The 115,343-nt window shown below is 57.8% G+C and carries 103 protein-coding genes, 1 tRNA gene, 1 pseudogene and 1 riboswitch (2 of these 106 running past the window's edge); of the genes and pseudogenes, 55 read left to right on the forward strand and 50 right to left on the reverse strand.

The annotated features are described in order from the left end of the window. From BJF91_RS19510 to BJF91_RS19530, 6 genes are all read left to right on the forward strand, one after another. On the forward strand, positions 1 to 502 hold the 3' portion of the coding sequence (locus BJF91_RS19510) for a hypothetical protein (protein ID WP_075616212.1). The gene continues 2 nt to the left of window position 1, outside the view; only the last 502 of its 504 coding nucleotides appear in the window; only part of the start codon is in view: it crosses the left edge, with 1 base visible at position 1; it ends in the stop codon at positions 500 to 502. A gap of 327 nt (positions 503 to 829) precedes the next feature. Then, on the forward strand, positions 830 to 1,438 hold the full coding sequence (locus tag BJF91_RS19515; RefSeq protein WP_075616213.1) for a glycoside hydrolase family 19 protein: 609 nt from the start codon (positions 830 to 832) through the stop codon (positions 1,436 to 1,438). Then, a complete protein-coding gene (locus BJF91_RS19520) occupies positions 1,435 to 1,677 on the forward strand; it encodes a hypothetical protein (protein WP_075616214.1) in 243 nt (80 codons plus the stop codon). Before BJF91_RS19515 ends, BJF91_RS19520 begins: the two co-directional genes overlap by 4 nt. Continuing rightward, positions 1,674 to 2,111: a secretion protein HylD gene (locus BJF91_RS19525; RefSeq protein WP_075616215.1), complete on the forward strand. Its 438-nt coding sequence runs from the start codon at positions 1,674 to 1,676 to the stop codon at positions 2,109 to 2,111. Before BJF91_RS19520 ends, BJF91_RS19525 begins: the two co-directional genes overlap by 4 nt. Positions 2,112 to 2,139: 28 nt before the next feature. Continuing rightward, entirely contained in the window at positions 2,140 to 2,298 is a 159-nt protein-coding gene (locus BJF91_RS25065; RefSeq protein WP_162843892.1) for a hypothetical protein, read from the forward strand. Between the two features lie 54 nt (positions 2,299 to 2,352). Further along, positions 2,353 to 2,685 (forward strand): phage holin family protein, encoded by a 333-nt coding sequence (locus tag BJF91_RS19530; protein WP_075616216.1) that lies wholly within the window; start codon positions 2,353 to 2,355, stop codon positions 2,683 to 2,685. Positions 2,686 to 2,713: 28 nt separating this feature from the next. On the opposite strand, the gene BJF91_RS19535 is transcribed toward BJF91_RS19530, so the two are convergent. From BJF91_RS19535 to BJF91_RS19555, 5 genes are read right to left on the reverse strand one after another with little or no spacing between them, the layout of a single operon-like run. Then, the gene (locus BJF91_RS19535; RefSeq protein WP_075616217.1) at positions 2,714 to 3,406 is read right to left on the reverse strand and encodes a glycosyltransferase family protein; all 693 of its coding nucleotides are present in this window, start codon (positions 3,404 to 3,406) and stop codon (positions 2,714 to 2,716) included. Beyond that, positions 3,403 to 4,902 carry a glycosyltransferase family 2 protein gene (locus tag BJF91_RS19540; protein WP_075616218.1) on the reverse strand — a complete coding sequence of 500 codons (1,500 nt, stop codon included), beginning with the start codon at positions 4,900 to 4,902 and terminating at the stop codon, positions 3,403 to 3,405. The genes BJF91_RS19535 and BJF91_RS19540 overlap by 4 nt, the downstream gene beginning before the upstream one ends. A 27-nt stretch (positions 4,903 to 4,929) precedes the next feature. Then, positions 4,930 to 5,550, reverse strand: coding sequence for an HAD family hydrolase (locus BJF91_RS19545; protein ID WP_075616219.1), 621 nt, complete (start codon positions 5,548 to 5,550; stop codon positions 4,930 to 4,932). Then, positions 5,543 to 6,232 carry a PI-PLC domain-containing protein gene (locus tag BJF91_RS19550; RefSeq protein WP_075616220.1) on the reverse strand — a complete coding sequence of 230 codons (690 nt, stop codon included), beginning with the start codon at positions 6,230 to 6,232 and terminating at the stop codon, positions 5,543 to 5,545. The genes BJF91_RS19545 and BJF91_RS19550 overlap by 8 nt, the downstream gene beginning before the upstream one ends. 16 nt (positions 6,233 to 6,248) lie before the next feature. Continuing rightward, complete coding sequence (locus BJF91_RS19555) at positions 6,249 to 8,306, reverse strand: hypothetical protein (protein WP_075616221.1); 2,058 nt, start codon at positions 8,304 to 8,306, stop codon at positions 6,249 to 6,251. Between the two features lie 491 nt (positions 8,307 to 8,797). Here BJF91_RS19555 and BJF91_RS19560 point away from each other — a divergent pair, with 491 nt between their 5' ends. After that, positions 8,798 to 9,766 carry a hypothetical protein gene (locus BJF91_RS19560; RefSeq protein WP_139310781.1) on the forward strand — a complete coding sequence of 323 codons (969 nt, stop codon included), beginning with the start codon at positions 8,798 to 8,800 and terminating at the stop codon, positions 9,764 to 9,766. A 104-nt stretch (positions 9,767 to 9,870) separates the two neighbouring features. On the opposite strand, the gene BJF91_RS19565 is transcribed toward BJF91_RS19560, so the two are convergent. The 5 genes from BJF91_RS19565 to BJF91_RS19585 all read right to left on the reverse strand — a co-directional run bounded on the left by BJF91_RS19565 (position 9,871) and on the right by BJF91_RS19585 (position 16,557). After that, positions 9,871 to 11,649, reverse strand: a complete 1,779-nt coding sequence (locus BJF91_RS19565; RefSeq protein ID WP_075616223.1) for an HAD-IA family hydrolase — start codon at positions 11,647 to 11,649, stop codon at positions 9,871 to 9,873. A 63-nt stretch (positions 11,650 to 11,712) separates the two neighbouring features. Further along, entirely contained in the window at positions 11,713 to 14,127 is a 2,415-nt protein-coding gene (locus BJF91_RS19570; RefSeq protein ID WP_075616224.1) for a glycosyltransferase family 2 protein, read from the reverse strand. Positions 14,128 to 14,650: 523 nt separating this feature from the next. Next, positions 14,651 to 15,145, reverse strand: coding sequence for a BON domain-containing protein (locus tag BJF91_RS19575; protein ID WP_075616225.1), 495 nt, complete (start codon positions 15,143 to 15,145; stop codon positions 14,651 to 14,653). A gap of 176 nt (positions 15,146 to 15,321) precedes the next feature. Beyond that, positions 15,322 to 15,822, reverse strand: a complete 501-nt coding sequence (locus BJF91_RS19580; RefSeq protein WP_075616226.1) for a peptide deformylase — start codon at positions 15,820 to 15,822, stop codon at positions 15,322 to 15,324. Between the two features lie 9 nt (positions 15,823 to 15,831). Next, positions 15,832 to 16,557 (reverse strand): Crp/Fnr family transcriptional regulator, encoded by a 726-nt coding sequence (locus tag BJF91_RS19585; RefSeq protein ID WP_075616422.1) that lies wholly within the window; start codon positions 16,555 to 16,557, stop codon positions 15,832 to 15,834. A 340-nt stretch (positions 16,558 to 16,897) separates the two neighbouring features. On the opposite strand from BJF91_RS19585, the gene hemN reads away from it, so the two are divergent. The 7 genes from hemN (at position 16,898) to BJF91_RS19620 (ending at position 23,973) form a co-directional block, all read left to right on the forward strand. Continuing rightward, the gene (gene hemN, locus BJF91_RS19590) at positions 16,898 to 18,247 is read left to right on the forward strand and encodes an oxygen-independent coproporphyrinogen III oxidase (protein ID WP_162843899.1); all 1,350 of its coding nucleotides are present in this window, start codon (positions 16,898 to 16,900) and stop codon (positions 18,245 to 18,247) included. 107 nt (positions 18,248 to 18,354) lie between these two features. Beyond that, on the forward strand, positions 18,355 to 18,633 hold the full coding sequence (locus BJF91_RS19595; RefSeq protein ID WP_075616228.1) for an acyl carrier protein: 279 nt from the start codon (positions 18,355 to 18,357) through the stop codon (positions 18,631 to 18,633). Between the two features lie 42 nt (positions 18,634 to 18,675). Beyond that, entirely contained in the window at positions 18,676 to 19,149 is a 474-nt protein-coding gene (locus BJF91_RS19600) for a 3-hydroxyacyl-ACP dehydratase FabZ family protein (RefSeq protein ID WP_075616229.1), read from the forward strand. A gap of 284 nt (positions 19,150 to 19,433) precedes the next feature. Then, positions 19,434 to 20,633, forward strand: coding sequence for a beta-ketoacyl-ACP synthase (locus tag BJF91_RS19605; protein WP_075616423.1), 1,200 nt, complete (start codon positions 19,434 to 19,436; stop codon positions 20,631 to 20,633). A 10-nt stretch (positions 20,634 to 20,643) separates the two neighbouring features. Then, positions 20,644 to 21,933, forward strand: coding sequence for a beta-ketoacyl-ACP synthase (locus tag BJF91_RS19610; RefSeq protein WP_075616230.1), 1,290 nt, complete (start codon positions 20,644 to 20,646; stop codon positions 21,931 to 21,933). Positions 21,934 to 22,009: 76 nt separating this feature from the next. Continuing rightward, on the forward strand, positions 22,010 to 23,038 hold the full coding sequence (locus tag BJF91_RS19615; protein ID WP_075616231.1) for a zinc-binding dehydrogenase: 1,029 nt from the start codon (positions 22,010 to 22,012) through the stop codon (positions 23,036 to 23,038). A 2-nt stretch (positions 23,039 to 23,040) separates the two neighbouring features. Beyond that, positions 23,041 to 23,973, forward strand: a complete 933-nt coding sequence (locus BJF91_RS19620; protein WP_184412777.1) for a lipid A biosynthesis lauroyl acyltransferase — start codon at positions 23,041 to 23,043, stop codon at positions 23,971 to 23,973. On the opposite strand, the gene BJF91_RS19625 is transcribed toward BJF91_RS19620, so the two are convergent. Continuing rightward, positions 23,957 to 24,952, reverse strand: coding sequence for a hypothetical protein (locus tag BJF91_RS19625; protein WP_075616425.1), 996 nt, complete (start codon positions 24,950 to 24,952; stop codon positions 23,957 to 23,959). The two genes, BJF91_RS19620 and BJF91_RS19625, sit on opposite strands and share 17 nt — an antisense overlap. A gap of 448 nt (positions 24,953 to 25,400) precedes the next feature. Between BJF91_RS19625 and BJF91_RS19630 the strand changes: the two genes are divergently transcribed. The 3 genes from BJF91_RS19630 (at position 25,401) to bluB (ending at position 28,877) form a co-directional block, all read left to right on the forward strand. Next, complete coding sequence (locus BJF91_RS19630) at positions 25,401 to 27,080, forward strand: NAD+ synthase (protein ID WP_075616232.1); 1,680 nt, start codon at positions 25,401 to 25,403, stop codon at positions 27,078 to 27,080. Between the two features lie 4 nt (positions 27,081 to 27,084). Further along, positions 27,085 to 27,918, forward strand: coding sequence for a TolB family protein (locus BJF91_RS19635; RefSeq protein ID WP_075616233.1), 834 nt, complete (start codon positions 27,085 to 27,087; stop codon positions 27,916 to 27,918). 28 nt (positions 27,919 to 27,946) lie between these two features. Then, positions 27,947 to 28,128, forward strand: a riboswitch (cobalamin riboswitch). Between the two features lie 71 nt (positions 28,129 to 28,199). Continuing rightward, on the forward strand, positions 28,200 to 28,877 hold the full coding sequence (gene bluB, locus BJF91_RS19640; RefSeq protein WP_075616234.1) for a 5,6-dimethylbenzimidazole synthase: 678 nt from the start codon (positions 28,200 to 28,202) through the stop codon (positions 28,875 to 28,877). A 94-nt stretch (positions 28,878 to 28,971) separates the two neighbouring features. On the opposite strand, the gene BJF91_RS19645 is transcribed toward bluB, so the two are convergent. Further along, complete coding sequence (locus BJF91_RS19645; protein ID WP_075616235.1) at positions 28,972 to 29,316, reverse strand: GNAT family N-acetyltransferase; 345 nt, start codon at positions 29,314 to 29,316, stop codon at positions 28,972 to 28,974. A gap of 173 nt (positions 29,317 to 29,489) precedes the next feature. Here BJF91_RS19645 and BJF91_RS19650 point away from each other — a divergent pair, with 173 nt between their 5' ends. Then, entirely contained in the window at positions 29,490 to 29,936 is a 447-nt protein-coding gene (locus BJF91_RS19650; RefSeq protein ID WP_075616236.1) for a hypothetical protein, read from the forward strand. A 77-nt stretch (positions 29,937 to 30,013) separates the two neighbouring features. Here the strand turns inward: BJF91_RS19650 and tyrS are convergent, their stop codons facing one another. Beyond that, positions 30,014 to 31,273, reverse strand: coding sequence for a tyrosine--tRNA ligase (gene tyrS / locus BJF91_RS19655; RefSeq protein WP_075616237.1), 1,260 nt, complete (start codon positions 31,271 to 31,273; stop codon positions 30,014 to 30,016). A 137-nt stretch (positions 31,274 to 31,410) separates the two neighbouring features. On the opposite strand from tyrS, the gene BJF91_RS19660 reads away from it, so the two are divergent. Beyond that, the gene (locus BJF91_RS19660) at positions 31,411 to 33,030 is read left to right on the forward strand and encodes an anhydro-N-acetylmuramic acid kinase (protein WP_075616238.1); all 1,620 of its coding nucleotides are present in this window, start codon (positions 31,411 to 31,413) and stop codon (positions 33,028 to 33,030) included. 99 nt (positions 33,031 to 33,129) lie between these two features. After that, on the forward strand, positions 33,130 to 33,393 hold the full coding sequence (locus BJF91_RS25070; protein WP_075616239.1) for a hypothetical protein: 264 nt from the start codon (positions 33,130 to 33,132) through the stop codon (positions 33,391 to 33,393). A gap of 226 nt (positions 33,394 to 33,619) precedes the next feature. Here the strand turns inward: BJF91_RS25070 and BJF91_RS19670 are convergent. Beyond that, positions 33,620 to 33,694 (reverse strand) — tRNA-Asn (locus tag BJF91_RS19670). Between the two features lie 175 nt (positions 33,695 to 33,869). Here BJF91_RS19670 and BJF91_RS19675 point away from each other — a divergent pair. Then, the gene (locus tag BJF91_RS19675) at positions 33,870 to 34,178 is read left to right on the forward strand and encodes a hypothetical protein (RefSeq protein WP_139310782.1); all 309 of its coding nucleotides are present in this window, start codon (positions 33,870 to 33,872) and stop codon (positions 34,176 to 34,178) included. Positions 34,179 to 34,215: 37 nt separating this feature from the next. On the opposite strand, the gene BJF91_RS19680 is transcribed toward BJF91_RS19675, so the two are convergent. Beyond that, complete coding sequence (locus BJF91_RS19680; RefSeq protein WP_075616427.1) at positions 34,216 to 35,751, reverse strand: sensor histidine kinase; 1,536 nt, start codon at positions 35,749 to 35,751, stop codon at positions 34,216 to 34,218. A gap of 120 nt (positions 35,752 to 35,871) precedes the next feature. Here BJF91_RS19680 and BJF91_RS19685 point away from each other — a divergent pair, with 120 nt between their 5' ends. From BJF91_RS19685 to BJF91_RS19695, 3 genes are all read left to right on the forward strand, one after another. Next, positions 35,872 to 36,393, forward strand: coding sequence for a thermonuclease family protein (locus tag BJF91_RS19685; RefSeq protein WP_083943398.1), 522 nt, complete (start codon positions 35,872 to 35,874; stop codon positions 36,391 to 36,393). After that, on the forward strand, positions 36,394 to 37,029 hold the full coding sequence (locus BJF91_RS19690; RefSeq protein ID WP_075616240.1) for a uracil-DNA glycosylase family protein: 636 nt from the start codon (positions 36,394 to 36,396) through the stop codon (positions 37,027 to 37,029). Positions 37,030 to 37,094: 65 nt separating this feature from the next. Further along, on the forward strand, positions 37,095 to 37,583 hold the full coding sequence (locus tag BJF91_RS19695; RefSeq protein ID WP_015915887.1) for an Lrp/AsnC family transcriptional regulator: 489 nt from the start codon (positions 37,095 to 37,097) through the stop codon (positions 37,581 to 37,583). A 36-nt stretch (positions 37,584 to 37,619) separates the two neighbouring features. Here BJF91_RS19695 and BJF91_RS19700 read toward each other — a convergent pair whose 3' ends face one another. Next, positions 37,620 to 38,729, reverse strand: a complete 1,110-nt coding sequence (locus BJF91_RS19700; RefSeq protein WP_324615724.1) for an NAD(P)-dependent oxidoreductase — start codon at positions 38,727 to 38,729, stop codon at positions 37,620 to 37,622. Then, positions 38,668 to 38,907, reverse strand: a pseudogene (locus tag BJF91_RS19705) (helix-turn-helix transcriptional regulator); the annotation flags it as partial. The pseudogene BJF91_RS19705 and the gene BJF91_RS19700, both read right to left, overlap by 62 nt. Before the next feature lie 83 nt (positions 38,908 to 38,990). Here BJF91_RS19705 and BJF91_RS19710 point away from each other — a divergent pair. Next, positions 38,991 to 40,823: a cation:proton antiporter domain-containing protein gene (locus BJF91_RS19710; RefSeq protein ID WP_075616243.1), complete on the forward strand. Its 1,833-nt coding sequence runs from the start codon at positions 38,991 to 38,993 to the stop codon at positions 40,821 to 40,823. Positions 40,824 to 40,840: 17 nt separating this feature from the next. Here BJF91_RS19710 and pip read toward each other — a convergent pair whose 3' ends face one another. The 6 genes from pip to BJF91_RS19740 all read right to left on the reverse strand — a co-directional run bounded on the left by pip (position 40,841) and on the right by BJF91_RS19740 (position 45,857). Next, positions 40,841 to 41,830, reverse strand: a complete 990-nt coding sequence (pip, locus tag BJF91_RS19715) for a prolyl aminopeptidase (RefSeq protein WP_075616244.1) — start codon at positions 41,828 to 41,830, stop codon at positions 40,841 to 40,843. A gap of 22 nt (positions 41,831 to 41,852) precedes the next feature. Further along, entirely contained in the window at positions 41,853 to 42,662 is an 810-nt protein-coding gene (locus BJF91_RS19720) for a methyltransferase domain-containing protein (protein ID WP_075616245.1), read from the reverse strand. Between the two features lie 194 nt (positions 42,663 to 42,856). Then, positions 42,857 to 43,123, reverse strand: coding sequence for an usg protein (locus BJF91_RS19725; RefSeq protein ID WP_075616429.1), 267 nt, complete (start codon positions 43,121 to 43,123; stop codon positions 42,857 to 42,859). A 214-nt stretch (positions 43,124 to 43,337) separates the two neighbouring features. Then, complete coding sequence (locus BJF91_RS19730) at positions 43,338 to 44,168, reverse strand: ABC transporter permease (RefSeq protein ID WP_075616246.1); 831 nt, start codon at positions 44,166 to 44,168, stop codon at positions 43,338 to 43,340. Beyond that, the gene (locus BJF91_RS19735) at positions 44,165 to 44,968 is read right to left on the reverse strand and encodes an ABC transporter permease (protein ID WP_075616247.1); all 804 of its coding nucleotides are present in this window, start codon (positions 44,966 to 44,968) and stop codon (positions 44,165 to 44,167) included. The genes BJF91_RS19730 and BJF91_RS19735 overlap by 4 nt, the downstream gene beginning before the upstream one ends. Positions 44,969 to 45,080: 112 nt before the next feature. Continuing rightward, positions 45,081 to 45,857 (reverse strand): ABC transporter substrate-binding protein, encoded by a 777-nt coding sequence (locus BJF91_RS19740; protein WP_075616248.1) that lies wholly within the window; start codon positions 45,855 to 45,857, stop codon positions 45,081 to 45,083. A 290-nt stretch (positions 45,858 to 46,147) separates the two neighbouring features. Here BJF91_RS19740 and BJF91_RS25185 point away from each other — a divergent pair, with 290 nt between their 5' ends. Continuing rightward, positions 46,148 to 48,796 (forward strand): OmpA family protein, encoded by a 2,649-nt coding sequence (locus tag BJF91_RS25185; protein WP_184412768.1) that lies wholly within the window; start codon positions 46,148 to 46,150, stop codon positions 48,794 to 48,796. Between the two features lie 55 nt (positions 48,797 to 48,851). On the opposite strand, the gene mobB is transcribed toward BJF91_RS25185, so the two are convergent. From mobB to moaA, 4 genes are all read right to left on the reverse strand, one after another. Continuing rightward, complete coding sequence (gene mobB / locus BJF91_RS19750; protein WP_075616250.1) at positions 48,852 to 49,379, reverse strand: molybdopterin-guanine dinucleotide biosynthesis protein B; 528 nt, start codon at positions 49,377 to 49,379, stop codon at positions 48,852 to 48,854. Further along, positions 49,366 to 50,046 carry a molybdenum cofactor guanylyltransferase MobA gene (mobA, locus tag BJF91_RS19755; RefSeq protein ID WP_083943399.1) on the reverse strand — a complete coding sequence of 227 codons (681 nt, stop codon included), beginning with the start codon at positions 50,044 to 50,046 and terminating at the stop codon, positions 49,366 to 49,368. Before mobA ends, mobB begins: the two co-directional genes overlap by 14 nt. Further along, the gene (locus BJF91_RS19760) at positions 50,043 to 50,957 is read right to left on the reverse strand and encodes a DMT family transporter (protein ID WP_075616251.1); all 915 of its coding nucleotides are present in this window, start codon (positions 50,955 to 50,957) and stop codon (positions 50,043 to 50,045) included. The genes mobA and BJF91_RS19760 overlap by 4 nt, the downstream gene beginning before the upstream one ends. 106 nt (positions 50,958 to 51,063) lie before the next feature. Then, positions 51,064 to 52,053 carry a GTP 3',8-cyclase MoaA gene (moaA, locus tag BJF91_RS19765; RefSeq protein ID WP_075616431.1) on the reverse strand — a complete coding sequence of 330 codons (990 nt, stop codon included), beginning with the start codon at positions 52,051 to 52,053 and terminating at the stop codon, positions 51,064 to 51,066. Between the two features lie 336 nt (positions 52,054 to 52,389). Here moaA and BJF91_RS19770 point away from each other — a divergent pair, with 336 nt between their 5' ends. Continuing rightward, positions 52,390 to 52,749 carry a gamma-butyrobetaine hydroxylase-like domain-containing protein gene (locus BJF91_RS19770; protein ID WP_075616252.1) on the forward strand — a complete coding sequence of 120 codons (360 nt, stop codon included), beginning with the start codon at positions 52,390 to 52,392 and terminating at the stop codon, positions 52,747 to 52,749. Positions 52,750 to 52,774: 25 nt separating this feature from the next. Next, on the forward strand, positions 52,775 to 53,368 hold the full coding sequence (locus BJF91_RS19775) for a TMEM175 family protein (protein ID WP_075616253.1): 594 nt from the start codon (positions 52,775 to 52,777) through the stop codon (positions 53,366 to 53,368). Between the two features lie 18 nt (positions 53,369 to 53,386). On the opposite strand, the gene BJF91_RS19780 is transcribed toward BJF91_RS19775, so the two are convergent. From BJF91_RS19780 to fumC, 3 genes are all read right to left on the reverse strand, one after another. After that, positions 53,387 to 54,454, reverse strand: a complete 1,068-nt coding sequence (locus BJF91_RS19780) for a GGDEF domain-containing protein (protein WP_075616254.1) — start codon at positions 54,452 to 54,454, stop codon at positions 53,387 to 53,389. Positions 54,455 to 54,642: 188 nt separating this feature from the next. Then, positions 54,643 to 56,262 carry a fumarate hydratase gene (locus BJF91_RS19785; protein ID WP_324615725.1) on the reverse strand — a complete coding sequence of 540 codons (1,620 nt, stop codon included), beginning with the start codon at positions 56,260 to 56,262 and terminating at the stop codon, positions 54,643 to 54,645. A gap of 265 nt (positions 56,263 to 56,527) precedes the next feature. Next, complete coding sequence (gene fumC / locus BJF91_RS19790) at positions 56,528 to 57,919, reverse strand: class II fumarate hydratase (RefSeq protein WP_139310786.1); 1,392 nt, start codon at positions 57,917 to 57,919, stop codon at positions 56,528 to 56,530. Between the two features lie 384 nt (positions 57,920 to 58,303). Between fumC and BJF91_RS19795 the strand changes: the two genes are divergently transcribed. Further along, entirely contained in the window at positions 58,304 to 60,151 is a 1,848-nt protein-coding gene (locus BJF91_RS19795; RefSeq protein ID WP_075616257.1) for a L,D-transpeptidase family protein, read from the forward strand. Between the two features lie 119 nt (positions 60,152 to 60,270). Here the strand turns inward: BJF91_RS19795 and BJF91_RS19800 are convergent, their stop codons facing one another. Continuing rightward, positions 60,271 to 60,960: an HAD family hydrolase gene (locus tag BJF91_RS19800; protein WP_075616258.1), complete on the reverse strand. Its 690-nt coding sequence runs from the start codon at positions 60,958 to 60,960 to the stop codon at positions 60,271 to 60,273. A 256-nt stretch (positions 60,961 to 61,216) separates the two neighbouring features. Here BJF91_RS19800 and rpiA point away from each other — a divergent pair, with 256 nt between their 5' ends. The 4 genes from rpiA (at position 61,217) to BJF91_RS19820 (ending at position 65,998) form a co-directional block, all read left to right on the forward strand. Beyond that, a complete protein-coding gene (gene rpiA, locus BJF91_RS19805; RefSeq protein ID WP_075616259.1) occupies positions 61,217 to 61,915 on the forward strand; it encodes a ribose-5-phosphate isomerase RpiA in 699 nt (232 codons plus the stop codon). Between the two features lie 156 nt (positions 61,916 to 62,071). Next, positions 62,072 to 62,671, forward strand: a complete 600-nt coding sequence (locus tag BJF91_RS19810) for a DUF2059 domain-containing protein (protein WP_075616260.1) — start codon at positions 62,072 to 62,074, stop codon at positions 62,669 to 62,671. Positions 62,672 to 63,050: 379 nt separating this feature from the next. Further along, positions 63,051 to 64,439 (forward strand): glutathione-disulfide reductase, encoded by a 1,389-nt coding sequence (gene gor, locus BJF91_RS19815; protein WP_075616432.1) that lies wholly within the window; start codon positions 63,051 to 63,053, stop codon positions 64,437 to 64,439. A gap of 173 nt (positions 64,440 to 64,612) precedes the next feature. Beyond that, the gene (locus tag BJF91_RS19820; protein WP_075616261.1) at positions 64,613 to 65,998 is read left to right on the forward strand and encodes a class II 3-deoxy-7-phosphoheptulonate synthase; all 1,386 of its coding nucleotides are present in this window, start codon (positions 64,613 to 64,615) and stop codon (positions 65,996 to 65,998) included. Positions 65,999 to 66,139: 141 nt separating this feature from the next. On the opposite strand, the gene BJF91_RS19825 is transcribed toward BJF91_RS19820, so the two are convergent. Then, complete coding sequence (locus BJF91_RS19825; RefSeq protein ID WP_075616262.1) at positions 66,140 to 66,646, reverse strand: hemerythrin domain-containing protein; 507 nt, start codon at positions 66,644 to 66,646, stop codon at positions 66,140 to 66,142. 524 nt (positions 66,647 to 67,170) lie between these two features. Between BJF91_RS19825 and ccoN the strand changes: the two genes are divergently transcribed. Genes ccoN through ccoP form a run of 4 tightly spaced genes read left to right on the forward strand, consistent with a single transcriptional unit; the run spans position 67,171 to position 70,591 of the window. Then, positions 67,171 to 68,811: a cytochrome-c oxidase, cbb3-type subunit I gene (ccoN, locus tag BJF91_RS19830; protein WP_075616263.1), complete on the forward strand. Its 1,641-nt coding sequence runs from the start codon at positions 67,171 to 67,173 to the stop codon at positions 68,809 to 68,811. Positions 68,812 to 68,821: 10 nt separating this feature from the next. Next, complete coding sequence (gene ccoO, locus BJF91_RS19835) at positions 68,822 to 69,553, forward strand: cytochrome-c oxidase, cbb3-type subunit II (protein WP_075616264.1); 732 nt, start codon at positions 68,822 to 68,824, stop codon at positions 69,551 to 69,553. Positions 69,554 to 69,563: 10 nt separating this feature from the next. Next, complete coding sequence (locus tag BJF91_RS19840) at positions 69,564 to 69,725, forward strand: cbb3-type cytochrome c oxidase subunit 3 (protein ID WP_075616265.1); 162 nt, start codon at positions 69,564 to 69,566, stop codon at positions 69,723 to 69,725. A 2-nt stretch (positions 69,726 to 69,727) separates the two neighbouring features. After that, a complete protein-coding gene (gene ccoP, locus BJF91_RS19845; RefSeq protein WP_075616266.1) occupies positions 69,728 to 70,591 on the forward strand; it encodes a cytochrome-c oxidase, cbb3-type subunit III in 864 nt (287 codons plus the stop codon). 60 nt (positions 70,592 to 70,651) lie between these two features. Here ccoP and BJF91_RS19850 read toward each other — a convergent pair whose 3' ends face one another. Continuing rightward, positions 70,652 to 71,008 carry a VOC family protein gene (locus BJF91_RS19850; RefSeq protein WP_075616267.1) on the reverse strand — a complete coding sequence of 119 codons (357 nt, stop codon included), beginning with the start codon at positions 71,006 to 71,008 and terminating at the stop codon, positions 70,652 to 70,654. Positions 71,009 to 71,423: 415 nt separating this feature from the next. Between BJF91_RS19850 and BJF91_RS19855 the strand changes: the two genes are divergently transcribed. The 7 genes from BJF91_RS19855 (at position 71,424) to BJF91_RS19885 (ending at position 82,754) form a co-directional block, all read left to right on the forward strand. Continuing rightward, entirely contained in the window at positions 71,424 to 73,400 is a 1,977-nt protein-coding gene (locus BJF91_RS19855; protein ID WP_075616268.1) for a putative bifunctional diguanylate cyclase/phosphodiesterase, read from the forward strand. Positions 73,401 to 73,480: 80 nt separating this feature from the next. Further along, positions 73,481 to 76,459: an excinuclease ABC subunit UvrB gene (uvrB, locus tag BJF91_RS19860; RefSeq protein WP_075616269.1), complete on the forward strand. Its 2,979-nt coding sequence runs from the start codon at positions 73,481 to 73,483 to the stop codon at positions 76,457 to 76,459. A gap of 490 nt (positions 76,460 to 76,949) precedes the next feature. Then, a complete protein-coding gene (locus BJF91_RS19865) occupies positions 76,950 to 78,947 on the forward strand; it encodes a methyl-accepting chemotaxis protein (RefSeq protein WP_075616270.1) in 1,998 nt (665 codons plus the stop codon). Between the two features lie 315 nt (positions 78,948 to 79,262). Next, on the forward strand, positions 79,263 to 80,045 hold the full coding sequence (locus BJF91_RS19870) for a competence/damage-inducible protein A (protein WP_075616271.1): 783 nt from the start codon (positions 79,263 to 79,265) through the stop codon (positions 80,043 to 80,045). A gap of 190 nt (positions 80,046 to 80,235) precedes the next feature. Continuing rightward, positions 80,236 to 81,075 (forward strand): universal stress protein, encoded by an 840-nt coding sequence (locus tag BJF91_RS19875; protein ID WP_075616272.1) that lies wholly within the window; start codon positions 80,236 to 80,238, stop codon positions 81,073 to 81,075. Between the two features lie 356 nt (positions 81,076 to 81,431). Then, positions 81,432 to 81,929 (forward strand): xanthine phosphoribosyltransferase, encoded by a 498-nt coding sequence (gene gpt, locus BJF91_RS19880; protein ID WP_075616273.1) that lies wholly within the window; start codon positions 81,432 to 81,434, stop codon positions 81,927 to 81,929. Between the two features lie 132 nt (positions 81,930 to 82,061). Next, a complete protein-coding gene (locus BJF91_RS19885) occupies positions 82,062 to 82,754 on the forward strand; it encodes a LysE family translocator (protein WP_234801676.1) in 693 nt (230 codons plus the stop codon). Positions 82,755 to 82,763: 9 nt separating this feature from the next. On the opposite strand, the gene BJF91_RS19890 is transcribed toward BJF91_RS19885, so the two are convergent. After that, complete coding sequence (locus tag BJF91_RS19890; RefSeq protein ID WP_075616433.1) at positions 82,764 to 84,665, reverse strand: methyl-accepting chemotaxis protein; 1,902 nt, start codon at positions 84,663 to 84,665, stop codon at positions 82,764 to 82,766. Positions 84,666 to 85,466: 801 nt separating this feature from the next. Between BJF91_RS19890 and BJF91_RS19895 the strand changes: the two genes are divergently transcribed. After that, the gene (locus BJF91_RS19895) at positions 85,467 to 89,252 is read left to right on the forward strand and encodes a vitamin B12-dependent ribonucleotide reductase (protein WP_075616274.1); all 3,786 of its coding nucleotides are present in this window, start codon (positions 85,467 to 85,469) and stop codon (positions 89,250 to 89,252) included. Positions 89,253 to 89,370: 118 nt separating this feature from the next. Beyond that, positions 89,371 to 90,015: a signal peptidase I gene (lepB, locus tag BJF91_RS19900; protein ID WP_075616275.1), complete on the forward strand. Its 645-nt coding sequence runs from the start codon at positions 89,371 to 89,373 to the stop codon at positions 90,013 to 90,015. On the opposite strand, the gene BJF91_RS19905 is transcribed toward lepB, so the two are convergent. Then, positions 89,979 to 90,689, reverse strand: a complete 711-nt coding sequence (locus tag BJF91_RS19905) for a class I SAM-dependent methyltransferase (RefSeq protein ID WP_083943401.1) — start codon at positions 90,687 to 90,689, stop codon at positions 89,979 to 89,981. The two genes, lepB and BJF91_RS19905, sit on opposite strands and share 37 nt — an antisense overlap. Before the next feature lie 441 nt (positions 90,690 to 91,130). On the opposite strand from BJF91_RS19905, the gene BJF91_RS19910 reads away from it, so the two are divergent. Further along, the gene (locus tag BJF91_RS19910; protein WP_162843894.1) at positions 91,131 to 92,888 is read left to right on the forward strand and encodes a DUF1800 domain-containing protein; all 1,758 of its coding nucleotides are present in this window, start codon (positions 91,131 to 91,133) and stop codon (positions 92,886 to 92,888) included. A gap of 49 nt (positions 92,889 to 92,937) precedes the next feature. After that, positions 92,938 to 94,104: a DUF1501 domain-containing protein gene (locus BJF91_RS19915; RefSeq protein ID WP_075616278.1), complete on the forward strand. Its 1,167-nt coding sequence runs from the start codon at positions 92,938 to 92,940 to the stop codon at positions 94,102 to 94,104. A gap of 60 nt (positions 94,105 to 94,164) precedes the next feature. Here the strand turns inward: BJF91_RS19915 and BJF91_RS19920 are convergent, their stop codons facing one another. The 3 genes from BJF91_RS19920 to BJF91_RS19930 form a co-directional block, all read right to left on the reverse strand. Then, positions 94,165 to 95,178: a GlxA family transcriptional regulator gene (locus BJF91_RS19920; protein ID WP_075616279.1), complete on the reverse strand. Its 1,014-nt coding sequence runs from the start codon at positions 95,176 to 95,178 to the stop codon at positions 94,165 to 94,167. 243 nt (positions 95,179 to 95,421) lie between these two features. Then, positions 95,422 to 95,652, reverse strand: coding sequence for a hypothetical protein (locus BJF91_RS19925; RefSeq protein WP_075616280.1), 231 nt, complete (start codon positions 95,650 to 95,652; stop codon positions 95,422 to 95,424). A gap of 92 nt (positions 95,653 to 95,744) precedes the next feature. After that, entirely contained in the window at positions 95,745 to 96,008 is a 264-nt protein-coding gene (locus BJF91_RS19930) for a hypothetical protein (protein ID WP_075616281.1), read from the reverse strand. 111 nt (positions 96,009 to 96,119) lie between these two features. Here BJF91_RS19930 and BJF91_RS19935 point away from each other — a divergent pair, with 111 nt between their 5' ends. Both BJF91_RS19935 and BJF91_RS19940 read left to right on the forward strand, forming a co-directional pair. Further along, a complete protein-coding gene (locus tag BJF91_RS19935) occupies positions 96,120 to 97,076 on the forward strand; it encodes a LysR family transcriptional regulator (RefSeq protein WP_083943416.1) in 957 nt (318 codons plus the stop codon). A gap of 166 nt (positions 97,077 to 97,242) precedes the next feature. Further along, complete coding sequence (locus tag BJF91_RS19940; RefSeq protein WP_407639899.1) at positions 97,243 to 98,610, forward strand: cytochrome P450; 1,368 nt, start codon at positions 97,243 to 97,245, stop codon at positions 98,608 to 98,610. Positions 98,611 to 98,624: 14 nt separating this feature from the next. Here the strand turns inward: BJF91_RS19940 and BJF91_RS19945 are convergent, their stop codons facing one another. Further along, positions 98,625 to 99,401 (reverse strand): formyl transferase, encoded by a 777-nt coding sequence (locus BJF91_RS19945; protein ID WP_075616283.1) that lies wholly within the window; start codon positions 99,399 to 99,401, stop codon positions 98,625 to 98,627. A 199-nt stretch (positions 99,402 to 99,600) separates the two neighbouring features. On the opposite strand from BJF91_RS19945, the gene BJF91_RS19950 reads away from it, so the two are divergent. The 3 genes from BJF91_RS19950 (at position 99,601) to BJF91_RS19955 (ending at position 100,758) form a co-directional block, all read left to right on the forward strand. Beyond that, positions 99,601 to 99,759: an entericidin domain-containing protein gene (locus BJF91_RS19950; RefSeq protein WP_075616284.1), complete on the forward strand. Its 159-nt coding sequence runs from the start codon at positions 99,601 to 99,603 to the stop codon at positions 99,757 to 99,759. Positions 99,760 to 99,843: 84 nt separating this feature from the next. Then, complete coding sequence (locus tag BJF91_RS25075) at positions 99,844 to 99,996, forward strand: hypothetical protein (RefSeq protein WP_162843895.1); 153 nt, start codon at positions 99,844 to 99,846, stop codon at positions 99,994 to 99,996. A 9-nt stretch (positions 99,997 to 100,005) separates the two neighbouring features. Continuing rightward, a complete protein-coding gene (locus BJF91_RS19955) occupies positions 100,006 to 100,758 on the forward strand; it encodes a phosphodiester glycosidase family protein (RefSeq protein WP_162843896.1) in 753 nt (250 codons plus the stop codon). Between the two features lie 10 nt (positions 100,759 to 100,768). Here the strand turns inward: BJF91_RS19955 and BJF91_RS19960 are convergent, their stop codons facing one another. Together BJF91_RS19960 and BJF91_RS19965 are read right to left on the reverse strand one after the other, a co-directional pair. Continuing rightward, positions 100,769 to 102,529, reverse strand: a complete 1,761-nt coding sequence (locus BJF91_RS19960; protein WP_075616285.1) for an O-linked N-acetylglucosamine transferase, SPINDLY family protein — start codon at positions 102,527 to 102,529, stop codon at positions 100,769 to 100,771. A gap of 2 nt (positions 102,530 to 102,531) precedes the next feature. Beyond that, positions 102,532 to 102,879 carry a hypothetical protein gene (locus BJF91_RS19965; RefSeq protein WP_075616286.1) on the reverse strand — a complete coding sequence of 116 codons (348 nt, stop codon included), beginning with the start codon at positions 102,877 to 102,879 and terminating at the stop codon, positions 102,532 to 102,534. Positions 102,880 to 103,289: 410 nt separating this feature from the next. Between BJF91_RS19965 and BJF91_RS19970 the strand changes: the two genes are divergently transcribed. Further along, positions 103,290 to 104,312 carry a glycosyltransferase family 2 protein gene (locus BJF91_RS19970; RefSeq protein WP_075616287.1) on the forward strand — a complete coding sequence of 341 codons (1,023 nt, stop codon included), beginning with the start codon at positions 103,290 to 103,292 and terminating at the stop codon, positions 104,310 to 104,312. A 73-nt stretch (positions 104,313 to 104,385) separates the two neighbouring features. Here BJF91_RS19970 and BJF91_RS19975 read toward each other — a convergent pair whose 3' ends face one another. The 3 genes from BJF91_RS19975 to BJF91_RS19985 all read right to left on the reverse strand — a co-directional run bounded on the left by BJF91_RS19975 (position 104,386) and on the right by BJF91_RS19985 (position 107,523). After that, positions 104,386 to 105,438, reverse strand: coding sequence for a quaternary amine ABC transporter ATP-binding protein (locus tag BJF91_RS19975; RefSeq protein ID WP_075616288.1), 1,053 nt, complete (start codon positions 105,436 to 105,438; stop codon positions 104,386 to 104,388). Continuing rightward, positions 105,431 to 106,345, reverse strand: coding sequence for an ABC transporter permease (locus BJF91_RS19980; protein WP_075616289.1), 915 nt, complete (start codon positions 106,343 to 106,345; stop codon positions 105,431 to 105,433). The genes BJF91_RS19975 and BJF91_RS19980 overlap by 8 nt, the downstream gene beginning before the upstream one ends. Before the next feature lie 179 nt (positions 106,346 to 106,524). Next, positions 106,525 to 107,523, reverse strand: coding sequence for an ABC transporter substrate-binding protein (locus BJF91_RS19985; protein ID WP_075616290.1), 999 nt, complete (start codon positions 107,521 to 107,523; stop codon positions 106,525 to 106,527). A gap of 444 nt (positions 107,524 to 107,967) precedes the next feature. On the opposite strand from BJF91_RS19985, the gene BJF91_RS19990 reads away from it, so the two are divergent. Then, on the forward strand, positions 107,968 to 109,422 hold the full coding sequence (locus tag BJF91_RS19990; RefSeq protein WP_075616291.1) for a cobyric acid synthase: 1,455 nt from the start codon (positions 107,968 to 107,970) through the stop codon (positions 109,420 to 109,422). 49 nt (positions 109,423 to 109,471) lie between these two features. On the opposite strand, the gene BJF91_RS19995 is transcribed toward BJF91_RS19990, so the two are convergent. From BJF91_RS19995 to BJF91_RS20020, 6 genes are all read right to left on the reverse strand, one after another. After that, complete coding sequence (locus tag BJF91_RS19995) at positions 109,472 to 110,176, reverse strand: phosphatase PAP2 family protein (RefSeq protein ID WP_234801677.1); 705 nt, start codon at positions 110,174 to 110,176, stop codon at positions 109,472 to 109,474. A gap of 140 nt (positions 110,177 to 110,316) precedes the next feature. Then, positions 110,317 to 111,573, reverse strand: a complete 1,257-nt coding sequence (locus tag BJF91_RS20000) for a molybdopterin molybdotransferase MoeA (protein ID WP_075616292.1) — start codon at positions 111,571 to 111,573, stop codon at positions 110,317 to 110,319. Beyond that, positions 111,573 to 112,058: a cyclic pyranopterin monophosphate synthase MoaC gene (gene moaC, locus BJF91_RS20005; RefSeq protein WP_075616293.1), complete on the reverse strand. Its 486-nt coding sequence runs from the start codon at positions 112,056 to 112,058 to the stop codon at positions 111,573 to 111,575. The genes BJF91_RS20000 and moaC overlap by 1 nt, the downstream gene beginning before the upstream one ends. Further along, positions 112,055 to 112,870, reverse strand: a complete 816-nt coding sequence (trpC, locus tag BJF91_RS20010; protein WP_075616294.1) for an indole-3-glycerol phosphate synthase TrpC — start codon at positions 112,868 to 112,870, stop codon at positions 112,055 to 112,057. Before trpC ends, moaC begins: the two co-directional genes overlap by 4 nt. A 4-nt stretch (positions 112,871 to 112,874) precedes the next feature. Beyond that, positions 112,875 to 113,888 (reverse strand): anthranilate phosphoribosyltransferase, encoded by a 1,014-nt coding sequence (gene trpD / locus BJF91_RS20015; RefSeq protein WP_075616295.1) that lies wholly within the window; start codon positions 113,886 to 113,888, stop codon positions 112,875 to 112,877. A gap of 21 nt (positions 113,889 to 113,909) precedes the next feature. Continuing rightward, a protein-coding gene (locus tag BJF91_RS20020) for a peptidylprolyl isomerase (protein ID WP_075616296.1) crosses the window boundary here: on the reverse strand, positions 113,910 to 115,343 show its 3' portion. The gene runs 456 nt beyond the window's last position; the window shows 1,434 of its 1,890 coding nt (coding positions 457–1,890); its start codon lies off the right edge, out of view; its stop codon occupies positions 113,910 to 113,912.

The raw sequence follows: 115,343 nt of genomic DNA on the forward strand, positions 1-115,343 counted from the left end.
GGCGATCTACGCGATAGTTGACAGCGATGGCTTTGCGAAAGCGTTCTATGACGAGGCTATACATGGCAGCCGGATACTCCCGATCTATGACGATGCTGGTGAGGTTGTCAGCCATCGGGATAATCCCGATTGCCTGATACCGGTCGAGGCGGTGGAAATCTCACAAGCGCAGCGAAGCGAGATGTTAAGCTTTCCCTCCTCGCGAAAGCTGATCCACGGGATTGTAATCGAATACCAGCCGCCAGCCGTCAAACCTGTGATGCCTACGCTGACGCCACGTCAGTTCTGGCTGGCTGCATCCCGCATCGATGTCAGTAAGACCGATGTGTTGGCGCTGGTCGATGCCATGGACGACAAACAGGCCGCTGCGGATCTGCGCATTGAGGTCACAGAGAGCGTGAGCTTTGAACGTTCCAACCCGGCTGTTGACGACATTGCAACGTTGCTCGGCATTTCAGGTGAGCAGTTAGATAGCCTCTGGCTTTGGGCCTCTGGGTTTTAAGCCGTGCCCTATGAAAGAGATCGTTGAAACTTAGCCGGGTGGTCCGTGAGGGGCAAATCAACATCGAACGACGGGAGGCTGGGGGGCAGCAGTCCGTCCGACAGCAGGTATCAAAAACTGTCGCACCCGTACCCATGGGGCGGGCCAGATATGAAAGATAAGTCGGCCGATTTAAACTGACATTCGTCAAGCTTCTCGCTCCTAGCGGTAACTAAGTGCTGACATTTGGTGAACGCACGGAGTGCGCAGCCACGCGTATTGACTGTGTGCGTTCCGCGTTTGTTCTCATCTAGATTAGACAATTCTACCAAAACAGGATCAATCATTATGGATCGCGCGAAATTCTTCGCGGCGGTGCGCTCGTCGTTGTTCGGCGGCGCGTTGACGCAAAATCAGGTCAATGGCATGAGTTCCATGCTCGATGCCTGGCAGGCCGGTAACATGACGGATCTGCGCTGGCTGGCCTATATGCTGGCAACGGCATTTCACGAGACGGCGCAGACCATGCAGCCTGTGCGGGAAACGCGGGCGGCGACTGATGAACAGGCGATTGCCATCCTCGACCGGTCTTTTGCAAAAGGCTCGTTGCGCTGGGTGAAGACGCCATATTGGCGGATTGGCGCGGACGGCAAAAGCTGGCTGGGACGTGGCTATGTGCAGCTTACGCACAAGAGCAATTACAGCAAGCTCGGGAATGCCATCGGTGTCGACCTGGTTGCCAATCCCACTCTGGCAATGCGTGATGATATCGCGCTGAAGGTCATGTTCACCGGCATGAGCGAGGGGCTGTTTACGGGGGCCAAGCTGGCGCATTTCTTCGTTGGGGCGAAAGCCGATTGGCTCGGAGCGCGCCTCATCATCAATGGCAAAGAACGGGCGGCCGATGTTGCCGACTATGCCAAGGCCTTCCAGGCGGTACTGCTGGGGGCAGCATGAACACAAATCTTCTGCACAATATCATCAACACGTTGATTGCCGCGATTCCGGCGCTGGCTCTGTTTGACTGGACGCCATTCTTCAGCGAGGCGGTGTCCCTGAAGATCGTCGGCTTGCTCGGCCTCGCCAAGATCCTGATCAACACCTGGCGCGATGGGCCGGTCGGTATGGTCAGGCCGCAGCCGCCCATTGATCGCGGTTTGTGTCGCGGCCAGGCCGCCGAGGGGGACTGCCAATGATCGGCCTCGCCCTGGCCGCCTGGACGGCGCTTAAGACACTCCGCGAAAAGATCGATTGGCGGGGTATTGCCCTGATTGCCGCCGTACTCATCGTCGGCTTTGCCGTGCATCGTTGGGCTTCATCATTGAAAGAGGCCGGCCGTGTCGAGATCCGCCAACAATGGGCAGAAGCGCAAAAGAAGGCAAATGCTGAGCAGCTCGCCAAGATCGCAGAGCAACAGAAGCAGATCGATGCCGCTGACGCGGCCTTGGTCACCACCATGGCCGCCCATGTGGGGCAGGTTGCCGGACTGGAAGCAGCGCTGGACGATGAAAGGAAAACGACGAATGCGAAACCGAGTGCTGCTGCTGGGGCTGCTTGCCCTGATGCCGGCGTTGCTATCCCTGAGCGGGTGCGAAACGCTCTCAACGCCATCGGCGCAACCGACCGCTGAGCGCAAAGCGACCGTCTCGGCCGGCATCATGGCCAGTTGCACCGGGCCGGTCTTCATCCCGGTCGGCGCGGATCGCGAAAAGGAATACCGGCTTTGGGGCCAGGACAGAAAGGCCTTAGTCGATTGTGGCGCCCTCAATGCCGCCAAGGCAAACACCATCAATGCACTTCAAGGCGACGGGACGTGACCGAGGACAAAGCGGCTGCGGTTTTGCGGACGGATAACAGAAGGAAGGAAGGGGATGTCTGAGAAGATTTCAACATTGGCAGAAGTTCTGACCGCCTGGTTCGGTGGCGCGGGCACGACCATCATCGGGGCCATCCTAGGGCGGGCCATGTGGCATGGCCAAGAAGTTCGACGCGCCCGCCGCCGGCCGCTCGGTCCGGAGTTGTTGTGGGAGTTGCCAATCGCAATCGGTATGGCAATGGTCGGCGAGGGGCTAGCTGGGTGGTTAAACGTCGGTCAGCCCGTGTCGACAGGGCTTATCGCGGCGCTCGCATATATGGGACCGCGTGGCGCAGAGGTCCTTTTTATCAAGTGGTGGATAGGAGCACGCGGAGCTAACAGCAAATAGACAGATGAAGTACCTCCTAGGTCTCCGCCTATAATTTAATGTCTCGCACGTTACTCACATTTAGCGCTTCGACAGAAAGCCCTTGGGACAACACGCCGTTAAAAACGGGGCAAATAAAATGCAGATCGCGAAATGTGAACCGATCTCCCAGGTCAAAAACCGCCGCGAGTGCCTTCAGATAAATCGAAACGGACTTGTAGAAATAAACGCCTGCTGAAGCCTCCGTAGAAATAACCTTCTTTTCTGCGGCCTCAATCACACGATTTTGTGCGTCCCTACGTATATATGAATATACTGGGTTATCGGAACGGAATGTAAGCGCCAAAGCGCCGACATCCTCCCTAGCTATGTAATCCATCGGATTACAATCCACTTCGAATAATATATCAGCAAGATCAAAGCAGATCGGCTCATTCACATTTTCTAGAAGCGCACACCCTCCTAAAACTGAAAAAGCCGCTCCTTTTGTATAGTGAGATAAAAAGACGCATCTAGATGATGGATACCAAGCCATTAATTTTTCTTGGTAAAAGCGACGACTTTGGACATCGTCGCGAAGCACAAATATGAGGTCTGCCTGAGTGATCAAGCCAGATATCCACCAATGACGACTTTCCACCGCGCGTCTGAGAAGAGGTAAGTCATCAATAATCATTTCAGATTTAACCGAGCCATCGGAATTGGCAAAGCCGGGACCGGCTAAAGGAATGATTGACTTCATTGAAGCGGCTCATCCTTTGAATTTGGCATACCCTTTAGGGCAAAAAATGCCCTCATGTCCTCTGGTGTTCCGAGGCCGTGCATAGCTTCTCTCTCTACCTCGTAAATTCCGATACGGGCGCCCTCGTCGATCATGTAATTATATGCCGGGCAAGTATAGAATTCATTATTAATTCTATCATTGTTCGCAATCATGTCTATGGTCGCCTTAACTAAGGCGTCTGCTCGCCTAAACAGGTAAACTCCCACCGTTGCATACTCAGAGATAGCTTTCTTCTCTGCGACTTCTTCAACGAGGCCTTGGTTATTTATCTTGGCAAAAGACCACTTTGGGTTCAATTCGGCATCTTTAAATACCAAAATAGAGCCATCGAGGTCCCTATTGATGCAGTCGTCAACAAAATCATCAACCGAAAAATCGATCAATTGATCAGAGTTTGCAACTATCACCATGTCAGAATCATTAAAATGCTTCCTCGCCAACATGACGGTGCACAGCGTTCCTTCCGTGAGTTTTTCGACAGATTGAACGCTTGCAATCCTACCGATCCGGTCAACGATGGACGTATTTTTTTCAATGTGTTCAGCACGAAGAAGCGTAACGACCTTACTGTTGCGAGGGCGCACATTTTCTAACACACGCTCGATCATTGGCTTGCCGTCGACGTCAATAAATGGCTTCGGCTTAAGCCAGCCTTCCTTAGCAAACCGGCTTCCTTCGCCTGCGCCTGGAACTACGAGGACTACCTCTTGCTTTTCGCCGGAGCGACCATAAAACTTCTCGACGTATTCTTTGTATTTTTCCGGCGTATAGAAGCTATGATAGTGTTTCGCTGGAATAGAGAAATTAGAAACTGAGCCTCCACCAATGATTATCTGGTTTAGCGTAGAGGAAATAAAATATTTCCCGTCGTGCCTATCTTCGCATCGAATTGAGCTCATAGCGGATTCAATGAATAGCTGGGCTGTCTCATAGTAATACAGGCCCGCGATCGCATTTTCGCTTATGACTCTTTTTTCGGCGGATTGAGAAACGAAACCTTCGTCATCAAGACGGACATAAGACCAGCGTGGGTGTACGGACGGAAACGTTACTACTCCAGCTACCGCGCCCTTACTTTTCACCTCTTCAAATAGGTCGGCGATTGGCGAGGTAATTACCTGATCGCCATTAGCTATTAAAATGGGTTCTTCTAAGTCCAAGTGGTCTACCGCTAAAAGGCATGTGCAAAGCGCCCCATCTGTCTCGCTGCTGACCGGAATTACAGTAACGTCTTCTCCAGCCCGAAGCTGAAGTACAGTGTCAATCGAAAACCTGTCTATGTCTTCCTGACGAACTAAGAACACAAATTTCGCATCGCCAAACTCTGAGCGAAGAGCGTTAATCGAGTGTTCAATCATGGTCTTCCCGCCAAGGTCGACTAGCGGCTTAGGGAAGTAAAATTCGGCCTGATCAAAGAAAGGCGACGTGGCTGCGATAGGGATTAAAATCTGCATTTTGTTTTCCATCTTCTTGGGCCTCTATCACACAGCCAAAGCTACAATTCTTTGCTTTATGGCTTCGTAATAAACGTCTGACACTTCTGCCACAGCCATCACATGAGCCCCGGAGGCCCTAGCAGCAGCTAAGCCATGCTCATTGTCTTCGACTATCATCACCTCATGAGGCGCCAAACCCATTCGCTCTATGGCTTTGACATAAATTTCTGGGTCTGGCTTCGCGTGCTTTACGTCTTCGTTCGAGAGGAAGAAGTCTAGATAGATATCCAACTTGGATAGCCGCATCATCAAATCGACTGAAGCTCGAATCGAATTAGAGCAAACAGCAAGTTTAAATCCTTCGGCCTTTAGACGAGATAGAGCTCGTTGATGCAGAAAATTCGGCTTACATTTTGAGTAAGCTATTTCGGCAGTAAAATCCTGTTTCAACGAGTTTATGAATGGATGGAGTCTCTTAGGAAGTTTCCGCGTTTTACTGAGAATTTCGAGCTTACGTTTTGTTGGCAGCCCGTCGTAAGTGCTAAGGTGCGCGTCTCTTTCAATAGGCATACCGAATAGTGAAAGTGCGCGGTTCAAAGCGTCGTAATGCCAATCTTTTGCATCAATCAACACGCCATCCATATCGAACAAAACGGCCTTAATCATCGTTGTCTCCAAAATACTCTAAAGCCTCGGAAGGGAAGTCGGTGCACAGCATCAATCGGCCATTTTCATTGAGATTAAACGACGATGCCCAGTCGGACCAAGCGTCAATGTGGTTCTTTTTGTGAAGTTCAGGAGAGACTATCGCAGCGAAACGTCGCTCTTTGGCTACCGAATTAATGAGGCTGCTCGTCGCGTACGGTTCATCAAAGCTATCGACCCAAACTCCCGCGCACCGCTCAACGCAGCAGGCGACAGGCTCGATATCGCTCATCCGGGTGAACACATTAACTCTTGAATTCATGTAGTGCCGCATGTCCGGCACTGACATATCAAATACGAAAGCATTTTTTATGGCGAACTTTTCCAGATGATCCGTGATCCACCCGGAAAGTCCATCCGACTTGATGTTTAGTGCAAGCCAGCCGTCTGTGCCGATCGATTTATAAATTTCGAGAAAAGCCGAGAAACTAATGTGTTTCTCGCTTGATCGAGCAGGATCGTGCGAAATAACTAATTCTCCGTCTAAATCCCGCACATCCGTTTCAATCCCGAATCCGTTCGTCAAAGCGCGGATGAAGGCAGACAAACTGTTTTTCTCGGTCGGTTCAATCCAAAAGCCTCTGTGCGCGATAATCCGCGCCCGAAGTGACGTTTCATCAGACGGATAGCTTATAGAAGACATGATACCTCTCTGAATTTCACACAAATGCGCGCAGGTGGTCCAAGGACTTGTTGCCCGAACTGATATCGCGGAGTAGATACGGCTGCACCTGTTCCATAGTCAGGCGGCCTCTGTATATCTCATGACGAGTTTCCTCCCAAGGAAGTCTGATCAATTGGGTATCCTGCTCGAAAAGGATCGTCTCCAAAAATTGGTGTGCGTGGCAGCGGCTGATATAGGATTCCATAGAGGCGTCGTCGACCACTTTTAGGAAGAGTTGCTGTCCCGCCGTAATTCGACCGAACGCTTGTCTATCGCAGAGCATAATTCTATCTCCAAGCCCTTCAATGAAATTTGCGTGAGGGTCGTGATCTCCCATTAGAAAGTTTGGCCGAGTGGACTCGGCTAGCTTCAACAGGTTTGATAGCAACGACGCGCCGCTAAAGACCAAGTCTGATCGGAGGAGAAGATACCTTGTGATAGGAAGCGCTTTCTCACTTTCTGTCTTGTCGGCCAATGCACGAAGTGCGGCTATACGGTTCCACATTCGAGCCTGGTTGACCAAGTGGGAATTGCCTCCAAATCTATCAGCAACCCGTTGGCCAATTGATGACATAAATTCAACGTCAGTCCAAATATCGGTCATAAACTCTGGAAGGAGATTATCTCTTAGGTAGTCGACAGTCACGTCGCTCTCTGACGCTGCTAGGCCGGCACAGAAGCTGACTAAATTTGGTAGGTAGCGCTTGACGTCTCCCACAGATTTGCAGTTTAGCTGCATTACGCCGTCATGTAGCTCGAATGGGAGGTGTTGCAGAAGAAAATGGACAGAGTCAGTATCAAAAAGTCCTCGAGACCCACCTCGGTCCCAGGTGGCGATGCCATAAGAAAAAGTCATTCCTTCTTCACGAAGCGGTTCAATGTCCGTCGCTAATTTATCCATAAGCGTTGGGAAAACGTGGTTGGAGAAGCGGCATTGGCCGAACATACCAATGAAGACGTGTTCCTTCGGCGCGCGCTGAACTTCGAACAAAGTCCGCCCTTTCGGAAGCAGGTTTAAATGATGGAACTCATTTTCTCCGGCGCCCTTCAAGGACAGTATACGAGCGCTTAGCTCTTTATGTTGCACGCCTGCGTTTGGATGGCGCCAGTTGAACTCAGCGAGGTCTACTCCGAGCAGGTCCTGACCCAAGGCAATAGCGATGGTACGCCACCTGGCCATTCCATCCAGTTCCGATAGCTTGAAAAGTTGTTTTACGAAATCGGCATTATTGACGAACTTAGAATCGAGCATGACCTTCGCGTATGCGTCGGCGGCTTCTGTAATTTTAAATGCAACTAGCAATCGAAACAGAACTACATTTCTTTCATCGGCCGGAAGTTGCCGCCTGAATTCGATTGCAATATCAGCTATCAGTGCGGTTGGTATTTTGACGTCAGCGGCAGGGTAAAGGATACCAGAAACAAGCGCGAATTCGAAAGCTGGAAAGGCCTCAATAGATCTAAGATACGTCACATATCTATTAATTTCGAGATCGCGGGCCATCTCGCGAAAATGTTCTTCGTTCGCTGCACTTTCTAGATGTTTTAACAGATCAGCGATTGAGCCGCTGAGATTGAATACAAGTTGCTGCCTAAAAGCGGAAAAGGACGGAATGCCACGGACGCTTTCGATAGGAACCCGCTGTAGAAATCCGGCGGTCCGTTGCAAATCTCCAGCGAGGAAAGCTCCCCCTGCAAGGAACAGCGAAATGTGAGGATTATCTTGATATTCGGACGGTATTGTTTTCTCAAATTCTAAGAAATATTTGAAGTCTTTAATGATATTAACGCAGATGACAAGTATTTCGATACAAAGGAAAGTCTCGGTGCGCTTTCTCCAGATCGTATCCATCATCTTCAAGGCGGTTGTGTAGTTCCCTTGATCTCTGACACGGACCGCTGCCGCAACTAACTCACGTATCAAGTCCGTGATCTCCGACGCCGGACGTTCTTTCCGATCTATGATCTGCAATAAATAATCTGATGCCTCGACATATTGTTGAGCGTCTATGAATTTTCTAATTTTCAACATGTCGTTAGCAATCAAACCCACGGTTTCCTCCGCCAATGAAATCAAATTGATCGGGCGCTTTCGCCTGTTATCTAATTGAAGGACCTAGATAAGTAAACATAGCGGTAAGGGGCATTTTATGGATTTGCAATTTATCGTCTTTCCAAGCGCTGGATCGCAATCACAACAAAGCAAGCGCCATTTGGGATCGCTGGAACCTCTGCCTAAACAGTCGCCATGGCAAAAAAAAGATATGTCATTCGTGCCCGAGGGCGGACTAAAGGTGACGCTTCTTCCCGTTTTCAGAGCCGTTCAACCTAGGGGGTGGTCTTGCAACGTAAAATAAATTGTTGGCAACGGCACAGGTATTCCGTTTCACTATCCAATTGATTGTTGGGTGTTTAGTGCATCAGTTGTACAACGGACGATGAAGAAATTTTTTGAAGTGAGGGGGTTTTAAAATGTCAATTAGTACGGGTTACAGAGTTGGGAACTGGGGAGTTCAATGCTGCATAGACACTACGGAACAGGCTTTGGAATGGCCGATCGTTGAATTTCAAGGGTGGACAGCATTTCATGGTGGGCAAGAGGAGACTGAGATCTACTTAAATGGGGCAAAAGCCGGAGCTGTGAGCTTTAGTGCCAGACCGGACGTCGAGGCGGCTATGGGCGCTGGATGGGTAGCAGTCGGCTGGAGCACAGCTTTTGACATCGAACAAAGTGCACGTGATAACGGGCAGGCACTGGTTCTGGAGGTGCGTGTTCGACAGCAAGTCATTGCTCGAAAATGCTTCCGGTACAAAGGACGCTTCGATGTCACGCCATCGCCACTTAAGATCGTCCTTCATATGCCAAAAACGGGCGGAACCAGCCTGCGTATGGCACTTGAAGAGCACCGACAGTCCCTCTTCTTGTTGCCGCTTTACAACGGCGACTTCACTAAAATAAATGGGCTGTCATCATCCTCTATTGATAAGGTTGATGTGGTCTTCGGGCATACAAGCTATGGCCTTCACGAGCACATTGCGCGTGCTGTGTCATATATGACTGTATTGCGTAACCCGTACGACTTTGTCTCGTCACTCTACTTTTTTGCTAAGTACATTCAGCAGGATGCCGAGATGCTGACCGCCTCAAGCATCACAGAGGCGTTGGAAAAAGTGAGACGTCCCGAGTTCGACAACTACTACACAAGAGCGATCGCAGGACTAGCTGCAGAGTTGCCCGTTACGGATGAACATCTCGAGAAGGCTATTTCCAATATCGACTCACATTTCTCTTTCGTCGGACTGGCTGAACGTCCTCGGGAAAGCTTGAAGAGGTTCAGCTGCATTTTTGGGCTGCCGCTTTCGTACATGAAGGAAAATGTAACCCCAGATATTGTCGAGCGAGAGTTTGTTGACCCAATGCAAGCCAATCAAGCAATCCGTGAGCATGTTCGACTTGATCTCAAGCTCTATCAGTACGTTGTAAAAAAATTCTGGAATATGGAGATCGGATAGCTCTTGTTTCCAGAAGGGATTGCTGAGTTAGCCATTAAGTTACAGATCAGTGCGGCGTTCGGGATCCGGGCGCCGCACTGCCGTAATAAGTACCAAACACCTGATCAACCGCCTTTGGTAGCAAGTAAGTCAAAGTTCTTGGAACTCCCCCACGCATCAAAATTCTTCACATTCCGAAATTTAGATAATTCTTCCGTAGATGCGGTAGATAAGTACGTGACGAAAGGTTGAACCGCTTCCATAGGCGGGATTTCCAAACCTACCTTGAGATGGACGTCTCGGTATCTTTCGTTAAACAATCTCATACCGCGCATTAACGATGGACTGGCCGTATTTTTTACCTCGGTTAGCGATCTACCCGTATCTAGTACAAAGCCAATGTCTTTTTGCGCAGGATCGTAGGAATAGCCGATCACCGACGCATGAGGCGCTGTGAACATTAGTTCAGCTATAACACGATTTTCATATATTGCCGCTATTTCGCCCTCAGAAAGAGTCTCGCTGTTCAGCAAGCTTTTCATATTGAGCTCTTGGCTGCGCTTTATACGTTCAGGTGTATCTACAAGACATAAAAAATATCCGGTCAACTCAACGTCAAACATGCCGGAAAGAGCACGTGAAAGTGCTTCCAGCGTAGTTCCTGACCAACCGACATCGACCAAGCCAACTTTCATGCCTTGTTTAACACCAAGACTAAGAAGGTAATTAAATAAGGCCTTCCTGTTTTCTGCTGCTCTTTTAATGATAGTCCACTTATATGACACCAGAAAATCAAGAAGCGTGCCGAAATTTTCTTCCGTTATTGGTATATCATCGCCAAGGCCGATGTCTTTAAGCAGTCCCTGTGATGGGCACTCAACGTCGATGCGCTCCAATATTTCATGCGTGCTCAAACCGAAGCATCCGGACACCAGAAATGGCAGAAAGTCTATAAAGTTCTCAACCGTTATCGCGCTCATGTTGAACGCGGTTCTAGACCCTTTGAAATAATTCGATTGTATGGAATGTTTTTCAAATATCCCCTTGCCCACTTCATTTAATATGAAGCCGTCACGTGAGATGAACAGAAGGTTGTCAATTTCGTCTTTCTTCGCTTCGGTCTCTAGAAACGCTGAAAACGCAGATAATGCAGGGCCGCCGTAATTGAAACCCACCTCTTCGTATTCATCCGAAAAATCTGGCTTTGTCGTTCTGTAAAGAGAATACGCTAGAGATTCAGAGAACATGGCTGGTGTCTTCGGTTCGTGGCGCGATTCAACATAATGGAATGTGTTGAACGATTTCTCTCTCGCCCGTTCAACATCGGAACGTAAACTGTCACCGACATGAAGCATCCGGGTTGGTTCGACCCCCAAGGAGAGTGCCGCCAAAGAGAAAATTTCTCCACTATCACGTTTGGTCGCGTTCAACTCAGCGGAAACGAAAACCTCGTCAAATTCCAAGTTATGACGTGCAAGCACCCTTTCAAAGAAGCTTTTCGGGAGATACATGTCTGAGATAATTGCTACTTTCTTTTTCTCCCGGCAATATTTGTAGAACTCGACGATTTCTTCATTGGGCTGCAGAAGAATTTCTTCCAACTCAATTTCGAAATCTCTTACCTTCTGCTTAGTAAGCGTAGGTAGATCGAAACAATCGTAAATATCCGTGAACAAAATTTCCTTTCGGTTTTCAGCGTGCATTTTTGCGAAGCCTAACCTCTGAGCGTTCTGACGTGCTTCGCGAAAGTTTTTTATTTGGAATTTACGGCCAATTCCATCAAATATGTCTTCAGGATCTCGAAGAGGCCTGACAAATAGGGTGTCGAAAAAGTCGAACGTAACAGCGTCGATAGAATCTTGTAATTTGCTGTACTCCGAAAAAATATCGAACTGATCGTTCAAAACTGTGTTCTCCTGCTTTTACAACTACTCGAACTTCCGAGTGAGATCCCTATTCATGTCGAGCTAAAACGGCCTCCATTTCGTTGATAAATCAAACTGAATATCCAAGGGATGCATGTTGACGTTGTAGTAGGGGTCATGCTGGAAAAAATCAGGATGTTTGGTGTAAAGATTGTGTTTCTCCTGCTTTAGCCTTTCAAATTTCTCTGAATTTTCGTGATCAATACCACGGGATACAGATTCATGGTGGATAAGCTGAACGAAAGGAAGATTGACATTGTGCCAGCCGGCCTTCTTTAGCCGGAAGCACAGGTCTATATCGTTATAGGCGACCGGAAACTCTTCGTCGAACCCGCCGATCTTCCAAAATTTCCTTTTCTCGACGGCCATCAACGCACCGGTGACTGCGAGCCAGTTGTAAGGCAACACGGACCGACCAAAATATCCTGTAAAATTGGGGGCTTGCCTTGAGAAGGCATGGCACGGGCCGGGTTCCAGATTCAATATCCCGTTATGCTGAATGGAGTTTTCTTCGCCGTAGAGAAGTTTGGCTCCCACAGCGCCGGTATGCTCAAGCTGCGCTTGTCCCGCCAAGGCGCCCAACCAACCGCCCTCCAAAATCTCAGTGTCATCATTCAAGAAGACATAAACATCACCAGACGCCTTATGCGCTCCAAAATTACATAATTCCGAGAAATTAAAGGGTTTATCCAAAGTCAATAAATTAATTGACGGATTTTTATCGGCTTCTTTTAGATATTTTATCGTCTCTGAATCTGTCGATCCGTTATCTACGACGTTTATTTCATAATTTTTGTATTCTGTTTGGCGAAGGATGCTTGAGATGCACTTTGAAAGATAAGGGAAATTATTCTTCGAGGGAATGACAATTGAAATGAGTGTATTCGGTTTGGGTAGGTAGACTGGTGCATAGTGATTTGGCAGTTCGTCAATGTGCTTCATCGAACCTGCATGACCTCGCCGGCTAAGCGCATGGTCTCTGGCGAGTCTACCGTGCTCGACAGCTTTAGGTTTGGCATTTAGATCAGCTGCTATTGAATTGGGAATTATTCTCCAATGGTAGAGCACCTTGGCGATGTGCTCAATTCTTGAAGCTTTTTCGGTCACCTTTAGGATGAAATCCCAGTCTTGTGCTCCATCCAATTCGGGAACAAGTGGGCCGGCTTCAATTGCCAGAGAACGTTTTACGCATGACACGTGACAGGTGTACATCGTTGACATAAGGGTGTCTGGAGACCAGTCCGGCTTAAAGAATGGCTGCACAAAATTCCCATATTCGTCGAGTTTGTCCTCGTCTGAGTAAACAAAATCCGCCTTTGTTGCGTGAATTCGCCGGGCTAGCTCATACAGGCAATCAACGGTCAACTCGTCGTCGTGATCGAGAAAAACGATGTATTCGCCGGTGGCTGCTGCTATGCCAATATTGGTCGCTCCAGCAATCCCCGTGTTCGTCGCAGTGTTGATCACTTTTATGCGGGGGTCCTGCCGACTAATTCGCGTAAGATCAGAGGTGACGCGCGCTTCCGTGCTACAATCGTTTACGAAAATGACTTCCCAGTTGTCGTACCACTGAAGTTTGACACTCTCGTACGCCTTATCTAACAGGCCGGGCGGTGTGTTGTAGACTGGCACGATAACGCTGAACTTTACGTGAGCAGCGTGTTCACGGATGAATTCTTGGGCGGACTGAAGCGGTCGCAGCGGAATATATGTGTACGGCGTCCGTTCAGTGGAGATCGAGTAGGAGTTTTTGTCTGGGCTGAAACCTATGTAAGTGCCCGGGCGTTCGTTTACCGGCGGGCGCCAAGATTGGCCCTCGGCGATACCGTAACGGACATAATGCTGAATTGCGGTGAGGTTTGCGGCTGCTATGTCCGGCCGAAGCTTTTGATACCATTCAGCATTAAAGAAGCGGTTGGGCATGCGGCCTTCGTCCACACCGTGCCGCAAGAAATGTAGAAGAGGATCAATTCCTAGGCGCCTGACGTCAGGGTTATTTTCGCGATACCAACCTGTATCAAAAAAGGGATGAGGGCTTCGCGCTTCTCGATGGCCGTTCTTTATGTAGTGGGTAAGGGGAGATATACCCTTCTGTTTAACATCTGGATATGCTTCGAGATAAAAATCGGTGGAGAATAGAACGTTCGGGTTGCGCCCCTCCTTTTCACCGTATTTCTTGAAATGGAACCACGGGTTGATCCCGGCTAGTCCGACATCCGGATAGGTATCAGCGTACCAGACTTTGTCAAAGAGCTTAGGGGCAGGACCGAATCGCAGCGCGTCGATGCAGAAAAGGATCGGCTTGGCTATGCGAAAAAATATATTTTGGTTAAGTCTTTTCCTCAGAATGCTAATATTACTTTGAATTTCATTCACTTTTGCGTTTAATTTGTTTATTTCTGATTTTGCGTTCTCTAATTCTGCAAGAATAGTTTCAATATTTTCTGATTTCTTCATAGGAATTCCGATTTTCTTGTCTTTCTTGCAGTGGACGCAAATGAGAAATTCCAATCGAGCACCGCAGCTTGAGAGTTGCGAGGTAGTTTACCAGCGCTGAGCAACCTTCGCTGTCCGGCGGTAATCTGATTGGGTCCAAATGCTTCGTTCGTCTGGGGCTACTATCTAATCGTGTTTGGATTATGAGTAAATTTTTTTTTGGCAAGGCGGCTTAGATCGGCACGTCTTGTAAACAGTTATTCGGATATGTGCGAAAGAAGACGCTTAATCGCACACTTCAGCCGCTCGGCGCTTTAGAAGTGTGGGACAGGTGGGCTCGAAGTTATTGTTTTTCCATAATGCGTAAATGCGCGACGTGGGACACCGGCGTGCCTAATGATAAAGGCATTCTCATTAGGTTACATTCGTCTCGACTGCACCAAAGAACCCGGCTTTAGGCCGGGTCTTTTGTCATCTAGATGTGCAAAGGGCAGGGAATAACGTTGTCGCTGCCTGCCTCGTTTCTAACCTTGATGTCTACATGTCAATCATCGTCCGGCTGGTGAGCGTCGACGCCTACAGCTTCGATTTCGTTGATGACGTGGCGTACGCCGGGGACGCTTAGCGCCAGACGCACGGCCATGCGCATTTCTTCATTGGTGTCGACCATGCCCCCGAGGGTGGCTGTGTGGCCATCTACGCTGATTTCGACGTTGTCGAGCATCAAGTCGGAGGCTTCGAATCGTTCCGCGATGCGGTTTTCCACGTCGTCGCTGTCTTCGCGACCGATCGTGTCAGGTCCCAGTCCGTCCTTGAGAGGCTCTTCCTCGCCAGTGGCGTCAACTCCGTCAATACGGAAACCCTGATTGGGATCGCGGTCAAAGTTGCCGGCGGTTTCACCATAGGCGCGGTTTTCGGGCGCTTCGGATGCGGCGCCGGGCGTGTCCGAATAAGGCCAGCCGTCGCGCAGGTCGCGTTCTTCCAAATCGCGCAGCTCGTCTTCAGTCGAGGTAGCATTGTCGTGTTTTGCAAAGATCATGGCACGTTCTCCTTGTCTCTCTGAGAAATCAACGTTCCAGGCGTGATTTAGTTCACGCGAGGCGCGAAAGGACGTCTGCCGTACGGTTAAGTCCAAGCGGGGCAGATCCACGCGCAACAGAAAATAAGGGACAAAGTGGCTGACCGGCGGCGCCCGCCGGTCGAGCAGGAAGCGCCTTAGGCGCGCTCCGCCTTCTGCCATTTCTTCAGCAGTCGCTCGCGTTTGAGGCGAGACAAGCGATTGATCCAGAACTGGCCGTTCAGCTGGTCGATTTCATGCTGCATGCAAATCGCAGGGAAATCCTCGAGATCTTCCTCGCGCCATTCACCGCCCAAGGTCTGATAGCGCATCGAGATCCGGCGTGGCCGTGTGACGGTCTCGACCATGCCAGGCATGCAGACGCTGCCTTCCTGATGGTCCATGACATCGTTCGAAACGGTCAGGAGCTCCGGATTGACATAGTCGCGGCGGCCGCCGAGTTCGGGCAGATCGAGGATGACGAGACGGATAAGCCTGCCGACATGGGCAGCCGTGATGCCGACGCCGGGTGCGGCGCGCATGGTCAGGTAGAGCGCGTCGGCAAATTGCTGCAAGCCGTCGTCAAAAGACCTAACGGCCTCGCAGTGTGAGGCCAGTACCGGGTGAGGGTAGCGTAGGATCGTCAGAGTGTCGGGCATTGGCTGCAATCAATCGGCGCCAGCCGCTTCCTTCAGTTTGCGGCCGTCGGGCACGATCACATGCCGATTGTTTTCAATGATGATAACGCCATCCTTGCGCAGTTTCGTCATCTGCCGGCTGACTGTCTCGATCGTCAAGCCAAGGAAATCGGCAATGTCGGCGCGCGACAGTGGCAGGTCGAAATTCTTGCTGAATTTCTGCAGCGGGTCGATATGGGTTGCGATCAGGTATAGGAAGCTCGCGACCTTTTCCTGGGCCGTCTTGCGGCCGAGGGTCAGCATCCATTCGCGCGCCTCATCAAGCTCCTTGAGCGATTGCTCGTGAAGCTTATGCTCGAAATCGGGGAGATCGGTCACCAACCGGTCGATGATCGCGCGGGGAAAGGCGCAAATTTCTGCGTCCGTTGCGGCTTCCGCCGTCAGGCTGCTTTCCTTCAGAAAAGGGCGACCCATGAAGTCGGGGGCAAATTGCAGGCCGACGATTTGCTGGCGACCATCGGCCATCATCTTTGAGAGCTTGACGACGCCTTTGACGATATTGCTGTAGCTGGCGATCTGCTCGCCCTGACCGATCACCTCGCCACCGGCGCTTATCTGACGCTTTGTCGATATGCGGTTGAGCTCGATCAATTGAACAACCGACAAGGAGGCGCATACTCCTCCGTGTCTTGCCTCGCATTCGCTGCAAACGGCCGGTGCTTCCGGGCCGCAATTGCTGCTCTTTCGACTATGCATATCCATTGTCAGCCCCGTAGACAAAGCGCCCGCGCTTTTGATCCGCCGATTTCCGCTGGAAGTATCGATGTTTGTTCGTCCGGCCTCACCGCATCCGCTCGGCACAGGTTGGTCCCGCCAAAGACCTGATCCTGTCGGTACGTGACGTGGTGTTCGCATGACGGCGATCCCGCAGCGTTGAACATGGTTTTACCATCCTCTCCGCGCCTTCTCTCCGACTGCTCCCGTAAGGCTTTTCTACCTGAACGAGATTAGCAAGAATTTGATCGAAGTCAAAGTACGCTTTCGCACGACGAATAAAATGATGGAACAAAAGCCATTCACAAGGTCATGGTCCATGATTGCTCCAGCGCTTCTCACCAAATACGCCACCGCAGTTCCGCGCTATACGAGTTATCCGACCGCCCCCCATTTTCATACGGGCATTGGCTGCGGCAATTATGCGCAGTGGCTTTCCGCGCTGGGCAAGGGGCAGACAATTTCCCTTTATATTCACATTCCTTACTGTGACCGGCTCTGCTGGTTTTGCGCTTGCCACACGAAACATACACTTAAGTATGAGCCGATAACCTCTTATCTTGCCGCGCTTTTCAGCGAGGTCGAAAAGACCGCTGAGCTCGCCGGGCGTGAGGCGAAAGTCACGGCCGTGCATTTTGGCGGCGGCTCGCCCACCATGCTGCGCCCGGAAGATATCGTGGCGTTGATGGACCGGCTGCGGGCCGGCTTCAGCTTTGCTGACGATGCCGAGATCAGCGTCGAAATGGATCCGAATGATCTCGATGCGCCACGTTATGATGCGCTGGCTGCCATCGGCCTCACGCGCGCCAGCCTTGGCGTTCAGGATTTCGATCCTGATGTCCAGAAGGCGATCAACCGGATCCAGACATTTGAGCAGACAAAATCAGTGGTTGAGGAAGTACGCAAACGCGGCGCTTCTTCCGTCAATTGCGACATTCTCTATGGGCTACCTTATCAAACCACAAAGAGGCTTGAGAGAACGGTCGACAATATCCTGTCCTTGGCACCGGATCGGGTGGCGCTGTTCGGCTATGCCCACGTGCCATGGATGAAGAAGCATCAGACGATGATTCCGGATGATTCCCTGCCTGATGTGACGATGCGCTACGAACAGATGTCGATGGCCGCCGCCATGCTGGTCTCCGCCGGTTACGAGCCGATTGGTATCGACCATTTCGCTTTACCTCAGGATAGTATGGCTATTGCGGCACGGCAGGGGCGGCTCAGGCGCAATTTCCAGGGCTATACGACGGATGGTGCCGATGCCTTGATCGGGTTAGGCGCCTCTTCGATCAGCCAATTGCCGCAGGGCTATGTTCAAAACAGCGCTGCGACGGCAGAATATCAGCGGTTTGTCAGCGAGAGCGGGCTTGCCGCCGTGCGTGGCATTGAACTGTCTGCCGACGACCGGGTGCGGGCGGCCGTGATCGAGCGGATCATGTGCGATTTCGGCTTCTCCTTTGCCGGCCTGCGCCGCGACTTTTCTGGAGATGCCGAGGGTTTGATCGCCGAGGCCAAGGTCTTTGTTGCCTCTAACGGGGATGATCTCTGTCGCATCGAGCAGGACCGTTTCACGCTGACGCAGACCGGTCGTCTGTTTGCCCGCAGCGTGGCTGCGGTGTTTGATAGCTACTTTTCCAGTGGCAAAGCACGGCATTCGATCGCTGTTTGAGCATCCCAGCCGCAATTTTGCTGCGTGTGCACAAAACTGGCCATTGGCTTTTGCCGGAGTTTTGCCTATGTGGGACGCTGAATTGGAAATTCTGAAGGATAACTAGCGTGACCGCTACATTCGATAAAGTTGCCGACATCATTGCTGAGACAAGCGAGATCGACCGGGAAACCATTACACCGGAGAGCCACACCATCGACGACCTCGGCATCGACAGCCTCGACTTCCTCGACATCGTGTTTGCGATCGACAAGGAATTCGGCATCAAGATCCCGCTCGAGCAGTGGACCCAGGATGTCAACGAAGGCAAGGTTTCCACGGAAGAGTATTTCGTGCTGAAGAACCTCTGTGCCAAGATCGACGAACTCAGGGCCGCCAAGGCTTGATTTCGACGTTGATGCCACGGGCTCTGCCGGGGGATTGCTGACATGCTGCTGGAATATTTCCAGATGATCGACAGGGTCGAGACAGTTGATCTCGGCGGCCTGAACCTGAGGGCGCGCTCAGTCGTGCCGGAAAAATCCCCGGTTTTCGAGGGACATTTCCCTGGCATGCCGCTGGTGCCGGGCGTGTTGTTGATCGAAACCATGGCTCAGGCTTCCGGACTTCTGGTGCTGGCGGCGACGAAGTTTGCCGCCATGCCTTTCCTGATGTCGGTGGACGGCGCCAAGATGCGCAGTTTCGTGGAGCCCAATGCCGTTCTCGAGATCGAGGCGCATCTGGAGCACGAAGGTTCAGGCTTTGCAGTGACCAAGGCGAAGATTACCTCCGACGGCAAGAAAGTTGCCGATTGTCAGCTGAAGCTGCGCACCATGTCTTTCGACCAGGTGCCGCTCGGCGATATCGTCCGGGACCGGGCAGAAGAGATCGGCTTGATGGCGGCAATCGCTGCTGCCGGTTAAGTGAGATTTTAGAACTTTCATCAATAAGGCCGCCGCTCTTGCGTGCGGCCTTTTGCGTAATTCCTTGGGCCGCAATTGGTTCGCGGCGAAAATTATGCAACAAAAAATGCCCAATACAGCGGCGTTCGCCCGCATCGGGCCTGCCGCTGTATTGCGTAATGCCATCGGTCGGAGTAGGGCAAGGCGGCCCACGCGGACCTTTGAGCCTCTGGCTCGGTCGGCGATTGGAAGGTGTGTGCCGGCGCCGGCTGTGGCCGCCCGGCATTGCTGAAGAGGTTATGGACATGCATAAGACGCCAAACGATGTGGTGATTACCGGGATTGGCATTGTCAGCAGCCACGGAACCGGCAAGGAACCGCATCTTGCGCTTCTGTCTGCCGCGTCGGCTGTCGCGCCAAAAATCGAGGCGGAAAAATTCGCGCCTTATCCCATTCATCCCATGCCTGAGATCGACTGGTCGTCTCAGATTGCCAAGCGCGGTGATCAACGGCAGATGGAAAACTGGCAGCGGCTCGGCGTCTATGCCGCCGGTCTGGCGCTTGACGATGCAGGGCTGAAAGACGATGCGCAGGCCTGCTCCACCATGGACATGATCGTTGCTGCCGGCGGCGGCGAGCGCGATATCAATGTCGATACGATCATCGTCAACGAAGGCCTGAAGCGCAACGACCGTGCGCAACTCGTCAATGAGAAGCTGACCACCGAACTGCGCCCGACGCTGTTTCTTGCTCAGCTTTCCAATCTGATGGCAGGCAATATTTCCATCGTTCATAAGGTGACGGGCTCTTCGCGCACGTTCATGGGCGAGGAAGCGGCAGGCATTTCCGCCATCGAGACCGTCTATGCCCGCATTCGTGCCGGCCAATCGACCCATTCGCTCGTTGGTGGCGCCTTCGTGGCGGACCGTGACGATATTTTCCTGCTGGTCGAAGGCATCCAGGCCCATGCGACCGGTGAGTGGAAGCCGCTCTGGCAGCGCGAAAATGGCCAAGGTGGGGGAATGATCCTCGGCACGGTTGGAGCTTTCCTCGTGCTGGAACAGCGCGCTTACGCCGAAGCCCGTGGCGCTCATATCTATGCGGTGCTGGACGGAATTGAGGGCGATCGCGGTCGGCGAGACAATGGCGGCCTGGAAAAGCGCCTGGCTCGCATGGCTGCATCTGTCGGCAAGGACTTTGAAGGCGGCTTGGTGCTGTCAGGTGCAAGCGGCCTGCACGATATTTCTGCCCGCGAAAAGGTAGCGCTCGAAAGTGCCTTCCCAGGGGCGACAGTCCGCGGCTTTAGCGGCATAACCGGCCATGCGCTGGAAGCGCAATTTCCGCTCGGTCTGGCATTGGCCGCGCTGGCGCTCGATTCCAAGACCGTTGTGCCGGCCTTCGATCCGGCAGAGCCTGCCATGAGTGCCCCGGCGCGCCAGGCGATCGTAACCACAGTCGGTTATGTGCGCGGCGAAGGCATGGCCCATCTTTCGGCGCAGCAGTGAGGAGAGGACCATGACTCAATCTCGTTTCACCGATCATTTCGGTCGCCCTATTGTCGCCGTCACTGGCATGGGTGTCATTACGTCGCTCGGCCAGGGGATCTCCGACAACTGGTCTAAGCTCACAGGCGGTATTTCCGGGATCCATAAGATCACCCGCTTTCCGACCGAGGGGCTGAACACTCGTATCAGCGGCACGGTCGATTTCATCGACATTCCCGCGATCAACGCCGTCGAGCGCTCCTATGCCATGGCGCGAGAAACCACCATCGAGGCGCTGGCGCAGGCCGGCCTGAACGGTGATTTCGAAGGTCCGCTGTTTCTCGCCGCACCGCCGGTCGAGCCGGAATGGGACGACCGCTTTGCGCTTGCCGAGCGGGCACCCGCCGATAGCGCTGAAGGCCATGCCTATCATCGTCTGCTGGCGGCCATGCGCGAGGAGGCCGATCCGGTGTTTCTCGAAGCCGTGCAGTTCGGCTCGATTTCCGAGCGGCTCGCCGACCGGTTCGGCACCCGTGGCTTGCCAGTCACGTTGTCGACCGCCTGTGCGTCCGGTGCTACCGCGATCCAGTTGGGCGTCGAGGCAATCCGCCAGGGCCGCACCAGTCGCGCGCTGACGGTTGCGACCGACGGCTCCGTTGGTGCCGAGGCGCTGATCCGTTTTGCTCTGCTGTCGGCGCTGTCCACCCAGAACGATCCGCCGGAAAAGGCATCTAAGCCCTTCAGCAAGGACCGTGACGGTTTCGTCATCGCCGAAGGGGCTGCGACACTGGTGCTGGAATCGCTCGAAGCGGCGATTGCTCGTGGCGCCAAGATCCTCGGCATCATGAAGGGCTGCGGCGAAAAGGCCGACCATTTCCATCGCACCCGCTCGTCCCCGGACGGCGGCCCGGCAATTGCCACGATACGCGCCGCTCTTGAAGATGCCGGTCTATCCCACGAGGAAGTCGGCTACATCAACGCCCATGGCACATCGACGCCCGAGAACGACAAGATGGAATATGGGGCGATGCTGTCGGTGTTCGGCGAGCGACTGAAGGACAAGATCCCGGTCTCGTCCAACAAGTCGATGATCGGCCATACGCTGACGGCAGCCGGCGCGGTCGAGGCAGTGTTCTCGATCCAGACCATGCTGACCGGCACGCTGCCGCCGACCATCAATTACAACAATCCCGATCCGACCGTGGAGCTGGACGTGGTGCCGAATGTGAAGCGTGACGCCCAGGTCTCGGCCGTGCTGTCGAACAGCTTCGGCTTTGGCGGCCAGAACGCCAGCCTGGTCATGACGCTGGAACCGGCCTGATTCAGGCATCACGCCCCTGGCACTGTCTGGGGGCAGGACAGACGAAATTTATGCCCTCGGGCAGAGGAAGATAGTCATGCGCGCATTGCAACTGATCGAAGACCGTAAGCTTGAAATCACCGACCTGCCGGAGCCAGATGCGCCCGGCCCAGGCGAAGTGACACTGCGGGTCAAGGCAGTCGCGCTCAACCATATCGATGTCTGGGGCTGGCGCGGCATGGCTTTTGCCAAGCGCAAGATGCCGCTGGTGATCGGAGCGGAAGCCTCGGGCGTCGTCGAGGCCATCGGCCCGGGCGTCGGCAATATCCTGCCCGGCCAGCTGGCTGCCGTCTACGGCGCGCGCACCTGCGGCCTCTGCAAGCCCTGCCGTGAAGGCCGCGATAACCTCTGCGAACATGTTGGCGGCGTCCATGGCTTCCATCTCGATGGCTTCGCGCAGGAAAAGATCAACATTCCGGCCCGTTTGCTGGTGCCGGCTCCTCCTGGAGTCGACGCTATCGGCGCAGCACTGGCACCTGTGACCTTCGGCACGGTTGAGCACATGCTGTTCGACAATGCGAAGCTGGAGCCGGGTGAAACCATTCTGGTCCATGCCGGCGGTTCCGGCATCGGCACGGCGGCCATCCAGCTCGCCAAGAAGATCGGCTGCACCGTCATCACCACCGTTGGCTCCGATGACAAGATCGAGCGCGCCAAAGCGCTCGGTGCTGATCACGTCATCAATTACCGCACTGACCGGTTTGAGGGCGTGGTGCGCAAGTTGACCAAGAAGAAGGGTGTGGACGTGGTGTTTGAGCATGTCGGCAAGGATACCTGGGCCGGCTCCATGCTCTGCATGAAGCGCGGCGGCCGCCTCGTGACCTGCGGCTCGACCTCAGGCGTATCGACCGACATGAACCTGATGATGCTGTTCCAGCAGCAGTTGAAGCTGCTTGGCTCCTTCGGGTGCCGGATGGAAAACATGGCAAACGCCATGCAGAAGATGGCGCGTGGCCTGGTGCATCCTGTTATCGACACCCAGGTGACCTTTGAGGATATCGATGTGGCGCTGACCCGGATGGAAAGCCGGCAGATCTTTGGCAAGATCATCCTGAAGATGGATTGATGATGCTGCGCCGGATCCTGACACCGGTCGTACTGGCCTTGCGGAAGTTTCCGCAATGGCTGGTCGCCAAGCTCATTCTGCTGCTGCTCACCGTGCTGAAGCTGTTTCCGGCCGATGCGGCGCTTAACGGTGCCGACCGGTTGGTGCGCTGGATTGGGCCAAAGCTGAAGCGTCACAAGCTGATGCTGACCAATCTGCGCAACGCCTTTCCGGAAAAGTCGCAGGCTGAGATCGATCGCATCGCCATGGATGCCTGGGGCCATATGGGCCGGCAGATCGCTGAATATGTGTTTCTCGACGAGCTGTTCGATTTCGATCCGGACCGTGAGGGCGAGGGCAGGGTGGAGGTGTCGGGCGTCCCAATCTTCGTCGACCTTTTGAACAATCCGCGACCGTTCATTGTCTTTACCGGCCATACCGGTAATTTCGAGATGCTGCCTGTGGCCGGTGCGGCCTTCGGTCTCTATGTGACGGTTCTGTTTCGCCCGCCGAATAATCCCTACATCGCGGACATGGTGTTCGATTTCCGCCGGGCGCGGATGGGCAACCTCGTGCCCTCGCATGCCGGTTCTTCCTTCCATTTGGCGCGGCAGTTGGAGGCTGGCAAGGGCGTGGGCGTGCTGGTCGATCAGAAGTTCAAGAAGGGCCAGCCAACGACGTTCTTTGGCCAGGACGTGCGCACCAATCCGCTGCTTGCCAAATTGGTGCGGCAGTTCGGCTGCGACGTCTATCCTGCCCGTTGCATTCGCCTGCCCGGTAACCGCTACCGGCTCGAAATCGAGCCGAAGGTCGAGGTGCCCAAAGATGCGCAGGGGCGGGTCGATGTCCAGGCCACCGCGCAGATGCTGAACGACAAGGTCGAAAGCTGGGTTCGCGAATATCCTGAGCAATGGCTCTGGTACCACGACCGCTGGAATATCAAGAAATCACTTTAAGCTCGGCGCGTTCCTTGTCTGCCGCGGCCGAGCCGGAGGCCGCCGCCGTCTTTGCCGCGGCTGCAACTGGCTCTGTGACAGTGATGCCGACCCTTTCGACAGCCGTCCAGAAGCCTGTATTGACCGCTTCGAACTTTGTCGATTGCCAATGGAAGTAATCGACCACAAAGCGCTCTGACAGCCAAAGGCTGCCGCGCCGGCGGGGCAATTCCCAGCCGAGCAGGCCATCATCCTGTGCCTTCTTAAACATTCGCTTCAGATTGGTGATCGACAGCAGATAGGCTTCGCCGAGGCTCGCCAGGCTGACAGGTCCGAGCCGATAGACGCCATCGGTGTCGGGCTGATCGGGAATTTGGCTGATCATGCCGTGCAGGACCATGCCTCCCATGTCCGAATTGAGAAACGGTGCAATGGTATCGCGAGGATTTCGCCAATCCGGGTCGGCAACGAGCGCATGAGCGATCAGCGGCTGTGCCACTTTGAAGATTTCGGAGTTGGCATTGGCCAGCGCAACGCGGCTGCCATCGTCGAGACGGTCGAGACAATCCAGATGGCCCATAAACCAGGAAATCATCGCCGATTCACTTGCAGGCGTCGGGATCAGGATGCGCATGCGCCGATCGGCTGGGTTCTCGATTTCCTCGATAAATTTATAGGCTGACAGTTCGGCGAGGAATGCCGATGCGGTGTTGCGGCTGGCCGCACCCAGTTGCATGGCAACCTCCATGAACCGCGACGCCGTCAAGCCCGACGACGGATCGTCCGGCCGCCGCTGCAGTGCCAGCGCATACATGGACTGCGACATCAACCACTTGCGATGACAGGCCTTGAGGCGCGACAGCCGTGGCGATTTCCGATGAATCGAAATCAGGTGCCAGGCAATTTCGCGCTCGATTGCCGGGAAGCGCGGATGAGCGGCAATCGCGGCGCGGGTCAGTGTATTCGGAGACGGATTTTGCGAAATAGTAGCGGAGAACATCTTCGTGAAATCCAACAATGGTTAACCAGCAAAACGTGCCTTCGTGAAGCGGTCTGGACGACTGTTTCCGGCAACGCAGAACGGCATCGATTCTGCCACCCCTCTGGTCAATCCTTAAAAGGATCGCCGTTTTATTCTGCCTGAATGTCTTTCGGTCCCCACCGATCACCACAACGCAGTGCGAAGTCTGCGACGCAGTGAGGATTTGTTCCACGAATCGAGCGAAAACGGAAGATCTCTCAGTGGCTGAAAGCAAACTTACTGCAAAAAATGCTTACATAAATATGTAACAGTGAGCAAAGTAACATAATATTATTAATCACTAAAATAAATGAGCCTGTATTTTACTAGACGCGGCTCTTGAACGGCAGTGAGCGTTGGTGAAACAGTCGGTCATGCCTTGTGCAGGCCGTTGCAGTCGGCCGAAGGTCAGGCTAAACCATAGTCCATGAGCGACATGATCCAGACCCCAGAAACGCTCCGCATCGCGGTGGCCCAGTTCAATCCTGTTGTCGGCGATGTCGCCGGCAATCTTGAAAAAGCGCGGTTGGCCCGCGAACAAGCAGCGCAGCTTGGTGCCGATCTGCTGCTGCTCAGCGAATTGTTCATCTCCGGCTATCCGCCTGAAGATCTGGTGCTGAAGCCGGCTTTTCTGAAGGCCTGTAAGGCGGCCGTCGATGCACTGGCCCAGGATTCGGCCGATGGCGGCCCGGGCGTAATCGTCGGGTTCCCCCGTCAGGGCGAAAAGGGCCGGCACAATTCCGTGGCTATCATCGATGGTGGCAGGATCTTAGCGCTGCGCGACAAGATCGACCTGCCCAACTACGGCGAATTCGACGAGAAGCGCGTGTTTGTCGAAGGAGAGATGCCGGGGCCGGTGAATTTCCGCGGCGTGCGTCTTGGCGTGCCGATCTGCGAGGAGATCTGGAACGATCTCGGCGTTTGCGAGACTTTGGCCGAAAGCGGCGCGGAGATCCTGCTGGTGCCGAATGGCTCGCCTTACTATCGAGGCAAGCTGGAGGTGCGCCACCAGGTCGTGCTGCGCCAGGTGATAGAAAGCGGCTTGCCGCTGCTGTTTGCCAATCAGCTCGGTGGCCAGGACGAGCTGGTGTTTGATGGCGCGAGCTTCTGCTTCAATGCCGACAAGACACTGGCCTTCCAGATGCCGCAATTCGAAGAAGCGATCAGGCTCAGCACCTGGACGCGCCAGGGCGATGGCTGGCGGTGCGAGCAGGGTGAAATTGCTGCAATCCCCGAAGGCGAAGAGGCGGACTACCGCGCCTGCATGCTGGGCTTTCGCGATTACGTCAACAAGAACGGCTTCAAGAGCGTTGTGCTGGGCCTTTCCGGTGGCATCGATTCGGCGATTTGCGCCGCACTTGCCGTCGATGCGCTTGGCCATGAGCGGGTGCGCACCATCATGCTGCCCTATCACTATACGTCGGAGGAAAGCTTCAAGGATGCCGCCGATTGCGCCAACGCGCTTGGCTGCCACTACGATATCGTGCCGATTGCCGGTCCGGTCGAAGGCTTCCTGTCCAGCCTTGGCGAAATGTTCGAAGGCACTGAAAGCGGCATTACTGAAGAAAACCTTCAGAGCCGCACGCGTGGTACGATCTTGATGGCCGTTTCCAACAAGTTCGGTTCGATGGTGGTGACCACGGGCAACAAGTCGGAAATGTCGGTGGGCTATGCCACGCTCTACGGCGACATGAACGGCGGCTTCAACCCGATCAAGGACCTGTACAAGATGCAGGTCTATGCCATTTCGGAATGGCGCAATGCGCATGTGCCCGCGGGCGCGCTTGGGCCGGCAGGCGAGGTGATCCCCGCCAATATTATTTCCAAGGCTCCTTCGGCTGAGCTGCGACCTGACCAGAAGGACCAGGACAGCCTGCCGCCTTACCCTGTTCTGGACGATATCCTGGAATGCCTGGTCGAAAAGGAAATGTCGGTAGAAGACATCGTGGCACGCGGCCATGACACCGCCACGGTACACCGTGTCGAACATCTGCTCTATCTCGCTGAATACAAGCGACGCCAATCGGCGCCGGGCGTAAAGATCACCAAGAAGAATTTCGGCCGCGACCGTCGCTATCCGATCACAAATCGGTTCAGAGATCGCTAGCCGGATGCGCAGTTCGGTCGAGATCTACAATATCGAAACGCGCCAATCCCGCGTGGTTTGGCAGACAGAGCGGCTTGTCGAGGCGCCGAACTGGTCGCGAGACGGCAGCTTCCTCGTCTATAACGACGACGGGCTGATGTATCGCCTGTCTCTCACTGGCGAGCCGAAGCCTGAAAAGATCGACACCGGCTTCGCCACCCGTTGTAACAACGATCACGGCCTGTCGCCCGATGGGCAATGGCTGGCGATCTGCGACAAGGTCGAACATGGCAAGACCTGTCTCTATATCCTGCCTTCGACCGGCGGAACGCCGATCCAGATCACCGAAAACCTACCATCCTATTGGCATGGCTGGTCGCCGGACGGGCAACGGGTCTGCTATTGCGGCATCCGCGACCAGGTTTTCGACATCTACACGATCACCGTCGATGGCCGCGACGAACAAAGGCTCACCCATGGCGAAGGCCGCAATGATGGGCCGGACTGGTCGCCGGACGGGCAGTGGATCTATTTCAACTCCAGCCGCACCGGCACCATGCAGATCTGGCGCATCCGCCCTGACGGCAGCGACGTTGAGCGCCTGACGGACGATGGGCATAGTGACTGGTTTCCGCATCCCTGTCCAAACAGCAGCAAGGTCGTGTTCATCTCCTACGATGCCGATGTTTTCGATCACCCGCGCGATCTCAATGTGCGGATGCGGATGATGGACATGGACGGCGGCAATGTCGAAACCCTGTTCGAATTGTTTGGCGGCCAGGGCTCGATCAACGTCCCGAGTTGGTCGCCGGACGGACGCGAATTTGCCTATGTGCGCTATTTCCCTGAAAAACCCTGATGCAGCCTTGGTCCCGCCTTGGCATTGGTCTATCTGACAGTTGTCAGGTGCCCGTTAACGACGCGGGAGAATCGGGAATGCGGTGAAATTCCGCAACGTGCCCAACGCTGTGAGGTGGAGAGAGCGACGGAAGCCACTGATCGAGAGATCGGGAAGGCGTCGCAATCGCTGAAACCCAGTCAGAAGACCGGCCTGACATCATAGCCCACCGCGCATGGACGGCACGGGCGGCGTTTCGGCTGGATGCTCTGCATCCGGCCCGCATTGTTGGGGACCAAACGATGCAGACCGACCTCATGACGGAGGCTGGCGCTTTTTCCGAGGAAGAACGCGCCGCCGTCTACCGTGCCATCATGACCCGCCGCGACGTGCGCGACGAATTCCTGCCCGATCCTATTGAGGAAGACGTCCTTTGGCGCATCCTCACGGCCGCCCATCACGCGCCATCGGTAGGTTTCATGCAGCCCTGGAATTTTATCCTGGTGCGCGATGAAGCCAGACGGAAGGCCGTCTGGCAGGCTTTCTCCAAAGCCAATGACGAGGCAGCCGGCCTCTTCGAAGGCGAAAAGGCAACCCTCTACCGCAATCTGAAGCTTGAGGGCATTCTCAAGGCCCCGCTCGGCATCTGTGTCACCTGCGATCCTGACCGCGCCGGTCCCGTCGTGCTCGGCCGCACCCACAATCCGCGCATGGACAGCTATTCCACCGTCTGCGCCATCCAGAATCTCTGGCTCGCCGCCCGCACCGAGGGCATCGGCCTTGGCTGGGTCAGCATTTTCCACGACGCCGACCTGCGTGCCATCCTCGGCATCCCCGACCGCATCGAGATCGTCGGCTGGCTGTGCCTCGGTAAGGTGAGGGAGCTTTATGCGGAGCCGGAATTGCAGGTAAAGGGCTGGCGCAAGCGGCTTGCGCTGGAGGATCTGGTGTTCGAGGAAGGGTGGCAGGGGCCTAGCTAGAGTTTGTCAGGGAAAAGTGGCCCCCGATTTTCCCGAAAAGACAAAGGCTGGTTCAATCTGAACCTGACAGACTTCCAGGAGAAGATCGATCGCTTCACCGTTTCCACCGATAAAGCCACGCATCCGCCTGCGCTTGTGTGGCTGAGAGAAACAGTGATGCGGGATGAAATGCAGCGCGCTCAAGGCCAATCTTTTCCAGCACTTGCAAGCTGGCCTGATGTTCCGCCGCGCAGCTCGTTCGCACCTCCGCTATGTTTGACTTGGTCACGATCCAGTCCATCACGGCGCTTCCTGCTTCCGTGACGAGGCCTTGGCCCCAATGGGACGGTCCGACACCAAAGTGGATTTCCGCCACGTCGCGTTCGATAAAGAGAAGGAAGAGGCCAATGGCCGTCTCTTCCTTGTCAAAGATTGTCCAAACGAACCGGCTTGGTGCCATCCAGTTCAATTCACCCCATGCCCACCGCCACCGACGTTAGGAGCTCTCTTTCGACGGCATCTTGTCGGAGCAAATTAACCTTCCATGGAAGTTTTACGTTTGAGGACGGTCTCACCAGAGGAAATAAGGCAAAAAAGGCGCATGCTGATTGAAATGTCGCAAATGGGTTATAGATGAAATGGCATCTGCCTGATCTCGACGGCATCCAGCCGACGACGATCGCCGGACTTTTATTGATAACAATGATTTTTTCACCGATCCAGGAGACTTCAATGATTTTTGTATGGAGGGGGTGGGGGCTGCTATTTCCCTTGGGGGTATTTGTAAGCATCCTGCTGGTAGTGCTTCTGTCACAGCCATTCGAAGCGTATGTAAACCAAGACCTGTTGATCATCCCTGCGGCTTTGGCCGCGACAGCAGGTGGTTTTTTGACGGCCCACTTTTTGGCCCTCTCGGACAAAGGGCGGGAGGTCATCGACGCAAAGACCGGTCAGCGGATCTTGCTGGTACGCGGCGATAGCCTGTTTTTCATCCCGGTCAAATACTGGAGCTATCTGGTCGCTCTAGGCTCGTTGGTCGCCATCGGCTTTGCTCTCAATCACTATTTCAACGGCGGATGAAATTCGTCATGAATGGCGGATGGCGCGGTCCGTCTGAGGGGCGGGCCGCGCCATCGAATTTCAAAACATGATCAATTTCAGAGCGTTGGCCGCACCAGAATGTGCTTCTTCTTGCCGAGCGACAGCTTGATCACGCCATCTGCGGTGACTTCACCAGTGCCAATCATGGCGCGTTCGTCGGACATGGGCTGATCATTGATCTTGACCGCACCGCCCTGCACATGGCGGCGGGCTTCGCCGTTGGAGGCGGCGAGGCCGGCCTTGACGATCAGGGCGAGCAGACCGATGCCGGCTTCAAGCTCTGCCTTGGCCACGTCGATGGATGGTAGGTTGTCGGCCAGCGCACCTTCCTCGAAGGTCTTGCGCGCCGTCTCGGCAGCGGCTTCCGCGTCCGTCCGTCCATGCAGGATGGCGGTGATTTCGGTTGCCAGGATCTTCTTTGCCTCGTTGATCTCAGAACCGCCAAGTGCCGCCAGCTTGGCGATCTCGTCCATCGGCAACGTCGTGTAGAGCTTCAGGAAGCGCTCGACATCGGCATCCTCAGTATTGCGCCAGTACTGCCAGAAATCATAGGCCGAGAGCAGGTCGGCATTCAGCCAGACAGCGCCCGTGGCCGATTTGCCCATCTTGGCGCCAGAGGAGGTCGTCAGGAGCGGCGAGGTCAGGGCGTAGAGCTGCGGCGTGCCCATGCGGTGGCCGAGATCGATGCCGTTGATGATATTGCCCCACTGGTCGGAGCCACCCATCTGCAGGCGGCAGTCGTAGCGCTTGTTCAGCTCCACGAAGTCATAGGCCTGGAGAATCATGTAATTGAATTCCAGGAAGGACAGCGACTGCTCGCGGTCGAGACGCGTCTTGACGCTGTCGAAAGACAGCATGCGGTTGACCGAGAAATGGCGACCGACATCGCGCAGGAATTCGAGGTAGTTCAGCGAACGCAGCCATTCGGCATTGTTCAGCATCAATGCGCCGCCCTTCGGGCCGTTGTCGTAATCGAGGTAATGGGCGAAGGAACGCTTGATTGAGGCGATATTGTCCTCGATCTTGTCGACGGTCATCAACTGGCGCGCCTCTTCCTTGAAGGAGGGGTCGCCGACCATGCCGGTGCCGCCGCCCATCAGCGAGATCGACTGGTGGCCGGTCTGCTGGAACCAGTGCAGCATCATGATCTGGATCAGCGAGCCGGCATGTAGGCTCGATGCCGTCGGATCAAAGCCGATATAGGCCGTCACGCTTTCCTTGGCGAGCAGATCATCGAGGCCGGTTTCATCGGAAATCTGGTGGATGAAACCCCGCTCGGACATGGTATGCAGGAAATCGGACTTGAACTTGGCCATGACGCACACGCCTTCTGGTATCGGACTTTGAAATTCGTGGCGGCTTTACCATTGTTTTTGGAAAAGTGCACCCGGTGGGGCATGAATTTGGCCATGAATATCGTGCTTTCTGATCACCGAAGAGGGAATATCCGGCCATGACCACCATTCGCACCGCAATCGGTTTGATGAGCGGCACGTCGATGGACGGAATCGATGTTGCATTGGTCAGGACCGACGGTGTGTCGCAGGTCGAGCGCGGGCCGTTCCTGGGCGTGGCCTATGATGATGATTTCCGCCGCCGGCTGCGCCAGGGGCTTGAAGACGCTAAGGCGATCACCGAGCGAAGTGAGCGGCCGGGGAGCCTTGCGGAGCTGGAACGGGATTTGACGCTGCGCCATGCCGATGCCGTGCGGGCCTTTCTTGCGGCAAACGGGCTGCGGCCGCGCGATATCGATGTTATCGGCTTCCACGGCCAGACGGTGCTGCACCGGCCCGATCAGGCCCTGACCGTGCAGATTGGCGATGGCGCGGCTTTGGCCCGCGAAACCGGCATCGATGTGGTCTATGACATGCGCGCCAATGACATGGTGCATGGCGGGCAGGGCGCGCCGCTGGTGCCTGCCTATCATGCAGCGCTCGCCGCGGCCTTGGGGGCTGACAGCTTGCCGGCTTGCTTCGTCAATATTGGCGGCATTTCCAACCTTACCTATATCGGCACTGATGGCGAGGTCGCCGCTTTCGACAGCGGGCCGGGCAATACGTTGATCGATCAATGGGTGGAGGCGCAGGCCGGGCTTGCTTTCGATGCCGGTGGCGCCATAGCCAGCCGGGGCAGGGTGCTGAAGCCGCTTGCGGATCGCTATCTCGATCATCCCTTTTTCACCGCCAATGTCAGGCGCTCGCTGGATCGTAACGATTTTTCGCCGCCCCGGCAGGGTGAGGCGAGCCTGGAGGATGGTGCCCGCACACTGGCCCATGTTGCGGCCGCATCCATCTTTGCCTCGGCCCGGCACCTACCTGAAAAGCCGAAAACCTACGTGATCTGCGGCGGCGGCCGGTTGAATGCCGTCATCATGGGCGACCTTGCGGCTCTGGCGGAGCGTGAAGGCGCCGCGATCGTCAATGCCGACGACCTCGCGCTCGACGGCGATGCCATGGAGGCGGAGGCCTGGGGGTATCTCGCGGTACGCTCGCTGAAAGGCCTACCCCTGACCTTTCCCGGCACAACGGGCGTCCAGATGTCGGTCTCCGGCGGTGTCAGGCGCATGCCCATCGTGCTGGAGACGGAGCGTCTGCTGCTGACACCCTGGCGGCCCGGCGATGAGGCCCTGGTCTCGGCCTTGCACGGAACACCGGAAACCAGCCGCTTCGTCAGCACACGCTTGCCCTGGAGCTCGGCCTATGCGGCTGAGCGGATTGAAGGCTGGATGGATGAGTATGAAGCGGGCAGCCTTGGTAAGCTGAAGCTTGTGGCGCGGGAAGACGGCCGCTTCATCGGCCGTGCCGGCTTTTCCTGGTCTAAGGAGAGCGGGGCCTATGAGCTTGGCTATTCAATTTGTCAGGCGGAGTGGGGCAAGGGCTTTGCCACCGAGATCGCCAAGGGATTGGCGGCCTGGTTTTTTGCCCGGGAACTCGGCGAGCGATTTGTCGCCTTCGCCCATGTCGACAATGCCGCCTCGCTTGCCGTGTTGCGCAAGGCCGGCTTTCGCGAGACGGAGCAGCGAGATTATAAGGGCGCACCCTTCCAATTCTTCGAATGCGACATCGCCGGCTGATTTCTTGCCGCAATATGAACAGGGAAATCAGATTCCGTTCATGTGCCTTCGCTTATTCTCACCTCATCGTTTCAGAGGAAACGTCTGAGGAGATTGAAGATGAAAAAGTTTCTGGTCGCATGTCTGATCGGTATGGCAAGCATCACGGCGACGGCTGCCCCGTCTCTTGCGGACGATGTCAGGGTCATGGTCTATGACCGAGGCCACCATCCGGATCGCTACTATGGCCGCGACAATTACCGTCGCGATCACTACCGTGGTTTCGAGGGGCGCCGCCACTACCGCGAGCGTTGCCGCACCAAGCGCGTCCAGTACCGTCACCACGGCCGCTGGGTTAGCCGCACGACCACCGTCTGCCGCTAACAGTCCCCCCAATCGCCGCTGGCCGTCTGCAAATGGCGATGTCTGCGCTTCCGGTGCTCACGTACCTAAATACGCCCCGCTCCGGTTCTCGAAATCACCATTTTCGCCAGGCCAGCAGCAATTCTTGAACAGACTGTAAGTGTTTGACGGAATAAACAAAGCTGAAAAGAAAAAAGCCGGATCAGATCGATCCGGCTTTGAAGTATCAGCTATTCAGCTGGAAATATGGCTCCCCGGGCCGGATTCGAACCGGCGACCTGTCGATTAACAGTCGAATGCTCTACCGCTGAGCTACCAGGGAATGTTCCGTTCGGCGCGGTGTGAACCGCTTCCGTTGGTGTGAGTGGGCTTCTACTCAGGCTTTCGTGGTTTGCCAAGTCCCTTTTTGAAAAAAATGCGCCTCTTGTTTTGTTTTCCCCTCTTTCCCATCTGGAAGGAAGGGGAAGACTGAGCTCTGGCCCATGAAAGGTGACGATATGTCCGATAGAAAAACCAAATTCTATCATATGGATAGCGAGAATGGACGTTTGCGCCTCGGCCGCGTTAACCTGCCTATCCCGCAATCGCGCGGTGGTCGCATCGCAACCGGCGGCCTTTTGGTTGCCGGCGGCTGTCTGGGATTTTTGCCAGTGCTGGGTTTCTGGATGGTGCCGCTCGGCTTGGTCGTGCTCTCCCATGACGTCAGCTCGGTGCGACGCTTTCGCCGCAGGGCAGGCGTCAAGATCGGACGAATGCAGAAAGACGGCTGGACGCTGCGCCGCAAGCCGGGCGCCGATGCACAGTGACGATGGATTATTTGCTTACCGGGCTCACGCCTGCAGCTCAGGCGAAATAGCGCCTCTTCGGCTCCACAGCCTGCGTACCTTCGACGGCCGGCAGGGTTTGCAGCACGCGCTTGGCCGGCAGGATGGCGATGACTTCAGTGCCTTCGCGCAGCTTCGACTTCAGCTTGAATTCGCCGCCATGCTTGGCGAGAATCGCCTGCACGATCGGAAGACCGAGCCCGGTGCCCTGTTCGGCGCTCTTGATGGCGATCGAGCCTTGCCCGAAAGCCGAAAGCACCACCGGGATTTCCTCCTCGGCGATGCCTGGACCATTGTCCTTGATCGATACGTATTGCCCGCCACCGACCGTCCATCCGACCTTGACGAGGATCTCTCCCCCAGGCGGTGTGAATTTCACCGCATTGGACAGAAGGTTCAGCACCACTTGCCGCAGCGCCTTTTCATCGGCCCACAGGGCGGGCAGGCTGGTTTCGGATTGCTGGCTGATGGCGATATCCTTGGCCTTGGCGCGCAACTGCACCATGCCGACGCAATCGTCGGTGACCTCAAGCAAGGAGACCGACTCTTCGGAAAGATCGTATTTGCCAGCTTCGATTCGCGAGAGATCCAGAATTTCGTTGATCAGGTTCAGCAGATGCTGGCCGGAACGGTGGATGTCTCCGGAATATTCCTTGTAGAGCGGATTGTTGAGCGGCCCGAGCACTTCATGGGCCATCACTTCGGAAAAGCCGAGGATCGCGTTGAGCGGTGTGCGCAACTCATGCGACATAGACGCCAGAAAGCGGGATTTGGCCATATTGGCTTCTTCCGCACGTCGCCGAGCTTCGTCCGACATGGACTTGGCAACTTCCAGTTCGGCGATCAGGTCATCCTTTTCGCTCTGATAGGAAATGAGTTTCAGGTTGGAGAGATAGAGCCGGCCGGTGATATAGATGAAAAACAGCACCGCAGCCGTGAAGGCCAGCGCAAACCCGAGCTCTTCGACCCGCTGCGACAGGATTGCCTGCGCCGACAGCGTCAGAATAACCGGCGTGAAGGCGGAGAGCACCGCCTGGCGCAGCAGAATATTGGTCATCGCCGTCGTGCACAGCACTACCAGCAGCACCGCGCCCTTGAGCAGCAGCGTATTCGTGGGACCACAGGCGTCGCAGGCCTCTATCCCAAAGGCAGCCCAGCAGCAGCCCATAGCGATGTGGCCAGCCAGCAGCGCGTGGCGCCAGCGCTCCTGACGGCTGGAGGTGGGAATGCGTTTAGCGGCCTTGCGAATCAGCAGGATGTTCATCGCATGAACGCTGAGCGTCAGCAGCGCCCAGAAGATGTAAAGCGGGTTGCCCGAGAGATAGGCGGACAGTCCGGCGCTGATGATCGTGATGAAGGGCGTTATGGCGGCGCCGTGCAGGCTCGCCTGCGCATGCATGACCAGAAGTTCTTTTTCGAAGGCAGGGGTGCCGCCATGGGAGGAATGCAGGCGTTCTCTGGTCGTGCGCACGGCTTTCGCCGCCGCATGGCTGCGGTGGCCACGCGAGAGGTCGACAACATTCTTGTCGGCAGAGTTTGAGACGCCGTTACCCATGATCGGTTGCATTTTTTCCGCGGTCCGTCTCAGACTAGCCACGAAGTCTTAAGAGTTACTTTCCGGAAAGGTTTTATTTGCCATTCTCGGATACCGGCTGTTATCGAAAAGGGCCAGATTGTGACAAGCACGCATCGGATCATTGCCGTCGCCTTTGCCTGCCTCGTCCTGGCCGGTGCAATGGCGCTGGCTTTCTGGCCAAAAAAACAGCCGGTTTTTGACGGACCGTTCGTTATCGCCGACGGGGAAACCCTTGTGACCAACGGCCAGCGGTTGCAATTGAAGGGGCTTGACGCACCCGAGATCGGCCAACGTTGCCGTGGCGAAGACGGCTCGGCCCGTCTGTGCGGCGCGCAGGCACGCTTCGGGCTCGCTCAGCGTATGGCACAGGCCGGCGTGGTCTGCGAAGGGGAGCAGGTTAGCGAAAGCGACCGCATTCTGGTGACCTGCAGCGCCAAGGGGCACGATGTCGGCGCCGATATGGTCCGCTCGGGCCTGGTATTGAACGCCGGTGGCTATGAAGCCGAGGAAAAGGACGCTCAAAACAACAAGCGCGGCTTATGGGCTGGTGCCTTCGACCGGCCGGAGGAGTGGCGCCGGCTGCATCCGCGCACGGATATCATGCGCAGGCAGGACGATTAATTGACGAAGGCGCCAATCATTGACCCACAAGTCTTGGCGGCAACCATCCGTGCCTGCCGGATCTGTCGGGACTGCCCGAGCCAGCCGCAGCCTCTGCCGCATGAGCCGCGGCCCGTGGTCGTCATGTCGTCCGTGGCGCGCATCCTGATTGCCGGGCAGGCGCCGGGCAAACGGGTGCATGAGACAGGCCTACCGTTCAACGATGCCTCGGGCGATCGGCTGCGGCAGTGGCTGGGCGTCGATAGAGACCAGTTCTACGATAGCGACAGCTTTGCCATCCTGCCGATGGGTTTCTGCTTCCCTGGATATAATGCTGATGGCCATGATCTGCCGCCTCGTCGCGAATGCGCGCCGCAGTGGCGGGAGGCAGCCATGGCGGCCATGCCGCAGGTGGAATTGATCCTTGCCATTGGTCAATATGCGCAGGCCTGGCATCTCGGGGAGTTCCGCAGGCCGACCCTCAACGAGACGGTGGCGAACTGGCGCGAGCAATTGCTGGCCAATCGCGAGGGGCCAAAGATCCTGCCGCTACCGCATCCAAGCTGGCGCAACAGCGGCTGGCTGCGGCGCAATCCCTGGTTTGAGGCGGAATTACTACCCGTTCTCAAAAAGGAAGTGGATCATTGTCTCAGGTGAAAGCATTTTGCTTTCGTTTGCCGAATTATGCGCTATACCGGAAAAAAATTTCAATGGTGTCGCTCATGGATCGTCTGGACCGTAAAATTCTGCGAATCTTGCAGGAGGATTCCACTCTTGCCGTTGCCGACCTCGCCAAGAAGGTTGGCCTTTCCACTACGCCCTGCTGGCGGCGTATTCAGAAGATGGAAGAAGATGGCGTGATCAAGCGCCGTGTGGCGCTGCTGGATCCAGTCAAGGTCAACACCAAGGTTACGGTTTTCGTGTCCGTGCGCACAAATACGCACTCCATCGAATGGTTGAAGCGCTTTTCGGAAGTGGTTGCCGAATTTCCCGAAGTGGTTGAATTTTACCGCATGAGCGGCGATGTCGATTATCTGCTGCGGGTGGTCGTGCCTGACATCGGCGCCTATGACGCCTTCTACAAGCGGCTGATCGCCAAGATCGAGATCCGCGACGTCTCCTCGGCCTTTGCCATGGAGCAGATCAAATACACGACAGAACTGCCGCTCGACTACATGATGCTGGATAATAACAAGTCCGGCGAAGAGTGATTTAAGGGAGCCTGAAGACCAGGCTCCCTGACGCCATTACTTCTCCAGCCGCGCCAGCAGGGACGACGTATCCCAGCGATTGCCGCCAAGTTTCTGAACATCGCCGTAGAACTGGTCGACCAGTGCCGTCAGCGGCAGGGTGGCGCCATTGCTCTTGGCTTCATTGAGCACGATGCCAAGATCCTTGCGCATCCAGTCGACCGCAAAGCCGAAATCATATTTGCCCACGGCCATGGTCTTGTGGCGGTTTTCCATCTGCCAGGAGCCGGCGGCGCCCTTGGAAATCACCTCCACCACTTTTTCGATGTCGAGGCCGGCCTTTTTACCGAAATGCACGGCTTCCGCCAGGCCCTGAACGATACCGGCGATGCAGATCTGGTTCATCATCTTGGTGAGCTGGCCGGAGCCGGCGGGGCCCATCAGTCCGATCATCCGCGCATAGGCCTCAATCACCGGCCGCGCCTTTTCAAACACCGCTTCGTCGCCGCCGCACATGACCGTCAATACGCCGTTTTCGGCGCCGGCCTGGCCGCCGGACACAGGCGCGTCTACAAAGCCGAAGCCCTTTGCCTTGGCAGTCTCGTCAAGTTCGCGGGCGACATCGGCTGAGGCCGTCGTGTTGTCGATGAGCACGGCACCCGGCTTCATGCCGGCGAATACGCCATCGGCACCCATCGTGACAGAGCGCAGGTCATCGTCATTGCCGACACAGGTGAAGACGAAATCGGCATCCTTGGCAGCTTCGGCGGGCGTCTTGCCGAAAGCGCCGCCATGTTCCGCCACCCAGGCCTCGGCCTTGGCAGTCGTTCTGTTGTAGACCGTTACGTCATGGTTGCCCTTTGCCTTCAAATGCCCGGCCATGGGATAGCCCATGACGCCCAATCCGATGAATGCAACTTTAGCCATGCCTGTCTCCTGCTTATGTGCGTCGCTTATTGATCTGAGCCGTCGCGGGCCGCTAGGCCCCGGATTTCCTGTCGTCATCAGGTGGAGTAGTGGAATTTTCCCGGTGAGGAAAGCGCGGAGCGCTGCTCGCCTGTCTATTCTGCGGATCGGCCTCATCACTTTTCCGTCCGGCGGTGGCGCAAAGGCACAGGCCGGAATCGGGCACATGCACGAATTGAGCACCGCCATCTTCCAGCGCATGCCGAAGCTGCTCGGCTGTACTGCGATGAATATCGTGCCGCTCGCCCTCGTAGTCACGGATCGTGCTGCGCGAGACATCGGAATGCGCCGCCAACTCGGTCTGAGTCCAATCGAGAAGGCCTCGCGCCGCCCGGCAGAGGGCCGGGCTTAAAATACCGCTCTTGTCGCCTTGACCCATCTTTGTATTCTGCCCATATTGGTCAACATTAGCATGTTATAGCGCCTTTGCTGACTTTTTCCAGACACCAAAAAGGAATTTTGATGCCTCATGACACACCCTTGATTTCAACGATTGTCGGCGGCCTGGTGCTCGCCTTTATATTTGGTGTCGTTGCTCATCGGTTGAAGATGCCGCCTCTGGTTGGCTATCTCTTTGCAGGCATTCTGGTTGGACCGCATACCCCGGGCTACGTCGCGGACCAAAATCTTGCGCCGGAACTGGCTGAAATCGGGGTTATTCTCCTGATGTTTGGCGTCGGGCTGCATTTTTCCCTGAAGGATCTACTCTCCGTCCGCTTTATCGCCGTGCCCGGCGCCATCGTTCAGATCGGGGTCGCGACGCTGCTTGGGCTGGGTATGGGACATTTGCTGGGCTGGTCCATCGGCGGAGGTCTTGTGTTTGGCCTGGCGCTTTCGGTGGCCTCCACGGTGGTGCTGCTGAAAGCTTTGCAAGAGCGGCGTATTGTGGAGACGGATCGCGGCAAGATCGCCGTCGGCTGGCTGATTGTCGAAGATCTGGCCATGGTGCTGGCATTGGTGCTGATCCCCGCACTTGCCAACAGCCCCGAGGGGGCCGCACATACCGATCCTGTATCGGTGACGCTTCAGAATTTGATCGGTGTGGATTTGGGCGTCAGTGGTGCCATTGGGCTGACCCTGCTCAAAGTGGCGCTGTTTGTCGGTGTTATGCTGGTGTTTGGCCGTCGGATCATTCCGTGGATCCTGCACCGCATGGCCCATACCGGTTCACGGGAGCTGTTCCGGCTCGGCGTTCTGGCTATTGCGCTTGGTGTAGCCTTTGGTGCGGCAAAGCTGTTCGGCGTTTCGCTGGCGCTGGGGGCGTTTTTCGCGGGCATGGTGCTGTCTGAAAGCGAATTGTCGAATCGTGCCGCGCAGGAAACCCTGCCGCTGCGCGATGCCTTTGCCGTGCTGTTTTTCGTATCCGTCGGCATGATGTTCGACCCGGCGATCATCCTGTCCAATCCTTGGCTCATCCTGGGTACTGTATCGATCATCATCGTCGGCAAGTCGATTGCGGCCTTCCTGATCGTGCTGGCCTTCCGCAAGAGCACGGCTACGGCCCTGACGATTTCTGCCAGTCTTGCCCAGATCGGCGAGTTTTCCTTCATCCTCGCGGAACTCGGCACGGGCCTGAACCTGCTGCCGGAACAAGGCCGTGATCTGATCCTGGCCGGCGCGATCATTTCCATCCTCTTCAATCCCGTCATGTTCTATCTCTGCGACCGTATCCGGCCTTGGCTCGAAGCGCGGATCGATCCGCCACTGCGGGTTGTGACGCCTGACATGGCGGTGGCAGGCGAGAACGGAGAGCCCGCTGCGACGACGGGTGCTCCTGTCTCCGATGGCAGGGTATCCACCGGGTCTGATAATCGGCAGGATGCCCATGTGGTGACATCCGCAGGCCAGGAGGGCGATGTCGTGCACAGCAGCCTGACAGGCCACGCGGTCGTGGTCGGGTATGGACGGGTCGGCAAAATCCTGGTGTCCAATCTCAAGGCGGCGGGCATCCCGATCCTCGTCATCGAGGATTCCGAGCAGCGGGTTGCCGCCGTGATGGAACAGGGGATCGACGTAATCGGCGGCAATGCCACCTCGGAACGAGTTCTGAAACTCGCCAATCTCGAAGCGGCAAAAAGTATCTCCGTCGCCATCCCTGATGTATTCGAGGCGGGCAATGTTATCGCCATGGCCAATGCCACCAATCCGGGCTTGCTGGTTTTGGGTCGCGCCCATTCCGACGCCGAGATCGAGCATCTGCTGAAATTGGGAGCCGACACGGTCATCATGGGCGAGAGAGAAATTGCCAATGGCATGTTGAACAGGCTCAACCAGATCCACTTCGGAACCGTCTGAGAGCGAGAGCGGCCGGTTCAACCCGCGTTTGGCTTTGGTCGCAGACGAGTTGCAAGCCTCTGGAGACCGTCGGCAATCGCTGCGGTCATGCTCACGCCAGGCATGTCGTGCTCTCCGTCTTCGACCACGATCAACTCGCTGCCGGGCCAGGCTTGGTGCAGATCATAGGCCGTCTTAAGCGGGCTGCCGAAATCGAGCCGACCGTGAATCAAAATCGCAGGAATGTCCTTCAAGCCCCTGACTCCAGAGAGGATTTTACCTTCGGCAAGCCAGGCACGGCTCGACCAATAATGGGTGACGAGCCTGGCAAAGCAGAGGCGAAAGCCTGGATCGGACCAGCGTGGATGCGGTTGATGTCCCGTTTTGACGGAGAGAATTGCATTTTCCCAATCACACCAAGCCGTTGCCGCCTTTTCATGAATCGCTTTGTCAGGATTGATCAGTAGCTTGTGATAAGCACTGGCGAGATCGCCATCGCGCTCGGCCTCCGGGAGATGCGAGAGGAACCGGGCATGATCCTCTGGAAAGAACCGGCCCACGCCACGGGTGATCCACTCGACTTCAGCAGCACTCGTGGTGACGACCATGGTCAGCAGCAGGGCCATAACCCGGCTGGGATGTGCAAGCGCGTAGGCGAGTGCCAGCGTCGAGCCCCAGGAGCCGCCCATGATGAGCCATCGGTCTACGCCAAGATGGGCGCGCAGCGCCTCGATATCAGCCAGCAGATGCGCCGTCGTGTTGGTGGAGAGATCGACTTCAGGATCACCGGCATAGGGCAGGCTGCGGCCGCATTGCCGCTGATCGAACTGGATGATGTGATAAATATCAGGATCGAAAAACCGCCGGGCGGTCTCCGAGCGGCCCGAGCCTGGGCCGCCATGGAGAATTAGCGCGGCAAGACCATGAGGGTTGCCGCTACATTCGAAATAGATCTGGTGTCTGTCGCTGACCGGAAAATGGCCCGAGCGATAAGGTGCGAGCGGCGGATGGAGCGTGGCTTTCGCCATGACAACCTCCGCCCGGTCAGGATCAGTTCAGGGTTCGCAGACGCGCGATCACCAAATGGCCGGGCGAGGGCTCGCCATCCTGCATGCGGACATTGATGTCGCTCACTTCGACCACTTCGAAGCCGGTCGCCGCCAGCCGCTCGCGGATATAGCTCTGGGCATGAACGAAGCGCTGGTGCGGCCCAACCTTATAGGGCACGTCTTCGCCCATCGTCTCCGACGAGAAGATGAAATAGCCGCCAAGGATCAGATTTTCCGAAACGCCGAAGAACAGCGGCTCGAGCGCGCCGAGATAGGGCAGTACGTCAGTGGCGGTGATTACGTCGAACAATTCCTCGTCATTGTCCTCGAGAAAATCCTCGACTTCGGCAACGTAGAGTGTGTCGTAGAGGTCTTTTTCATGGGCGATTTCGACCATGTTTTCCGAGAGGTCGATGCCGGTGATGTCATCGACCATGTCGCGCAGCGTGCCGCCGGTCAGGCCGGTGCCGCAGCCCAGATCGAGCATGCGCTTGAAGGGGCCGATATTCAGCTCCTGCAGCCGCTGGCGTACGATGACAGGAACGGCATAACCGAGCTGCTCGACAAGAATGTCTTCGAAATCTTCGGCATGCTGGTCAAACAGCGTCTCGACATAGGCGTCGGACGCGCGTGGCGGCGTCTCGCCCCGGCCAAGCGAAGCGATGCGCACCGCAGCGCCGCCATGGTCCTCAGGGTCGATTTCCAGTACCTCATGATAGGCCTTGACCGCCGCGTCGATATCGCCGGCCTTTTCCAGCGCCAATGCGCGATTATAGGCCTCGGACAGTTTTTCTTCGTCGATCTTCGCCATTGCCGAACCCTCACGTGACGGAGCCACGGCGCTTAGATACGCCGGCCATGGCAGCCGTTGCAAACCTGGCATTCGCCCGTTTTCCATTGCTGTTGCAGGAAACGGACGAAGCCTCTCTTTGCGTCACGGTCTATCGGCTCATACCAGTTTTGGCAACCATGGCCGCTGCCGGCAGGTCTGCCACGATGGTCTGTTCAATGGATGATGAATTCGCCCTTCAGAGCGCGCCACTCGTTGGCGGCGATCAGCTTGCGGTGGACGTAGCGCACCGAATGCAGCGGACCGTCGAGCTTTTCCTCCCAGAATTTCAGAAAACTGCGCATCTCGGGAAAATCGGGGGCGAGATCGTAATTCTGCCAGACGAAAGTCTGCAGCAGGGTCTTGTGATCAGGCATGCGGTAGAGAATTTGTGCGGTCGTCAGGCCGTAGCCTTTCAGCATCATTTCCATGTCGGACGTCATCTCAGCTTTCATGGCAACCTCGTGTTGTTCCCACTCTGATTGCAGCGCCGACATGGGGCGTCTGCGCCGCCCATCGGTTGTATCCGATAAGGCGATGGTTCCATGAGAGGCTTAAGCGAGGCTTAATAAAACTGTCACGAACGATTTTTCACAATAAAAATCATCATGTTGGCAGCATCTTGGTGAGAGTGCTACCAATGTATGATCACTGGATTTACCGCTTGAGATGGCGCGTCAACCGACGTTCGATGGCAGCCCAGGTGTGGCGCAGGATCTCGACGATGGCGAGGTAGAAGATCGCTGCCCAGAGATAGGCCTGATAATCGAAGGTGCGCGAAAAGGCGTAGCGGGTCTCGCCCATCATGTCGAGCACGGTGATGATCGACAGGATCGCCGAGCCCTTGACCATCAGGATGATTTCATTGCCATAGGGCCGGAGCGCCACGATCAGCGCCTGCGGCAGGATGATTTTCCAGAAGGTGACGCTGCGCGACAGGCCGAGCGACGCCGCACCCTCATGCTGGCCGCGACCGACGCTGCGGATGGCGCCGCGCAGGATTTCCGCCTGATAGGCGGCAGTGTTCAGCGACAGCGCCAGAAGGCCGCAATACCAGGCGTCGCGGAAGAACCACCAGAGATCGACGGTTTCGAACGCGTTCCTGAAACTGCCGAGCCCGTAATAGATCAGGAAGACCTGTGCCAGCAGCGGTGTGCCACGAAACACGTAGACATAGACATAGGTCAGCGTATTGGCGATCCGGTTCTTCGACATCCGTCCGGTCGCGATCGGAATGGATAAAACCGCGCCGCAGCTGATCGAAACCACGACGATACCGACAGTGGTGGCGAGGCCCGAGAGAAAGCGTGGGCCGTATTTGACAAATTTGTCCTGGTCCCAATTGCCGATCATCATCGACAGCAAGCCGAAGCCCAGGAGCGCCCAGAGAAGCAGCAGCAGGAAGCCAAGTACGCGCGCAGAGTTGATCTTGCTTTCCCGCTTCGGGGGGGCTGCACGCGGCGGGATCATCTCGATCACATGGGTCATCGGTTGGCCCCCGCGTTGCTGGTGCGACGTTCAATATAGCCGATGGCGATGGAAGACAGAACTGCCAGGATCAGATAGAGCGCGCAGGCAATCGCGTAAAACAGGAATGCTTCCTTGGTCACGCGAGCGGCGACGCCGGTCTGGCGGATGATGTCGGTCAGTCCGACAACGGAAACCAGCGCAGTGTCCTTCAGCAGGTTCATCCAGAGATTGACGATGCCGGGCAGTGCGATGCGGATCAATTGGGGCAGGATGACGAAGATCATCGTCTTCGGTCGCGACAGGCCAATGGCGAAGCCCGCCTCATACTGGCCGTTGGGAATGGCTTTGAATGCCGATTGCAGCACTTCGGCGCAATAAGACGAAAACACCACTGACAGAGCGATCATGCCGGCGAAGAAGGCGTTGATTTCCACCCTCTCGTCGATACCCACGGCAGAGAACGCCGTTTGGATCAGGATCTGCATGCCATAGTAGACGATGAACAGCGTCAGAAGCTCGGGCAGGCCGCGAAAGATCGTGGTGTAGATGGCTGCTGCCCTGCGCAGCATCCGCTCCTGGCTCTGAGCGGCAAGCGAGATCAGGAAGCCGATCAGCAGGCCGAAGGGCAGGGTAACCGTTGCCAATGTGACAGTAACTTTGAAACCAAACCCGATTTCGTCGCCCCAGCCGGCGTCTCCGCAGGCAAGATTGGTGCCTGGCCCAAACCAGGTGAAGATCCCGGCGCTGCCGCAAAAGGGATCGAAAATCTGCGAAACGAACGCCCAGAGAGCGCCGAGCGCGGAATCCAGTCCGCCCATTGAGCCAATTCCCCTCGCGGTCATTGCCGCTTGTCTTGTTCTTTATGTCTTATCGTCACGCTGTCTTGTCGAGTGGCCCGGACTGCGCCGGGCCACTCGCTTTTAAACTGGTTTATTTATCGCCGTAAACGTCAAAGTCGAAATATTTGGCGTTGATCTTCTGGTAGGTGCCATTGGCGCGGATGGCTTCGATGGCCTTGGAGAAGCGGTCCGCCAGAGCTGTTTCGCCCTTGCGCACGGCAATGCCGGCGCCAACGCCGTTGATCTCAGGGTCGATCGGCAGCGGCGTCAGGATCTTGCAGCAGGAGCCGGCATCGCTCTTCACCCACTGGGTCAGAACGACGATGTCGTCGATTACGCCGTCGATGCGGCCATTGCTCATGTCCAGCTTGTATTCGTCAGCCGTCGGATAGAGCTTCAACTGCGAACCAGCCATGTGCTTTTCGGCATAGTTGGCGTGGCTGGTGGAGACCTGGGCGCCAAGGGTCTTGCCCTTGAGGTCGTCGACGCTCTTGATCGACGAATCCTTGGCAACGGCGATGGCCGGCGGCGTGTTGTAGTACTTCTTGGAGAAGTCGACCTTCTGCAGCCGCTCCGGCGTGATCGACATGGAGGCGACGATTGCGTCGAACTTCTTGGCCTGCAGGGCCGGGATGATGCCGTCCCAGTCATTAGTCTTGAAGGTGCAGGTGACCTTCATTTCCGCGCACAGCGCCTTTGCAATGTCGATGTCGAAGCCGGTCAGGGAGCCATCGGCTTCAAGGCTGTTGAAGGGGGGATAGGCGCCTTCCGTGCCGATGACGAGCTTCTCTTCGGCCATGGCAGTCCCTGAAAACAACGACAGGGCGGCGATGGAGGCGGCGGCGAGAAAACGGGTCGAGATACGCATGAGATCCTCTCTGTTGGTTGCCAGCGTTTGGTTGCAATTTTTTCGCTGGCGGTAGTGCCGGCATTTTTCGCATTTTAGCCGGAACGTTTTGCTAGCTTTTTCCGTTTTCGCGCAAATTGCAACCGATAAACACCGGCATCCCCCGGCTCTTCGTGTGAACACATCATTCAGGCATCGTTCAGTGTTCTGTGGCCATCTTCCTGCCCAGAATCCAACGTGTAAAAGCGAGCCGCTGAAGAACCGGCTTGAAGAACAACGAGGCGCAATGCCTCTTCTGCGAGGAACACTTAATGGCAGGACCATTTAGGACTACTGCATCCCTTCTGGTTGCACTTGCAAATCTTGCGGCTGCACCGTCTTTTGCCGCGACCAATACTGTTGGTAGTGCTGCAGAGGTGCAGGATTTGGCCGGCAGAACGCGCGCGATGGCAGCGGGCACCGCGCTCGATATTCACGGCACTGTCGAACTCGCCCAAGCCGAACCGCCACAGGAAGAATTGCCGAAGCAGAAGAAGAAGGACCATCAGCAGGAGGAAGGTCAGCCGGGCGAAGCCAGGCCGCCGCAAGGTGAGAAGCCACAGCACGAAAACAAGCGTCCTGAACCGCCGGCTGAGGCTCGGTCGCCGGCCCGCGAGGAAGCGCCTGCCCAACCGGCTCGGCCAAAGCCTCCGGCTGCCATGGAAGCACCAGTCGAGCCGCCGCAGCCTCCCAAGCACGAGAAGGCGCCTGAACAGCCGCCCCGTGAACCTGCCCAGAAAGAGCCGGCTCAGAAAGAGCCAATGACCGAGCCGCAAAAGGCGCCACAACCGCCGAAAATGGCCGAGCCGCCAGCTGCCCCGGCTCCCAAACCAAAGAAGCAGGATGCAGAACCGCCGATGCAACCGGCCGGCGAGCCGAAAGCCGTTCCGCCTGCTGCAGGCACTCGTCCTGCGGCCCCTGCCCAGGTAGAGCCCCAGGCTCAGCCTCCCAAGGGTGCTGCACCCAAGGGAAACCCTGCAGCCATGCCCGAGGGCCAAGCTCAGCCGGGTGAACAACTAAATCAGCGGCCGGCCGGCAAGAAGCCGGGCACTCCTCCACCTGCAGAAGCGCCTGCGCCGCAAGGCCAGCCAGTTCAGGGGCAAGCACCTCAGGGCCAGGCACCTCAAGGTCAACCTCCGAAGGGTCAGCCACCTAAGAATCAGGCACCTCAGAATCAAGCACCTCCAGGCCAGCCGCCTGAAGCACAAAAGCCGCAGGCTCCCAAGCCCGGCGAGCCGCCGCGTGCGCCCGATGGCAAATCCGTGCCCGAACAGACGCCGGGTGCGCCAGCCACACCAGCACCAACTGGCAAGGCGCCTGTCTCGGAACCCGCCTTGCCCGGCCAGGCCGCTCCTGCACCAATTCCAGGGCAAGTTCCTGGCCAGCCAGCTCCGGCGCAGACCGCACCCGGTCAAGGCAAGCCTCCCGCACCGGGCACACCGCCTGCGCCGCATGCCGATGCACCCGTGCCGCCGCCACCGCCAGGTCCTGGCAATGCCGAAGCCGGCAAGCCGCGCCCGCCGCTGTTGCCACCGATGAACGCCAACCAATCGCGCGAGCAGGGCGGTCTTCCAGGCCAAGGCGGGCAGGGCGGCCAGGGTGGTCAGCCAGGGAAGGGCGGCCAACCGGGGCAGCCTGGGCAGCCAGGCCGTCCGGGCATGCCCGGTGATGCTGCCGTCAACCAGGACCTGCGTCCGCAGTTGTCACCGCAGGATCAGCAGCCGCTGACGCCCAAGGAATTGCAGCGCCTGAAGGCTCTTGCTGACAGGCCGGACCAGACCAACGACACGATCATCCTGCCGATCGATCGCGGCGCGCCCGTGCTCGATAGCGACAAGGACAACAACTGGCGTCGTGGCATGAACGAGGACCAGCTGCGCCGGCTGCGCCAGCAGGCCTACGGCCAGGACAATTACGTCATGCCGCAAAGCGATGCAGAGGCTCAGCGCGAGTATTACGCCAATCGGCCCCGTCGGGACGAGCGCATCGAATCGATCGATCACTATGAGGGCCGAAAGCTGCGCGACGAGCCGCAGTTCATCTATCCGAGCGATGTCCGGGTTGAGCGTAGCTTCGACGACGACCGAGAAGTCATGGATTACGGTGGCCAGATCGTCATCCGCAGCGACGATAACAGACGTTTTGCGGAATACGGTCGTCCTCCGGTTTACGAACAGGTCGATCATCAGCGCGTCCGCATTACTGTCTTCAAGGAAAACGGCGACCGGATCGTCAGCCTGCGCAACCGCTACGGCCAGTTGATCCAGCGCTCGCGCATCGATGCCCGCGGCAATGAATATGTGCTGTTCTATTCGCCGGATCTTTACGACGCCAATGACGACCAGCCGGTCGTCTACCGCGATCCCGGCGCGGAACTGCCGCCTATGCGCCTGCGGGTGCCGCTCAACGACTACATCATCGACGTCGGCAGCCAGCCGGACCGCGACTACTATCGCTTTATCGAGCAGCCGCCCGTCGAACCTGTCGAGCGTGTCTATACGATCGATGAAGTGCGCAATTCGGCCCGTATCCGTGACAAGATGCGCCGTATCGACTTGGATACGATCACCTTTGCCACAGCTAGCGCCGATATCTCGATGAACCAAGCGGGAACGCTGAAGCGGGTGGCCGATGCCATTACGCGGGTGCTGAAGGACGATCCGGGCGAAACCTTCCTGATCGAAGGCCATACCGATGCCGTCGGCTCGGCCGAATCGAACCTCGTCTTGTCCGACCGTCGTGCCGAATCGGTGGCGAATGTCCTGACCCAGGTCTACGGCATCCCGCCGGAAAACATGGTCACCCAGGGCTATGGCGAACAGTTCCTGAAGGTCATGACTTACGGTCCGGAACAGCAGAACCGTCGCGTCACCATTCGCCGCGTCACGCCTCTGGTGCGGCCGGTGCAGGCTAACCGCTGATCGTCGGCAATATGAACGGAAATAGGCCGTCGGATCGCTCCGGCGGCCTCTTTTTTTATGCTTGAAGGTTTGTTGTCGTGATGATGAAATCTGCGATGGCTTTGGTATCGTCGAGGTCGAAGACCGGCAGGGCCGTATCGCTGATCCCATGGTCGGCAGCGATTGCCACGACATTGGGATCGCCAAGTGCAAGCGGGGCGCCGCCCTTGGCCTCCAGCCGGCGCACTTCCAGCTTGGGGATTGCCTCGCGCTTGTAGCCCTCGATCAGAACCAGATCGCAAGGCGCAAGGCGCGCCAGGACCTCCTCCAGCCGTGGCTCCGCTTGGCCGCGCAACTCATGCATGATGGCATAGCGGGCGCCTGAGACGATCGCGACTTCGCCAGCGCCGGCTTGACGGTGCCGGTAGCTGTCGGCGCCCGGCTTGTCGATGTCGAAATCGTGGTGGGCGTGCTTGATCGTCGAGATCCCGTAGCCTCGCCCGGTCAACTCGGTCACCAGCCGCTCGACAAGGCCTGTCTTGCCGGAATTTTTCCAGCCGGAAATGCCAAAGACCTTTTGTTGATGGGGGCTATCGGTTGTCATCGCGTTCAAGCTCCAGATGGGTTTCCGCCTGATGCAGGTCGTCGGGGGTGTTGACGTTGAAGAACGGGTCGAGCGGGCCGACCCTGGTTTCAACAGGTGCGAAATCCACGGCCACCACAGGCTTGTCTTCCAGGAAGACCATCAGTTTGCGGTTGTCGGGCTTAACCAGCCAATCTTCGATGATTTCTGCCAGACCGACAGGCCATAGACCGATGACCGGATGCAGCCGGCCGAGTGAGCGAGCGAGCACGAGGCTATCGCGGTCCGGCAACTCGGTGAGCAGCTTTTGCGCGAGATCGGTCGGCAGGAAGGGCGTGTCGATTGGGACGATCAGGACATGCGAATGAGTAGATGCTCGCTGCGCAAAGTCCATGGCGCCTGCAATGCCCGCCAATGGGCCGGGGCGGCCGGAAAGCCTGTCGATGATAACGGGCAGGGGCGTCGCAATACCCGGTATGGTGACACTATGCTCATCCGATGGATCGCCGTTTCTCTGATCACTATTGGCGTTGACGGCGAGTTGCCCAACCTGCGGTGCCAGCCGCTTCGCAATATGCTCCAGCATCGACCGGCCAGCGAGAAGCGTCGAGGCCTTGTCAGCACCCATGCGCCGCGACAGGCCGCCGGCAAGGATCACCCCGCAGAGGTCCGTTGCCGCAGATATCATGGCGTGACGACCGTGGCAGTGGCCGCCGCCTGAGATGCAATGGCACTTTTGAGCACCCGCTCGCGGTGAAAGGCATATAGGCCGGAGCCGACGACAACAGTCATGCCGACGAGTATCCAAGGATCGGGCCAATCGCCAAATACGACGATGCTGAGTCCGATAGCCCAGAGCAGGCCGGAATAGCGAAACGGCGCGATGAACGAGATTTCGGCCGTCCGCATGGCCATGATGATGCACTGATAGCCCACGAACATCAGCACGGCCGCGCAGACCAGAATGCTGAAATTACCTGATGAGACGGGCTGCCAACCGCCTTCCATCGGGATGAGTAAAGCACCTGCCAAAGCATTACCGGCGGCGGTCATCCAGGTGACGACGATGGATGGGGTCGATCTGTCGATGCGTGTGGTAACAAGATCGCGTGTCGCGGCGAAGAACACGCTGCCAAGCACGTAGAGTGACGAGAGCGTAAAGCCTTCCGGGCCGGGCCGGATGATGATCATCACCCCGACAAAGCCGGCGAGAATCGCAATCCAGCGGCGCCAACCGACTGGCTCGCGAAGAAACAGCGCCGCTCCGAGTGTGACCGCCAGCGGCAGCGACTGCAGGATCGACGCTGCATTGGCCAGCGGAATGTAAGAGAGTGCGGTGAGATAAGTGATCGAGGCAAAAACCTCGCAAAGCACCCGGGTCATAATGAAGGGATTGCGCAGCAGCCGGGGCGAAATGACCGCCCGGGCCTGAACCGCGATGACGCTGACCAGCAAAGTGGTCAGGGCGCCGCGCAGCAGCATGATCTGCCCGACAGGCATCACCGTCGTGAGCGATTTGGTCAAGGCGTCGTTGATGGTGAAGCCCGCCATGGCCGCGGCCATGAACAGGGCACCTTTCATATTGGTCGTCAGCACCATCGGATCGCTACTTTCGGAAGGCCGCGTTCGGCTCGCAAACAGCCGCCGCTTGAAAGCGGTTGTTCTATCCACAAACCCGGTAGATGCAAAGACTGGAAAACACGTCCTAGCCGCCGGTCACGCTCATGTGGCGCGATACGGCCGGACGCTTCGTGGTGCGGTCGATGATGAAATCATGGCCCTTAGGCTTTCGGGTGATCGCTTCATCGATGGCCGCTGACAACAGGGCATCGTCAGGACTGGCGCGCAGTGCTGCCCGCAAGTCTGCCGCATCATTCTGGCCGAGGCACATATAGAGCGTTCCGGTGCAGGTCAGGCGGACCCGATTGCAACTCTCGCAAAAATTATGGGTCATTGGCGTGATCAGGCCGAGCCGCCCACCGGTTTCTGCAACCCTGACGTAACGTGCCGGGCCGCCGGTCTGGTAGTCGAGGTCTTCCAGCGTGAACTGCTCGGCAAGCTTCTGCCTGACCTCTGACAGTGGCAGGTATTGGTCGGTACGGTCCTCGTCGATCTCGCCCATCGGCATGGTCTCGATAAGCGTCAGATCCATGTCCCTGCCATGGGCAAAGCGCATGAGATCAGGGATCTCGTCTTCGTTGAAGCCCTTGAGAGCCACGGCATTGATCTTTATCTTCAGCCCGGCCGCCTGGGCCGCATCGATACCCTTCATCACCTGAGCAAGGTCGCCCCAGCGTGTGATGGTCCGGAATTTTTGTGCGTCGAGCGTATCGAGCGAGACGTTGATGCGCCGGACTCCGGCATTGGCCAGATCCGTCGCATGTCGGGCAAGCTGTGAGCCATTGGTCGTGAGGGTCAGCTCTTCGAGAGCGCCCGAAGCGAGGTGTCGCGACAGGCTGTCGATCAGGAACATGATGTTCTTGCGCACCAGCGGTTCGCCGCCGGTCAGCCGCAGCTTGCGCACGCCCTTGGCGATGAACGCAGAACAGAGCCGATCCAATTCTTCCAGCGTCAGCAGATCCTTCTTCGGCAGAAAGGTCATATTTTCTGCCATGCAATAGGTGCAGCGAAAGTCGCAACGATCTGTGACGGAGACCCTGAGATAGCTGACTGCGCGGCCGAACGGGTCGACCATCGGCGAGTCGAAAAGCTGCGCCAAGTCGGCCCGCGGGCCTGCGGCGTCGGCAAGGGCTGGCGCCGGCTGCTGCGGGCGGGATGTATAATCCAAACGAACCTCCATGATTGCCATCTAATTTGGTGCGCGCATGGCGTTCCGTCAAGCAAAGCCACACCGATCACCGGAAAGAGTTGGATCGGGCAGACGCGGGTGATACAGCATCGGACCGAAAAGTGCGAAGCGGTTTTCGGATCATCCGATGCGCAAAGGGAATTATCGGACCGAAAATAACGAGGCGGTTTTCTTCAAGCCGCACTGGTCAAGGCACGATAGAGTGACAGCAGGGAGAATGTGATGAGCGATGTATGGCCGCAGGAAATCAGGGTGTCGCCGGACCGGCGCCTGCTGAAGCTGGTCTTCGATAATGGCGAAAGCATCGCTTTGCCGGCGGAAATGCTGCGGGTACTGTCGCCATCGGCCGAGGTGCAGGGGCATGGCCCAGGCCAGAAAATCACGGTGCCGGGAAAGCGCAACGTCACGATTGCCAAGCTCATTCCTACCGGCAATTACGCCGTGAGAATCGGCTTTGACGATGGCCATGACACCGGCATCTTCACCTGGACCTATCTGCGGGAACTGGGGCAGAAGGGCGAGGCGATGTTTGGCGACTATCTCGCCGATCTCGAAACGAAGGGCCTGTCGCGCGACCGCTGACGGCGAAGGAAGGGATACGGCGAGGATGAATAAGGCGCGGTTGGAAGCCTTTAGCGACGGTGTTCTTGCGATCGTCATCACCATCATGGTGCTTGAGTTGAAAGTGCCGGCCGGAGGGGACTTTGCGTCACTGTTGCCGCTCGTGCCTATCCTGCTCGGCTACGTTCTGAGCTTCGTCTATGTCGCGATCTACTGGAACAACCATCATCATTTGCTGAGCGTGCTGAACCGGCTGACGCCAGGCGTGATGTGGGCGAATATGCACTTTCTGTTTTGGTTGACGTTGACGCCTTTCGTGACCGAGTGGGTCGGCCGGCAAAGCACCATGCCACAGCCTGCCATCGCCTATGGTCTGGTTTTTACCATGGCGGCAATTGCCTATAAGATTCTTCAGCACCAGATTTGTGCGACCACGGCCAATCCTGAAAGATTCCGCTCTATCTTCGGACGCGACCTCAAGGGCATCGCGTCGCCGATCCTCTATCTCCTTGCGATAGGGTTGGCCTTCGTCTCGCCTTGGATCTCATACGGGCTTTACGCCATGGTGGCGCTGCTTTGGATCGTTCCCGACAAGCGGCTGGCAAGCTTGGTCGAAACCTTGGAGAGCAGCGCTCGGTGACGTGCTACACGGGCGCGATCACCCCTTGTAGATAAGCCACCCCTTGGCGAAATCCTTGCGCATGCCGGGCTCGAATGGCCGGCAGCAATTGCGACCGCCATTTTTTGCGCAGTAGAGGGCGATGTCGCTACGGCTATAAAGCTCGCCGGCATCCTGGCAACTCGCAGCGAGCGCAAAGCCGACCGATACCGTGACAGGGCCGTAATTGACGCCGGTGCGGGAATTGCGGAACAGTGTGCCTTCAAGGCTGGTGCGGATCCGTTCGCAGAGCGCAAATACCTCTGTGTCGGACATGCCTTCGACGATGACTGCGAATTCCTCGCCGCCGGCCCGGGCCACGAAGGCGTCGCGCGGTGCGCTGGCGCGAATGACGCCGGCCACAGTGGCGAGGATCTTGTCTCCCACCGGATGACCGAAGGTGTCGTTGATCTTCTTGAAGTGGTCGATATCGATCAAGACGAGCGATGTGCTCGAAAGGGTCGAGGGGTAGTTGAACAGCGCCGCCATCCGCTCGTCGAAAGCGCGACGGTTGGCGAGCCTGGTGAGTGAATCGGTATTGGCGATGCGTTTATATTCATCCAGTTCGCGACGTACCGCGTCCATTTCCACGGATTTCTGAATAAAGCTTTCGGCGGTCTTTTCGCCATGGGCAAGTGTATCGTCGGTTGCCCGTGTCAGAAGCGCAATAGCGTTGCGCAGAAGATCGACGCTGCCGCTGCTTTTGGCATTGATGCGCGAGCAGGTCTCGTCCAGCAGCTTGTTGTAGGTCTCAAGCGAACTCTGCTCCTGCTTCATCAACCGCAGCAGATTATCGAGTTCCGTGACCAGCCGCGAATGGGCGTTTTCGATGATCCGGTTGGAATTATGTCCAAAAAATTCTTCAGCGATCTGGTCGAGGTCGTCTTGGGTGGCGCGGTTGCCCAGCGCAGTAACCCGGCGCGTAAGTGCCGGATTGGAGCCGATATAGGCTTCGTAAAACAGCTCGTAATTGCGAGGAAGCGGCGAAACACCCATCGAACGCATTGCAAAAGAAATCTGCGTCGCGATATCGATCCCCTGGGGCCGCGCCGTCGTTGCGGTATTCATTTTGTGTGTGTCCCATCCCGTGTGCCGCAGTAAGGATTAGGCCCCAATGGTGATCAAATATTTAATACGATAAGTAAAGAATTCCGTAGGTTGTATGAAATTGGTTGATGACACGGAAAAAACGTCGGTACTGCTTGCAATACTGGCGCGGATGTAGATCGGATGCATCCGCGCCATGTCGTCTTCGATCAGAGGTTGAATTCCTGGAAGAAGTCATTGCCCTTGTCGTCGGTGACGATAAAGGCAGGAAAATTCTCGACTTCGATCTTCCAGACGGCTTCCATGCCGAGTTCCGGATATTCGAGAACGTCGACCTTACGGATGCAATCCTGCGCGAGGCGGGCTGCCGGCCCGCCGATGGACCCGAGGTAGAAACCGCCATGGGTCTTGCAGGCCTCGCGCACGGCGCGCGAGCGGTTGCCTTTGGCAAGCATGACCATCGAACCGCCGAAAGACTGGAACTGGTCGACGTAGCTGTCCATGCGCCCAGCCGTGGTCGGGCCGAAGGAGCCGGACGCAAAGCCTTCCGGCGTCTTGGCAGGTCCAGCATAATAAACCGGATGGTTCTTCATGTATTCGGGCATGCCTTCACCGTTTTCCAGCCGCTCGCGGATCTTGGAATGGGCGAGGTCGCGGGCAACGATGATTGTGCCGGTCAGCGACAGCCGGGTCTTGACCGGGTGCCTGCTCAGCTCTGCCAGGATAGCGCTCATCGGCTGATTGAGGTCGATCTTGACGACGGAGGACGACAGCGCCGCTTCGTCGATGTCGGGCATGTATTTCGACGGATCGGTTTCAAGCTGCTCGATGAAAATGCCGTCCTTGGTGATTTTGCCCTTGGCCTGGCGGTCGGCGGAACAGGAGACGCCAAGGCCGATCGGCAGAGAGGCGCCGTGGCGCGGCAGGCGGATAATCCGCACATCATGACAGAAATACTTGCCGCCAAATTGCGCGCCGACGCCGAGCGACTGAGTCAGCTTGTGAATTTCCTGCTCCATCTCGAGATCGCGGAAGGCGTGGCCGGATTCTGACCCTTCGGTAGGAAGTTCGTCCAGGTAACGGGCGGAGGCGAGCTTCACCGTCTTCAGGTTCATTTCCGCCGACAGACCGCCGATGACGATCGCCAGATGATAAGGGGGACAGGCAGCCGTGCCGAGCGACAGGATCTTGTCTTTGAGGAAGTCGATCATCCGGTCATGGGTCAGCAGCGATGGCGTACCCTGGTAGAGGAAGGTCTTGTTGGCCGAGCCGCCGCCCTTGGCCATGAACAGGAACTTGTAGGTGTCCTCGCCCTCTTCATAGAGGTCGATCTGGGCGGGAAGGTTGGTCTTGGTGTTTTTTTCCTCGAACATCTTCAGCGGTGCCAGCTGCGAATAACGCAGATTGCGTTTCTCATAGGCATCGCGTACGCCATGGGCCAAGGCCTCGTAGTCGCCGCCTTCTGTCCAGACGCGACGGCCCTTCTTGCCCATCACGATGGCGGTGCCAGTATCCTGGCACATCGGCAACACGCCGCCGGCGGCAATATTGGCATTCTTCAGCAGGTCGTAGGCCACGAACCGGTCATTATCGGTCGCTTCCGGGTCGGCCAGGATCGAGGCCAACTGCTTGAGATGGCCGGGGCGCAGCAGGTGGTTGATATCGGAGAGCGCGGTCTCGGCCAGAAGCCGCAGGCCTTCCGCCTCGACAGTCAGAATTTCCTGACCCTTGAATGTCTCAACCGAAACATAATCAGATGTGAGCTTGCGGTAAGGCGTCGTATCTGCGCCGAGAGGAAAGAGATCATCAGCCATCGCGGGACCTTTCATGCCGGAAGGAAATGCGTTCCGGATTTCGTTAGTCCCGCAAACGGCTATTTGCAAATGATTCTAAAGTGGAGTGTGCGATGCAACATTTAGTGCGTGAGTAGGTATTATCTATTAGTCTATTATGCTGTTTTTTAATCTGGTGACAAAGGAGACGGCAAGCGAATGCCCTTGGTGTCTTGCCTGTCTCGGAAAACAAAGTGCCCTCAGACGATAAGATCTGAGAGCACTTGCGGATCTAGTTGGATTTAAAGGAGGCCGTGACGGATCACTTCGGTCCGATCATCAGTTCCGGCCGGACATATTGATCGAATTCCTCGTTGGTGAGATAGCCGCCGCCGACTGCTTCTTCGCGCAGTGTTGTGCCATTCTTATGGGCGGTCTTGGCGATCTTGGCGCAGATGTCGTAACCGAGCTTGCTGTTCAGCGCCGTTACCAGCATCAGCGAATTTTCGACGCCCTTTTTGATGTTGTCCTGGCGGGCTTCGATGCCGACAACGCAATTGTCGGTGAAGGACACGCTGGCATCGCCGAGCAATTGCACCGACTGCAGGAAGTTGTACGCCATCATCGGATTATAGACGTTGAGCTCGAAATGGCCCTGGCTGCCCGCGAAGGTAATGGCTGCCTGATTGCCGAAGATATGAGCGCAGACCTGGGTCATGGCTTCCGATTGCGTCGGATTGACCTTGCCGGGCATGATCGAGGAGCCGGGTTCATTTTCCGGCAGGGCGAGTTCGCCGAGACCTGCGCGCGGGCCGGAGCCGAGGAAGCGGATGTCGTTGGCGATCTTGAAGCAGGCGGCGGCAGCGGCATTGATGGCGCCATGGGCAAAGACCATGGCGTCATGGGCGGCGAGTGCCTCGAACTTGTTCGGCGCGGTCACGAAGGGCAGGCCGGTGATCTCGGCAATCTCTTTCGCAACCTTTTCAGCAAATCCAACAGGCGCATTCAGCCCGGTGCCGACGGCGGTTCCGCCTTGTGCCAGTTCGTAGAGGCCTGGCAGCGTCAGTTCGATCCGCTTGATGGCAGAGGCGACTTGCGCGGCATAGCCTGAAAACTCCTGGCCGAGCGTCAGTGGCGTGGCATCCTGCGTATGAGTGCGACCGATCTTGATGATGGAGGCAAAGGCTTTTGCCTTGGTATCAAGGGCTTGGTGCAGATGCTTCAGACCGGGAATGAGGTGGTGGACCACATATTCTGCCGCCGCGATATGCATGGCGGTGGGGTAGGTGTCGTTGGAAGACTGGCTCATGTTGACGTGATCGTTCGGATGGACAGGCTTTTTCGAGCCCATAACGCCGCCGAGCATCTCGATTGCCCGGTTGGAAATCACTTCATTGGCATTCATGTTCGATTGGGTGCCGGAGCCGGTCTGCCAGACCACCAGCGGAAAATGCTCGTTGAGCTTGCCGTCGATCACTTCCTGGGCGGCCTTGACAATGACGTCACCGAGGGCAGGATCGAGCACGCCGAGCGCCATGTTGGCGCGCGCTGCCGCCTGCTTGACGATGCCGAGCGCACGCACCACCGGCAGAGGCTGCTTTTCCCAGCCTATCTTGAAATTGCCGAGCGAGCGCTGCGCCTGAGCGCCCCAGTAGCGGTCGCTGGCTACGTCGATAGGGCCAAAAGTATCGGTTTCGGTGCGGGTGGCGGTCATGATCGATCTCCGAAAGGTTGTCGTATTTATGTAAAGGCGCCGCAGGCGACATCAAGCGGGGGTGTCGAGAGAGGCGTCGTTAAAATATGAGTTTTTGATACATGTTTTTGGCGCGGCGTCAAAGCTGTCTGCTCGCGCAATTGTCATCGAACCATGTTGATGTGAGATGATATGGTTACTGAATCTTAACCAAATCACGGCTTAACCTTGATGCAGTGTTAACCATGGTTCTGTGGTGAGCGGTCACACGAAGTTGACCCTTCGCAATTTAAGCATTTCGACATGGTAAACTTTCCAAAGCCGTCGTAATCGGCTAGGGAACCGGCTCAAGAACCGGGGACCGTTGCCGAGTCCCGACTTTGACCTTCTGAATGGGGAAAGCAGTTGCACAAACCTTCGCTGAACCGGGCGCTTTTCGCAGTCCTCCTGACCACATCGACGGTTCTAGCCGGCCTGCCGCAAACGGCAGGGGCTACAACCTTGATGGACCTCCTGCGCGGCCGGTCGGAAGAGCGCCGCCAGCCAGCCCCAGCCGCTGAAATCATTCCGCCAGCTCAGCTGCGCGATCCCGAGCCGATCCAGAAGGTCGCCGCTCCTCGCTATTACACATATAAGGCCGATAGCCGCCGTACGATTGGCATCAAGCCGCCGGAAATGCCCATTCCTGTCCTTGGCACCGACCATGACCTCGCCGTCGCGCATCTCGCGATGTCGCAGGTCAAGGTGGAAGCAACGCCGGACATCGCCCAGGCAGTTGAAAACTACTATAACAACAAGGGCGCCCTGATCTGGACGACCGATACCGCCGTCACCGACAAGGCGAAATCCGCTGTCGCTGCCCTGGCAACCGCCGATACCGCAGGTCTCGAGCCAGCCGACTACGCCGTGAAGATGCCCGAGGGCCTCGACACCATGCCTGAGGATGCACGCCGCCAGGCGCTGATGGCGTTCGAGCTTTCGTTGTCGGCGAAGATCCTGACCTATGTACAGGACACCGTGCGCGGACGTCTCGATCCGAACCGTATTTCCGGCTATCATGATTTCAAGCGTAAAACCGTCAATCTTGATCCGGTCCTCGATCTGGTGCGCACCAGCCCCGATATCGGCGCTTACCTGCATGGCCGCGACCCGGCTAATCCGCAGTTCATGGCGCTGAAAGCCGAGCTTGCCAAGCTGACGGCGGAAGGCAGCCAGCAACAGGTCAAGCCAGTCAAGATTAACCTGACCGGCGTGCTGAAGCCGGGCGGCAGCAATCCACAGCTCGCCAATATCGTCGAAGGCATCAAGGCCTATGGCAGCGATGCGCTGAAGACCACGCATGCCCTGACGCTGACCAATTACACCGGTACGCCCGATTATACGCCGGAACTGGTGGCTTTGGTCGAGGATTATCAGAAAGAACGCGGCCTGAAGCCGGATGGCGTCATTGGCCAGGGTACCGTGCGCACCATGGTCGGTCATTCCAACGCCGACAAGATCGAAAAGCTGGTCGTCGCCATGGAGCAGATGCGCTGGCTGCCTGCTGATCTCGGTCCGCGCTATGTCTTCATCAACCAGCCGGCGTTTGAGGCCTATTACTTCAACGATCGCCAGCAGCAGATCGCGATGAAGGTCGTGGTTGGTGCGCCTCAGCACCAGACCTTCTTCTTCCAGAACATGATTCAGACGGTGGAATTCAACCCTTACTGGGGTGTGCCACGCTCGATCATCGTCAATGAAATGCTGCCGAAGCTGCGCCAGGACCCGAGCTATCTCGACCGTCAGGGCTATGAGGTCAGCTACAAGGGCCGCAAGATGCCATCGTCGTCGATCGACTGGAGCACCAATCCCGATGTGGATGTGCGCCAGCCGCCGAGCAGCGACAATGCGCTGGGCGATCTGAAGATCCTGTTCCCGAACGCTCATGCCATTTACATGCATGACACGCCGGCAAAGAGCTTCTTCAAGCGTGACATGCGCGCGCTGAGCCACGGCTGCGTTCGTCTGGCCGAGCCGCGCGTCATGGCTGCCGCCGTTATGGGCACGACTGTTGACGATATCGACGCCCAGATCGCCTCCGGCCAGAACCGTGCCGTTCAGGTGCCGCAGAAATTCCCAGTGTATGTCGCCTATTTCACGGCCTGGCCAGACAAGGATGGCGTCATTCGTTACTATGACGATGTCTACAGCCGTGACGAAGCCACGCGCAAAGCCTTCGACGTCACCTCTACATCGCGCGGCGTCCAGAGCTGAACCGACCAAGTTATGTCAATGTGCAAGCAAAAGGCCCGGAACAATCGTTCCGGGCCTTTTGTGTTTATCCGTCATAAGGACGTGGCTGGCTGGTTCCCATCCTGAACACGGTGCGGGAACTACTTGAGCAGGCGCTCGATCAGTTCCGCGGTCAGCGCGTCGAAGTGGTCGATGACCACGTCAGGCTTGAGATCGGCGACCGGTACATCGGAATAGCCGAAGGGGACGGCGATGGAAGCGATTCGAGCGTTTTGGGCAACGAGGATATCGTTACGGCTGTCGCCGACCATGACGGCGCGTTTGGGATCGCCTCCCGCTTTCTCGATCGTGCCGAGGAGATGTCCGGCATCCGGCTTGCGGACCTCGAACGTATCGCCGCCGGTAATGGCGGCGAACCGGCGCGTCAGATCGAGACCGTCGAGCAGCGGCCGCGCCAGACCTTCCATTTTGTTGGTGCAGACCGCCAACAGATATCCGGCGTTCTCCAGCCGTGTCAGCGCTCCGTCAAGGCCCGGATACGACTGGCTTTGGCCCGGCATTTGGCTCTTGTAGTGGTCGATGAAGCGTTCCAGGAGCGGTTGGAATTCTTCCTCAGAGATCGACCGACCCCGCAGGCTGAAGGCGCGTTCGATCATCACTTTCGCGCCATGACCGACGAGATGGTTGAGATCGTCTGCCTCAACCGGAGCGAGATCGGCGGCGGCAATGGTGTGGTTGAGACTGGCGACGAGGTCGGCAGCGGTATCGATCAGGGTTCCGTCCAGATCGAAAACCACGATCGGGCGCAGGCTTTTGGAAGATGAAGACAAGGGCGTGCACGCTTTCCACGGTTGGGTGTTCAAAACCGGAGTTTCGAAAGCCACGGCTAAGGTTTTTTGCGGCGTAACGCAACATGGGACGGACACGAAAGGGGCTTTCGTTTGGGAGGCGACCCGTGTAAACAGCAAGCACTTTCTGCGGAAGGGATGAGGCGTTGCTAGCCGTTTGCGTTGCGTCGCAGGCTCTTCGACACACCCTGCCAAGTGTTGCGCAAGAACAGGTATTGCAAGAGGAGCTGCCGGCAGCATGGACACTCGCCAAATGAAGATCAAGGCCGCCGAACTGGCTTTGTCTTATGTCGAAGATGGAATGCGGCTTGGCATCGGCACCGGCTCGACCGCCGAGGAATTCGTCCGTTTGCTGGCGGAAAAAGTGGCCGGTGGCTTCAAGGTTCAGGGCGTTCCGACGTCCGAGCGAACCGCTCGCTTGTGTGTCGAGCTTGGTGTGCCACTGATGTCGCTCGACGAGATGCCGGAACTGGATCTGACGATCGACGGCGCCGACGAACTGGACCGGCGGCTGACCCTGATCAAGGGCGGTGGCGGTGCCCTGCTGCGCGAAAAGATCGTGGCCGCGGCATCGAGCCGGATGATCGTCATTGCCGACGAGACCAAGCTGGTAGAGACCCTTGGCGCCTATCCGCTGCCTATCGAAATCAACGTCTTCGGCGGTGTTGCGACCCGCATCAGCATTGAGAAGGCGGCAGTAAAGCTCGGCTTGACGGGAACCATGGCGCTGCGCATGAGCGGCGACGACCTGTTCATGACCGATGGTGGGCATTATATCCTTGATGCTTCTTTTGGCCGCATTCCTGATGCAGAGGCCCTTTCACGTGCCTTGCATGGAATACCCGGTGTGGTCGAACATGGGCTTTTCATCGGCTTGGCCTCCCTTGCCGTTGTCGCAGGTGAAGACGGCGCGCGGGTGATCGAGCCGTCGGCCTGATGGCATGCAAGGGGTGTTTGCCGGGCCCGGGGAATGTCGTGCGGACTTTGATTGGATGCATGACAGCGGGCAGGGCAGGCAGACCAAAGATTTAGTGACAGTTCAGTGCGGCCGTGGAGGCAATGTGCTGGGGACAATAACAGGAGCATGAGTTTTATGAGCAAGTTTCAAGCTATCGGTCGCCTTCGTTTCGGTCGCTTGACCGCCGGTGCGGTCATCGCAGCTTCGCTTCTGGCTGGTGCGTCCGCGCAGGCGCAGGACGTGACCGAGGCGCAGATCAATGTTGCCCGCCAGGCGATCACGGCGCTCGGCGTCACCAATGTGTTCGACAACATCCTGCCCAACGTTGCCGCCCGGTTGAAGGTTCAGTTGATCCAGGCCTATCCGAACCTGGAAGACCAGATCGACAAGACGGTCGACCAACAGGCAATCGCGCTGGCGGCTCGCCGCGGCGATCTGGAAAAGGAAGCAGCTACCGTTTACGCGAAGTCCTTTACTCAGGACGAGTTGAAGCAGATCGCGGCCTTCTTCTCGAGCCCGGCCGGCCAGAAGCTGATCAAGGATCAGCCGGTCGCAAATCGTGAGCTTGGCAAGTCTGCCGATATCTGGGCAGCCGGCGTCGCTCGGGATCTGGAAAAGAATACCAACGATGCTTTGGTGAAGACAGCCGGCGCCCAGTTGAAGGCCCAGATGCCAGCTGCCGATCCGGCCCCTGCGCCGGCAGCACCTGCGCCTGCTCCGGCACCCAAGCCTTGATTTAACCGCTTGCAACGAGAAGGCCCTGAGATCGATCTGGGCCTTCTCGTTCATTTCTTGCATGAGATCAGGCCTGACCTGTCGCCCCGGGTGACGTGGTGTTGCGCCGCCAGCGTAATCAGGCAACTTCCGGCTTGTCACTCTTCTGGTGTCGGGCAATTTCATCCTTATATAGAGCGTGTCCATTCCAGTCGTCCTTCGGGCTGGAGGCCATTTGTCCTGTCGGACGATGTGCTGGAAGCTGCCGAAGGTCTTCGGTGTTTCGGCGTTTTGCGGAAACACCAACCGCTCTAAGTCACTTTATACGCATTTCCGGACGAGAAATCGGTTCGCGCTCTCTCTGGAAATGCTCTGGTCGTCCGTCTTGCGGGAGTTTTCCATGTCATCATTCGATTATGATCTGTTCGTTATCGGCGGCGGCTCTGGCGGCGTGCGCAGCGCGCGCCTTGCTGCCTCCATGGGCAAGCGGGTGGCGATTGCCGAGGAATACCGTTTCGGCGGCACCTGCGTCATCAGGGGCTGCGTGCCGAAGAAACTTTTTGTCTACGCCTCGCAGTTTCACGAGCATTTCGAAGATGCGGCAGGTTTTGGCTGGACGGTCGGCGAAAGCCGTTTTGACTGGAAGAAGTTGATCGCGGCAAAGGACCAGGAAATTGCCCGTCTGGAAGGCCTCTATCGCAAGGGGCTGAACAATGCTGGCGCCGAACTGATCGAGAGCCGCGCAGAGTTGACCGGCCCCAACAGCGTTCGTCTTCTTGCGACCGGCCGCGAAGTCACGGCGGAGCGGATCGTGATTGCTGTCGGTGGCTCCGCCAACGGGCACCAGTCACTGCCGGGCCATGAATTCTGCATTACCTCGAATGAAGCGTTCCATCTCGACGAATTGCCGCGCTCTATCGTTATCGCTGGCGGCGGCTATATCGCGGTCGAATTTGCCAATATCTTTCATGGTCTCGGCGTAGATACGACGCTGATTTATCGCGGCAAGGAAATCCTGTCCCGCTTCGATCAAGACGTACGTCGTGGCCTGCATCAGGCGATGGAAGCCAAGGGCATCCGCATCCTGTGCACCGACGTGATCGAGGAGGTCACCAAGACCGCTGCCGGTGGGCTATCTTTGCGCACGCTGCAAAACGGCATGCTTTCCGCCGATACTGTCATGCTGGCGCTTGGCCGCGATCCCTATACCAAGGGCCTTGGCCTGGAAACGGCTGGCGTTGCCGTCAACGACCGTGGAGCGATCATCGTCGATGCGTATTCTCGAACCAATGTGCCCAGCATCTTTGCCCTTGGCGACGTCACGGATCGGGTGCAGCTGACCCCGGTCGCTATTCACGAAGCCATGTGCTTCATCGAGACGGAATATAAGAATAACCCCACTTCGCCGGATCACGACCTAATCGCCACCGCCGTCTTCTCTCAGCCGGAAATCGGCACCGTCGGTCTGACGGAAGAAGAGGCTGCGCGCCGCTTCGCCGAGATCGAGGTCTACAAGGCCGAATTCCGGCCAATGAAGGCGACGTTGTCCGGCCGGGCGGAAAAAACCATCATGAAGCTGATCGTCAATTCCGGGGATCGCAAGGTAATCGGCGTTCATATCCTTGGTCATGAGGCTGGCGAAATGGCGCAACTGCTCGGAATCACCCTGAAGGCTGGTTGCACCAAGGATGACTTCGATCGGACAATGGCTGTGCATCCGACCGCGTCAGAGGAACTGGTGACAATGTACAGCCCGAGCTATCGGATCAGGAACGGCGAGCGGATCTGACACGAAGCGAAATGGAGTAAGGCTGTAGGGTACAGTGCCGCCCTGCAGCCATTTCATTTAGACCGAGGCGGGTTTGCAGCAATCTATTGCTTTTCAAGCTTCCATTAAGAGTTTATAAGCCGCCGATCTCGAGCGGCCTTAAGTCTTGGCCGCGTTTTGTGTAGGTGAAGACGATGGCGCAGAATTGGACCCCGACGAGCTGGAGGCAGAAGCCGATCAAGCAGGCTCCGGCCTATCCGGATAAGGCCGCTTTGGCCGCAGCAGAGGAAAAGCTTGCCTCTTATCCGCCTCTGGTCTTTGCCGGTGAGGCCCGCCGTTTGAAAAAGTCGCTTGCCAATGTAGCCGAAGGCAACGGCTTCCTGCTGCAGGGCGGCGATTGCGCCGAAAGCTTCGCCGAACACGGTGCAGACACGATCCGCGACTTCTTCCGCGCCTTCCTCCAGATGGCTGTTGTCCTGACTTTTGGTGCCCAGCTTCCGGTCGTGAAGATCGGCCGCATTGCAGGTCAGTTCGCCAAGCCCCGTTCGTCCGATTTCGAGCGGCAGGGTGATGTCGAGCTGCCGAGCTACCGCGGCGATATCGTCAATGGCATCGACTTCACCGAAGAAGCTCGTGTTCCGGATCCGCATCGCCAGCTGATGGCTTACCGCCAGTCGGCCGCGACGCTGAATCTGCTGCGCGCGTTCGCCATGGGTGGTTATGCCAATCTCGAAAACGTGCATCAGTGGATGCTCGGCTTCGTCAAGGACAGCCCGCAGGCGGACCGCTACCGCAAGCTGGCCGACCGCATTTCCGAAACGATGGACTTCATGAAGGCCATTGGCATCAACGCGGAAAGCAATCCGAGCCTGCGCGAGACCGATTTCTTCACCAGCCATGAAGCCTTGCTTCTCGGCTACGAGGAAGCGCTGACGCGCGTCGACTCGACCTCTGGTGACTGGTATGCGACCTCGGGTCACATGATCTGGATTGGCGATCGCACGCGCCAGGCCGACCACGCCCATATCGAATACTGCCGTGGCATCAAGAACCCGATCGGTCTGAAATGCGGTCCTTCGCTGCAGGCGGACGATCTGTTGAACCTGATCGACATTCTCAACCCGCAGAACGAGGCAGGCCGTCTGACGTTGATCTGCCGGTTTGGCCACGACAAGGTTGCCGATCACCTGCCTCGCCTGATCCGTGCTGTAGAGCGGGAAGGCCGCAAGGTCGTTTGGTCCTGCGATCCGATGCATGGCAACACGATCACGCTCAACCACTACAAGACCCGGCCGTTTGAGCGGATTCTGTCGGAAGTCGAAAGCTTCTTCCAGATCCACCGCGCCGAAGGTTCGCATCCCGGCGGCATCCATATCGAGATGACCGGCAATGACGTGACCGAATGCACCGGCGGCGCTCGCGCGGTTCTGGCCGAAGACCTGCAGGATCGCTACCATACCCATTGCGATCCGCGTCTCAACGCCGATCAGGCGCTGGAGCTGGCTTTCCTGTTGGCCGAGCGCATGAAGGGCGGTCGAGACGAAAAGCGATTGAAGACGGCTTCTGGCCTCATGCTCTGACAACAAATAGCGGGCGTATCTGTTTCGATAACGCCCGCCTTCGCTGGTTCAGTCTCTTCAACGGCCGAGCCAGTGACAGACGGAAACGACGAAACCCGCCATCCATGATGGCGGGTTTCGTCGTTTTCACATGCTATTGCGTCAGGCCGTGTGGTGGCTGTCGATCTGGGTCAAGATATGCTCACGCTCGAAGGCAATGTGGCGCCTGAGACCTTCGAAAAATCCGCGCAGCATATAGCCGACGGCTTCCATGTTGACTTCGGCGCCGCTGCCGAGTTTCAGCAGCGCATCGGTCAGCTCCTCGGCAAAGCACTCATCCTCGCAATGCTCGAATCGCAACCGATTGAGCGTGTCGCTCATAGCGGAACTGCGTAAAGCAGAGGCTTCTAGCCATGGAAACAGTATGGTTTCCTCGTAGTGGTGAACGCCCTTGATCAAGGGGATCAATGCCTTGGCTGCGTAAATACATTTTTGTTTATTGATATTGGTCGGCAGGGAGTCTGCGACTTCTTCCAGTTCGTTGCAGAGCGCCAGCTGTTCCCGGTGCGCGCGATGCAGCCAGTCCACGCTTGTGTCGCAGGGCGGCAAAGCGAGGCCCTTGGCCCGACTGGCTGTCCGCAACCCTGTCTTGTCGACATTGCCTTGCATTCCGCTTCTCCTTTGTTCCCGGCCCGAATTGAAACGGGCGTGAGGCCGCAGCGCAGGGCATACGCAAATCCTGGCGGAGCGGGATCGAGGGTTTGGCAAACTCTCGTCTCGAGCCAAAACGGATTCCAGATGCGCTTGAGGCGCGAGGAATTCCCCAATGGCAAGAGAGCCGGTGGACCCGGGCCCACCAACGTCACGCTACATGTGCCGGTTTGCCGTGCCGAAACCCGGACGCCGTTGTCCGAAGCCTGCGACACAATGCCATTGCCGTTCTCTATCTATCGCTGCCGTGGCTCGGCCCGCCTTGATTTGAATCAAGGCTATTGGCGCTTGGCAGTGGCAAACAGACGGTAACGCAGAAGTCGATCCGTCTGGCGGACGGCATGGCGACTGGTATCGTCGGGAAAATCGGCCTGTCGAATACGGGCTTTTTCATTGAACGACTGCGCACACCGCAAATCAGGGCGGAGCCCTTCCGAGAAGGAAGGACCGTGCCGACACGAAGCCGTTGGGGGATGCCAACAATGAACTATACTTTCGAAACCATGGTTCTGGCCATTTTGGCCTTTACCGCGCTGCTCGGGGCGGGTTTCGCCTATGACAGCCTATTCGCTGCCCATATGTGGGTGGCGTTTGTCCTATTTCTTGCCGGCACGGTATTGATGCTGCGCCGCGCCAAGTTTGCACCGGCAGGGGCCGGCGCGATCACTCGGGCGGCGGCACAGCCGAAGACCGAATATTTCGACGAGGTCGTGCGCTACGGTGTCGTTGCCACCGTATTTTGGGGCATCGTCGGCTTCCTGGTCGGCTTGATCATCGCCCTGCAGCTCGCCTTTCCCGACCTCAATATCGGCCCCTGGTTCAACTTCGGCCGGCTGCGCCCGGTGCATACGTCGGGCGTGGTTTTCGCCTTCGGCGGCAATGCGCTGATCGCCACCTCCTTCTATGTCGTGCAGCGCACCTGCCGCAGCCGGCTGTTTGGTGGCACGCTCGGCTGGTTCGTCTTCTGGGGCTATAACTTCTTCATCGTCATGGCGGCCAGCGGCTATCTGCTCGGCATCACCCAGGGCCGCGAATATGCGGAGCCGGAATGGTATCTCGACCTGTGGCTGACGGTGGTCTGGGTTGGCTATCTTCTCGCCTTCCTCGGCACGATCCTGACCCGCAAGGAGCCGCATATCTATGTGGCGAACTGGTTCTACCTTGCCTTCATCGTCACCGTTGCCATGCTGCATATCGTCAACAACCTGGCGATCCCTGTCTCCTTCCTCGGCGTCAAGAGCTATTCCGCCTTCTCCGGCGTGCAGGATGCACTGACGCAATGGTGGTACGGCCATAACGCGGTCGGCTTCTTCCTGACGGCAGGCTTCCTCGGCATGATGTATTATTTCGTGCCCAAGCAGGCCGGACGTCCGGTCTATTCCTACCGTCTGTCGATCATCCACTTCTGGGCCCTGATCTTCCTCTATATCTGGGCTGGCCCGCACCACCTGCACTACACGGCACTGCCCGACTGGGCGCAGACGCTGGGCATGGTGTTCTCGATCATGTTGTGGATGCCTTCCTGGGGCGGGATGATCAACGGCCTGATGACGCTCTCGGGCGCCTGGGACAAGATCCGCACCGATCCAATCATCCGCATGATGGTCATCGCCATCGCCTTCTACGGCATGTCGACCTTCGAAGGCCCGATGATGTCGATCAAGACGGTCAATTCGCTAAGCCACTATACCGAATGGACCATCGGTCACGTTCACTCCGGCGCACTCGGCTGGGTCGGCATGATCACCTTCGGCGCGATCTACTACCTGACGCCCAAGCTCTGGCACCGCGACCGCCTCTATTCGATGCGGATGGTCAACTGGCACTTCTGGCTCGCCACGCTCGGCATCGTTGTTTATGCCGCCGTGCTCTGGGTTGCCGGTATCCAGCAGGGCCTGATGTGGCGTGAATATGATGCACAGGGCTTCCTGGTCTATTCCTTCGCGGAAACCGTCAAGGCCATGTTCCCCTACTACGTGATGCGCGCCGTTGGCGGCGGGCTCTATCTCGCAGGCGGCCTGGTCATGGCCTGGAACGTCACCATGACCATTCTCGGCCATCAGCGCAATGAAGCACCTCTTGCAGGCTCGGCCATGCCGCCTGTCTTGCAACCGGCGGAGTAAGGAGGGCACCATGTCCATTCTCGACAAACATAAGATCATCGAAAAGAATGCCAGCCTCCTGCTCGTGGGATCGCTGCTGGTGGTCGCAATCGGCGGCATCGTCGAAATCGCTCCGCTGTTCTACCTGCAGAACACCATCGAGAAGGTGGAGGGCATGCGGCCCTACTCACCGCTCGAACTGGCCGGCCGCGACATCTATATCCGTGAAGGATGTTATCTCTGCCACAGCCAGATGATCCGTCCGTTCCGCGACGAAGTGGAGCGTTACGGCCATTACAGCCTGGCGGCGGAATCGATGTATGACCATCCGTTCCAGTGGGGCTCCAAGCGCACCGGGCCCGATCTGGCCCGGGTGGGGGACCGTTATTCCAACGACTGGCACGTCCAGCATCTGAGCGATCCGCGCTCGGTGGTGCCTGAGTCGATCATGCCGAAATATGCGTTCCTCAAGGAAACGCCGCTGAAGATCACCAATGTCTCCATGGACCTGAAGGTGAACAGCGAAGTCGGCGTGCCCTATACCCAGGACATGATCGACAACGCCAAGGCGGACCTTGCCGCCCAGGCCGATCCCAATGCCGATACGAAGGCGCTGCTGGCGCGCTATCCCAAGGCCAAGACCGGCGATTTCGACGGCAATCCGGCGGTCGTGTCCGAAATGGATGCGCTGATCGCCTATCTGCAGATGATCGGCACCTTGGTGGACTTCACCAAGTATGACGACGCAACCGGCTATCGCTGAGGAGGGTGTCATGGAAGGAACCGAAATCTATACGGCCATGCGCCATTTCGCAGACAGTTGGGGCATGCTGGGCATGCTGCTGTTTTTCGCGGGCGCTATCCTCTTCGTCTTTCGGCCGGGCGCCAAGCAACATGCCGAAGACGCTGCCTCTATCCCCTTGCGGGAGGACTAATCATGTCTGACAAACACATTGACGAAATCAGTGGTGTCGAAACCACGGGCCACGAGTGGGACGGTATCCGCGAACTCAACAATCCCATGCCGCGTTGGTGGGTCCTGACCTTCTACGCCACCATCATCTGGGCGATCGGCTATACCGTCTTCTATCCGGCCTGGCCGATGCTGACCTCGAATACAAAGGGTCTGTTCGGTTATACCAACCGGGCGGCCGTGACAGCGGAGCTGGCTGACGCCAAGGCGGCGCAATCCGTCTTTACCGACAAGATCGCGGCCCTGCCGGTCAAGGATATCCTGGCCGACAAAACCCTGACACAGTTTGCCGTCGCCGGCGGTGCTGCTGCCTTCAAGGTCAACTGCACGCCCTGCCATGGCTCCGGCGCCGCCGGTGGTCCCGGCTATCCGAACCTGAACGACGACGACTGGCTGTGGGGCGGCGACATCGACGCCATCTATACGACACTGCAGCACGGCATCCGCTATACCAGCGACCCGGATACCCGCGTTTCTGAAATGCCGGCTTTCGCCGATATCCTCAAGCCCGAGGAAATCCGTCAGGTCGCCGCCTATGTCGTCAGCCTGACGGGCAAGCCCTCCAACGAGGCGCTTGTCGCCCCTGGCAAGAAGGTGTTCGCGGACAATTGCGTCGCCTGCCATGGCGACAAGGCTGAAGGAAATCGCGATGTCGGCGCACCCAATCTGTCAGACGCCATCTGGCTGAAGGTGAACGGCGAACAGGAAATCGCCCAGCAGGTTGCGCATCCCAAGCATGGTGTCATGCCGGCCTGGTCAGTCCGTCTTGGCGATACCACGGTCAAGGAACTGGCCGTCTACGTCCATTCGCTCGGCGGCGGCGAGTGACGAAAAGCCCACCGGGTCGAACAGATCCGGTGGGCGTTCGATTGAGTCGACGGGGAGGGATCAGGCGCCCTTGTCCGACCACACTGCCAGCTCATAGCCATCGGGGTCGCGGAAATGAAACCGCCTGCCGCCCGGAAATGAGAATATCGCGCGGCTGACCGTGCCGCCTGCCTGCTCCACCTTGCTCTGAGCCTGTTCAAGATCCTCTGCAAACAGGATGACCAATGGCCCGCCGGCTACTGAGACCGGTGCCGTTGTGGTAAAGCCGCCCTTCAGCCGACCATCGTCGAACTCGCAATAATCGGGTCCGTAGTCGGTAAAGCGCCAGCCGAAGGCCGCTCCATAGAAATGCTTTGCCCTGGCAATTTCCCGGACATTGAACTCGATATAGTCGATCTTGCTATCACTGTGCGCCATCGCGTGCCTGCCTCTCATCCGCATCGGTCCTGCAGCCGACTATAGGGCATATCAGCTAGGCCGCACCAACGCTTTTCCCAAAGCCGGAGCATAGCCCGCGTTACCTGGCCGCAAAGACATTCTGCCTTTGCGCAATGTCCGTATTCTCACGCTTTGAAACCTTGGTGCGCAATCACAGGCACTTACGGATCGCCCGGCCCGAATTCGAGGCGTCTCCCACGCTGTCAGGTACATTCTTTTCCCGTCCAAGATGGTGGCTGCGGCGATAATTGGGTCTCTCTGCGATTTTAAGTTCAGTGTTCACTCTTTCTTTCCACAAAGTCGTGATCCTCACGTAGCTTCATGTCACTGCAATTATTGCGCTTAATATTTAGATGAGACTGTTTTGTTTTCAGAAACATTAGAACAAAAGGAAATGCTTTTATTGTCCGTGCGTCAGGCTCGGGCAGCTCTTGCGGTGCGTAGCAGCCTTTTGGCTGCTGGATATAATATTCTGGCTGCCACGATGATCGTCGGTTTACTTCTGCTGGAAGCAAAAGGCGGTGACAGGCTTGTCTTGTGGCTTGTTGTCCTGGCTCTGGTCACCGTGTTTCGGGTTGGTCTTTCGTTTCGTCTGCGCAGATTTGTCCAGAGCTCAGGGGTTCCGGAAGATATCGTCAGGCTCGCCTGTATTACGGCGATCCTCCATGGTCTGACCTGGGCTGCCTTGCCGACCTTAGTCGTCGATGTCGACATGCTGGGCGCCGACCCATCGGTTCTACTGATCATGGGTGGATTGATCGCTATGACGATCTTGCGCCAGGCCGGAATGAGCCATATCGCCTTCTGTTTCTGCATACCGATTATCGTGGCGATGATCTGGAATTTTGCCAATCACGGCGGAATCGTCGGTATCGTTTCATCATTCAATTTTATGGTGCTGACTGCCTGGATGTCGCATCTGCTATTGCAGGCTGACAAGGCTTTCGTCGACAGTGAGACTGCAAAGCTGCGCAATCAAGCCGCGACGCAGAACCTGACCATCGCCAACGAAGACATCAAACACAAGAATTTGCGCCTTGAGGTGCTCGCCAACGGCGACCCCGTGACCGGTTTATACAATCGTACTTATTTCAACGGACGTCTCGCCGGCGAAATTGCCGCAGCAAAGATCGGAAACCGTCAGGTCGGGCTCGTTCTGGTCAATGTCAACCGCTTCAAGCTGATCAACGACGCGTTCGGCCATCGCGGTGGCGACCAGTTCCTGGCAATCCTTGGCCAGAGGCTTAAAAACCTAGTTGGTCCCGATGCAATTATGGCGCGGATCGGCGGTGACGAATTTGCCATTCTCTTGTTGGACGGTAACGTGAGTGAGAATTCGCGGATCGTTGCACTCAATATGATCGCGCCGTCATTGGCGCCCGTGACGATCCAGGGCGTGAAGGTCAATTCCGGCCTCAGTACCGGCATGGCGATCTTCCCCGACCACGCCGAGGACGCAGAAGGCCTATTTACCTGCGCGAGCATGGCGCTTTCAGAGGCCAAGCGCGCCGGGCCGCGGCAGGTGCGTGAATTCGACCTGGCGATCAAGAAACGCATCGATCGCCAGCGTGATATTGAACAGGACCTTGGAGAAGCGCTGGCCAAGGGAGAGCTGGAAACCCGGTTCCAGCCGCAGATCGATCTCGCGACCGGTGACGTGGTCGGTTTCGAGGCATTGTTGCGCTGGTTCCATCCGCGTTTCGGCGCCATCTCTCCGCCAGAAATCGTCGATGCAGCCCAAGCAATGCAGCTCAGCGAAGCCCTGACCGCCTTCGTGACCGAACAGATCTGCTGTCTCTTGCAAAGACTGGCATCGCTTGGCCTGCCGGATGCGGTCGTCGCTCTCAATGTCTCGCCGCGGGAATTCGCTCTCTACGACGTCTCCGTCATGCTGGACCGAATCACTGAAGCGCATGGCGTCGACCGCCGGCTGCTCGAGGTCGAGATAACCGAAGAAACAATTTTGGATCCCGTGGTTGCCGGCGAGCAATTGAGCCGCCTGGAAGCAGGCGGCTATAAACTGACCGTAGACGATTTCGGCATGGGCTATTCCTCACTGGCCTATTTGATCAGCCTGAAAATCGCCCGGTTGAAAATCGATCGCAGTTTTGTCAGCGATATCGACAACTCTCACAAGAACAAGGCGATGATCGTGGCACTGGTTGGCCTTGGCCGGGCGATCGGCGTCGATATCGTGGTGGAAGGCGTCGAAACAGCTGCGGATGCCGCAACCCTGCGAGATATCGGCTGCAACATCGGCCAAGGCTACTACTTCGCCAGGCCAATGCCCGTCGAAATGCTGCCCAAATGGATCGAACGCCAAAAAAAAAGCGCTCACGATGACGATATAAGCCAGGTTGCTGTGGCGTGATTACCAGAACTGTTGCTTTTTTGTTCTGATTGCGTCGCTTCACACTTCACTTTGGCCTCGGTCTTATCCATATTTGAGCCATGGCCAGATCTCCGAATAAAACCTCCGCCCGCAATCCTGCTTCCGCATCACGTGACGAAGACGGTTCGCCGCACGCTTCCGGCTTCGAAGAAGCGCCGCAGGCTGCCTTCGAAGGTGCGCCTTTAAGCGGAAGCGTTGCCGATTGGGTCAAACAGCTGGAGGCGGAGGCCGAGTCGGCTGGCGTTGAAAGCCAGCGCGAACTGGCGTCCAAGGCCGGCAAGCACCGCAAGAAGATCGAAATCGAAGCCCGCAAGCACGCCGAAAAGGTCGCGCTGGAAAAGACCGCTGGCCGCAAGGCTGCCGCTGAGCCGACAAAGCCGGCGCGCAAGGCCAAGGGCGAAGATGGTGGTAGCGCCATGCGCACCTCGCGTGGCGTGTCGATCGGGGCATCCTCCGATCCCGCTACGCGCGCCGCTGCCGGCCTCAATCCAGTCTCGGGCATGGATGTATCATTGGAGGAAGCTCAGACGCTTGCCCCCGGCGCCGTCACGGCAACGGTCGAGGCGTTGTCTGCGCTGATCGAAAGCGGCAATCCGCTGTTCAAGGACGGCAAGATCTGGGCGCCGCACCGGCCGTCCCGGCCGGAAAAATCCGAGGGCGGCATTCCGATCCGCATGGTCTCCGACTATAAGCCGGCCGGCGACCAGCCCACGGCGATCCGTGATCTCGTGGAAGGCATTAACTCCGGCGAGCGTAGTCAGGTTCTGCTCGGCGTGACCGGCTCGGGCAAGACTTTCACCATGGCCAAGGTGATCGAGGAAACCCAGCGACCGGCGGTGATTCTCGCCCCGAACAAGACGCTTGCCGCCCAGCTTTATTCGGAGTTCAAGAATTTCTTCCCCGACAACGCGGTTGAATATTTCGTCTCCTATTACGACTATTACCAGCCGGAAGCCTATGTGCCGCGCTCGGATACCTTCATCGAGAAGGAAAGCTCGATCAACGAGCAGATCGACCGGATGCGCCATGCCGCCACCCGCGCCATACTGGAGCGGGACGACTGCATCATCGTCGCCTCGGTCTCCTGCATCTATGGTATCGGGTCGGTCGAAACCTATACGGCCATGACATTCCAGATGTCGGTAGGCGATCGGATCGACCAGCGGCAGTTGCTGGCCGACCTCGTTGCCCAGCAGTACAAGCGGCAGGACATCAATTTCATACGCGGCTCCTTCCGGGTGCGCGGCGACACTATCGAAATTTTCCCGGCCCACTTGGACGACGCTGCCTGGCGCATATCGATGTTTGGCGACGAGATCGACGCGATCACCGAATTCGACCCGCTGACCGGCCAGAAGACCGGCGATATGAAGTCGGTGAAGATCTACGCAAACTCGCACTATGTCACGCCGCGCCCTACGCTGAACGGCGCGATCAAGGCGATCAAGGAAGAGTTGAAGCAGCGGCTGGCTGAGTTGGAAAAGGGCGGCCGATTGCTTGAGGCCCAACGGCTGGAGCAACGCACCCGCTATGATATCGAAATGCTGGAAGCAACGGGCTCCTGCGCCGGCATCGAAAACTATTCGCGCTACCTGACTGGCCGTACGCCCGGTGAACCGCCGCCGACCTTGTTCGAATATATCCCTGATAATGCCTTGCTTTTCATCGACGAAAGCCATGTCTCCGTCAGCCAGATCGGCGGCATGTATCGGGGCGACTTCCGGCGGAAGGCGACGCTTGCCGAATACGGCTTCCGCCTGCCGTCCTGCATGGACAACCGACCGCTGCGGTTTGAGGAATGGGATGCGATGCGCCCGCCGACCGTCGCTGTTTCGGCAACGCCCGGTTCATGGGAACTGGAACAGTCCGGCGGCGTGTTTGCCGAGCAGGTGATCCGCCCCACCGGCCTGATCGATCCGCCTGTCGAGGTCCGCTCCGCCAAGACTCAGGTCGACGACGTGCTGGGCGAGATCAAGGAAACCTCGCTGAAGGGTTATCGTACGCTGGTGACGGTTCTGACCAAGCGCATGGCCGAGGACCTGACGGAGTACCTGCATGAGCAGGGCGTGCGGGTGCGCTACATGCATTCCGATATCGATACGCTGGAGCGGATCGAGATTCTGCGCGATCTCCGGCTCGGCGCCTTTGACGTTCTCGTCGGCATCAACCTGCTGCGCGAAGGCCTCGACATTCCCGAATGCGGCTTCGTTGCCATTCTCGATGCCGACAAGGAAGGCTTCCTGCGTTCTGAGACATCGTTGATCCAGACCATCGGTCGTGCAGCGCGTAACGTGGACGGCAAGGTCATTCTCTACGCTGACCAGATCACCGGCTCGATGCAGCGGGCGATGGATGAAACCTCGCGACGCCGTGAAAAGCAGGTGGCCTATAACCTGGAGCATGGCATCACGCCTGAGTCGGTCAAGGCGAAGATTTCCGACATTCTCGACTCGGTCTACGAGCGCGACCACGTCCGCGCCGATATTTCCGGCGCCAGCGGAAAGGGCTTTGCGGCGGGCGGCCATCTCGTCGGTAACAATCTTCAGGCGCATCTCTCGGCGCTGGAAAAGCAGATGCGGGATGCCGCCGCCGATCTCGACTTCGAGACGGCTGCCCGCCTGCGAGACGAGATCAAACGCCTGAAAGAGGTGGAACTGGCCAGCATGGGCGATCCGGGCGAGAAGGAAACCGCCCGTGCCCAGGAGCAGGGCAGAAGCCCGCAGCCCGGCGGCCAGCCGGGGGCGGTCACGTCCTCCAGCTATTTCGCCAAACCGTCGCTCGATGACATGGGTCCAGGCACCGACACGGCTAAACCGCTGTTTCGCAAAAACACGCTGGATGAAATGACTGTCGGCCGTACTGAGAAGCCGATGCCAGGAAAGTTGCCCGAAAAGCCGGACTCGTCGGCGGCAAGCACATCAGCAGACGATCCGCGCCCGATCGTAAGGGCACGTGCCGGCCATGGCTCCTACGAAGAGCCTGGCGATCAAAAGCGCAAGAGTCGCACCAAGGGGAAGACTGGCCGGCCCGGTCGGTGACCGGGGCAGCCGGGGAGGGCTCTGCGTCCTGCTTGCCCTGGTGCTTGCCAACGAAATGAGCAGGTTGAGCCTTGTTGCAAGACACTGGCCAGCACTCTCACATCGCCAGGTCTGCCGGTGGACATTGCACAAAGTGCGGGTTGCAGGCTCGTGACTTCGGTCATGGCGTGGTTTTGCCCATGTTTTCAGCGCTTACCATTGCGCAATTTTTTCATGGAAGCTGCTTTAGCTTGGCCGATAATTGGCTCGTATCAGGGCATGATGTTGCCTGCGGTTCACCAAAAATAATTATATGAACCACTTAAACATTAGTTCTCACTAATTGTTAGGATTTATTGGCTACTTTTCGTGCAAATCGCCGTGACAAGTTTGTTGCGGACACGCGAGGCTGATTTGGTGTGACCGATAAGCGGCACTCAGAGCGGCTCAAGCCACAATCTGCTTCCGTCCGCTCGCCGGCAGGGATGCATTGGGAACACGAGGAGACGATATGAAAAACCTGCCAATTATCGGAAAGTTCCTTTCGATCATGGCGCTGTTCGGCTTATTTGCCATTGGCGTCGCGGGCTATGCGGGCATGCAGCTGAAATCCATCGATACAGAATATAGCGACTTGCTTGATGGTGAAAGCACTGCGTCCCTAATGTTGGCGCGAGCGAACCGATCAATGCAGTTAGCTCGTGCATCCCTTGGGGATTTGATGATGTCTCCGGACACCAAAACGATTGAGGCGGCCAATAAAGATTTCGAAGCGGCTAAGAAATCGTTCGTCGGCTTTATCGATAAGGCGCAAGAGGCGATGCCGGCCAAGTCCGAGATTCCAGCGTTGAAGGCAGATGTGCTGAAACTCTTTGATGAGACCTGCAACAACGCAAAAAATCTTGGTTTGTCGTCTTTGACTGATGAAGGGATCTTGGCCTCTCAGAAAGTCTATTTGAAGGAATGCCAGCCGCAATTCGCTGCGATAGCGCCTCGTTTTACGCAGTTGACGACGGCTTTCGTTGAGGAGACGAACAAGCGAAGCGAGGAACTTTCAAACATCACGAATAGCACTATCCTGACGACAGTCGGCGGTGTTCTCGGTGGCCTGGTTGTTGTTCTCGCCATCGGCTTCCTTGGAATTCGCTCCTGGCTGGTCGTCCCGATCCGGGCCCTGGCCGAAAAGATGGGTGTTCTCGCCGGTGGCGATCTGTCGGTTCCTGTCGATGGCACCGAGCGTCGTGACGAGGTCGGTATCATGGCCCGCGCCGTGCAGGTGTTCAAGGACAATGGTCTGAGAGCGCGCGAACTGGAAAAGCAGGCGGACGATGCTCGCAACATGAGCGAATCCGAGCGGAAGCGCGCCGCAGAAGTCGATGCCAAGCGCAACGCCGATATGGCGCAGGCAACGTCTGGCCTTGCCGAAGGCTTGAAGCGTCTCTCTGCCGGCGACCTGACCTTCCAGCTCAGCCAGCGCTTTGCCGATGAATTCGAAGGCCTGCGCAATGACTTCAACGGTACAGTCGATCAATTGCGTCAGACTCTGTCTGCGGTTTCGCATGCGACCGGCTCGATCGACAGCGGCTCTCGCGAACTGAGCCAGAGCGCCAATGACCTGTCTAAGCGCACCGAGCAGCAAGCCGCAGCGCTTGAGGAAACCGCTGCAGCTCTTGACCAGATTACCACCAATGTGGCCAATTCGACCAAGCGCGCCGAAGAGGCCCGTTCGATGGCCATGCAGGCCAACCAGTCCGCCCGCCAGTCGGGTGAGGTGGTTTCCAATGCCGTCAACGCGATGCAGCGCATCGAGCAGTCGTCGAACCAGATCTCCAACATCATTGGCGTGATCGACGAAATCGCCTTCCAGACCAACCTGCTGGCACTGAACGCCGGCGTCGAGGCAGCCCGTGCAGGTGAAGCGGGCAAGGGCTTTGCGGTTGTCGCCCAGGAAGTACGCGAACTGGCGCAGCGTTCCGCCCAGGCGGCCAAGGAGATCAAGGAACTGATCCGCAACTCCGCTGACGAAGTCGGAAACGGCGTCAAGCTGGTGACAGCGACCGGCGAAGTGCTGAAGGTGATCGAAGGTCATGTCGTGTCGATCAACAGCCAGCTGGATGCGATCGCAACCTCGGCTCGCGAGCAGTCGGTCGGCCTTTCGGAAGTCAATACCGCTGTCAACCAGATGGACCAGGTAACGCAGCAGAACGCCGCGATGGTGGAAGAAGCAACGGCGGCCAGCTCGTCGCTGGCCAACGAATCGGAAAAGCTGCGCCATCTGGTCAGCCAGTTCCAGCTTGGTGGCGCAACTGGCGCCAGCGGCTATGGCAATGCAAGCGGCGCATCCCGCTCGGCTCCTGCTGCCAGCCACGGTCATTCCGGCAATCGCCCGGCCAGCGCCAGCAGCGGCCATAAGCCTGTCTCATCTCCGGCCCGCAAGATGGTCGGTCAGGTTGCCAAGGCACTCGGTCTCAACACCGCAGCCAAGACCGACAGCTGGGAAGAGTTCTGAGATCACTGACTGCAAGACATCGAAAATGCCGTGCGCCCTTGGCGCACGGCTTTTTGCTGTCCTGAAGCGGCTGTTTACATTTCGCGAGATGGAAAGTTCTGCTGTCCCTGAAAACGCGGCAGCGCATATTTCGGCATCTGTCAGCGCCTCACGGCAAATCCAGCCGAGCCTTCGTTGCGTTGTGCGTTCTGGGCTTGCAAACTGATGGCAGGCTTCCGATAGTCTCACCCGTCGCATGACGTCACCTTAAATCGGGCTCGATTCCAGGAGACATTCCGCGCGCTTTCCGTCTTCACTGTCGCCAAAGGTTGCTTCATGTCCGACATTTCCGCCGCTCCCTCTTCCGAGATCGTCACTGCCGCCATGCTGGCCATTGGCGACGAGCTTTTGTCCGGTCGCACCAAGGACAAGAATATCGGCCATCTCGCCGATGTGCTGACACTGGCCGGTATTGATCTCAAGGAAGTGCGAATCGTCGCCGATGAAGAAGACGCGATCGTCGAGGGGTTGAATGCACTGCGTGGTCGCTACGCCTATGTGTTCACGTCAGGTGGCATCGGGCCCACCCATGACGACATCACCGCCGATGCGGTTTCGAAAGCCTTCGGGCTGCCTTGCCTGCACGATGACAAGGCGATGGCCCTGATGGGTGAAATGTATGCCCGTCGTGGCCTGGAATTCACCGAGGCCCGCCAGCGCATGGCTCGCATGCCGAAAGGAGCCGAGCATATCGACAACCCGGTCTCGACCGCGCCCGGCTTTCGGGTGGAGAACGTCTATGTCATGGCCGGCGTGCCGCAGGTGTTCCAGGCTATGCTGGAAAATGTGGTCAAGACCTTGCCTGGCGGTGCGCGGGTTCTGTCACGGGCAATCGCCTGCCCCTATGGCGAAGGCGAAATCGGCACGGCGCTCGCCGCCGTCCAGAAGGCGCATCCGGACACCAGCATCGGTTCCTATCCCCGCTACGATGGCGCCAAGGGCTTTCATACGGAACTGGTCGTGCGCGCACGCTCCGAAGAGGTACTGGAAGCCGCCGCAGCCGCAGTGGAAGAAATGATCGCCGGCGTCACCGGCGGCAAGACCGTGCTGGAGGCGTAGGTCGCTCCGCCCAGGGGTCTAGATCCGGCTTGAACAGACACAAAGTCTTGACCGAGATCAAGGAACCCGGCCAGCGGCGGGGCATTATATTGTTGCGCTGAAGCATAATCTGCGCAGGCAGATCAGCTTCGGCGGCAGCGCGGCCAACGTGTTTTGATCTTTCGGTCGAAACGCAAAGCGGGAGATGACAATGACTTATAAAACTATTCTGGGTGTTCTCGACAACCGCAAGACGGCAGCACAGGTGACGGAGTTTTCTGTAGCCCTGGCCGAACAGTTCAGCTCTCATGTCATCGGCGTTCACTGCGAAGCGGTGGCGGGATTGCCGTTGATCGCGCCCATGGAAATTCCCGACCCGGTGGCCGTCCAGGCAATGCAGGACATTGCTCACAAGGAGAGCGGCGTTATCGAGGCAATTTTCGCTGAGGCCTCGCGCCGTGAAGGTGTTTCCAGCGAATGGCGTAATTTCGTGACATCCGCCGGCGTCGTCGGCTCGTTTACCGACAGCGTCCGCTGCGCCGATCTGGTTGTCGTCGCTCAGGGCGAGAGCGGTTCGATGTCAGACAACAGGACGGAGCTGGAAGCGGCATTATTCGAGAGCGGACGGCCTGTATTGCTGGTTCCCTATATCTTGAAGGCACCACGGCCGATCAAGCGGGTGCTGATCGCCTGGAACGGCTCTCGCGAGGTGGCTCGCGCCACATTTGATGCTCTGCCGTTCCTGAAGCAGGCCGAAAGCGTTGAAATCTTTTCGGTGGTCGATGGCGAGGATGCCGATCTGTCGCGCAGCCTGCCCGGCGCGGAGATTGCCGCGACTTTGAGCCGCCACGGCGTCAACGTAACTGTTACCCGCCAGGACCAGGCGCAGCTGAAGGCCGCCGCCCATATCGAAAACCGGCTATCGGATCAGAGCATCGACCTTTTGGTCATGGGCGCCTATTCCCACAAGCGCTGGTGGGAAGTGCTGTTTGGCGGCGTGACCCGCACCATTCTGGATTCCATGACTGCACTGACCCTGCTGTCCCGGTAAGACGGGACAACGCACGAAGCACTTTGAAGGTCTCCGGCCTAAGGTCGGAGACCTTTGCTGTCTGTAGACCTGCAATCACTTGCCTTGCAGGCCCGATTGCCGTTATAGCACCTCGAAAGACACGGGAGCCGGAAAGGCTTTGCGGGCAGGGTCTCCACCGTCGGCTTTCAGGCCGGAGGCGTTGGCAAATTGCTGCGCAAGTCCACTGATGCCGGTGTCTTGTCCAATTCCAGTTGCCCTGAGAGCATTTCCGGCAAAAGTGTCAAAGGTTTTCGTCCGGAAGTCTGTTGAAACAAGAACTTAGAGTAATCCGCTGTTTCCATGAAACACTGAGTTACTCTAAAGCGGAGCCAAGCATGTCTCTTCCCGATAAAGCCTTTCCCGTGTCCTGGGACCAGTTTCACCGCGATGCCCGCGCCCTTGCCTGGCGGCTGGCCGGCCTTGGCCAGGAATTCCGTGCCATCGTCTGCATCACCCGCGGCGGCCTCGTGCCCGCCGCGATTATTTCGCGTGAATTGAACATCCGGCTGATCGAGACCGTCTGCGTCGCCTCCTACCACGACTATGTCAATCAGGGCGAATTCAACCTGTTGAAGGGCATCACGCCTGACCTGCTCACCAATGGGGGCGAGGGCGTGCTCGTGGTCGACGATCTCACCGATACCGGCAAGACGGCCAAGGAAGTGCGCTCGCTGATCCCGAAGGCGCATTTTGCCTGCGTCTATGCCAAGCCGAAGGGTGTTCCAACGGTCGATACTTTCGTTACCGAAGTCAGCCAGGACACCTGGATCTACTTCCCCTGGGATATGGGCTTCACCTATCAGGAGCCGATCGCAAAGGGTCACAAGGGCTAAGGCCATCGAGGACGGAGCGCTGTAACCAAGGGCACTCCTCTTGACACCGATCAAGGCACGCGGCCCAATCTTCACGCACAAGCGATCATGCCGCAGGGACGTGCCTGCGGCAGTGCTGAAGGTAGACCTGCCATGACGTTGACGACATTCGTTCCCGCAGTTCTGGCGCTGTTGCTGGCGCCCGGACCTACCAATACCCTGATGGGCCTTGCGGGTGCGCAGGCTGGCGTGAGGCAGGTGTTGCGCCTGATTCCGGCAGAGCTTCTCGGCTATCTCACGACAATTCTTCCGCTGGTCTATCTTGGCGATTGGCTGTTTGCGCAATGGCCTGCTGCTGGCGGTGCGCTGAAATTCGCTGCAGCGCTTTGGGTATTGTTCATCGCTGTGAAACTCTGGCAGGCGCCTGGCCCGGGAGTGCAGGCAAGTTCAGTCACGGCCCGGCGGATCTATCTCACCACCATGCTCAACCCGAAGGCTTTGGTGTTTGGCCTGGTGCTGCTGCCCGCACCGCAGGATCAGGGGTTCCTATTTGCTCTTCTACTGTTTTGCCTGATGGTCTCAGGGGGTTGCCCTGACCTGGGGTGCAGCTGGCCGGCTGGTGCGGGTCGGGCAGGGCGCCGGGGCGGAAGCGAGGCACGGTGGCGATGGCTCTTCTCGCCGACTGTTCCATTTGCAGCGGCTGGCGGCAGTGTGGCTGGCTTTTGTCTCGGTATCGTTGATTTTCGGTCTAGTGACCTCGACTTGAAGACGCCAATCGAAATCGTTGATTTTGAAAAAGCTTCGGCGCGCGGCTTAAAAAAGCGCGCGCGCCGGTCAGTGCGATAATGTCGTCTTTTATGCCGCCGAGCGGTAGCCGGATCGTCTGGTGTCGTCGAGGTTGAACCGCTCCAACTGCACCAGCAATTGCCGGGACTCGTTGGCGAGAACCTGACTGGCGGCCGTGGTCTCTTCCACCATGGCGGCATTCTGCTGGGTCATCTGGTCCATATGGTTGACCGAGGTGTTGATTTCCGCCAGCGCCAGCGATTGTTCCTGAGCGGCCCGTGCGATGCTCGCGACATGGCCGTTGACGTGGTCAACGAGGCCGACGATTTCGTTCAGCGCTTCGCCGGTCGATAGCACGAGCGAGACGCCGCCCTTGACCTCGTCCGCAGACGTGTTGATCAGCGACTTGATTTCGCGTGCGGCATTTGCTGAACGCTGTGCAAGCTCACGGACTTCCTGTGCCACCACGGCAAAGCCGCGACCCGCTTCACCGGCGCGGGCTGCTTCAACACCGGCATTGAGCGCCAGCAGATTGGTCTGGAAAGCAATTTCGTCGATCACAGAAATGATCTGGCTGATCTTTTGCGAGGATTGCTCAATCCGGCCCATCGCGTCGATCGCGCTGCGCACGATATCCCCGGATTTTCCAGCACTTGCGCGGGTTTGTTCCACCATCTGGCTGGCTTCGTGGGCCCGGTCAGTCGAGGTGCGCACTGTTGTGGTGATTTCCTCAAGCGCCGCAGCGGTTTCTTCAAGCGCTGCCGCCTGCTGTTCGGTGCGCCGTGCCAGTTGATTGGCGGCGGCGCTCAACTCGCCGGAATTGTCCGTAATCGTGCCGGAAGCACCGCGAATGCTCTGCATTGCCTCGCGCAGGGTCGCCATGGCTTGGTTGACGTTGGTCTGCAGTTCGGCAAAGGCGCCCTGGAACGACCCGCGCATGTCCTGGGTGAGGTCGGAAGCCGAGAGGGCGGCGACCACGCGCCGGACTTCGGTCACGCCGAGATCGACATTGGCTACCAGTTCGTTGACGCTGGCGGCAAAGCGCTGCAGGTCGGCATCTTCGTAGGCCTTGGTGATCCGCTGCGAGAAATTGCCGGCAGCTGCGGAGGCAACGATGCTGCTGATGCTGGCTTGCAGATCCTTGCTCTGACGGGTGAGGGCAGCTTCCTGCTCTTCCATTTCCTGCATTTGCAGCCGGTTGGCGCGGAAGATTTCCAGTGCACGGGCCATTTCGCCGATTTCGTCGCCGCGCGTCGTGCCGGGGATGGTGTCGCCCAACTCGCCCTTGGCGATGCGGTTCATGTTTTCGGTGAGCAGGCGGATCGGATTGACGATGCCCCTGCGCGCGATCAGCGTACTGACGGCCACACCAAGCATGATGCTGACGGCGGCGGTGGTCAAAAGCGCGATCATCGTCATCTGCGAGTCGGCAATGGCATTGCTGCGCGAGTCAGACAGCGTCTTGGCGGAATACGTGCTGTAGACCTTGACGGCGGCCGTGACGGCTTTCTGGCCATCAAGTGCTTTGTTCAGCTCCTTGGCCATCGCGCCCGGCTCCTTGGCCGCATCGCTGCCGGCCACTTTCACCATTTGACGGATCTGGTCGAAATAGTTGTTCAGTGCGGTCCGCACATCCTGCAACTGCTTTTGCTCGTTCACGTCGGCCGTGGCGGCGATCTTCGGCAGGCGTGCCAGCATTTCGCCGGAGCGTGTTTCGGTTTCCTTGGCAAAATCGGCAGCCTTCTCTGGCGCGAAAGCCAGTTGATAGGTCATGCGGCTGATGGCGATGATGTCGATGCGCAGATCCATGGCTTCGCGCGCGACTTCCTCACGCTTGCCGGTATCTTCGAGCGAAGCGCCCAGCGACGACAGTCCGAAGGCGCCCGCCGCGGCAATGGCGGCAGCCGCGACCCCCATCAGGATCACGAGAACGCTGACCTTCTTCAGGACGGAGAGATTACTGATGGTCATGACCATACCTTCACCGCGTGCTCGCTCCATCATGGCGCTTAGCGACAAGCGTTAGAGGCGAGGAGATCATTCCAGGCCTGGATGGCGCCATAATTGTCGAAAAACCTTAATATCCTTTTAGTTGCAGCCTTATTTCAAAACTGAACCCTATTTTTTGATGGGTTTTATGTCCGGCCTAGAGAGCACGGGCGAGGCCGGTTTTTGCCGTCACAGCCGCTGATTCGGTGCTCTGCGAGTCGTAAACAGGACGATCGGCGATAGGCTGTCCCTTTTCTGTCTGCATGTATGACGGTGGATAAAAAAAGGCTTCACCAGGCGTTAACCATGAAGGTTTTCGGCCAAGCCCATGAATTGTCTAGGCTAGCCTCTTTCCCCGTTTTCCACAAAAGCCTACCACAAGATATAGGGTTAATATTTTCGTCATAGACCAGCCCTTGACGGAGCGGGGTGATCCAAGGTTAATGAACCCATGTTGCGGCGGCGGCTGAATCGGGATGTCACGAGGCCGGTTCAAATCAGCGAACATCACATGGTGGAAACGGGCGGGATAATCCATCTCGACCGAGCGGATCCCCATGCGATTTTTCTGGCGTCGTTCAACGCTTTGCGCTGGCCAAAAAACCCTGTGGATACTATATATAGTTTCTCGCGGTAAAGCCTGGCGCAAGATACAGAGCGGACCATCATGATGATCGGCCTCGCTCCGATGTGAGCGAACCAGCGGACACCGCTTGATTGAGGTGCCGCGCAACCAATTTTGCGCCCTTTGACGGGCGCCTGGACCAACGAGGGACTAGCCAGATGCGCATCGAACGTCGTTTCACCAAGCCCGGCCAGTCGCCCTATGCGGAAATCGATTTCCGCAAGGCGGTGAGCGAAATCAAGAACCCTGATGGTTCAGTGGTCTTCAGGCTGGCGGACATCGATGTGCCGACCCAGTTCAGCCAGGTGGCGGCCGACATTCTCGCGCAGAAATATTTCCGCAAGGCCGGCGTGCCCAAGATCCTGAAAAAGGTCGAGGAAAACGACGTTCCTTCTTTCCTCTGGCGTTCTGTTGCCGATGAGAAGGCGATGAAGGACCTGCCCGAAGACGAGCGTTATGGCTCGGAAACCGATGCGCGCCAAGTCTTCTCTCGTCTGGCCGGCACCTGGACCTACTGGGGCTGGAAGGGCAAGTATTTCACCTCGGAAGAAGATGCGCTCGCCTTCCGCGACGAGCTTGCCTATATGCTCGCCACCCAGCGCGTTGCGCCGAATTCGCCGCAATGGTTCAACACCGGCCTGCACTGGGCCTATGGCATCGATGGCCCCGGCCAGGGCCATTTCTATGTCGATCCCTTCACCGGCAAGCTCACCAAGTCCAAGTCGGCCTATGAGCATCCCCAGCCGCATGCCTGCTTCATCCAGTCCGTCGAAGACGATCTGGTCAACGAAGGCGGCATCATGGACCTGTGGGTGCGCGAAGCCCGTCTGTTCAAGTATGGCTCCGGCACTGGCTCCAACTTCTCCTATCTGCGCGGCGAGGGCGAAAAGCTTTCCGGCGGCGGCCGTTCGTCCGGCCTGATGTCCTTCCTGAAGATCGGCGACCGCGCCGCTGGCGCCATCAAGTCCGGCGGCACCACCCGCCGCGCCGCCAAGATGGTGGTTGTCGATATCGACCATCCGGATATTGAAAACTACATCGATTGGAAGGTGAAGGAAGAGCAGAAGGTTGCCGCTCTCGTCACCGGTTCCAAGATCGTCGCCAAGCACCTGAAGGCGATCATGAAGGCCTGCGTCAATTGCTCGGCCGACAATGATGCCTGCTTCGACCCGAATGAAAACCCGGCCCTGAAGCGCGAAATCCGCGCTGCCAAGAAGGATATGGTGCCGGAAAACTACGTCAAGCGCGTCATCCAGTTCGCCAAGCAGGGTTACAAGGATCTTGAGTTCAAGACCTATGACACCGACTGGGATTCGGAAGCCTATCTGACCGTCTCCGGCCAGAACTCCAACAATTCCGTTTCCTTGAGGGATGACTTCCTGCGCGCCGTCGAAGACGATGGCACCTGGAACCTGACCGCCCGTAAGGACGGCAAGGTGCTGAAGACGCTGAAGGCACGCGATCTCTGGGAAAAGATTTCCTACGCCGCCTGGGCCTCTGCCGATCCGGGCCTGCATTTCAACACGACCATGAACGACTGGCACACTTGCCCGGCGGCCGGCCCGATCCGCGCCTCCAATCCATGCTCGGAATACATGTTCCTTGATGACACCGCCTGCAACCTGGCTTCGCTGAACCTGTTGCAGTTCAAGGATGCCAAGACCAAGAAGATCGACATCGCTGATTACGAACATGCCGTGCGTCTTTGGACGGTCGTGCTCGAAGTCTCCGTGATGATGGCGCAGTTCCCGTCGCGCCAGATCGCCGAACTGTCCTACGAATACCGCACGCTCGGCCTTGGCTACGCCAACATCGGCGGCCTGCTGATGTCGACGGGCATCCCTTATGACTCGGCTGAAGGCCGCGCCATCTGCGGTGCGCTGACGGCGATCATGACCGGCGTCTCCTATGCCACGTCTGCCGAAATCGCCTCCGAGCTTGGCCCGTTCCCGGGCTATGGTCCGAACCGCGACAACATGCTGCGCGTCATCCGCAACCACCGCCGCGCCGCCCATGGCCAAGCCAAGGGCTATGAAGGCCTGTCGGTCGATCCGGTTCCGCTGGTTCACAGCGACTGCACCGATCCTGATCTGATTGCCCATGCCAAGGCTGCCTGGGACAAGGCGCTGGAACTGGGTGAGAAGCATGGCTACCGCAATGCCCAGGTTTCCGTTATCGCGCCGACCGGCACGATCGGCCTCGTCATGGATTGCGACACCACGGGCATCGAGCCGGACTTCGCGCTGGTGAAGTTCAAGAAGCTGGCCGGCGGCGGCTACTTCAAGATCATCAACCGCGCCGTGCCGGAAGCCCTGCGCACGCTCGGCTACACCGAAAGCCAGATTGCCGAGATTGAGGCCTATGCCGTCGGCCATGGCAATCTCAACCAGGCACCGGGCGTCAACCCCGGCTCGCTGAAGGCCAAGGGCTTTACGGATGAGAAGATCGAAGCCGTCAACGCCGCGCTCGGCGCTGCCTTCGACATCAAGTTTGTCTTCAACCAGTGGACGCTCGGCGCTGATTTCCTGAAGGAAAGCCTTGGCGTGTCCGACGAGCAGCTGACCGACATGAGCTTCAACCTGCTGGAGCACATGGGCTTTGCCAAGAAGGACATCGAAGCCGCCAACATCCATGTCTGCGGTGCGATGACGCTGGAAGGCGCCCCGTTCCTGAAAAACGAGCATCTGGCCGTCTTCGATTGCGCCAATCCTTGCGGCAAAATCGGCAAGCGCTATCTCTCGGTCGAAAGCCATATCCACATGATGGCGGCCGCCCAGCCGTTCATCTCGGGTGCGATTTCCAAGACGATCAATATGCCGAACGAAGCGACCGTCGAAGATTGCGGCGCAGCCTATATGCTGTCCTGGAAGCTTGCGCTGAAGGCCAATGCACTCTACCGCGATGGCTCCAAGCTCAGCCAGCCGCTGAACTCCTCGCTGATCGAAGACGAGGATGACGAGGACGCCGTTGAGGAGCTGCTGGCTCAGCCGCAGGCTGCCCAGGCCGTGACCATCACCGAACGCATCGTTGAACGGATCGTCGAGCGCATCGTGCGCGAACAGGAAAAGCTGCCGACCCGCCGGAAGGGTTATACCCAGAAGGCCAAGATCGGTGGTCACACCATCTTCCTGCGCACCGGCGAATATGACGACGGTCGTCTCGGCGAAATCTTCCTTGACATGAACAAGGAAGGCTCGGCCCTACGTGCCTTCATCAACAACTTCGCCATCTCGGTGTCGCTCGGCTTGCAATATGGCGTACCGCTGGAAGAATATGTCGATGCCTTCACCTTCACCAAGTTCGAACCGGCAGGCATGGTGACCGGCAACGACGCCATCAAGAACGCCACGTCGATCCTCGACTACGTGTTCCGCGAACTGGCGATCTCCTATCTTGGCCGCAACGACCTCGCTCATGTCGATACGTCGGACTTCTCCACCACGGCACTTGGCCGCGGCGTGAAGGAAGGCAAGGCTGACGTTGTCTCCAAGGGCTTGACCCGTGGCTACAAGCCGACCCTGGTCTCCAGCACCTCTGTCTCGACCACCCAGGGCGGCTCTGCCGAACCGCGCGGCGCGGCAACCGGTGCACCGGCTAAGGCCTCGGCCACCGTCGCATCCTTCTCAGGCAGCGCTGCCCGCAAGCTTGAAGTGACTACGGCGGTCTCCACCTCGGAAGTCGTATCCTTCAAGCGTGACTACGAGGAACGCGCCGCCGAACTGGTCGAGGAAATGGCTACCGAAACCCTGTTCTCTGACGCTGCCGCAGACGACGCCGAAGCCGCCAAGGCCGAAGCCAAAAAGGTAGAAGCCGCCCGCCGCATGCGCTCCATCGCACAAGGCTACACGGGCAACATGTGCTCTGAGTGCCAGAACTTCACGATGGTCCGCAACGGGACCTGCGAGAAGTGCGACACGTGCGGTGCAACGAGCGGATGCAGCTGATTTAGCTGAATAAAGACGAGGAAGACTGTTCTTCGTTGCTTATCTTCCAAAACAAAGCCGTGGTGATTAATCTTCACCACGGCTTTTCGATTCAGTCACTTGCAAAAAGGAATATCCATTGGGCATCGTTTCTGCCTTTCGCAACCGGAATCCGAAATGGGCGGCAGGATTGGCGCTTTTTCTCTCCCCGTCTGTTGCCACGTTTTATCTCGGTAGAGGCCGCTTAGGACTTCTATATGTTCTTGCCGACCTCCTTGTCGGAAACGTATTTCTGTTTGCTCTGAAATATTACGGAATTTTCCAACCGGCTCTCATCTTTGCTGCTGTGATCATTGCGTATCGAGCCGGCGCAAGCGTTCATGTTTATATGATCGCGTCACGTCAGCCGCCTCTTGGTCGCTATCCGTGGTTCGCTCGTTTTCATAATGTGTTGTTGCTGTTGTATATTGCGCCGCTTGTTATCGCCTTGGCGATCAGAAACATTGTCGTACAGCCGTTCACAATTCCTTCTGGGTCGATGCTGCCGACTGCACAAGTGGGAGACTACGTGTTCGCTGAAAAGCTGACTTACGGCATGAGCCAATACTCGGTCTTTGGCGGTTTGGGCCCCGGAATCCGCATTGGGGGCCGTTTACCAGGCAGAGGAGAAATTGTCGCTTTCGCGCTTCCTTCCAATCCGCGTCAAGATTGGATCAGTCGCGTTATTGGTTTGCCGGGCGATCGCATTCAGATGCGTGGCGGCCGACTGTTTATAAATGGATGAGACCATATAGAAATGGCGGTGACACCATTAAAATAGCCATCGGGAAAGTCGACCGGCGGTTCTACGTTGGATACCTTGAAAGTGGCGCCTTCAATGTTCTTGGACGCCCAGTCGATCGACGACTTGATCGGATCGACCCCAAAAAACTGGCTGTCAGGTTCTGCCGCTTTGAGGATACGGGTCAACGATCCAGACGAGCAGCCGAAATCAAGATATTTACCAGCGCTCAAAAATTCGATACCGACCTTTTTGAGTATAGAGCCAACCATGTTAGCCGAGTAGGTGTCCCCGACATAAATGTTCCCACGTTGCATGCGGTGAATATTTTCAGGAGGATTAACGATCGAAAGGCCCATCTTGGATCGGATCTCTTCAGAGACGTATGCCCCTTGGACAATCATCGCGTCGACAGAAACATCGTCTCGGCCTCCGAACACTTTCTGCTTTATTAATAAAATATCGTCAGGCGAGAGGCGCGCCAAGATTTTTTGACCCATAACCTCTTCGTGCGAACTGACTTCAGACGCAACATCGAGACACGATCTGATAATCCGTGCGAGCACGTCTCGGTCTTCTATCAAGTCGACGATAGGACGGTAGGTTGATTTAGGTGCAGGTAGCCAAACATGCTGATCAAAAGAGATTTCCAGATCATATGGATTTCTAGAATTCATTGAGGCGCCCCTGATAGTACCCGCATAAGGAGTGACGACTTAGAAGTCAAATCGTCCTATGTCAAGGCGAGTGCTAGCGTGTGGAATCCGCGCAGATCCTTGTTCTTGCGAGCAAATTCATATTCGTACGCCAAGATTTTTTGCTCCATCGGAGGTGAGGCTCGATGCACCATCACCGGTATTATCAGGCGACTGAAGCTACTCGTAGCACGACAGTTCACCCTAACGTCTCGTACTCAGCGCTCCAACATTACGCATTTGTAAGCAAATCCTAACCACCTCCAGCCCAGCGCGCCACGTTTTCACCGTATTGCAGGGCGCTAATCTGCGCCCAGACGGTGTTGAAGCAGCAGATCAGAGCCTGACCGGACCCCGATGTTGTTTCCTGTCCGGCGTGGCTCCTCTGCCAGATCGATGATGATTGGTGCGATGGAGGTTGGCGTGACGCTTTCTCATGCAACAATGGCGGCGATCCGCTACGGTTACGGCTTGCGGCCGAGTGATGCGCCGGTGCCGGATGCCGATGCGCTGTTGCGGGAATTGGATGAGGCGGCCAATCAGCCGCCGCTGTTTCCGCTCGAAGGGCTGGAAGGCCGGCGCCAGACGCTTGTCGACTATTTCAATCTGCGCAAACAGGTCGAGGATCTGCGCAAGGCTGGCAAGCCTTTCGGCGATCAGGACAAGGGGCTGAATCGCGAGGCTGATGATCGGTTCAAGGCCGATGTTTCTGCCCGGATCGCTCAGGCTGCGACCTCTCCCTATGGCTTTCACGAGCGGCTTGCGAGCTTTTGGCTCAATCATTTCACCGTCAGTGCCGACAAGAGCACGGAGATGAAACTGATCGTGCCGCTTTACGAGGCGGAGGCGATTAGGCCGCATTTGAATGGGCATTTTTCCACGCTACTGAAGGAAGTGTCGCTGCATCCGGCCATGCTGATCTTTCTCGATCAGGCGCAGTCCATCGGCCCCAATTCCAAAATCGGGCTGAAGCGCAAGGAAGGCGGTTCCAACGAGAATTTTGCTCGTGAGGTCATGGAATTGCACACGCTTGGCGTTGGCACCGGCTATACCCAGAATGATGTACGGCAGATGTCGCTGCTGTTGACAGGCCTGACTTTCGACAGGCTGGCGGTGGCCGCTGGCTTCGATGCCAATCGCGCGGAGCCCGGCAGCTTCACCGTGCTCGGCAAGACCTATGTCCGCAGCCCCGAACCCTTCTTGAATGCCGTGGCTGTGCTGGAGGATCTGGCCCGCGATCCACGCACCATGCGCCACATCAGTCGCCAGCTCTACAGTCACTTCATCAGCGAGACGCCCGATGAGGCGACGATCGACGCCATGGTGGCGGTGTGGAAGCAGACCGATGGTCATTTGCCTTCTGTTTATCGGACGCTGCTGCAGGCAAATGCGGCCTGGGATGAACCGGGCCAGAAATTCAAGCTACCCTTCGATTATGTCGTATCGACCTTGCGGGCCGTTGGCGCATCGAAGGACGATATTATGGGCGAGGACGGGAAGCCGCTAGGCCCTGTCGTGATGCCGAAGCCGGATGAAGAGGCCAATGCGACGCCAGGCCAGGCCCAAGGGCAGGGGCAGGGGATGATGGCTCAGCCCGCCTCCGTCATGCCGGCTTCCGCTCCAGCGCCTGCACAGGCTCCAGCGGCGGGCGGCGCAATGGCGCCAGCAGCAATGGCCAAAGTTGGTGCGGCAGCCGTGGCTGGAGCCAACAGCATGGCAGGCCCCGCGCAACCGCAAAACCCGGCGGGAAAGCCTCAGCAAAAGCAGCCGCTCGGCCGCCAGGCCTGGCAGATGATCGCCACGCTTGGCCAACCCGTCTGGCGGCCGAGCGACGCCGCGGGCTTTTCCGATAAGTCCGACCATTGGTTCAGCGCCGCCCAAATGACCCAGCGCATCCAATGGGCGCGGCGGCTCGTCAACCAGATGGCCGGGCAAATGGCCAATCAGGTGGCAAGTCAGTCACCGACTCAGATGCCCAATCAGTCTGCCCCAGCCAATTCTGGACAAATGTCGGGGCAGGGCGGCGGGCCGGCCGGTAATAGGGCTGATCCGCGCGTCTTCGTAGAGACCGCACTTGCCGATTATGCCCGCGACGACACGATCCGCGTGGCAAGCCAGGCGCCGAACCGCCAGTCGGGCCTGATGATGACGCTGGTCTCACCTGAGTTCAACAGACGCTAATCATGTTCATAAGACGGTCACGCCGCATCAGTTGGCGAGGAGGACTATCATGACAGACATGCCCCTTATTCTGTCCCGGCGCGGCTTTCTCGCCTCCGCCTGTTGCGCTGCGGCCATGCCGCTGGTGACGCCGCTGGCCTATGCCGAAATGCCCGGCGACAATCGCTATGTTGCCATCATCCTGCGCGGGGCCATGGATGGGCTCGACCTGGTGCAGCCCTACGGCGATCCGGCGCTTAGGATCGCGCGTCCCGAACTGGCGCTGGGCGCCGATCAGGGGCTGATCGATCTCGATAGTTTCTTCGGGCTCAATCCTGTGGCCGCACCGTTGATGCCCCTGTGGAAGGCGGGCGAGCTTGGCTTCGTCCATGCCGTGTCCACGCCTTACCGCAACATGCGCAGCCATTTCGATGGGCAGGACATTCTCGAAGCCGGCGGCATGAACCTGGGCGACAAGGATAGCGGCTGGCTGAACCGTGCCCTGTCGCTGACCAATACGCCTGTTAAGGCCATCGATATCAGCAGCGCTCGCGAAATCATTCTCTCCGGCCCCAACCCTGCCGATGTCTGGTCGCCGCGCGCCGATATGGCCATGGGTTCGGATGAAGTCGGCTTCCTGGTGAGGCTTTATCAAAGTGATCCGCAATTTGCCGCCGTGTTGAAGGAGGCGATCGGAATCGATCAATATACCGACCTGCTCTATAAGCAACAGAAGCGCGGCGACGGCGTGAAGGATGCGGCGAAAATGGCGGCCTCGCTGCTGAAAGAGCGTTACCGCATCGCCAGCTTCTCGATTACCGGCTGGGACACGCATGTGCAGCAGAAGAGCAATTTCGCCAATGCCGCCCGCAATCTGACCGACGCTATCCTGACCCTGCGCGATGAACTCGGCCCGGACGCCTGGCGCAAAACTGCCGTGGTTGCCATGACCGAATTCGGCCGTACCGTGCGGCAAAACGCAAATGCGGGTACGGATCACGGTACTGGCGGCTGTTGCATCATTGCCGGCGGCGCAATCCGTGGCGGGCATGTCTATGGCAAATGGCCTGGCCTGAAGGATGAGAACCTGCTCGACAACCGCGATCTCAACCCGACCGGCGACGTAAGGGCGGTTGCGGCGGCGTTGCTGTCCAAACAATTTGGCCTATCCGCCGCAGCCTTGACCGGCACTGTTTTTCCTGGGCTAAGCCAAGATGATCGGCCCCAATATATTTAAGGAAAAAAATGCCCTCGGCACCTGAGTGCCGAGGGTGACAGATATCCGCCGATGCCGACTTCAAGCGGCGACGCTTGCCTTGGCAGCTGCCTGCTTGCGTTCGGCGCGTTCCTGCTGCGGCGAGCGATTGTAGAATTCGCGGTAGCATTTCGAGAAATGCGAGGCCGAGACGAAGCCGCAGGCGACAGCCACTTCCACGACGGGCATTGACGATTGCACCAGGAGATGCCGGGCGCGGTCCAGTCGGATTTCCAAATAGTAACGGGCAGGGGACCGGCCCATTTCCTGGCGGAACAGCCGCTCGATCTGGCGACGCGACAGGTCGACCTTATCGGCGATGTCAAGCAGCGACAGCGGCTCGGCGAGACTGGATTCCATCAGTTCGATGATCTGCAGCACCTTGTTGTTCTGTACGCCAAGGCGAGCCCTGAGCGGCAGGCGCTGACGGTCGCTGGCCGAGCGTACCCGGTCGGTCAGATGCTGTTCGCAGACCCGGTTGACGAGACCTTCGCCGAAATCCTGGCCGATCAGGTTCAGCATCATGTCGAGCGAGGCGGTGCCGCCGGCGCAGGTGTAAAGATTGCTGTCGACCTCATAGAGATCGGCATAAACCTCTGCCTGCGGGAAAGCTTCTGCGAAACCGGGCAGGTTTTCCCAGTGAATCGCACAGCGCTTGCCGTTCAATAGTCCTGCCTGAGCCAAGATATGGGCGCCGGTGCACAGACTGCCCACGGCGACATTGCGGTTATAGGCTTCGCGCAGCCATGCGTTGACCGATTTGTTGTTGAACTCTTCAACGAACACGCCGGAACAGACGATTGCCATATTCGGTCGGCTTTCGCCTGAGAGAAACCGCCGTTCGTCCGCGAGCGACGAATCGACCTCGATTGAGATGCCTGATGACGACGAAACCTTGGCGCCATCCACCGAACAGAGCCTCCATTCATAGGCATCATAGCCTAGCATGCGGTTGGCAATGCGCAGGGTCTCAATGGCGCCGGCGAACGGCAGTAGCGTGAAATTCGGAACAAGGAAAAAAACGATGTTACGTTTTTTGATAGGCAATTTGCTCATGGCGCCACCGTGCTGAGAAGATAGGCTAGAATTGACAGTTTTTAAGTTTACCAATAGCTCAAAAACGACAATAGCACGATAGAAACCGACTACAACAACTTGAGGCTTAGTAAGGCGAACCTTTTATGGGTGAATCACCGGCAGCGCCGCCGCCGGCGAAGGTTCGTAGATATCAGGACACCCATTGAAATCACGGGGTTTTGCCAGAAAAAGCTGAACCATAAGGGCCAAATCTGGCATTTTTTACCGGTTTTCTACTGTGTCGCGCCTAGCCTGTCCCGTGTCGTGCGCAGGCCAGCCAAGATCCTTTTGCATATCGAACGGTGCCGCAGCCAGCGCATTTTCCATGGCGCGGATCTGCCGCCAAGCCTCGATCCGTGTCAGCCAGGTGGCGATGACCGTCGAGACCTCGTGACGAAAAACCCAATCTCTATGGGAACGCCTGATAAAACTTGTATGAGACAGATAAGCCACGGGTATTTCCTTTCATTGATCTCACTCTTCGCTCGCCAGGAAACTTTGTCTGGCAAGAGAGCGGCAGGTTGATCATTCTCTTGTTTTGGACATCAATAAAGCGAATGTTTTTCATGTGATGCATCGCATTTTGTCATGAGTTCGGATTCCGGCTTTTCCCCGATGGGAATGCCGACATCCTCGCGCAGATAGGCGGGCAAGCTGCGCAGATGCGCCAACGCCTGCTCGTGCGCCTGACGTCTTTGGCGTCGCTCCCACCACAGGAAAAATACCGTCCGCAGCCGCTGTATCGGCAGGTTTGCCATGAAGGATCGCGGATGGTCTTCGCGGATCTGAAGGGTAATCTTCGCGGTCATATCGTCTGCTCCTCTCTCGTTATGAAGGCAGTGTCCGCCCAGATTGACAATCAATCAACCGAAACGATATGATCTTAACGTTGAGAAAAATTGATGATGGAGGATGAGGAGATGGGTACTTCCAAGCTTTCCAGCCAGGCCAGCCCTGCCGGGCAGGTGCCGACGTCGCTCGCCTCGGCCGGTTTACCTCTGCTCGACCTGGACGTCCTGCGTACCTTCGTGGCGATCTCCGAAACCGGAAGCTTTACCTCCGCCGCCGATACGGTGTTTCGCACCCCCTCGGCCGTCTCTATGCAAATCAAGAGACTGGAGGAGCAGTTGGGCGTGCCGCTGTTTCGCCGGGATGCTCGCTCTGTCTCGCTGACGCCGCATGGCGGTCTTTTGCTGGGTTATGCCAAGCGCCTGCTTGCTCTAAACAACGAAGCGGTGGCGCGGTTCCTTGTCCCTGACATGCACGGTGTCGTACGCGTCGGGGCGCCAGATGATATCGGCGAACTGGTGTTGCCGGGCATTCTATCCCACCTGAACCGCACCTGGCCGCATCTGGCTATCGAGGTGACGATCGGCGATTCCCTCTCGTTACGGAAGGCAGTCGACGAGCGGCGGCTTGATCTGACTTTATTCAACTTTATCAATGGTATCAGCGCTGATCCTTCTCTGACTGTCATGAGCGAAAGGCTCGTCTGGGCCGGCAAGAAGCACGGTCATGCCTATCTGAAGGATCCACTGCCGCTTTCCGTCTGGGACGAGAGCTGTATTTGGCGCAAGCGAGCCATGGCGGAACTGGCCAATCAGGGCAAGGAATTCCGTATCGCCTATTTCTGCGGCCACCATATCGGTCAATATGCTGCGATCCGGGCCGATATCGCCGTTGCACCGCTGGCTCGCTTCCTGCTCCAGGACGATATGGTGGAACTGACCGAGCAGGATGGGCTTCCCGATCTCGGCACCTATGATATCGGCCTTGTTATCCGCGAGGATGGCCCGCCGGCGGCCAGTGCCGTGGCGGACTATGTGCGCTGCGTGCTCGGCTCACGCGAGTTCGACCGCGCCCTGTTTGCCGCCTGACGGCGCGTGATATCCGGCAAATCGACGTCTGAGACTTGGATCAGCCCAATTCCATCCTTACATCCTAATTGAGCTCTTCGTCGGTCGCGCCGCGAGCTGCCTGACTGCGCCGTGAAGGTCCGGTCCGTAGTGTGGTGCAGATTGTCGAAAGCCGGTGAAAAGGAGAATGCACATGACGACCTTGCCGATCTTGTCCGCCACCAGCGAAGGCGTTGTCACGTCGCGGCGGTCTCCTGTTCGGGTGATTGCCAGCCTCATCCGCAATCCATTAGATGCGCTGCCGCCGCAGATCTACGATCACAAGCTTGTCTACACCGAGTTCGGCAATCAGGTCCGGCTGCATCTGATGGACCCTGAATTGATCCATGAGGCACTGGTCAAGAATGCCGCAGCGCTCAGCAAGGGCGAGGAAGTGCGCAGGGCACTTGGACCCGCGCTTGGTCAGGGACTGCTCACCTCCGATGGCGCCCATTGGAAATGGCAGCGTCAGTCGGTGGCTTCAGGATTTCAATGGGAGAAGCTTCGGGGCTTTCTTCCGGCCATGATTGCCGCCGCCGAACGGCGGCGTGATGCCTGGCAAGTTGGCGATATCATGGATATCGGCCACGAGATGATGCGCACCACGTTTGACATCATTGTCGAGACCATGATGTCGGGCCGGGAGAGGATCGATGTTGGCAGGGTCGAACAGAGCGTAACCGATTATCTCGAGCCAACCGGATGGATGTTCGCGCTTGGGCTGCTGAAGGCGCCGGAATGGGTGCCTTATCCCGGCAAGGGCAAGGCCAGCCGTGCTGTAGAGTATCTGCGATCCGCCATGGCTGATATGATCAACGAGCGGCGCACCAGCGGTGAAGAGCGGGCGGATCTCGTTTCGATGCTGCTGTCTGCAAAAGACCCGGAAACCGGCCGTGAGATGAGCGACGAGCAGATCATCGACAATCTCTTGACCTTCATTTCCGCCGGCCATGAAACGACCGCGCTTGGCCTGGCCTGGACGCTGCATCTGCTGGCGCGTCATCCCAATATAGAAAAGAAGATGCTGGACGAATTCGACCGCGTGGTGGGAGAGGGATCCGTGATGCCCGAGCACATCGAGCAACTGACTTATACGAAGCAAGTGTTCAATGAATCCATGCGGCTTTATCCGCCAGCTCCGGTCATAACTCGCACGGCGGAAGAGGATTTTGTGCTCTCCCAGCATCGCATCAAAGCCGGCACCGTTTTGCTGGTGCCGATCCACGCCGTCCACCGTCATCGGTTGATCTGGGAGGAGCCCGAAAAGTTCGATCCCGAGCATTTCGCACCGGATGCAGTCAAAAACCGGCACCGCTACGCTTTCATGCCATTCGGTGCTGGACCACGAATCTGCATCGGCAGCGCCTTTGCCACCATGGAGGCGGTTGCTATTCTTGCTGTTCTCGCCAAGCGCTTCCGCCTGCGCAACAAGAGTGAGACGGTGCCGGAGCCGCTGATGCGCATCACCCTGCGGCCTAAGGAGAAGCTGATGATGCGGGTCGAAAGTCGCGGGTAAGGTCCGGATTTGCTTTACCAGATGCCTTTGGTCAGCCCCGTCAAGATCCAGCTCCAGAGTGTTGGCGGGAAATGCAGTGCGGAGGGGCCGGAGGCAGTCACCGGCTTCAACTGACCGGAAAGCGCGTCATCGACAGCTTGGCACGTCGCGCCCAAGGCTTCCGCGGTCAAAAGCATCGGATAGGTGGAGATAAAATCGCCTGGCCCCGGCTTTGACCGCACCTGATAGAGTGTTGCTCCGGTATCGGTGCCGGCATCGACCAGATGCACAGTCGCGCCAAAATTATCAGGATCACCCATCACGAGCGCCCAATAGCCGCCCATCTGGCCGCGATAGGCCGGGTTAATCCCGGCGTGAAGGTTGAGCACGGGGCAGGGCATTACCGCAAGGCTTGCCTTGGTCATCAACCGGGTGCTGACCAGCAGCACGACATCCGGCTGCGTGGCCCTGACCGCATCTAGCGCTTCTACGCTGTTGATGCTGCGCACTGTCGTGACCGGGATCTGCGGGTTGAAGCGCGGATCGGCGGCGAACTGTGCGCAGATGGTTGTCGTCCGTTTTTGGGCCGCACGTCGCAGCAGCTTGGCTGCCGCCATTGTCGCGAGCTGCCCGATGGCCTGCAGCATGCCGAGCCGGCGTTGTCGCCGACGAAAGATTTCGCCCTTGCTCTCTGGTTCTTCAAGCAGAACTTCAACGCCTCCGAACCGGCGATTGAGAGCGTTTATGACCATCCACGGATTGGGGCCGCCTGCCGTCATGACAAGAATTTTATGCCGCTTCTGCTGTTCCATGCCCCTGCCTCCATTCATGTCGACGTGCCAGCCTTCGCCATTCCAGGAAGCTTGATAAGCCCGGCTGCCTGGGCGTTGTCAGAATTTCGTTAAGGGAATCAAAATTTCGTTGGTCCAGATGAACTTTTTCCCGCATCCTGCGTTTACGACACTGCGAGGCACCCGTAGTGTCCGCTATCATAACAGGGGTTGATCCAAAATGAATACGAAGAAGCTCGTCGCCGTTGCTGCCGTTTTTGTCGCCGTTGGCGCTCTGTCGTCTTGCGGTAACACGATCCGTGGTATGGGTAAGGACACCGCCAATACCGTAAATGCAACGCAGTCGGCGGGCCATACGGTCGCTAAAGCTGCGAAGTAACACTATCGCCGGCGACCCCTGCTTCCAATCCCCTCGCGGGATTGAAGCGGGGCTTGCTCGGGCAGGGAAGAGGGAGGGCTTTCGATGTCCATGAATTTACTTGCCAAAGTAAGTGCTGCCTACATTCTGGCCGTGGCTTTGTCAGCCGCTGGACACGCCGTGTTTCAGGGCTCGCCGTTGCAGTACGCCGGCCAGATTCCGACATCTGGAATGATGACGGCATCCGTCCAGCAGTAATTTGGAATTTTGCCGCTGTCGCTGAAAATTAGTTTCCTGATTGTGTTGTTGGCGTTGCCAAGCGGAGCGCTTGCGCAAAACCAAAACTGCGCTGACGTTGATGATGCGGGCAGTGTGTACCGTGTCTGCCGTTTCGATCCGATGAAGGCCACCATTCGCGTTTTTAATCGCGACGGCGAAGGCCAGCCCCTGGGTGGTTTCGACAGGTTGCGAGCGCATCTCTGGCAACAACATCTAATCCTGAGCTTCGCCTTCAATGGCGGCATGTATGGCCCTGGCCTTGGCCCGGTCGGTCTGTTCATTGAAAACGGTATCCAGCGCCGTCCAGCAGAGACTGCGGATGGCTGGGGCAATTTTTATCTCAAGCCGAACGGTGTCTTTTTTTTGAAGAATGACAAGGCTGGCATCTTGGAAACCAGTTCCTTCCTGTCCCGGTCGATAACACCTGATTTCGCCACTCAGTCAGGCCCGATGCTGGTCATGGACGGGACGATCCATCCGAAGTTTATGCCTGATAGCGACAGCCTGAAAATCCGCAACGGGGTAGGCGTCGATAGCGATGGACAGGTGGTGTTTGCGTTGAGCCAAAATCCGGTGCGTTTCTACGATATGGCCCGTTTCTTCCGCGACCGGTTACACGCGGCTAATGCACTCTACCTTGATGGCACGATTTCCAGCCAGGCCGAGCCGATGGCGGGACGCATGGATCATGACTATCCCTTGGGGCCGATTATCGGTGTCGTTGAACAACGGCCAAACTGACGGTGCCTCGTTAGGCGCGAAATGAAGTCAGCCGAGGTGCAAGAGCGGGCACATCGATATGGTCGGGCTCAAGCCCGGCCTTTTCCCGCTCGACCATCATTTCAAATGCGCGTTCAAGATGTTGCGTGAACCGCGCTGTGTCGAATAGCGGCGCGTGCAGCCTGTTTTCAGCAATCCTCTGACGTAGCGCTGCCAATGTCGCGCGATCCCGCGCCAGTTCGGCGGCAAGGTCCACCATTGCATCAGGCGTCTCCGCCACCAGTTGTGGCACGCCCAACGCCGTCAGCAGGCTTTCCGAGACGCGGGAGGCGAAATTGCTGCCTTTGAACGTAATCACCGGAAGACCAGCCCAAAGCTTATCCGAAGTGGTGGTGTGGCCGTTATAGGGATGGGTGTCGAGGCCAAGATCGGCGGCCTGCAGCCGGGCGATATGCGGTATGTAACTCTCTGCGACCGTAAAAAACAGCCGCTCCGGCTCAATGCCGCAGCCAGCCATAAAGGCCGTAAAATTGGCTTGGCGCTGCTTTCCGGAACAGAGCATCCAAAGGACAGACCCTGGGATCGCTTTCAATAGCCGCGCCCAAAGCCTTGCCGTCTGCGGTGTGATCTTGCGGACCATGTTGAAGGAGGCGAGGACAAAGGCATCCTCCGGCAGCCCGAGAGCCGCGCGAGAGGCTGGCGGCGGCAAGGGACGGTGTACGTTGTCGTTCGCCTGGTAGGTCTCCGGCAGCCGACAGAGCTTCTCGTGGTAAAATGCCTTGGACCGGTCAGGCGTCACGATCGGATCCGAAATTGCGTAGTCGCAGTCTATGCCATAGGCCGAGCCGGGAAAGCCGAGATAGGCAACCTGTATCCGCGCCAGTCCGCTATTGATGAGGTCCGCGCGAACGTCCCTGGTGTGCCCCTTCAGGTCGACAAGGATATCGAGGTCGAAACTCCTAATGAAGTCGCGCGCAGTGGCATCGTCCATCGCCAGAATATCATGCAGATTGGGATAGGTCCGGCGCAAGCCGTGATCCTGAGCCCTGATATCCTCCGGCGTGTGACAGAAGAGGTGGATTTCGAATTTACTGCTGTCGTGGCCGAGCAGCACGCCCTGAAACAACCGCATGGTCGGATGCTGATCGGCAAAGTCCGAGGAAAGGTAGCCGACGCGAATTTTATCGCCAAAGCGATGCGGCAGCGCCCGCCGGTTCCGGCGTGACTCGGCGGTAAACGGTTTGCCCGCCGCCATTTTCATTTGCCGGCTATTAATCTCTTCTTGCTCGCACCACAGCATGTGGTCGTAGGGGTCGTCCATGGTCAGAAAGGCAGGATCGGTCCCGACCTCGGCCCCATGCCTGACCCAGGTGTCGCTGGCTTCGATTTCGTCGAGACAAAGCTGGCTGCGCAGCAGCCGTCGAAAGGTCTTGTTCTCCTCCATGTCGAAGGATTGGAAGAGCGCATCTTTCTGGCCGCCCGCGTCAGGGCCGGCTATCTGGCGCATCAGTGCAAGACCTTGTTCCGCCATGTCGAGCTGACTGTAAAGCCGGGCGGCCAACAGCTGGAACATCCGGCGATTGGCTGGCTGCGCGTCAGCAACGCGGGCATAGAGTCGCGCCGCCTCCAGTTTCTGGTCGAGCTTGGTATGGCATTGCGCCGCCACCAGCAGAACATTGGCGTCTGGCGCCTGCCGCCTTAGCAACGGGCCAAGCTGATCGAGACAGTTCTGCAATTCGCCACGCTGATAGGCCTGCAAAGCCTTGGCAAAGGCGGGAGACGACGCCACCATGCTCAGAGCGCCGATTTTGGATAGGCGCGCTCCAACCCACCCGACCGCGCCAGACCCTGGCGGAATGCCTGATAGGCGGCGTGCTGGCTGGACTTGGCAATTTCCATCAGCCGGATCTGCAGGCGGGCAGGAGCAGAATTGCCCACCCATTCGCCGCAACGTTCGAGCTTCAAGGAGTTCAGAAACCGCTGAGCTGCCGCCTGTTCCAAATAGGTGAAAAGACCGTCTGAAAAAAGCTCGTCCTGCTTGGGGTTCTCAAACATCAGCGCCAGGAAGGCCTTATCATCATCAGACGCGCCATTGAGCTTCGCGGCGACGGTATCTCGGTCGATTGCAGCGGTTGCGGACATGGTTGTTAAGATCTCCTGCTGTCTCGGCTATCTGGATAATCGGGCGCGATGTTCTTCCCGACTCTGCGCCAATTTGAGTAGTTGCAACGGTTCTTAAACAATCTACGCTGGTGCAAAGCTTGCGATTTCTCGATTCCACGGTCAAGGTGACAGCGGCTGGCCTTGCGTCAGGCTTGCCTCGCCATGCGAGTGCTTGTTGACTTCGCTGCTATAACGGCTGACGCTTATTCATTCCCGTCCGAAAGCGCGAGGGTCAGTGCCGCAAGGCTTTGTGAAAATTGCATTATCATGGGTTTTGAGTCTGTGTGTGAATGCAATATCACGTCTAAGCCATCGCCGCTGCCATCCGTGCGAAAGACGTTTCATCTCATCCTCGCGTTTGATCGACGTCGCATTTTTTGGAGTGTTTTATGGCCGAACTGACAATCTGCATGCCCAGCCGTCGCCCGCTCGATGGCTCGCGCGCTGCCATCGACAGCGCGCTTGCCTTTTGCGAGGCACGTGATGCGCTGCTTATCGTCAGCGACAATTCCGGCGATGCCGCAAAGAAAGCTCACCTCAAGGCGCTATCGCCGCGGCTGACCTATATTGAAAGCGATTCTGATAGCGCTTACGCCAATATGTTCAGGGCTGTTGAGGCAGCATCAACGCCGTTCATCATGCCGATGGGCGACGACGATGCCATTCTTTTCGATCCAGCAGGTTCCGCTCTTGACCTCGACGATCTCGGTTTTGATTATATCGGAGTTCTGCCGACGACAGAGAGCTTCGTTCCCGGGGCCGAGCAGAGCCACGTCCAGGGCTTCTCGCTGGAGCAGGACAGTGCCGGTGAACGCCTGATCGCCTATATCCAGAACAGCCCGATCAACAACGCAGGCTTCTATTCGATCCTGCGCCGGGAAGTCTGGCTGTCGACCATGGACCTCTTCCTGCGCGCTCATCCAACTAAGGCGGGTTCGAGCGATTGGGCCTTGACGCTTTCGATGTTTTCGGCGGGCAAAATGGCCCATGATCCGTCCATCTGCTATCGGTATAATGCCGAAAAGTGGGCGGGCGCAGCACAGATCGAAGCGACGATTAGGGATATCATGGTCGAAGCCGGCCTGCCGGAAGAGGCGGTCCGCTGCCAGACGCTGTTCCTGTTCCTGGACGTTTTCGTGCTGATCAACCGTGTTGGCTCACCGCTGTCGATCGATGAACGCCAACGGCTCGGCAAATTGACGGTCAACCATTTTCTCGGCGCGTTCATTCAGGAGGTGGCGGATAAACCCACGCTCTACGCGGAAGGCATCACCGGTCTTGCGGAGATGGCCCTCGATGAGACCGACAGCTTCTCCCAATTCCAGCTGGCGGTCCTGATGGCGGAACGTCTAAAGCCTGGCCTTAAGGACAAGTATGTCGCTTTCATCCAGGCTTCGATTTCCGGAACCTGAGGCAAACTGGTGAACCAGGGTTACCGAAGCATTGCAAGCCCGGCTGTTACGGCGGAGCTTGCACCTGATCGGTTTACTCCGCGGCCAAGCGCGCTTCGACACTCGTGGCTGGCGACACCATCGCCGACAGCAGCATCGACAGATCGATGGCTCCGACTTCGCGTCCAGCCGCATCCGTGACCTGCGCCTTGGTGACGCCGGCTTCGACCATTTCCCGCGCCGCCACTTCCAAGGTCTTTCGCTGATCAAGCCTGAAGCGGCCGGATTGGCTGTCTGGGGCCTGCATAACGGTACCGATCCGGATGACGCGGCCGCGATTGACCTCACGCACGAAGGCGGCGATGTAATCGTCGGCCGGGCGCAGCACAATGTCCTGACCGCTGCCCTGTTGCACAACTTCTCCGTCACGCAGGATCGCGATCTTGTCGCCCAGCCGCAGCGCCTCGTCGAGATCGTGGGTGATGAACACGACCGTCTTCTTCAACTCCTGCTGCAACTCGATCAGCATGGTCTGCATATCAACGCGGATCAGCGGATCGAGCGCCGAATAGGCCTCGTCCATCAGCAGGATGTCGGCATCCGTCGCCAAGGCCCGCGCCAGACCGACGCGCTGCTGCATGCCGCCTGACAGCTGGTTGGGATAATGATCCTCAAAGCCTGATAGTCCGACCCTTTCAAGCCAGGATCGGCCCTTGGCAAGACCTTCGCGCCGGGGCATCCCCTGGATGTCGAGGCCGTAGACGGCGTTTTCCAGCACCGTCCGGTGCGGCAACAGGCCGAATTTCTGGAACACCATAGCCGTCTTGCGGCGACGGAAGTCGCGCAATTGCGCAGGCGACATGGCGCAGATATCGGTGCCATCGTAAAGGACCTCGCCCGCCGTCGGCTCGATCAGCCGGTTGATATGGCGGATCAGGGTTGATTTTCCGGAGCCAGACAGGCCCATGACCACAGTGATCTCGCCGCCGGGCATGGCGATGCTGATATCGCGCAAGCCCAGGACATGATGATGCTGGTCGTTCAGTTCCGCCTTGCTGACGCCTTGGCGGACAGCTTCCATGTGGACCTTTTCGTTGGGGCCGAAGATTTTGTAGAGATTGCGGATCTCGATGCCATGACTAGCCATGCTGCACCTCCGTATGTTTCTGAAGGCGTTTCCCATAGGCCTGGCTGGCCCGGTCGAAGATGATAGCGATCGCGACAAGCGCAAAGCCGTTGAGCAGGCCGATGGTGAAGAACTGGTTGGTGATGGCCTGGAGCACGTTCTTGCCGAGCCCGCCGACGCCGATCATCGAGGCAATCACCACCATGGCCAGCGACATCATGATCGTCTGGTTGATACCGGCCATGATATTCGGCAAAGCAAGAGGGATCTGCACGTTGAACAGTTTCTGCCGTTCGGATGAGCCGAAGGCATCCGCCGCCTCGATCGCCTCGCGGTTGACGAGGCGAATGCCGAGATTGGTGAGCCGGATGATCGGTGCGATGGCGTAGATCACCACGGCGATCAAGCCAGGCACCTTGCCGATTCCGAAAATCATGACCACGGGAATGAGATAGACGAAGCTTGGCATGGTCTGCATCACGTCGAGTACCGGATTGAGCACCGATTGCACCCGGTCGGAGCGGGCCATCCAGATGCCAAGCGGAATGCCGATGACAATGGCGCAGAGCGTGCAGACGGTGACCATGGCCAGTGTCACCATCGTATCCTGCCAGAGCCCGGCAAGACCAATCAGCCCCATTGCGAGCACTGTGCCGATGGTGATGCGCAGATTGCGGCTGACACCGTAGACGACGGCGGCAAGCGCCAGGATCATTATGATCCAGGGTGTGTCGACGAACAGAGATTGCAGCCAGTTCAGGAACCACTGCAAAGGCTGGGTCAGACCATCGAGAAAATCGCCGTAGGACCGCACGAAACTCTTAAAGCCGGTATCGACCGTCTTCTTGAGATTGCGCATGAACTCGTCATCCACTGCCGGAAACCGGCAGAGATAGGTGGGTAGAATGCTGCAGATAGCAGATGCCATTTGCGCTCCTTATGGTTCTAAGACCGTCTTTCGACGTCAGGAAAAAGCGCCCAGGCCATTATCAGGCCGGACGATATCGATGTCAGATGCGGCACCCGCCGAGCTCGACGGGGCTAAGCATGCATCAGTGGCGCGGACCAGATGCCTGGTCGGCACCGGTCGCTGCGCGAACCAAGCCGTTACAGATCGGCCTTCACCTTTTCCGCCACTTCTGGCGAGACCCAGGCGGTCCAGACCTGCGGATAGGTCTTCAGGAAATATTTGGCGGCATCGGCATTGTCTGCCTGGTTTTCGCTCATCCAGGCGAGAACCTTGCCAACCGTCGCATTGTCCCACTGGCGCTTGCCGACATAGTCCATAGCCACGCCCGCCTTGTCGGCAAAATTCTTGGTTACGACGCTGTAGACATCGGTGACGGGGTAATCGTTGACGCGCGGATCGGCGCAATCAGCAACGGAGGTGCAACGATCCCACTCGGCCTTGTCGAAGCTGGTGTCGAGGCTGAGCTTGACCATGTCGTATTTGCCGAGAATGGCGGTTGGCGCCCAGTAGTAACCGAGCCAGCCCTTGTGCTTTTCGACGGCATTGGCAATCGAGCCGTCAAGGGCGGCAGCCGAGCCGCTGTCGACGAGCTGGAAGCCGGCCTCGTCGGCCTTCAATGCCTTGTAGATATTGGCCGTCGTTACCTGGCAGGCCCAGCCGGAGGGGCAGTTGGTCACGGCGCCCTTGGAGGAATCCTCGGGGGCAGGGAAAAGTTCGGGGTGTTTCAGGGCATCCTGCACGGTCTTGATATCGGGATGTTCGTCGGTGACGAATTTCGGCACCCACCAGCCTTCAACGCCGCCATCCTTCAAGATCTTTGCCGCTTTGATCAGTCGGCCTTCCTTGACGGCGTCAGCCAGCGGCTTCTGCACCGTGTTCACCCAGAGCTCGGGGGCTAGATCCGGCTCCCCCTTCTCGTTCATCGAGGTAAAGGTTGGCATCGTGTCGCCGGTGACCAGGTTGACCGAACAGCCGTAACCGCTTTCCAGGATGATCTTGTCGACATTGGCGGCGACGCCGGCCGATGCCCAGTTCATTTCCGCAATCGAGACGCTGCCGCAGTCTGCAGCGCTCGCAGAGCCAGCCAATCCATAAATGCCGGCGGCAAGGATTGTGGAAAGGAAAAGGGTTTTCATATCGGGATTTCTCCATTTTTTTCATGCGGATGATGTTTATGAAGCGTAATCGGCATTCATGCTGTCATCGGTCCATTGGCAGAGGCGCCATCGGATTTTTCGGCATTCGATGATCGGTCCTGCGGCCACTCGAACAGCGGTGCTTCTTGATCATCTTCTATTTGCGACAAGCCAAGGGTAGGGCGCTTTGCCTATAAATCAACCTATTTTAGAAATTAATTCGGAAAAATGTCGCAGAAAAGCCATCTTGTCCGTTGGCGACCTGGCGAAGCACCCTATGAAGCTTGCGATGTCTCAGCATGGGCAAAACTTGTGGAAAGCGTGCAGTCGACGGCTCCCATCGCATATGTGACGCTCCCACCATTGCCTTCGTCGGACATGCAGGCGATAACCGCGCCCAACTGATCGAGAGCCAGGTAAGCACGAATTGGAGCCGGAAGCATCGTGACGCGCAAGGTTATGCTGCAGGGAACGGGGTCGGATGTCGGCAAGACTGTTTTGGTGGCAGGGCTTTGCCGGTTGGCAAAGCTGAACGGGCTGACCGTAAGACCGTTCAAGCCACAAAACATGTCCAACAACGCTGCCGTTGCCGACGATGGCGGCGAGATCGGCCGGGCGCAATGGCTGCAGGCACTAGCCTGCGGTGTGCCATCATCGGTGCATATGAACCCGGTTCTGCTGAAGCCGCAAAGTGAGACCGGCAGCCAGATCGTCGTCCAGGGCAAGGTGTTTGGCCAGGCGAAAGGCCGTGATTATCAGCGACTGAAGCCGCAATTGCTAGGCGCGGTGCTCGACAGTTTCGAGGAAATCAAGGCTGGGGCCGACCTTGTCATCGTCGAGGGTGCCGGCTCTCCTGCGGAAATCAATCTGCGGGCCGGCGATATCGCCAATATGGGCTTTGCCACCCGCACCGATGTTCCTGTCGTGCTGGTCGGTGACATCGATCGCGGGGGCGTGATCGCTTCACTGGTCGGCACCCATGCCATTCTGCCCGAAGATGACCGCCGGATGATTTCTGGATTTATCATCAACAAGTTCAGAGGCGACCAAAGCCTGTTTGCCGAAGGCACACAGGCGATCACTCAATATACCGGCTGGCCGAGTTTCGGCATCGTGCCCTGGCTGAAGGCTGCCGCTCGGCTGCCGGCGGAAGACAGCGTCGCGCTGGAGCGACTGAGCCGCAGTTCGACAGGAGCTTTGAAAATTGCCGTGCCGGTTCTGCCGCGCATCGCCAATTTCGACGATTTCGACCCGCTCGCCGCCGAGCCGGCCGTGGATCTCGTTTATGTCAGACCCGGCGAACCGCTGCCCGCCGATGCGGCTCTGGTTATCCTGCCGGGATCGAAATCCACTATTGGCGACCTCGCGGATCTGCGCGCCCATGGCTGGGACAGGGATCTCGCTCAACACCGGCGGCGCGGTGGCCGGGTTATCGGCATTTGCGGCGGCTATCAGATGTTGGGCGCACGGGTTGCCGATCCCCTAGGCCTTGAAGGCGCCCCCTCGTCCGTGCCCGGTCTCGGCCTGCTCGACATAGAAACGGTCATGGCAACGGAAAAGACGGTGCGCAACAGCGCGGCTCGCTCGCTGCAATACGACGTCGATCTGAACGGCTACGAAATCCATCTCGGCGAGACCAGAGGCCCAGATTGCGAAAGACCGGCGCTGACAATCTGCGGCCGGCCCGATGGCGCGATCTCAGGCGATGGCAAGGTGATGGGCACCTACTTGCACGGATTGTTTGCCAATGATGCCTATCGCGCGGCGTTGCTGCGCAGCTTTGGCATCTTGGAAACCACCGAGAACTATCGGGCCAGCGTCGAACAGGCGCTGGACGATCTCGCGCGGGAACTGGAAAGCGTTCTCGACAAAGCTTGGCTACAATCGCTGTTCGGCTAACGACAGTCTCTCAGGTTTACCAAACCGGTTCTCATTTTCGGCCGATCCTCTATTGCTCGGGCTCGAGTGGCTTGCGTCGACGATTCAGCGTATCGGCAATCATCCAGACGCAGAGCGCCCAGGCGCCGCCAACCGTCCAGCCAGCAATGATATCGGTTGGCCAATGTACGCCGAGAAACACTCGGCTGACACCGATCAGCAGGGTCAGAAACAGACCGGCGCCAAAGGTAAAAGCCCGCAATTGCCACGTCGGCTGTGCCCTGGCCAGCATCGACCCGAGCGTCAGATAGGTGATGGCCGACATCATCGCGTGGCCGCTCGGAAAGCTCATCGTCTGAACGTCGACGAGATGCGGCACCACGTCTGGCCGGGCACGGGAAAACAGTAGCTTCAGACCCGTTTCGGCAAGTGCGCCCAGCGAGATTGCCAGCGTAATAATCACGGCGTTGCGGATCTTGCGCGCCGCCAGGAGATAGAGGACCGAAAGGACCGTAACGAGGGTGATGACCGTAAAGCCGCCAAGGCTAGTGATGTCGCGGATCGCGCCGGCCAACCACCCCGGGCCAACGGTCAGTCCCGGATCGCCAGGGCTGCGCAGCGCCAGAAGAATAGCGCGGTCGAAAGCATGGCTCTCCTGATCGAATACGGTATCGGCAATCGTCGCGAAGAGCAGGAAAAGCCCGGCCAGCAGGGTCAAGCTGGCCAGCAGCCGAGGTTCGATCCGGTTGCGCAGACGTTCAGGCAGAAGGGCCAAGACATGCTCCTGAGGCTCTCGATTTTTTCTTATGTAGAGCCTGTGATTGGAAATTGCAGGTCTGCCAGGGAAAACGAGCGAAAACAGCGGCCTCTCCTGGTATCTTCAAGAGCCTTACGGAGCGGCAGCCGTCGTTGACCTCAGTAGTGTTCACCAGGATGAACGGTGGCGAGCGGCGCCTGCGGATGCAGCAGCAGTACGCAACAACGTCCACCTTCCCGCAAGGCCGGCGCGTGCGGCGGGCGCACGATCAACCCGTCCGCCTTGGAAAAGATCTGCATCATCGACGAATCCTGCTTTGGAAAGCCGCTGGCCCAGAGCCCGCCTTCGGCGTCGGTCCGCAGCTTTGCGCGGATATAATCTTGCCTTTGGTCGTTGGCGGCAAGCGCGATTGCCGTGCGGGCGTGCCTGAGCCTTTGCAGCGACGGCGCTTGCGCGAGCCTGGCGATCAGCGGCTCGAGAAACAGCAGACTGCACACCATGCTGGAGACAGGATTGCCGGGCAGGCCCAGCACATGCATCGGCCCGAGACGGCCGACCATTAGTGGCTTGCCCGGCCGCATGGCAATCTTCCAGAAATCCAGCACCATGCCCGCCTCGACAAGTGCGGCCTGCACAAAATCATGGTCGCCGACAGAGGCACCGCCTGTTGTGACCAGTACGTCCGCTCCTGCCGCTTGCGCTTTCCGGATAGCGGCAACGATAGCCGCGCGATCATCAGGTACAAGCCCGAGATCCAGCACCTCGGCACCGAGGTCTTCGGCCAGAGCCGTAATGGCAAAGGTATTGGAGGCGATGATCTGCGTGGGGCCAGGCTGACTTCCCGGTGTGACCAGTTCGTCGCCCGTGGCGAGGAGGGCAATGACGGGCTTCCTGTAGACACTGACCTCGGCATTATTGCCGCTCGCTGCCAACATCAGCTTGGCATAATCAAGGCGGGTTCCAGCTGCAACGAGCACCGAACCTTCCGCAAAATCCTGGCCTCTAGGCCGGATATGTCGGCCCGCCACCGCCTGAAATGTCGTGCGAATGCGCGAGCCGTCGCCGAGCTTTTCCGTATCTTCCTGGATGAGCACGCAGTCGGCGCCCGCAGGCACCGGTGCGCCGGTAAAGATCCGCACGCATTGGCCTGCAGCGATAGTGCCGCAAAAACCATGTCCGGCGGCGGATTGGCCGATGACAGCAAGTTCTGCACCGGGCTGCTGCGCATCCTCTGCTCTTAGCGCGTAGCCGTCCATGGCTGACGCGTTGAAGGGCGGCTGGGTCAACCGTGCTGTTACGTCGCTGGCCAGCACTCGCCCACGCGCTGCGCGAAGCGGCAGTGTTTCGACTGCCTCAAGCGGCACGGCCTTGGATAGCAGCCGTGCCTGCGCTTCTTCGACGGGCAACAATGCCATTACCGCGCCTCCGGATGACGGAAGGTTCCGGATTTTCCGCCGGTCTTTTCGAGCACGCGGATACCGCCGATTTCCATAGTCTTATCGGCCGCCTTGGCCATGTCATAGATCGTCAGGCAGGCAACGGAGACGGCGGTGAGAGCTTCCATCTCAACACCGGTCTTGCCGGTCAGCTTCGCAGTGGCCGTGACGCGCAGACCGGGCAGGTTTTCGTCGTCGGTGATGTCGACGCTGACCTTGGTCAGCATCAACGGATGGCAGAGCGGAATAAGATCGGCCGTGCGTTTTGCGGCCATGATGCCCGCGAGCCTTGCCGTGCCAATTACGTCGCCTTTCTTGGCGTTGCCCTCACGGATGAGCGCCAGCGTGCCCGGCGCCATGCGAACATGGCCTTCAGCTACAGCAACGCGCTCGGTTTCGGCTTTGTCACCGACATCGACCATATGCGCTTCACCGGCCGCGTCGATATGGGTAAGGCCACTCATTCGGCGGCTATGCTATCGGCAGCGCCGGTCAGAAGCGCCTTGGTGGCGGCTGCTACATCTTGCTTGCGCATCAAGCTTTCGCCGACCAGGAAGGTGCTGATGCCGGACTTCTGCAGCCGCAGGCAATCGTCATGGGTGAAAATACCGCTTTCGCCGACCAGCAGCCTGTTGTCAGGCACCATGGCGGCCAGCCGCTCGCTGACGGCGAGATCGACTTCGAAGGTGCGCAGATTGCGGTTGTTGATGCCGAGCAGCGGCGAGGTTAGGGTCAGCGCCCGTTCCATCTCGGCCTCATCATGCACTTCAATCAGCACATCCATGCCAAGCGCCAGTGCCTCGCCTTCCAGATCGGCCGCTTCGCCATCAGAAAGGGACGCCATGATCAGCAGGATGCAATCCGCGCCCCAGGCGCGAGCTTCATGCACCTGATAGGCATCGAACATGAAATCCTTGCGCAGCGCCGGTAATGCGCAGGCGGCACGGGCGGCGGTTAGAAATTCCGGCGCGCCCTGAAAACTTGGCGCGTCTGTCAGAACCGAAAGGCATGCCGCGCCACCGGTCTCATAGGCGCTTGCCAGCGCCGGCGGATCGAAATCCGGGCGGATCAGGCCTTTCGACGGGCTTGCCTTCTTGATCTCGGCGATCAGCCCGAACTGTCCAGCCTGCTGCTTTGCCCGCAGCGCCTGATAAAAGCCGCGTGCCGGAGGCTGGTCGGCTGCTCGCGCCTTGATCTCGGCGAGGGGAACCGCGCTCTTGGCAGCCGCAATTTCCTCTCGCTTGTAGGCTTCGATCTTCTTTAAGATATCGCTCACGGTATTATCCTCCGTTGGAGACGGAAATCAGCGCCTCAAGCCGCGCAAGGGCAGCGCCGCTGTCGAGGGACTTGGCGCCGATCGCCATGCCTTCGCCAATGTCTGCGGCCTTACCCGCGATCACTAGCGCGGCCGCAGCATTGCAGAGCGAAACGTCGCGGTAGGCATTTTTCTCACCCTGGAGCACTGCACGCAAGGCCCGAGCGTTGAATTCGCCATCACCGCCCTTCAAAACGGCGAGATCGACCTGTGGCACGCCGAAATCGGCAGGCGTCAGATCGAATCGGCGGATCTCGCCCTTTTCAAGTGCAGCAACCTGAGTTGTTCCCGTCGTGGTGATCTCATCAAGGCCGTTGCCATGCACGACCCAGACGCTCTCGCTGCCGAGATCACGCAGGGTTTCGGCCAGCGGCTGTACCCATTCCGGTGCGTAGACGCCGAGTAACTGCTTCTTGACGCCAGCCGGATTGGCGAGCGGGCCGAGCAGATTGAAAATCGTGCGTGTGCCGAGCTCTACGCGGGCCGGGCCGACATGGCGCATTGCCGAATGGTGAAGCTGGGCAAACATGAAACCGACGCCGGCCTCGGTGATGCAGCGGCCGATCGTCGCCGGATCGATGTCGAGCTTGACGCCGAGAGCCGTGAGGCTGTCAGCAGCGCCGGATTTCGAGCTGAGCGCCTTGTTGCCATGCTTGGCAACCGTCACGCCGGCGCCAGCGGTGATGATGGCAGCCAGCGTCGAGATATTGTAGGTGCCGGTCCCGTCGCCGCCCGTACCGACGATGTCGATGGCATCGGCGGGCGCTGTGACCGGCAGCATTTTCTGGCGCATGACGGTTACGGCGCCGACGATCTCAGGCACCACTTCGCCACGCATGCGCAGCGCAATGAGGAAACCGCCGATCTGCGCCGGCGTTGCCTCGCCAGACATCAGGATATTGAAGGCTTCGGACGCTTCCTCCCGCGTCAGCGCCTGACCGCCGGCCACCTTGGCTATGAATGGCTTCAGCCCGTTCATGTGCTTGGCCCTCCCGGCCGCTCAGCGCACCATGGCCTGCTGGGCCAGTGCCTGGTTGATCGTGACGCCATACTTTGTCTGCAGCTGATTGACCATCTGGTCGAGAATGTCGTCGCCGGCCGATTTCGCTAGCGCCGTGATCTGCTGCTCCTGCTGGTCCATGACATCGCCGGTCGGCTGTGTATTGACCTCAGTCACTTTCAGGACGATCTGCGTCATGGGATCGGCGCCGACGGCAGAGCCGACCATGCCGTTCGGGCCACGGAAGGCGGCCTGTACGGCTGCGGGTCCGAGAACCGGATCGTCGGTGTCACGGCGAAGACCGGTCTTGTTCTCGACGCTGATGGACATTTGCGTCGACAGATCGGCAAGCGATGTGCCGGCATCGACCTTCTTCTTCAGCTCTTCTGCCTTGGCGCCCAGCGCCTGCTTCTGCTGTTCGGTCGTCCAGTCGGTGGTGACCTTGTCCTTGACCTCTTCCAAGGTCCGGTCGCGGGCCGGATCGATAGATGTCACATCAAACCACACATACCCGTTGCGGCCAATGTTCAGAGGCAGGGGGTCGGCACCCGGTTCCGTTTCGAACACGGACTTCAACAGAGCCTGCTGCTCCGGCAGGTTGGTGGCCGCCTTGCCAGTCTTATCCTGGCCGCGCGCGTCGAGACCTTCGACCTTCACAGCCTTCAGACCAACCTTGGTGGCAGCTTCTTCAAGGCTTGAGCCGGAGGCGCGCAGGTCTTCGAAGTGGTCATGCACATCGTTGATCTGCTGGGCAGCGGCATTGGCTGCGAGATCGGTGCGGATCTGGTCCTTGACCTCGTCCAGCGTCTTCGTCCGGCTCGGCTTGATGTTGCTAACCCTCAAGATGACGGGACCAAACGCGCCGTCGACGACAGGCGTCGTCTGACCGTCTTTCTCGATGGCAAAAGCGGCTTCGGCCAGCTTCTGGTCGGGCAGGTCGGCTCTGGTGAAATCGCCAAGCAGCACGTCCGTTGCGGTCTTGCCCTGATCGGCAACCAGCTGATCGAAGGTCTTGCCGTTCTTCAACGACTGTTCGGCGGCATCCGCCAGTTCCTTGGTCTGGAACGTCAGCTGTTCCAGCGTACGGCTGCCAGCCACTTCGAATTTTTGCTTGTTGGCTTCGTAATCCTGTTTGACCTGTTCGTCGGTTACCGCCTTCGGGTCGGCGATATCGGCCGGCTCCAGCTTGACATAGGCAAAGCTGCGATATTCCGGGGCGCGGTAGCGCGACTTCATCGTGTTGAACCAGGTCTTCAGCGTCGCATCATCAGGCGCTTTGATTGGGTCTATGTTCGCGGTCGTCAGCAGCAGGTAATCGATGCTGCGGCTTTCCTGGCGGTAGAGCTTCAAGGCATCGACCAGCACCTTCGGAGGCACGAAACCTTCTGCGGTCGCATCAACGATCTGGCTGCGCACCGCGACCTTAGACCGTTC

The organism is Gillisella taibaishanensis (assembly GCF_001938985.1).
Taxonomy (GTDB): Bacteria; Pseudomonadota; Alphaproteobacteria; order Rhizobiales; family Rhizobiaceae; genus Allorhizobium; species Allorhizobium taibaishanense.

Coding starts and splice junctions, on each gene's coding strand:
- BJF91_RS19515 (WP_075616213.1), top strand. CDS start 830: ATGGATCGCGCGAAATTCTTCGCGGCGGTGCGCTCGTCGTTGTTCGGC.
- BJF91_RS19520 (WP_075616214.1), top strand. CDS start 1,435: ATGAACACAAATCTTCTGCACAATATCATCAACACGTTGATTGCCGCG.
- BJF91_RS19525 (WP_075616215.1), top strand. CDS start 1,674: ATGATCGGCCTCGCCCTGGCCGCCTGGACGGCGCTTAAGACACTCCGC.
- BJF91_RS25065 (WP_162843892.1), top strand. CDS start 2,140: ATGGCCAGTTGCACCGGGCCGGTCTTCATCCCGGTCGGCGCGGATCGC.
- BJF91_RS19530 (WP_075616216.1), top strand. CDS start 2,353: ATGTCTGAGAAGATTTCAACATTGGCAGAAGTTCTGACCGCCTGGTTC.
- BJF91_RS19535 (WP_075616217.1), bottom strand. CDS start 3,406: ATGAAGTCAATCATTCCTTTAGCCGGTCCCGGCTTTGCCAATTCCGAT.
- BJF91_RS19540 (WP_075616218.1), bottom strand. CDS start 4,902: ATGCAGATTTTAATCCCTATCGCAGCCACGTCGCCTTTCTTTGATCAG.
- BJF91_RS19545 (WP_075616219.1), bottom strand. CDS start 5,550: ATGATTAAGGCCGTTTTGTTCGATATGGATGGCGTGTTGATTGATGCA.
- BJF91_RS19550 (WP_075616220.1), bottom strand. CDS start 6,232: ATGTCTTCTATAAGCTATCCGTCTGATGAAACGTCACTTCGGGCGCGG.
- BJF91_RS19570 (WP_075616224.1), bottom strand. CDS start 14,127: ATGAAGAAATCAGAAAATATTGAAACTATTCTTGCAGAATTAGAGAAC.
- BJF91_RS19575 (WP_075616225.1), bottom strand. CDS start 15,145: ATGATCTTTGCAAAACACGACAATGCTACCTCGACTGAAGACGAGCTG.
- BJF91_RS19580 (WP_075616226.1), bottom strand. CDS start 15,822: ATGCCCGACACTCTGACGATCCTACGCTACCCTCACCCGGTACTGGCC.
- BJF91_RS19585 (WP_075616422.1), bottom strand. CDS start 16,557: ATGCATAGTCGAAAGAGCAGCAATTGCGGCCCGGAAGCACCGGCCGTT.
- BJF91_RS19600 (WP_075616229.1), top strand. CDS start 18,676: ATGCTGCTGGAATATTTCCAGATGATCGACAGGGTCGAGACAGTTGAT.
- BJF91_RS19605 (WP_075616423.1), top strand. CDS start 19,434: ATGCATAAGACGCCAAACGATGTGGTGATTACCGGGATTGGCATTGTC.
- BJF91_RS19610 (WP_075616230.1), top strand. CDS start 20,644: ATGACTCAATCTCGTTTCACCGATCATTTCGGTCGCCCTATTGTCGCC.
- BJF91_RS19615 (WP_075616231.1), top strand. CDS start 22,010: ATGCGCGCATTGCAACTGATCGAAGACCGTAAGCTTGAAATCACCGAC.
- BJF91_RS19620 (WP_184412777.1), top strand. CDS start 23,041: ATGCTGCGCCGGATCCTGACACCGGTCGTACTGGCCTTGCGGAAGTTT.
- BJF91_RS19625 (WP_075616425.1), bottom strand. CDS start 24,952: ATGTTCTCCGCTACTATTTCGCAAAATCCGTCTCCGAATACACTGACC.
- BJF91_RS19630 (WP_075616232.1), top strand. CDS start 25,401: ATGAGCGACATGATCCAGACCCCAGAAACGCTCCGCATCGCGGTGGCC.
- BJF91_RS19635 (WP_075616233.1), top strand. CDS start 27,085: ATGCGCAGTTCGGTCGAGATCTACAATATCGAAACGCGCCAATCCCGC.
- bluB (WP_075616234.1), top strand. CDS start 28,200: ATGCAGACCGACCTCATGACGGAGGCTGGCGCTTTTTCCGAGGAAGAA.
- BJF91_RS19645 (WP_075616235.1), bottom strand. CDS start 29,316: ATGGCACCAAGCCGGTTCGTTTGGACAATCTTTGACAAGGAAGAGACG.
- BJF91_RS19650 (WP_075616236.1), top strand. CDS start 29,490: ATGAAATGGCATCTGCCTGATCTCGACGGCATCCAGCCGACGACGATC.
- tyrS (WP_075616237.1), bottom strand. CDS start 31,273: ATGGCCAAGTTCAAGTCCGATTTCCTGCATACCATGTCCGAGCGGGGT.
- BJF91_RS19660 (WP_075616238.1), top strand. CDS start 31,411: ATGACCACCATTCGCACCGCAATCGGTTTGATGAGCGGCACGTCGATG.
- BJF91_RS25070 (WP_075616239.1), top strand. CDS start 33,130: ATGAAAAAGTTTCTGGTCGCATGTCTGATCGGTATGGCAAGCATCACG.
- BJF91_RS19675 (WP_139310782.1), top strand. CDS start 33,870: ATGTCCGATAGAAAAACCAAATTCTATCATATGGATAGCGAGAATGGA.
- BJF91_RS19680 (WP_075616427.1), bottom strand. CDS start 35,751: ATGGGTAACGGCGTCTCAAACTCTGCCGACAAGAATGTTGTCGACCTC.
- BJF91_RS19695 (WP_015915887.1), top strand. CDS start 37,095: ATGGATCGTCTGGACCGTAAAATTCTGCGAATCTTGCAGGAGGATTCC.
- BJF91_RS19700 (WP_324615724.1), bottom strand. CDS start 38,729: ATGCGCTGGAAGATGGCGGTGCTCAATTCGTGCATGTGCCCGATTCCG.
- BJF91_RS19710 (WP_075616243.1), top strand. CDS start 38,991: ATGCCTCATGACACACCCTTGATTTCAACGATTGTCGGCGGCCTGGTG.
- pip (WP_075616244.1), bottom strand. CDS start 41,830: ATGGCGAAAGCCACGCTCCATCCGCCGCTCGCACCTTATCGCTCGGGC.
- BJF91_RS19720 (WP_075616245.1), bottom strand. CDS start 42,662: ATGGCGAAGATCGACGAAGAAAAACTGTCCGAGGCCTATAATCGCGCA.
- BJF91_RS19725 (WP_075616429.1), bottom strand. CDS start 43,123: ATGACGTCCGACATGGAAATGATGCTGAAAGGCTACGGCCTGACGACC.
- BJF91_RS19730 (WP_075616246.1), bottom strand. CDS start 44,168: ATGACCCATGTGATCGAGATGATCCCGCCGCGTGCAGCCCCCCCGAAG.
- BJF91_RS19735 (WP_075616247.1), bottom strand. CDS start 44,968: ATGGGCGGACTGGATTCCGCGCTCGGCGCTCTCTGGGCGTTCGTTTCG.
- BJF91_RS19740 (WP_075616248.1), bottom strand. CDS start 45,857: ATGCGTATCTCGACCCGTTTTCTCGCCGCCGCCTCCATCGCCGCCCTG.
- BJF91_RS25185 (WP_184412768.1), top strand. CDS start 46,148: ATGGCAGGACCATTTAGGACTACTGCATCCCTTCTGGTTGCACTTGCA.
- mobB (WP_075616250.1), bottom strand. CDS start 49,379: ATGACAACCGATAGCCCCCATCAACAAAAGGTCTTTGGCATTTCCGGC.
- mobA (WP_083943399.1), bottom strand. CDS start 50,046: ATGATATCTGCGGCAACGGACCTCTGCGGGGTGATCCTTGCCGGCGGC.
- BJF91_RS19760 (WP_075616251.1), bottom strand. CDS start 50,957: ATGGTGCTGACGACCAATATGAAAGGTGCCCTGTTCATGGCCGCGGCC.
- moaA (WP_075616431.1), bottom strand. CDS start 52,053: ATGGTCGACCCGTTCGGCCGCGCAGTCAGCTATCTCAGGGTCTCCGTC.
- BJF91_RS19770 (WP_075616252.1), top strand. CDS start 52,390: ATGAGCGATGTATGGCCGCAGGAAATCAGGGTGTCGCCGGACCGGCGC.
- BJF91_RS19775 (WP_075616253.1), top strand. CDS start 52,775: ATGAATAAGGCGCGGTTGGAAGCCTTTAGCGACGGTGTTCTTGCGATC.
- BJF91_RS19780 (WP_075616254.1), bottom strand. CDS start 54,454: ATGAATACCGCAACGACGGCGCGGCCCCAGGGGATCGATATCGCGACG.
- BJF91_RS19785 (WP_324615725.1), bottom strand. CDS start 56,262: ATGAAAGGTCCCGCGATGGCTGATGATCTCTTTCCTCTCGGCGCAGAT.
- fumC (WP_139310786.1), bottom strand. CDS start 57,919: ATGACCGCCACCCGCACCGAAACCGATACTTTTGGCCCTATCGACGTA.
- rpiA (WP_075616259.1), top strand. CDS start 61,217: ATGGACACTCGCCAAATGAAGATCAAGGCCGCCGAACTGGCTTTGTCT.
- BJF91_RS19810 (WP_075616260.1), top strand. CDS start 62,072: ATGAGCAAGTTTCAAGCTATCGGTCGCCTTCGTTTCGGTCGCTTGACC.
- gor (WP_075616432.1), top strand. CDS start 63,051: ATGTCATCATTCGATTATGATCTGTTCGTTATCGGCGGCGGCTCTGGC.
- BJF91_RS19820 (WP_075616261.1), top strand. CDS start 64,613: ATGGCGCAGAATTGGACCCCGACGAGCTGGAGGCAGAAGCCGATCAAG.
- BJF91_RS19825 (WP_075616262.1), bottom strand. CDS start 66,646: ATGCAAGGCAATGTCGACAAGACAGGGTTGCGGACAGCCAGTCGGGCC.
- ccoN (WP_075616263.1), top strand. CDS start 67,171: ATGAACTATACTTTCGAAACCATGGTTCTGGCCATTTTGGCCTTTACC.
- ccoO (WP_075616264.1), top strand. CDS start 68,822: ATGTCCATTCTCGACAAACATAAGATCATCGAAAAGAATGCCAGCCTC.
- BJF91_RS19840 (WP_075616265.1), top strand. CDS start 69,564: ATGGAAGGAACCGAAATCTATACGGCCATGCGCCATTTCGCAGACAGT.
- ccoP (WP_075616266.1), top strand. CDS start 69,728: ATGTCTGACAAACACATTGACGAAATCAGTGGTGTCGAAACCACGGGC.
- BJF91_RS19850 (WP_075616267.1), bottom strand. CDS start 71,008: ATGGCGCACAGTGATAGCAAGATCGACTATATCGAGTTCAATGTCCGG.
- BJF91_RS19855 (WP_075616268.1), top strand. CDS start 71,424: ATGCTTTTATTGTCCGTGCGTCAGGCTCGGGCAGCTCTTGCGGTGCGT.
- uvrB (WP_075616269.1), top strand. CDS start 73,481: ATGGCCAGATCTCCGAATAAAACCTCCGCCCGCAATCCTGCTTCCGCA.
- BJF91_RS19865 (WP_075616270.1), top strand. CDS start 76,950: ATGAAAAACCTGCCAATTATCGGAAAGTTCCTTTCGATCATGGCGCTG.
- BJF91_RS19870 (WP_075616271.1), top strand. CDS start 79,263: ATGTCCGACATTTCCGCCGCTCCCTCTTCCGAGATCGTCACTGCCGCC.
- BJF91_RS19875 (WP_075616272.1), top strand. CDS start 80,236: ATGACTTATAAAACTATTCTGGGTGTTCTCGACAACCGCAAGACGGCA.
- gpt (WP_075616273.1), top strand. CDS start 81,432: ATGTCTCTTCCCGATAAAGCCTTTCCCGTGTCCTGGGACCAGTTTCAC.
- BJF91_RS19885 (WP_234801676.1), top strand. CDS start 82,062: ATGACGTTGACGACATTCGTTCCCGCAGTTCTGGCGCTGTTGCTGGCG.
- BJF91_RS19890 (WP_075616433.1), bottom strand. CDS start 84,665: ATGACCATCAGTAATCTCTCCGTCCTGAAGAAGGTCAGCGTTCTCGTG.
- BJF91_RS19895 (WP_075616274.1), top strand. CDS start 85,467: ATGCGCATCGAACGTCGTTTCACCAAGCCCGGCCAGTCGCCCTATGCG.
- BJF91_RS19905 (WP_083943401.1), bottom strand. CDS start 90,689: ATGAATTCTAGAAATCCATATGATCTGGAAATCTCTTTTGATCAGCAT.
- BJF91_RS19915 (WP_075616278.1), top strand. CDS start 92,938: ATGACAGACATGCCCCTTATTCTGTCCCGGCGCGGCTTTCTCGCCTCC.
- BJF91_RS19920 (WP_075616279.1), bottom strand. CDS start 95,178: ATGAGCAAATTGCCTATCAAAAAACGTAACATCGTTTTTTTCCTTGTT.
- BJF91_RS19930 (WP_075616281.1), bottom strand. CDS start 96,008: ATGACCGCGAAGATTACCCTTCAGATCCGCGAAGACCATCCGCGATCC.
- BJF91_RS19935 (WP_083943416.1), top strand. CDS start 96,120: ATGGGTACTTCCAAGCTTTCCAGCCAGGCCAGCCCTGCCGGGCAGGTG.
- BJF91_RS19940 (WP_407639899.1), top strand. CDS start 97,243: ATGCACATGACGACCTTGCCGATCTTGTCCGCCACCAGCGAAGGCGTT.
- BJF91_RS19945 (WP_075616283.1), bottom strand. CDS start 99,401: ATGGAACAGCAGAAGCGGCATAAAATTCTTGTCATGACGGCAGGCGGC.
- BJF91_RS19950 (WP_075616284.1), top strand. CDS start 99,601: ATGAATACGAAGAAGCTCGTCGCCGTTGCTGCCGTTTTTGTCGCCGTT.
- BJF91_RS25075 (WP_162843895.1), top strand. CDS start 99,844: ATGTCCATGAATTTACTTGCCAAAGTAAGTGCTGCCTACATTCTGGCC.
- BJF91_RS19960 (WP_075616285.1), bottom strand. CDS start 102,529: ATGGTGGCGTCGTCTCCCGCCTTTGCCAAGGCTTTGCAGGCCTATCAG.
- BJF91_RS19965 (WP_075616286.1), bottom strand. CDS start 102,879: ATGTCCGCAACCGCTGCAATCGACCGAGATACCGTCGCCGCGAAGCTC.
- BJF91_RS19970 (WP_075616287.1), top strand. CDS start 103,290: ATGGCCGAACTGACAATCTGCATGCCCAGCCGTCGCCCGCTCGATGGC.
- BJF91_RS19975 (WP_075616288.1), bottom strand. CDS start 105,438: ATGGCTAGTCATGGCATCGAGATCCGCAATCTCTACAAAATCTTCGGC.
- BJF91_RS19980 (WP_075616289.1), bottom strand. CDS start 106,345: ATGGCATCTGCTATCTGCAGCATTCTACCCACCTATCTCTGCCGGTTT.
- BJF91_RS19985 (WP_075616290.1), bottom strand. CDS start 107,523: ATGAAAACCCTTTTCCTTTCCACAATCCTTGCCGCCGGCATTTATGGA.
- BJF91_RS20000 (WP_075616292.1), bottom strand. CDS start 111,573: ATGGCATTGTTGCCCGTCGAAGAAGCGCAGGCACGGCTGCTATCCAAG.
- moaC (WP_075616293.1), bottom strand. CDS start 112,058: ATGAGTGGCCTTACCCATATCGACGCGGCCGGTGAAGCGCATATGGTC.
- trpD (WP_075616295.1), bottom strand. CDS start 113,888: ATGAACGGGCTGAAGCCATTCATAGCCAAGGTGGCCGGCGGTCAGGCG.